Origin of the sequence: Haloarchaeobius litoreus (genome assembly GCF_024495425.1) — an archaeon.
In the GTDB taxonomy this organism is placed as follows: Archaea; Halobacteriota; Halobacteria; order Halobacteriales; family Natrialbaceae; genus Haloarchaeobius; species Haloarchaeobius litoreus.
In genome coordinates, this window is record NZ_JANHJR010000004.1 from 172,453 (window position 1) to 283,750 (window position 111,298).

A 111,298-nucleotide genomic window follows, 5' to 3' on the forward strand; every position below is an offset into this window, starting at 1 on the left:
GTTTCATAAAAATACCGCACACGGTTAGAACTCTAGCTGTACTTCTGTCGGTGCTTCTGTGCGGGAGCGTCCGCTTGACTTCGCCTCGTCGACACGGTCCGTGTACGTGTGATTGTGAACGGGAACGGCGGGGACACCGACTCCTCCAGGATGGAGGTAGACTGGAAGTCCACGGGCAAACCCACGACTTCAGTCCGGGGTCAACGACAATTCGCCCGACGACGACGGCAACCTTTGGCCGAGCGTACGCCTGATGGTCAACCAAGAGAAAGCGACACCGTCCCATCCAGTATCGGAGCACGATGAGAGCAAGATCGGTCCCGCAGTGCGGGGTGGCTGAGCGAGACCCCCAATCAGAGACCGTACTGGGCCCGCACGGTCTCTGCGAGACCGGTCTCCTCGAGCAGCTCCGTGGGTGCGAGCATCGTCAACTGGACGACCCCAGGGAGCCGTGCAATCTCGACCCCACCCGTGAACGTACAGCGCGAGCGGACCTCGCCCTCGGTGATTCCGAACAGCGAACTCGCCCGGTCGAACGCGTTCTCGGTTGCATCGTTGATCGTCGCCCCGGTACCGATGATCTGGATCGGCGCCGCATCGTGTAACGTCTCGACACCGTACTCGTCGGCGAGTGCGCGGCCTGCTTCGCGCTCGCTCTCGGAGTACGGCTTCGCGATATGTGGCAGGTCCTCCTCGTTCGGTAAGAGCAACGGCCCGGCGAGGTCGAGTCCCTTGATGACCTCCACTTCGAGTTCTGTCTTCCCACTCACGTCCGTCGTGTGGAGCGAGAGCTCTCCATCGCCCTGGTTCGCGTGGAGGTCACCGACGTACAACCCGGCTCCTTCGACGCGAACCGGACAGATCAGCGTCGCGCCCGGTCGCACCTCGTTCGAGTCCATGTGGCCATCGGTTCGGGCCTCGAGTGCGTCTTCGTCCGCCAGTCCCCAGTCGTGCTCGGCACCGATGAGGAACTGTCCGAAGTCGCCAGCGTTGTGCGAGTCGGGGAACTCGACCGATGGTGTCGTGCCGATGTTGCCGATGAACGGCCGAAGACGGCCGAGCGTCCCCGGCATCTCGTCGGGCTCGTACAACAGAATCGGGTGTTGCCGAGAGTTCTCGGGGAGTGCCATCGCTTCGTCGGCCCGCTCGGCCAGGTCGTGTGCACCCTCGGGTCCGACCGTGATTCCGACCGTCCGGTCGTCGTCGAAGACGACGGTGTAGCCGTACTCGAACCCGAACGAGGAGGCGTTCGCGCCACATTCGACACACCGGATCGCATCCTCGCCAGTTCCCTCGACGACCGTCTCGGGCCATTCTGCACCACACTCCGGACACCGGTGGTCGACGAACGGGTCGTCACCGAACGCGACGTCTCGTTCGGCCATGCTGCCAGTGCTGGTCGCGACACTGGTCACCTCGACGTCCTTGATTCGGACGACCAGTGCGTCGCCCGGTTCCGCGTTCTCGACGAAGATCGGGCGTGTCACCTCGTGCCCGCCGCGGAACGACGGCGTAATCATCGGGCCCCAGCAGCCGGCCGGGGTGTGTGTCTTCACCGTTCCTCCATCGGCGACGGTCCCAGCCCACTCCTGCTCTGGCCCAACGAGCCCGAGTGTGAACTCGTCGACCTCGAGTGTTTCGTGAATGTGTTCCGACATACGTTAGAGGTTGGCACGGTAGAATCTTAGCTGTTGTGCAGCGCGGAGCCAACCGGTGAACTCCCCCGACGGTAGATTCAGACAGGATCCAGACCGTACCTCTCGATGATTTTCTGCCGGTCGATCTTTCCGAGTGTCGTCAACGGCAGCTCGTCCTCGACCGTGTACTCGACCGGCTGTTTGTAGTCCGCGAGCTCCTCCTCGCCGTACTCCTCGAGATCTGCTGTCGTGAGACTACTGCCGGGAGTTCGGAGGACGAACGCGTGGCCCGCCTCACCCCAGGTGTCGTTCTCGACACCGATCACCATCGCCTGCTCGACCGCCTCGTGGTCGGTCAGTACCCCCTCTACCTCGGGTGGGTACACGTTGTACCCACCTGAGATGTACATGTTCTTCTTGCGTCCTCGCAATCGAACGTGCCCGTCGTCGTCGACGAACCCGAGGTCGCCAGTTCGAACCCACTCCTCCTCGACGAACGCCTCCTGCGTCTGCTCGGGGGTCAGGAAGCGATCCATCACGCCATCGCCACGGACCACGATCTCTCCCGTCTCCCCCGCCGGAAGGAGCTCCTCGTCCTCGATCGTGCGAACATCGAACCCCGGGAACGGCTTCCCGACCGTCTCGGTCAGCTCGGAGACCGGTGTCCCGAGCTCGGTGAGGGTCACGAACCCAGCCGTCTCCGTGAGCCCCCAGCCAGTGACGGCATGCTCTGCTGCCTGTGCCATCCCAGCCAGGATGTCCTCAGAGGGTGCCTGTCCTGCAACCACCGCCACGTCGAGCGACGAGAGGTCGGTTCCAGCGAAGTCGTCGTGGTTGAACAGCATCCCCCACATCGCGGGGACGTTCCCCACCATCGAGATCGATCGTGATTCGATCAACCGGAGTGCGACTCCTGGGTCGAAGGCGTCGAGGAACACGACGTCCGCACCACCGACGACCGCACTGCCCATGAGTTCGGTCGCCCCGCCGACGTGGTCGGTCGGTAGGTGGACGAGCACCGTATCCGAATCGTCGATACCCCAGACCGACGAGATAGCTGTTCCCTGGAAGACGACGTTTCGGTGAGAGAGTACTGCTCCCTTCGGGTCGCCAGTCGTCCCGCTCGTGAACACGACCAGCAGCCCGGCATCCGGGTCCGTACAGCCGGTTGAGTCGTCCGTGTTCGGCGTGCCGTCGGGGTTCGCTGCCGTCCATTCGTATGCACCCGCTTTCGGGAGGGCGGCATGATAGTCGTCACCCAGCCAGTGGGTTGACTCGATGTCATCGAACGCAGGCACTTCCTCGAGGATCGCCTTGAAATCCGTGTCACGGAACTGGCCGGCGCCGACGAACGCGACAGGTTCGGTCGATGAGAGGACGTGCTGGTGGTCTCCGGGCTTGCCTCGAAGGTCGAGTGGCACGAGTGTCGCACCGAGCTTCGCCACCGCGAAGTACAGCTCGGCGAACGGTGCCGACGGTGGGAACAGGGTCGCCACGAACTCTCCGGATTCCACACCGTCCGCGGCGAGCTGCGAAGCGAGCCGACCCGCAGCGTCGTTCAATTCTCCCCAGGTCGCGGCTGTTTCTGAGGCCTCTACCAGTCCCAGGGGCGAATACGTGTACGCCCTCGTATCCGGTTTCGTGGCTGCTCGATGTTCGAGATACCACTGAAAGAGCCCTGTGTGCGGTTCGTCACGGTCGTACTCGTGTTCGTATGCAGTCTCAGTCATGCGTCTCTCGTGCGTCCTCGGTGATCATCAGCAGGTTCGTCCGATACTCGACCACGGTCGCACCGTCCTGATTCTTCCCCTCCACGCCGAGCGTCACGACACCACTGTGGTCATCTCGTGGCGTCTTCTCCAGCACCTCCACCTCGAAGTGAACCGTATCGTCGATGAAGACGGGTCGATGGAACTGAATCGCTTCCATCCCCGCATTCGCTCGAATCCCCGTCGGTTCGTTCGAGTACAGCAACCCCTCTGCGAGCCCGAGCAGGAACGTCCCCTGCACCACGCGCTCACCGTACTGCGTCTCTTCCGCGAACTCCCGGTCGGTATGGATCGGTAGCCAACAGCCGGTCGCGTTGGCGTAATTCACCACATCGCTTTCTGTCACTGTCCGCCCTATCGTTTCCACCGTGTCGCCAACCTGAACGTTGTCGTAGAACCCTTCTAGCACGCTCTCTCCACTCGACTCTGAAACCTTCACTATTACTCTCAACTTTGCACGTGGTTGTAAACGGCCTCGGCTGTCGCCAAACCGATGCCGAGTTGTCGTTCGACTACCTGCGAGAGCACAGTACGGAGACGACCACCACGGGTGGAACGCGCTCGACCACGGCACCGACAGCACGTTTAGCCAATCGTACTGCTTCTCGCGTGAAGCGGGAGACCTTCGATATGGACATCGGCGGCCCCCGCTTCATCGTTCTAGTTCCACCGGTCGAAGCCGACGCCGCCTAGAGATTCACCGGCGCCGTCCATTCCGTGAACTCGTGTTGAAGTGTCCCGTCAGAAATGTCGAACTCTCACTTACCGGCCCAAACGCATGAACTCGGGCGTCAGAACAATGCCCGTTTGCTGGGGTGAAATTGCGCATTTCCAAGCATAAGGCTGCCGTACTTCCGCGTTTCTCGAAACGAGGTGTGAATAACAAAGCCACACGCGAGGAAAGCGTGTTTTGCATGAAAGACCCGACAGAAATCGGCGGTTCGTGGCCGGAGAAAGGGGGTGAAGCGGGCGGGGGAGGCGAGTCGAGCGACGAAGACCTGGAGGCCTCGCGGAGACACGTCCTGCGAGGGGTCGGTTTCGCCGGCGTCGGGCTCGGCCTCGGTGGGTTCGCCACCCGTCAGCAGGAGACGATCCGCTTCGGGGGCGAGGTACAGGCCTGGCGTGGACGGGAGCCCCCGTCCATCTCCGGTCAGGAGAACCCGACGCTGTCGCTCCAGGCCGGCATGCAGTACGCCGTGACCTGGGAGAACCTCGACGGGCTCCCCCACAACTTCGTCATCCAGAACCAGGCGGGCGAACAGATGGTGCGCTCCGAGATCATCACCGAGCAGGGGGCGACGCAGACCGTGACATTCACGGCGAGCCCGGAGATGACGACCTACCTGTGCGAGGTGCACCCGAACACGATGGTCGGGACCGTGAACGTGAGCGGGAGCGGGGGGGACCAGACGACCACGCAGGAGACGACGACGACCACGCAGGAACAGGACGGCGCCGGCTACTTCGAACAGGGACCGGAGGTCGGCGTCCAGGTCGTCGCACAGGGGATGACCGCGCCCACGGACCACGCGATACCCGGGGACGGGAGCGGCCGGCAGTTCGTCACCGACCAGACGGGCGAGGTGTGGGTCGTCACCGAGAACGGCCGGGAGCAGATGCCGTTCATCGACGTCTCCGACCGCATGGTCACCCTCGGCGAGTTCAACGGGTCGTACGCCAACCCGAACCAGGCGTACGACGAACGCGGACTGCTCGGCATCGAGTTCCACCCCTCGTTCGCGGAGAACCGGAAGTTCTACCTCCACTACAGTGCGCCGCCGAACGAACAGACGCCAGACGGGTGGGACCACGTCGAGGTCGTCTCCGAGTTCACCGCGTCCACGGACCTCACTACGGGCAACCCGGAGTCGGAGCGCATCCTCCTCCAGTTCCAGAAACCCCAGTACAACCACGACGGTGGCCCCATCGCGTTCGGCCCCGACGGTTACCTCTACGTCCCCATGGGTGACGGCGGCGGCGCCGACGACGACATGTACGGCCACGTTCCCGACTGGTACGACCGGAACGCCGGCGGGAACGGTCAGGACGTGACGCAGAACCTCCTCGGCGACGTCGTCCGCATCGACGTCGATGCCACCGAAGGGGACCGTCCGTACGGCATCCCGGACGACAACCCCTTCGTCGGCACCGACGGACTGGACGAGATATACGCGTACGGCTTCCGCAACCCGTTCGGCATCTCCTTCGACAGCCAGGGTAACCTGTTCGTCGCGGACGCTGGCCAGAACCTCTTCGAGGAGGTCGACGTCGTCGAGCGCGGCGGGAACTACGGCTGGAACGTCAAGGAGGGCACGCACTGCTTCAGCACCGAGAACCCGAGTGACCCGATGGCGATCACGGACTGTCCGTCGAACGAACCGAACAGCGGCCCCTACGACGGTAGTCCCCTCATCGACCCGGTGATAGAGTTCCCGCACACGTACGAGGGCGAGAGCGTCGGCATCACCGTCATCGGTGGCCACCGGTACGAGGCCACGACGATCCCCGAACTCCAGGGCAAGTACGTGTTCGGAATCTGGACGTCAGACCCCGCGCGGAGCGAGCCGAACGGCCGCGTGCTGGCCGCGACCCCGCCCGAGAACTTCGGCGGATCGGGGGGCACCACGACCACGACCGGGACGGCGACCGGCGCAACGACTCCTGGAACCACGACCCAGGGGACGGGTGGTGACGGCGCCGGGAACGCCGAGCTCTGGCCCGTGCAGGAACTGGCCATCCAGGGCGGGTTCGACTACTTCGTCCGCATGTTCGGACAGGGCCCGGACGGTGACGTGTACGTCCTCGCGAACAAGCGCGGCGCCCCCGAGGGCGACACCGGCGCCCTCCTCCGCCTCGTCCCGCCCGGCGACGACGGGACCACGACGACCGGGAACGCGACCACGACGGGGGCCGGCGGCGGAACCACGCCCTCCGAAGCCACGAACGGCGGCGGCGGCGGTGCCGAGACAACGACGACGGGGGCCACCCCGGGACCGGGCGTCCTCCTGTCCGCGGCGGCCATCCTCGGCGGCCTCGGAGTCGCAGCGAAACGGCGTCTCGAGGACGACGACTGACACCGACCGCGGCCGCCCGCCACCCGAACCCGGCCGTCCGTCCTGCGTTCCGATTCTCTGTGCCTCGTTGCCCGTTCGGTCCGCCAGCAGATACTCCCGGGTTCCGCCCCAACGGTCCCGACGAGATGGTCCCTCCTGCCGAGGTCAGGAACCTCCACCAGGTGACGCCGGACGTGAAGCAGTTCCGACTCGTCGCTGACGACCACGAGTTCCCGTTCGAGCCGGGTCAGCACACGATGGTTCGCTTCGAGAACGACGGCGAAGAGGAGACACGCCCCGATACCGCTATCAACCGGCCGGAAACAGACGAACTCGTGCTCGCCATCAAGCGCTACGAGGACGGGACCACTTCCATCCACCGCCGGTCGCCAGCCGCACCGACGCGGAGGATGCTCAGTGGCCGGCGGTCACCGTGGTGTGAGTTGGCTCGTCTTCGATCGCAGAGAGGAGCACATCGAGACACTGTGGGACGAGCAGTAGATCGAGGACCTGCCTGACTATGGGGTAGGTGGATGCAGCAGCGATCCTATCTTACCCCGCCGAGAGGGTGTCATCCAAAGATTCACACACTCGTTCCAGTTCTCTCATTTCGGTCAATACAGAGGAGAAACAGAACAATCGGCCAACCGGAAAACCGGCAACCAGAAGAAGTTTACCACCATATCCGATAACTCCCCCATGAATCGGCGTGGTTTTCTGGAACTTGGAGTCGGTGTGACTATGCTCGGGCTCAGCGGGTGTCTCAGCGGAGACCCGCCCGAACTTCGCGTCAAGAATATGTCGGAGAGAAATCATAACGTTCACGTCCGGGTCAGCCAACAGAACGAGGAACTCCTTTCTAGGTCATTCTCAGTCCCGTCAAAAGCAGATAGCGAGGAGCAAGGAACCGTCGAAGACGTCTATCCGGGGCCGGGAACCTATACGATTACCGGGGAAATAGCAGGCGGCGTAACGAAAACTGAGGAAATCGAACTCGCCGAAGACGATCGGGTGCTGACACATGTTTTGGTCAACTCGGATGAAACACTCTCTGTTGGACGTATGTCCCCCTGAGAAGTTCACATATACGGTATCACGGCTGATGTATTCTCTCCGGGCTGAAATCATCGACCAGAATTGGGAGATAAAGGGGATTCACATATCGCTTAGTAATTGAATTATCGGATAAATATCAATACTGAAGTGCGGGATACAGGGAGTCTAGTCATTACGGCAACGTTATTCTGTCACTCGATGTTTCACAATTGATAAACTGGGATAAACTGTGGTTTTTCCCTTTCCCGTGACCTAGTCACCTCTGGTTGATTACCATGGATCGAAGAACATACATCGCGACAGTTGGAGCGACGCTCGCAAGCGTCGGGCTCGCCGGTTGCAGCGGGCAATCGAACGGAGAGAACGACAATGAGACCGATGAGATTGACGCTAATGACGAACTGGATTGGGAGAACCTCGAAGCCGAACTAGGAGAAACCCCCGAGAGCGTCGAGCTCGTGGAGAGCTCCCTCGTCGAGACCGATAATGGTGCTGCTGTCATCGGGACCATTCGGAACACCGGGGATAGCCCATACTCAGTTCTCGAGGTGGAGGTGACACTGAACGACGGCGACACCCTTCTCGGTGAGTGGATCGACACAAGCGAAGAGGAGATTAATGGCCTCGATGCCGGTGAAAGCTGGCGGTTCGTCGCAATGTTCGAAAACGAGAACGTCTACGACGCGACCGGATACACGATCAACATTAACGCTGACGTCGAGAACGCCGAGGGCGACGGCACCGGGAACAATAGCTGACGATAGCGCGCTCAATAGACCGAACCCCGGGCGAAACTGGAAAGCCAGTTTCAGCCCTCTCTATCCCGAGTAGCTCACACAGGTCTTCTGACGCGATGTAGGTTGAACAGTGCTCTCCGTCGGTATGTGAAGGAGACTCACGTACCACTTTGTCAGTTGAACTGCTCAACCCCTGTTAAGAACGCTGTGGAAATGCAGAGGACGACTTCAGCCTGCCCAATCTTTATCTGATAATGAATACATTCGAAGTGTATGCTGGAACAGAAATTCCCACGTGCTGCTGTGTTCTTTGTGGTCGCGTTCGGCGTCCCGGTTCTCCTTAGTCTGCTCACTGGTGGAAACTTCGATCGGGGCGTCCAGATTGGCGTAGTCATGGGAATAATATTCGCAGTGATGAGCCAATACTTCGAGCCGGTGCCGAGTTAGGTACCTGTTCTGTTATAATTGATATCGGGACTATACTCAGATGTCGGTACAAGATACGTACGTTCTATTTCGCACGGCTAGATGGATAGTTGTCTGAACTGGTAGATGTCTCAGTGGTCAATAAGCAGGTCTATGTACCGACTTGTATGCTCTCAGGTCGACCGATCAGTATAGATGAACGGTCTATCGGTGTGTGTAGGCGAAAATCATATCGGTGATAAGAGAGAAAATAGCTGTATGAATGTATCGAGAGATTCCATTGCGCGTGGAATTTCTGGTGCTGTCGTCACCGCGTTTCTCGGTGTGTTAAGCTGGTATCTGTTCCAACCCGGATACAGCTGGATGCGTGGCGTGTTATTCGTAGCTCTCGGGGGGCTCGCTGTCGTCGGTATAGCCGGGGTTTGGCATCGGCGAACGCAACTGGTCGCTGGCAGCGTCGCAGGATTGCTCCTATTGACTGTCTCCTTAGCTGGCACCCTCTGGATGTTTATCCTCCCTGTAATTGTTGTACTTGCAGCCGCGAACCTCGTCAAGTCGAAGCAAGAGCGGCCAACAACCCCCTCCATCAGATAGGGATTCCCCGGTAGTAGCTAGATACGTGGGTAAGTACAAACCGGTTGATTTGCATATACGGTGTCACGGCTGATGTATTCTCTCCAGGCTGAAATCATCGACCAAAATTGGGAGATACAGATCAGCTACAAATAGCTCACTGTCGGTTGTGGAACTCGTGAAAGATCTCGACCGTAAAAGGGAGAGACACCCCGATCTCGCGGTTCACACGGACGATTCTGGGCGCTCGCCGAGGGTGACGGTCACCTGTTGGCGTTCTCCATCCCGGATGATCGTCAGTGTCACCTCGTCCCCCGGTCGGGTTTCCGTGAGCAGGTAGGAGGCGATGTCTTCGCCGGAGTTGACGGACCGACCGTCGATGCCTACGATAACGTCCCCACCGACAGGAATCCGGCTCCCGTTCCGGGTGACGGTATCGGTCGTTCCCTGGAGAACGTCGCTCGTGGGACCGCCCTCCATAACGTTGTGGACGTAGAGACCGCTGGTGACGTCGAGGTCGTTCGACTCGACGAGTCCGGGCGTGAGGGGGGCGGTACTGACGCCGAGGAACGAGTGGTTGTACTCGCCGGTGTCAATCAGTTCTGGCACGACCCGATCGACGAGATTCGGGGAAATTGCGAAGCCGACGTTGTCTGCACGATCCGCGGCGATGCCAGCGCTATTGACACCGACGACGGTCCCGTCGCACCGAATGAGCGGGCCACCGCTGTTGCCGGGGTTAATCGGCGCGTCAGTCTGGACCACATCCGGGATCGTGAACCCGCTATTTGTCGGCATGGAGCGGTTGAGCCCGCTCACGATTCCGTGCGTGATGGTCTCTTCTAATCCGAAAGGGTTGCCGATCGCGACCACTTTGCTCCCCGGTTCCGGCGGTGTGTCCGCCACGGAGAGCGCCTCGACGTAGCCGGGGGTTTCGCTCACCCGAACGACCGCCAGATCGGTGGAACGATCTCGTCCGACGACCGTCCCGAGCTCCGATTCCTCCCGGGTGAATCCAACGATGACCGACTCGGCCGATCCGACGACGTGTGCGTTGGTGACGATGTAACTCGTCGAGTTATTTTCGGCGGCCTGGTAGACGAATCCCGAACCCTGGCCGGTGTCCGTCCTGACGGCGACGACGGAATCGATCGCCTGGTCGTACAGGGTACTGTAGTCACACGCAGCGGACCCGTTCGGTTGGTCCGTCTGTGCGAACCCTGTGTCGTCTGGTGTCGACGCGAGTACGAACCCGGTTGCCGGAGCGACGACCAGGATGAGTACTATGGCGCCGAGAAGCCAGTGTTTGGAAGACATCATTGAGCGTGTCATACAACGGTTCTCATTTCTGTGTGAAACTATAACAACCCCCAGAATCACCCACTTAATAATAGTGATGAATACAATTACAATACGGCGAATCTGTGGGTACGCGGGCACGGGTGGCCGATACATACGCACAGCTACGTATCGGCTGTTTCACACTCAACAATGCTCAAGCGAAAGACCAGCCAAATACATCTGAATATTGAACTTCATCAACAGTCGCGGTGTGGCTTCTCGCTCCACAAAACCTAACTCTACCTCGTCCATCCTCCCTCTGAGGGCGGCGTTTTCTGGCATAGTACACTTCGAAAATGCCGTTCCTCGCCCTTCAGTACTTATCTGAACACCGCCCGACACGGGATACAACCCATTTAGTAAACACATTTTTAATCAAGAGACTGTGATGAAACACAGTTACCGCTACCACGCCTTCCCGACACAACAGGTAGCGGCTGAATTTGCATCACCATCTCTCCGTTCATGAAACGGCAGTTACAGGTATTTCACCCGCACCGACCACTGTTTCGGCAGCACTGCTCGGACGGTTTGCGGTAACCTGACGACAGTCACGGGCAGTGATGCACGTCTCATCACCGTTTCGGCGACCGAACCCAAGAGCACTCGAGAGACACCGATCGTCCGTGGCCAAAGATTACGATTACGTCAATGCCGTGTGTTTCCACGTACTCGATTATCTGGTCGGCGGCCTTGCCAACCTCGCTTGCTGTCGTAACCTCCCGGTCGGGCTCGGCTGCCTTCGCATCGGCCTCGGCGAGCAGTTCGGCCGACCGATCTCGGGCCCGTTGCCGGAGCGTTCGTCTCCGACCAGCGCTTTCGCGCTGTACCTCTCTTCGATGTAGTCGATAACGTGAAGGACAGTAATCGACGCATCCGTGTACACATAGAGCGCGTGCGCTAGCGCCTTCTCCGAGAGCGGGTTTCCATCGAACGCAACGAGTACCTCGTCGACGGAGGACATACTCTGAGAGACGCGTCAAAGCCACAAATAGGCGCGGGGACAACTGAGCCTGCGGAAGGGGAGGCGCCACCCGTATTGACAGACCTCTCCCGATAGAACGGACTGTCTCGACCGCAGAACTAGAATGGGAGCAGAATCAGAACGAACGGGAGAATAACCAACGAGACGAGAAACCCAGCCAGGTACCGACGGTTGGTAACGAGTTGGGCTTGGACGGTCTCGACGGCTTGGAAGTACGTCGAGAACCGAACCAGTGTTCCCACCGTTATAATCGTTCCGACGGCCACGAGTGAGAGCACGATAGCTACCCCCTGTGGAGATTCCAGAAGCACAGCGATGACAATTGTGTCGAAGAAGGTGCCGACATTAGCCCCCAGAACGTACGGAACGATCTCCCGGCGTTTGATGTAGTTACGATTGTAGAGCGGAACGACAACTCCCAGCGAGAACGCAACGCTGGTCGTCACGCCGGTAATGAGGATACCGAGTCCAAACGAGGTCCATTTGTGCTGAAATCGGCGAAAGAACCGCTTGCGGAGCCATTCGGTGTCGATCCGCTTTAGCACCCGATCGAAGAGAGTAAGGCTACCAAACAACACGAGAATAGCCATCACGAGTGCCAGGCCCACACCAACAGTATCGACCACGTCTCCCGTCGCCGGATCGAAGGCCGCCAGCGGGTGAAACGAGAGTTCGATCCGGGTACTGACGGCCCCGAAACCCGTCTGGAGTCTCGGCAACAGGAGATATCCGAGGATGGTCGCCGGGACATAGATCGAGTGGGACAGGAGGAACGTCAGTACCCCCAACTCGGTCGCCTCGCTGAACGAATAGCGCCGCTTCTGGAAGTAGTCCAGTATTCCTATCAGGAGTACGATAGAGGCGCCCCCGAGGCGTGAGCCAGCGAGCATGAGGAACAGCTGCGAGTCTGTGAGAATCTCGGTCTGGAACAGCGAAACGGACAGAGCCGCGACCACTGATCCGTTGGTGAGCACGTACGTGGTGAGCCAACTCGCACCCAGAGCTTGTCCACTCCCGGCGACGTATCGCCTGAAGAACTGTTCAATCGGTGAGGCCGCGGCCGCTGTGGACGCACCCAGCAACTGGACTGCGAACAGAAACAGTAACAAAGAGACGAGCGCGCCAACGACTAATTGGCCGGATTCACGTCCTCGTGTCAGTATCTCATCGATGTTCGAATCCACGATTCTATCCTGACGACCACGTGGCAGGCGTACAAAGGTTACGCAGACTTATCAGAGGATTCAGCGGGCATAGGAACCGTCAGCACCGGGGCATCGGAGAGCCGGACGACCTTTTCCGTGACGCTACCGAGGAGATATCGATCCAGACCCGTACGGCCGTGCGTCCCCATAACGACAAGACTGATGCCGTGTTCATCGACGTAATCGAGGATTGCCCGGTGGGGTGCTCCCTGTGCCACTACAGCCTCGGTCGTTTCCACACCGGCTGCCTTTGCTTGCTGGATAACCTCATCAATCGCGTTCTCACCAGCATCTTCGAAGGCATCGAGCGTTCCGGGGATCGAGGCATCAATACCGACGTTCGTGTCGACGACATAGATCGTATGGAGTGCAGCGTCATAGGTAGTCGCGAGATCGATTGCGTGCTCAACGGCGCCACGTGTTCCGTCACTTCCGTCCGTCGGGACCAATATCTGGTCGTACATACTGAATTCTAGGTGGCGAAGGAACAAAAAGAGGCCCGTCGATTGCGGGAAATTGGGAAGTCCTCAGCATCCACGGCCGGGGAGATTCAGGCTCGGACCGAGGTTCCAGTCTCGCCGGCTAGTGCATCCAGTAGGTGCTCGGGCGAGGTCTTTGTCCGGGCCTCCGGGTACACAGTCGCGGCTCGATATCTCGACAATTCGGAGGAGATGGTATGGGAGCGGTACACGAATGTTGAAGCAGGAGCACTCGGGGACGTCGTGACGGACGCACTCGACGAAATCGAACCACGATCTCAGGGATGAGCCACTGAAATTAGATCTCAGTTCCTGGTCGACGGGGGCGGGAAAGCAGAAGACCTACCGTCCGAAGACGAAACCAATACGATGCACTATCTGACTGGCTTCCAGCGCGATCGACGGACGAACGACTACACACCCGGCGCGGGCAGCGTGAGATCGAAGACCGAAACGAGTGGCGAGACCAATACACCGAGGAGCTCACAGCATAGACTAGATTGCCCGACTTCGAACGGGTTCCTAGCCATTCGAACGCTCAGCGTGTACCAACGCCGTCATAAAGGTAAGAAGAGTGATTCATCCCCAATTATGTTCTTATTCATATGGTTTTCTTTAATCTCCGAGTGTTTCATGTTTGAATCGGAATCCATGTCCCTGTAGCCACGGTGGTCCATCGACGAGAATGAGGTCGTCATCGACGAGAGATCCTTGAGTAGCTTCGCGAGGAGATTCTCGTATCCTTACTTTTTCCCCACCGTAGAGGCGCTCATGTAAAATAGGCAGGTCCATGCCGTTCGATAGCCTCATTCAGCCAGTGTCGCCCGTCATTCCCCTAGATTACAGTTCAATCAACCGGAACGTGAGCTGAGTTTGCTTGGTCAGACGGCTGAAAATCAATCTTCTCAACCCAGTTGTATACAATCGGTCTACAGCAGTGCCACCAAACCCATAGATAATATTTTAGAATTATACTTTCCGATATGCGGGTGGCACAGAGCTTCATCGTGGGCTCAGGTGACACCCTTCGCTGCTGAGAACCAAACTCGAAGCAGTCGATGTCACTGGTGCAGCAGCCAATTTCTGGTGTGGAAATCAGGAAACTCTCCTCGACCTTCCGCGCATCTGAGCACACCCAGGCCATTCTGTGCAAAAGAATATACACCCGTTCGCTGAACAATTTCTCATGCCGGACTTACTCGATAGTCGGACGGCTGTTGTAACTGGTGCTGCCAGTGGGAACGGTCGAGCGATCGCCACGCGACTGGCAGAATACGGTGCAGACATCGTTATCGCCGACGTACGACGGGACCCACGAGAGGGAGGAGTTCCAACCCATGAGCACATCAACGAGACGACTGCAGCGAACGCGGTCTATGTCGAGTGTGACGTCACCGAGTGGGACGACATCTGCACAGCGATCGAACGTGCCGAACAGTTGGGTGGACTCGATATCATGGTCAACAACGCAGGCGTGCTCGAGAGTGGACCACTCACCGAACTCACGGAACGCGAGTTCGATCGGGTGATGGATATCAACGTCAAAGGCACATTCTTCGGCTCGAAAGCGGCAGCAGAGGTACTCATCGACGGCGGTGGGGGCTCCATCATCAACCTCTCGAGTATGGCGGGCATTGTCGGTGGCAGCGAGAACAGCATCTACTGTGCGTCGAAGGGAGCCATCCGTCTCCTCACGTACTCGTTGGCAGCAGAACTGGGGCCACACGGAATCCGTGTCAATGCGATCCACCCGGGCCCTATAGACACGAGGATGATATCCGATGACATCGACATCGTCGGGAGCGACCGGGCCGACGACTATCGGCAATCGATCCCGTTACAGAGGTTCGGCACGCCCGAGGATGTGGGTAACGCTGCCGTCTATCTCGCCAGTGACCTCTCGGAGTTCGTCACCGGGTCCTCTCTCGTCGTCGACGGGGGCATCTCCAACACCGGTGGTGTGAACTGAGGGGGTAGCGGCCTACGTCTTCCGCCCGAGCTCGTGGCCGTGGTAGACTGCGTCGGCGATCCGACGGGGAGACACGCAGTCTCCGATGGCGTGTATCTCCTCTATCTCCGTCTCCGCGGTGAGCGTCTCCTCGTTCGCCTTCAGTTCACGATACAGGTCGTCGTCCGACTTTCGCATCGTCGTGAACACGACGTAGTCCGCATCGAACATCGTCTCCTCGTTCGAGTACACGTTCGTCGCTGTGACGGACCCGTCGTCCACCTGCGTGAGCGTGTGGTCGGGGACGAACTCGACGCCAGCCGAGTAGAGGTCGGAGTAGATCGTCTTGCGCTCGAACGTGTGGAGCGTCTCCTGGAACGCACTCGTTCGGGGCGTCACGAAGGTGAGGTCGTTGTCGTCGGCGAGTGTCTGGGTGACGCCGGCGCTGACGTTGTACCCCTCCTCGTCGAAGATGACGACGCGTTCGTCGGAGAGGTCTGCGTCCACCGCCTCCGCTGGCGTGAGAACGTGGTCCTGGTCCCAGCCAGGAACCGGCTTGTGGGTTCCCGAGGTAACTCCCTTCTCGGACCAGTGGCCGCCGGTGGCGATGACGACTATCTCCGCACCGTAGGTGCGAACGTCGTCGTACTCCATCTCCGCACGGCTCCCCGTGTGGACCGCGACATCGAGTCTGTCGAGTTCGGTCTCGCGCCAGTCGCGCACGCGCTTCCACTCGCTCAGACCCGGGAGGCTCCCCTCGAAATTGACGCGGCCACCGAGCTCCCGTTCCTTCTCGTTCAGGTGGACGATGTGGCCACGCTCGCCGGCGACACGAGCGAACTCGGTCCCCGCTGGGCCGCCACCGACGACGAGGACACCCTTCGGCTCGTCGACCTGTTCGTACTCCTCTGGCCCCCACTGTTGCTCCTCGCCGACGGTCGGGTTCTGGGTGCAGATGAGTGGGATGCCCTGCCTGGATTGCGAGACACAGATGTTGCAGCCGATGCACTCGCGTATCTGATCGACGCGACCCTCTCTGGCCTTCTTCGGCCAGTGAGGGTCGGCGATGGACTGTCTGGCCATCCCGATCATATCCACGGCACCGGCCTCGAGGAGGCGTTCGGCGTCGCGTGGGTCGGTGATTCGACCCGTCCCACCGACGGGGACGTCGAGAACCTCGGTCGCCTCCTCGATGAACTCCATCTGGTAGTTCTTCGAGTGAAGCCGGCTCGGACCGATCATATCGTCGATCGACTGCTTGACACCGATGTCGAGGTCCCAGAAGTCGAGGTCGTCGCCGATGCGTTCGACGATCTCCAGTCCCTCACCGTCGGCCCGGAGCCCTCCCTCGACCCGCTCGTCGATGGTGAAGCGCGCCCCGAACGCCATGTCGTCGCTGATCGCATCGTCGACGCTGTCGATGACCTCCTCGAAGAAACGCATCCGGTTCTCCAGCGAGCCGCCGTACTCGTCGTCCCTGTCGTTGTAGAACGGGGAGAGGAACTGGGAGATGAGGTAGCCGTGGGCGGCGTGGAGTTCGACGCCGTCGTAGCCGGCGCGCCGGGCGCGGTCGGCCGCCGTGGCGAACGCCTCGACAATCTCCTGGATGTCCTCGTGTTCCATCTCCTTCGGCGTGTAGTAGTTGCCGCTGGGGGTCTGCGAGGACGACAGCGGCGGCTGGCGGCTGTCGTAGTTCGACGCGGTGAGTCCACCGTGCCACAGCTCGACGAACAGTTTCGAGCCATGATCGTGCACCGCCTCTACCATCTCCCGCTGCGGTTCGATCGTCTCGTCAGTGTGGAGAAATCCCGGTTCGACGGGTGTGACGTCGGTCGATTCGTGTATCTTGCTGTACTCCTGGATGATCAGCCCGAATCCGCCCTTCGCCTTCTCGGCGCGGAACGCTGTCTGCTGGTCGCCCAGTCCGTAGGCGTTGCCGTGCGGTGGCTGGTACACGCGGTTCGGAATCTCCACCGGGCCGAGCTCGATCGGCTCGAACAGAGAGTCGTAGCTATTCGACATCTGTCTCCACCTCGTTCGGATGGGCCGTAGTTGTTCTGTATTGTTTCATATTGGTTACCGCCACATGCACTGAAATCGGGGTGCTGGACGCATATCGGTCAGGGGCCAGCCCTCTCAGGCGAACCCCTGCACGCCGATGTATCGGTCGATGATATCGTCGTTCTCGGCGAGCTCCTCGCTCGACCCCTGCCAGACGATCTGTCCCTCGTCGAGCACCAGCACTCTGTCCGCGACCTCGAGTGCGAGGTCGATGTCGTGCTCGATTATCATCACCGCGAGGTCCTGTTCGGACGTGAGGCGGTCGAGCAGCGACGACACCTTCTCGACGAACTGGACAGCGAGACCCTGGACGGGCTCGTCAAGCAGGAGCAGGTCCGGGTCGGCCGCCAGTGCCTGCGCGATCGCGACCATCTGCTGCTGGCCGCCGGAGAGGTCGGCCGCCCGGGAGCGTTCGTACTCGCGGAGGTCCGGGAACAGGTCGTACAGGTACTCGAAGTCCGGTTCGGCGTCCCGTTCGAGCGTCGGGAGACGGATGTTCTCACGCACCGTCAGGTGGGGGAACACCTTCTCGTCGGCAGTGACGAAGGAGACACCCTTCCGACCGATCTTGTGGGGTGGCTGCCCGTTGATCACCTCGTCCTTGTACGTTATCGTCCCCTCGCGCGGTTCGAGCAGTCCGCTGATGAGCTTGTACGTCGTCGTCTTCCCGGTGCCGTTCCGACCCAGGTAGGCGACGACCTCGTCGGTGTCGACGTCGAACGTGATGCCGTCGAGGACGTGGTGGTCACCGTAGTAGGCGTGCACGTCGTCGAGCTGGAGCAGGGGGCTCTGGCCCATCACGAGGTCACCCCCCGGAGGTAGGCCTCCTGCACTTCCGGATTCGACAGCGTCTCCTCCGGTGGCCCGGAGGCGAGCAGCTGTCCGTTGTGCATGACGACCAGCCGGTCGGACATGTCCTTCACGACGTCGAGCTTGTGCTCGATGAGCACGACAGCGTACTCGTTGGCGAGGTCGCCGACGACGTCGAAAACGAGCTCCTTCTTGTCGACGGCGAGCCCCGCAGTCGGCTCGTCGAGCAACAGCACGTCCGGTTCCGGCGCGAGTGCGATCGCGATCTCTAGCAGACGCTTGTAGCCCTGCGAGAGGTTCTCGGCGGCCGTCGTCCGGTCCTCCTCGAAGCCGACGAGGTCCAGGATCTCCGTCGTTCGCTGGTTGATCTCCTGGTCCGAGAGCGCGTCCGCGAAGACGTTCGCGTAGGGGACGTCGCTCACGGCCTGGACCGCGAGGCGGACGTTCTCGAACGCCGGCAGCTCGTCGAAGAGATTCGTGATCTGGTACGTGCGGGAGAGGCCGTGATGGACCCGGCTCTCCGGCCCCTTCGCCGTCACGTCAGTGCCGTTCAGCTCGATGCGTCCGGCCGTCGGCGACACCGTTCCCGCGAGCAGGTTGAACGTCGTCGTCTTCCCGGCACCGTTCGGTCCGATGACGCTCGTGAACTCGTCGTGGATGTCGATCGTCAGGTCGTCGACTGCTGTGACGGCTGCGAACTCTTTCCTGAGGTCGGTACACCGGACGATTGGGTTGTCGGTCATCTCTCCTCACCTCCATCGTGCTTCACTGCTGACTCCTCAGTCTCTGCTCTCGGGTTCACCCGGGTCAGGACGTCGTCGATGGAACGGATCCTCGAGAAGCCCAGCCCACCGGCAATTCCGCTCCGGAACCGGAGGACGGTCAGCATGAACAGCAGCCCCAGCAGGAGTGGCCACCGCTCGGGCAACCGTGCGATGAGCGCAGGCGCACCCTCTGGGATGAAGTCGACGAGGTACGTCGACAGTGTGTACTGGGTCCCGATGACGAACACGGACCCGATGATGGGCCCGACGAGGGTCCCCATCCCACCGATGAGTATCATGAACAGCCCGTCACCGGTGGTCGTCCAGTAGAGCGTACTGCCGGGTGCGACCTGCGTGAAGTACGCCGCGTAGAGCGCTCCGGAGACGGCTGCGAGTGCACCCGACACCGAGAACACTGCGAGCTTGAACGTCCGAACGTCGTACCCGACGGCACGGGCGCGGTCCTCGTTTTCACGGATGGCCTGCAGGACGTGGCCGAACGGCGACCTGACGACGTATCGCGTGAACAGGTACGTGGCGACGACCGTGACGAGCGCCAGGTAGTAGTAGCCCATCGGTTCGAACGGGTTGAACTCGTACCCGAACACTACCGGCGGGTCGATGATGATACCGGTGTCACCGCCCACGTAGTTCCAGCTCTGGAAGAGCGTGTAGAACACCTGGGCGACGCCAAGCGTGATCATCGCGAAGTAGACACCCGACCGCCGGAACGCGATGGCACCAACGACCAGGGCGAACAGGCCGGTGCCGACCACAGCCGCTGGGGCCGCAGCGATGAACGGCACGCTGAACTTCTTCATCAGGATCGCCGTCATGTAGGCGCCCGACCCCAGAAACACCGTGTGGCCGAAACTGACGTAGCCGGTATAGCCGACGAGCAGGTTGAAGCTCATCGCGAACACCGCGAAGATCATCATCTCGATCGCGATGCTCGTGAGGAACGGCAGGCCACCGATGGCGTTCGCCACGAACGGGAAGACCGCGACGAGAGCGAGAAGGCCTGCTCCGACGTACGGAGTCTTCACCGACTCGAACAGTTCGTTCGAGCGGTCGAAGTAGCTCATACCTCCACCTCCGCCTCACCGAGGAGGCCCTGTGGCCGGAGCAGGAGGACGGCGATCATCACGAGGAAGATGACCGTCCCAGCGGGCACGGGAGCGTACACTGCAGCGAACTGCCAGATGATGCCGATGAGCAACCCAGCGATGACCGACCCCCAGAAGGAGCCGAGGCCACCGACGATGACGACGATGAACGCCGGGAGGATTATCGAGGCTCCGACGCTCGGCTCGATTGCCCGGTAGATGTAGACGACACCACCGAGTGCAGCGATGAACGCTCCGAGGCCGAACACTGCCGTGAACGCCCGTTCGACGTTCAGGCCCAGGGTCGCCGTGCGGTCCGTGTTGTAGACCCCTGCCCGGACGATGAGTCCGAACCGGGTTCGCGAGAGGAACAGGGCTGTCCCTGCCACGACTGCTGCGCCGAGCAGGATGGTGAACACCCGGTAGTACGGCAGGCTGATGCCCATGAAGGTCACCGCACCATCGAACACCGCCGGGCGGGGCGGCACGCCTGGTGGTGCTGCCCCCCAGATGTACTTCACCGCCTCTTCGATGACGACCGCGAGTCCGAATGTCAACAGCAACTGGTAGATCGGCTCGGTCTCGTATAGCGGCTTGTACACCGTCCGCTCCAGCCCGGCCCCGATGGCGGCCACAGCCAGTGGCGCGATGATGAGTGCGAGCGCGAAACCCGTGATACCGCCGCCTGTGAACTCCATCACTGCCAGGCCGATATAGCCGCCGAGCATGAACAGCGCGCCGTGAGCGAAGTTGAGGACGCCCATCAGTCCGAACACGAGTGAGAGACCGAGAGCTACCAGTACGAGAATCATCCCGTACGAAACGCCGTTGACGAACGTGGTTGCGAGGTCGCCGAGACCCACGGACAGCGGCGTCATGGCACTCACAGCTCGATGCCCGAACACCCGGTCTCGCCGCAGGGGCGGATGCTCGACTGTGCATCGAAGGTGTCGTCCAGAACCGGCTCGACAGCCATCGGTCCATCGGGCGTCTCCTCGAAGTGTCCGAGGTACATCGGGAACTCTGCCTGATGGTCACACTCGCGGATGGTGTAGGAACCATCGCCCCGGGCGGTTTTCTCGATAGTCATCCCGTGCCACTGCTCGATGAGCGGGTCCGCGTCGTTGGAGCTGGCGGACTGCATCCCCTGTGCGATGGCATAGCCCGCGGCGTGAGCACCTGCCGTGAAGATGGACGGCACGGTGTTCCACTGACTGGAGTACTGCTCGATGATCCAGTCGTTCGTCGAGTTGTCCGGGAACGTCCAGAAGTACTTCGGGATGCCACTGAAGCCGGTTGCGGCCGTCCCGACCTGCTGCATCCACGGGATGGTCGTCACGCCGGTCGCGGTGACGTTGAAGTCCGTGCCGAAGTCAGCCAGGTCCCGGCTGAACCGGATGCCGTCGGTCCCGGTGAGTGCGACGACGATCGCGTCTGCCCCGCTCTCCTCTGCATTCTGTAGATACGGTGTGTAGTTGGACGTACCGGGTGAGACGAACGATTCACCAGCAGCACTGCCACCATTCTCCTCGATGACGGACTTCCACTGGGCGACGGAGTCGTGTCCCCACGAGTAGTCGGCCCCGACGAAGTAGAAGCTCGAACCGAGGTTCTCCGCCGCGTACCTCCCACCTGCCAGCGCGTCCTGATACGTCGTCTGGGAGGTCCGGAACGTGTACTTGTTGCAGTTCTCTCCCGTCAGCGATGTCGCGGCTGCAGTGTCGATGAACATCGGTGTGCTCGCGTCCGTCGCGACGTCCTGGACTGCCGCCGCGACCGAGGACGACACGCTGCCCTGGAGGATGTCGACCTCGTCGCTCTGGACCAGCTTTCGTGCCTTCTGCCGGCCCGTGTCCGCTGCGAGCCCCGAGTCCTCCGCGAGGATATCGACCGTGATACCGCTTCCTTCGACGGTGTTCGAGTCGGCGAGATCCCCCGTGTCGGCGTCGAGGGATTGGGCCAGACCGAGTTTTATCCCGCGGATGACCGAGTTCCCGAGGTGAGCGTACGGCCCGGACGTGTCTGTCACGACCCCGATCGAGAGGCTGTCCGCACCGCCACCGCCACCACCAAGACACCCAGACAGTCCAGTCAGCCCTGCGACGCCGGTTGCTGATGCTGCCTTGAGTAAACGCCGTCTGTCAATTTCAGGCATACCTCCACTGTTCCATTCATTCATTATAAATTCTTGGTCGCCCTACCTGACACGTCGAATCGGTTGTGTTTGTGGACGAACCGTCGACCTTTCCGGTTCTTACCCTCCAGATACGTGCGCGTCGCGTGCGAATTTGACTACCGAGCCAACGGACCATCGCGGAGACTGCCTCGGGGGAAACAGCTAATCCGGACTCCCTGACGTTCGCCGCGCAAGCAGAGTACGAACCCGGCAACGGATCGGCCCGTCCGCGAGTACGAGTCTCACTCGGACGGCGATATCGACGATGTCCTCGAACAGGCAACGACTGCGTACGAGGGCTGGCGGCCTCGCCCAATCGAGGCACGGCAGACGGCGCTCGCCGACGTGGCGATCGTCCTCCGTGAGAACGTCGAAAACTACGCCCGGCTCATCACGACCGAGACGGGAAAACCGATGGTGGCCCGTTCGCGAAGGGTGAGTTCGTCGACGAGCTCGGGAACTCCGACCCGCGGGTTCCGTTCGGCGGCATCACGGCCTCCGGCTACGGTCGCGAGCTCTCGAAGGAGGGTATCCGCAAGTTCGGCAACCGGAAGATGCTCTGGGTGCAGTAACGCTACGAGACCCTCGTCGAGGCGGATGCCACGACGCTCCCGTCCACGCGCCCCCACCGATAGAACCAAGACGAACGCATTAGAAGCCGCATTCACTACCGGACAACCGGTCGAGTCACCCGACAGTTCGCGGTTCACCCAGCGGTGCGACCATGCCGTGAACTGTCGCACGGACCTGACGGTATGTTCGGGGCGGAGCCCATCGACATGACGACAGTAAGCCACCAGATCGTGCAGACGCTGGAAGATCTCGACGTAGAGTACCTCTTCGGCTATCCCGGCGGCCGAGCTATCGAACTACTCGAAGCGCTCGTCGACTCGGACATCGAGGTCGTCCGGCCACGCGACGAACGCGAGGCGAGCGTGATGGCCGAGTTCTACGGCCGGTACCATCAGGAGCCCGGCGTCTTCACCGGGCAGGGGCCGTGGGTCGGGAGCATCGGTGCGATCGGCCAGATGGAGGCCAGTCTCGGCTCCTCGCCGATGGTCGCCATCACCGAGGCCAGCGAGCGCGGCGACTACTCCACGCTCGCGCCGTATCAGCAGGCCCGCGGCGACTACGGTGGGTTCTCGCTCCCGAAGATTCTCGACGGAATCACCAAGGAGTGGTGGTTCCCCCGGACGCCGAACGAGACGCTACGGAGCCTGCAGCTCTCGTTCAAGCACGCCACCGCCGGTCGCCCTGGTCCGACTGCGGTCATCCTCGACGGGGACGCGGTCACCAGCGAGGTTCCCGAAGACGAGGTCCCACCGGTCTGGTCACCCGAGCGGCAGACCAGAAACTGGGAGTCCGCACCGACAGACAGCGACGTCCGTGCGGCGGCGGACGCCCTCTCGAACGCCGACCGTCCGGTCGTCATCGCCGGCAACGGTGTCCACGCCTCGCAGTGCTACGACGAACTCGAAGCCGTGGCGGAGGCGTACGACGCGGTCGTCGTCACCTCCTACCTCGGGAAGTCGACGATTCCGGAGACCCACGAGCGTGCAGCGGGCGTCATCGGCTCGTTCGGCCACGAGGGCGCGAACCAGGTCGTCAGCGAGGCCGACACGCTGCTCGTCGTCGGCTGCCGGATGAATCCGATGGACACCAACTGGCAGGCTGCCTCGTTCATCCGTCCGGACGAGCAGACCATCGTCCACGCGGACATCGATACGCGCAACGCCGGCTGGGTCTACCCGGCCGACGTGGGCCTCATCGGCGACGCCGGGAAGAGTCTGGCAGCGCTCGCCGTCGCATCCGGCGGCGGCACCGGCTGGGCGCTCGACCGCGCCGCGGAGGCTCGTGAGGACTTCGCGGTACCGGAGTGTGAGTCTGATTCGACGCCGATACTGCCCCAGCGTGCGGTCGCCGCCGTCGACCGCATCGTCGACGAGGACACCATCGTCACGGCCGACTCCGGCAACAACCGGTTCTGGCTGCTCAACTACCTCCAGACGCCCGCAGTCCGGACGTACTTCGGCAGCGGTGGCGTCGGTGGGATGGGATGGGCCGGTCCGGCTGGCGTCTCGGCCGCCATCACGACCGACAAGGACGTGGTCGCGGTCGCAGGCGACGGCGGCTTCACGATGACGATGACCTGTGTCGAGACCGCCGTCGAGTACGGCGTCGCGCCGACCTTCGTCGTCCTCAACGACACGAGCCTCGGGATGGTCCGGCAGATGGACGACTCCATCCCGGGCGTCGAGTTCCACGACACCGACTTCGCGACGGTCGTCGCCGGTTTCGGTGCTGATGCGATGCGGATCGACGACCCCGCGGATCTCGACGACAGGCTCGCCGAAGCGAAAGCGGCCGACGTTCCCACCGTCGTCGACGTGCGTATCGACCGCGAGCCGGACATGGTGGAGAACCTCCAATCCTCGTTCTACGCCGAGGTCGGCGGGCTCCACGAGTAACCGTCACGAGCCGCTGGCAACGCAACGCTTTTTGCGAACTCGTGTGACGGTCGAAGGGATGGCAGCAAGCAACACCGTTCTCGTCACCGGTGGCACCGGCTTTATCGGTTCGTACGTCGCGAAGGACCTGCTCGAGCACGGGCACGACGTGGTCGCGTACGACCTGTCGACGGACCCGCGCATCCTGGAGAAGCTCGGCATCGCCGACGACGTGGAGATCCGCCGCGGCGACGTGAGCGACCCGACGGACGTCGTCAACGCCGTCGCGGAGACCGACACGACCCACATCGTCCACCTGGCCGCGCTGTTGACGAACACGGCGGAGTCGAACCCGCGGGCGGCGATGCAGGTCAACATCGAGGGGACGAGCAATATCTTCGAGGCCGCCCGAACACTCGACGACCAGGTCGAGCGCGTCGCCTGGGCGTCTTCGGCGGCCGTCTACGCACCCCCGCACAACTACGACGACGGCGGCGACTGGTGGGTGACCGAGGACGACCTCGTCTACCCGGATACGCTCTATGGCGCGACGAAGGAGTACAACGAGCACCAGGCCCGCGTCTACAACGAGGAGTTCGGCGTCGACCACGTCGCCATCCGCCCCACCGTGGCGTACGGCCCGTACCGCGAGACCGGCGGGTCGGCGTTCCTGGCGAACATCATCGAGAAGCCCGCCGTCGGCGAATCCTTCAGCGTCGAGTACGGCGACCAGGAGATCGACTGGCAGCACGTCGAGGACATCGCACAGGCGTTCCGGCTGGCCGCCTTCACGCCGGAGGAAGAGCTCAGCCAGCGCGTCTACAACGTCCGCGGCGAGCTCGCGTCCATCCGCGAGGCCGCCGCGACGGTCGAGGGGATCGTGCCCGACGCCGACATCGAGGTGAGCGACGAGGGCGAACTGCCGTGGACCCAGCGCCTCGACATGACCGCGTTCCAGGAAGACACCGGCTACGAGGTGGAGTACGACCTCGAATCCGGCTTCCGCAAGTACATCGACGTCCTCCGCGAGGAGGCCGGCCTGGAGCCGATATGATCGAGCGACATCCCGAGTAGCCGCCTTGGTGAACGTGAGGAAGGTGGAGCAGTGGGCACGGAACTGCTGATTAGGACTGTCGGCCAATCACCTTCCTCGAACCACGAATTGTTCTCCCGTAACTTCTAGTTATTTATTGGGGGGTTGTCCTCGGGCGATTCGGAGGTCGGAACTGGCCTCAGTCCTGGGTCTGGCTGTACTGGTCGACCCACTCTTTGAGGGTGATGCCCATCGCGGACTGGGTGATGGCGTTCGAGGACGCCGAATTGGCGCTCTTGACGAGTTCGGCCTCCATCGTGCGGGTGGGAACTTCGCCGAGGAAGTGCGGGATGGCGCGCTGCACGTCGAGCGGACAGCCGACCTCGTGGGCGAGCGCGTAGCCCGAGATGGAGTGGGGGATCTCCTCGCTGGCGTAGTGCTCGCGGTCGGGCTCGTCGAGCAGTTCGGCGTCGACGAAGTCGACGTACTCGTAGGCTTTGCCGACGTCGTGGAGGAGGCAGGCGGCGACGACGACGTCCACGTCGGGGTCGGCACCGTGGAACTCGCGCTGTATCTCGGCGGACTCGATGGCGATCTTGGTGACGCCGCGGACGTGCTCGACGTTGGAGATCTCGTGGATGTTCCAGGCGTACGGGATGTCCGAGATGTCCTGCCAGCCGCCGCGTTCGAGTCCGAGCGTCCACGCCTCGACGACCTGCTCGCGGAGCTCGTCGTCCGCGATCTGTTCGAGTTCGGGGTAGGCCTCCCGCACCTGTGCCTCGTAGTCGCGGGTCGGGGATTCAGTATCCGTCGACATCGTCGACCTCGTTCTTCCAGACCTTCTCCTGGCCGATGAACCGGGGCCGTTCCTCCACAGCGAGGAAGTTGTTCACGTCCTCACGGGCCTTGGCGGCGACTTCGCGCGTGGGGTCGTAGTCGCGTGACCCCTCGCTGCCGAGCGCTTCGTGGAGGTCGTCCAGCGTCTCGAAGTAGAGCTCTGCGACACCGTCGAACTCGGCGTTCTCGGGGTCGGTCGGATAGACGGTCTGATAGCGGACGACGCCCTCGATGTCCTTCGCCAGCGGCGAGTGGTTGCCCTCCCAGTAGTCGCGGAACTCCTCGTGGGTCATGCCGTCCTTGCGGACCAGCAGTGCCGAATGCTTGTAGAGGCCGTCGGTGTCGCCGTCGACCTCGTCCTTCCAGACCTTCTCCTCGCCGATGAACCGGGGTCGACGGTCGATGTCGAGGAAGTTGTTCACGTCCTCGCGTGCCTTCGCCGCGACCTCCCGGGTCGGGTCGTAGTCGCGCGAGCCCTCACTACCGAGTGCTTCGTGGAGATCGTCCAGCGTCTCGAAGTAGAGCTCGGCGATTCCGTCGAACTCGGCGTTCTCGGGGTCGGTCGGGTACACCGTCTGGTAGCGGACGACGCCCTCGATGTCCTTCGCCAGCGGCGAATGGTTGTTCTCCCAGTAGTCGCGGAACTCCTCGTGCGTGAGGTCGTCCTGGCGGACGAGCAACGCTACGTGCTTGAACATGCGATTGGGGAATCACAGGGGGAGCACAAAAAACATCGTATACCTCCAATCCCCGTCGTCGATTCCGTGGTTGGGGTGTGGTGATGTGCCGACCCCCGGTTCTGTTCAGGAGTTCGTTCCATAGCGAAGGCTGATCTGGATTTCGTCGAGGGCAGCGAGCAACGTGTCGGGGAGTTCTTCGGTGAGGAACGAATCCTTGACCCGGTGAGCAGGTCCAGAGATGCTGATCGCACCGACCGGGTAGCCGTCCTCATCGCGGATTGGTGCGCCGATAGCGTTGAGGCCAGTCACCGACTCGCCGATGTTGAACGCATAGCCACGCTCCCTGATCTCGTCCAGTTCGTCACGGAGCACGTCCTCCGACGTGATGGTGCTGTCTGTCTGTTCCTCGAGCCCACGTCGATCGAGGATCGCGTCGAGTTCGTCCTCGGGAAGGAACGCCAGAATCGACTTCCCGGCGGCGAGCTGATGGAGGTTACGTCGCTGGCCAACCTGTGCAGACGTCTCCAGTGGGTTGTCACCGTGAGCCTTGTACAGGTGGACGCTGTGGTCTCCCTCCTTCGCGATGAGCCAGACTTTCTCCCCGGTTGTCTCCGCGAGTCGGTCGACATGGTGGCGTGCGACGTCGAAGAACTCGACGTACTCACGGGATCGACGGCCGAAGTCCAGCAGTCTGAGGCCGAGCGAGAACGTTCCATCCCCGTCTCGGGCGATGAGGTCGTGAGCTTCCAGGGTGAGGAGGTGTCGGTGAATGGTGCTGCGTGCGATGTCGAACTCCTCGGTCAGGTCGGTCAAGGACTGCCCCGGGTTGGACTTCAGAGCCTCGAGGATGCGGATGGAGTACTCCGTCGTCTTCACGGGGCGATTGACTGAATCGGTGGGTGGCATACTGCGGTGTATGAATTGGCGCGGGATAATAGTTGGCAACGAATCCAAGTGACGGGGATGGTTCGGCATTCTTGTGGTGGCGGCAGGGATTCAATCAAAGTGGTTCGATCTACTCACGGTGGGTCTGAAAGTTGTGAGCATCGATCGGAGCCCCTCTGGCATCCGACGCTGGACCCACTGCGTACGAGTTACTTGGATTATCGTAAACACAGATGGAGTCCAAGTTCCTGTGAATTGTTCCCGATACTTTCCGATGGGGCGAACAGTCAGTCACTGGTTCTGGAAAGGTAACTACCGAACTATCGGCGTTAAACCACCGAGAATAGGGCCCAAAGCGCATGTACTGGCTGAACTTCGAAACAGTGTGGGTTGTTACCAATACCTATTCATGGAAGCGGCCCTTATCCGAGCTACTTGGAAGGATTGGGGCTAGAGTTACAACAATATGACAGTAATACCATCGGTCCGAGGCACAACGGAAATCGGTGCCACGGCAATGAAACGCTGATCGAGATCGTCAATCACTGACGACGCACCATCTACTGTCCGTCGAGAGAACGCCCGATGAGGTGCATATTCCGATGTTGCCGTCGACCGGAACGGGACCGTGCAGTCCTGATACCCCTCCAGAACGGCCAGTCGTGGAATCGGCCTTACCGTTGGCGAAGGTATGCCGTTACAATTATACAACCGTAACACGACGTCCAGAGACACATGGGTGACATAGATACCTGTGGCTGCAAGGTAGGACGCGTTACGGCGAAGTACGGACGTGGGGACGTCGACGAGTGGTTGATCGAAGAGTGGCAAGACGAAATGAGCATTCGCAGTCTGACTGCGGAGTTCAACAAGGAGATCATCGAGGAGGAACTGACCGCAGTCGGCGCGAGTCGACTCGAGTGGAGTAAAACGCCGGTGTATGAAGCCCTTCACACCGAGGAACTCAGCGAACCGGAGACAATCGAGATTCGGCGGGAACTCGAACGAGCCGGCGTGGATGTCGAACAACTCTCCTCGGACCTGGTCTCACATCAGACGGTGTATCGACATCTCAGAAACTGTCTGGCGACATCTGGGCCGGACGAGAAATCCGCGGAGGAACGACGAGAGCAGGCCCGGAACAGGATTTACGCACTCCAGCAGCGGGCATCGCTAGTGACAGAGTCGACGGTCGAATCCATGCAGACAGCTGGTGTGACGAACGTCGGTGACCCCGAAGTGCTCGTCGACGTCAGAATCGTCTGTCGCGACTGCGGGCGATCGATGGATCTCGACGAGGTGTTGACCGGCGGCTGTGATTGCCCCCCGAAGTGAGACGGAGCAGAGGAAGTCAGTGACCCACGACCGAGCTCGCTGGGTTCCGCCCTGAACACCTGTGAACAAAAGACCTATTAGCTACCCCCAGTATGGAGAATCATGCCCAATCTGGATTCTATGCACGGAGGACTCTCTCTCCACGTGGAGAACATCGGTGGGATCTCCGAAACGACGGTGAACTTCTCCGAAGGCGTCACTGTGCTCGAAGGGCGCAACGCGACGAACCGTACTTCGTTCCTCCAAGCGTTGATGGCCGCGATGGGCAGCGACCAGTACACACTCAAAGGAGATGCGGCGGAGGGACGTGTAGAGCTCTCGCTCGGGGACACGGTGGTCGAGCGTCGATTCGAACGCCGGAACGGTTCGGTCCACGCGTCGGGGTCTGGCTACCTCGACGATCCCGAGATCGCGGAGCTCTTCTCGTTCCTACTTGAGGGGAATGAGGCTCGAAGAGCCGTCGCTCAAGGTGACAACCTCCGTGAGCTCCTCACCCGGCCGATCGATACCGACGAAATCGAGGCCGAGATCGAACTGCTCCAGGCGGAGAAGCGGAATATCGACGACCGACTCTCGTCGATGGAGGAACGGGAACGCGACCTGGTCGATCTCGAACGTCGCAAGCAGGAGCTGCGGTCGGAAATCGAAGAGCACGAGAAGCAGCTCGACGAACTGGAAGTCGAAATCGAGCAGGCAGACGTTGATGTCTCTACTGAACAGGAGTCGAAAGAAGCTATCGAAGAGCAACTGGATGACCTGAAAGACCACCGGACCCAACTGGAGGACATCCGATTCGAACTCGAGACGGTTCAAGAGACGATCGGCTCGCTGGAGACCGAACGAGAACAGAAGCGCGACCGCCGTGAGGAGCTGACCGGACGGCCGGACACAGATATCGACTCCCTGCGCGACGAGCTCGACTCCCTCCGTGACCGCCAGCGCGAGGTGAACTCCCAGATGAACGAACTCCAGAGCATCGTCCAATTCAACGAGGACATGCTGGAGGGGACGGATAGCGAAATATCGTCAGCGCTCCAGGATGAGGGAGACGGAAGCACCAGCAGCTCGCCCGTGGACCAGTTGCTCGACAGCGATGACACCGTCACATGCTGGACGTGTGGGTCCCAGGTGGCCCGCGCCGATATCGAAGAAACGCTCGATCGGCTGCGTTCGCTCCGGCAAGAGAAGCTGAAGGAACGCCAGGCCATTCAGGAGCAAATCGACGAGACGAGAGACCGTGTTTCCAATATCGAGACGGTTACGGACGAACTCGACACACTCGACGAACGCCTGGCCGAGATCGGGATTCAACTCGAAGCGAAGCGGGACCGAGTCACGAAACTTGAAGAGCAGCGTGAACGCCTCCACGAGGAGGTGGATGAACTAGAGTCGGTCATCGAGCAGGAGCCATCCTCGAACTACGACGAGGTTCTAGAGCTCCACAAGCAGGCGAACAGGGTCGAACTGGAACTCGAACAATCAGAGAGCGATCTCGAAGCGGTCGAATCGGAGATCGGTGAAATCGAGGCACTCCTCGCGGACAGGCAGGAGTACGAGGACCGGCGGGACCAGGTCGTCGAGGAACTCGATGAACTCCGGACCCGAATCGACCGCATCGAGGAACAGGCTGTCGAGGAGTTCAACCATCATATGGCAGAGGTCCTGAAGATCCTCGAATACGAGAACATCACTCGCGTGTGGATCGACCGTCGGGAACGGGAGACGAGCCAGGGCCGACAGACGGTTCAGGAGACCGTCTTCGAGCTACACGTTGTCCGCGAAGCCGACTCCGGCGAGGCATACGAGGGGACTGTCGACACCCTCAGTGAGAGCGAGCGTGAGGTCGTTGGACTGGTCGTCGCACTGGCCGGGTATCTTGTTCATGACCTCCATGAGACGGTTCCGATTATGCTACTGGACTCGTTAGAAGCGATTGATTCGAACCGCATTTCGAAGATTGTCGACTACTTCGCAGACTACCCGGAATTTCTGGTCGTCGCACTCCTCCCGGAGGACGCGAGTGAGGTTACCGCCGGGCAAGAAGTCATATCAGATATTTAATAATTGGCCAGCGGGCACCATCCCGGCCAGTGTTCGGGGACGGTCGGAGGGAGGTTAGATTTCGTGTCCACACCAGAGACCTCCAGCCCCAGCTCCAAGTAGGGTCGAGAGTGACCTGGAGTTTAAGCAACGAGAAACGGCACTCCTTGATGGAATCCAATCATCCACTTACACGCCAAACGTGACAGCTATACAGATTACTGCTAAGTAGGATATGTTTGGATACGACTGGTGTCTGGCGACCGACCACAGCTGCCTCACTACGCTACTCTACAACTCAAAAATGCCAGATTGACGAATAGAGCTCCCGCTGGAACGACCACTTAAGAGTTCGGTAGTGTCCGCTACCTGGTGAACTCGTTCGCTGCACTCGTCATTAGCAAGGTCCACGACAGGTCCATGAGGCCGGGCCAGACATCATGTTCCGAATACAATTTCGGGGTATGGTGAAGAAACAGGATGTCGGCAACGCCCACGTTTCGAGTTGATACAGGACTCTGGATGGACGACATCGATCTCGCAACGGACCAGTCCAAACGATGAACGACACGAAGATAAAAATGCGCCTCAACAGTTAATATCCCATATGTGAATGCGAACATATCATCTAAAAAGTATTTCAACCGCCCACTCGTCGGATCCGTTGATCGAATTAATCGAGTGCAAATTGACGACCGCCATGGGGAATTTATTGACCCTTGACGGGCGAGGGGTTCGTCGAGCAGGCGAGCGCCTCGGAGTGCTGGATTCGGATACCTGTTGGTGACATCTACCCGACGACGTTCGACGAGGACGTACCGACCGAGAGAAACACCAACAACTGCCCCGAATGCGATGGACGCGCCGCGCCCGGCGGTGACGAATCCGTCTGTGAGGACTGTGGCCTAATTGCCGACGAGCGGCTACTCGACCGTTTCCAGGTGGGTCCGGGTGTCGACCTCCGGAATTCGACATCCGGATACGCATCCTCGATGCCCTGTTTGTCCTCTCGCTGCGTTGGGCATGCCCCGCAAGCCTCCTCCGTGAAGGGGAGTACTTCGGTCATAGTAGTCCGTGTGGTCTTGTACTTTTTCCACATCCCTGTTCACATCCGGAAGCTGTGTGGGTCACGGATTCCAAGGAGGCGTACGTGGGAGGCCCGGAGTTGGTGGTCGGGCCGATTACTCCCGGCGTTCGAGTTTGTTCCGACGCGTCTCGAACTCCTCCTCGGTGAGGTCACCCCGGGCGAACGCCATGCGCAATTCCTCCAGCGCGGGGTTCCGCGACGACTGCGATTCCGTCACGCGACGGAGGACGAGGTATCCTCCCCCCAGCAGGACGAGGAGGAAGACCAGTGGGACGAGCATCCCGACGAGTGGCCACCAGCCGCTGGTCGTCCCGTATCCGCCCATCATTCCACCGTAGCCCATCATCCCGCCGAATCCCATCCCCATCGTGAGCAAGGGCAGCACGATGATCGCCCCGAGGATGAGGAGGACGATGGTCGTGGTGTCGAGTTGATTCGATGACGACATCGCTACTTAGCCTCCGACGAGGATTCGGATTCGTCAGCGACACTGGTGAGGACGCGCTCGAACCGGTCGTGGACCTCGTTCGCGATTGAATCGAGCGCCTCGTTGTCGGCGATGTCGATCAGCTGTTGCGGATCGACTGCACTCACCATGACCTCGCCGGCATCGGTTTCGTAGACGATGACGTTACACGGGAGGAGTGCGCCGAGTTCAATCTCTTCGGTCAGTCCCTCGTACGCCAGCGGGGGATTGCATGCGCCGAGAATGCGGTACTGGCGGAACTCTTCGCCGAGTTTCTCCTCGAGCGTCGCCTGGATGTCGATGTCACAGAGGACGCCGAATCCTTCGTCTTCGAGCGCTGCGATCGTCGTGTCGACGACGTCGTCGAACTCGCCGGTGACCGACGTCTGTATTGTGTATTCCATGGAATATCGTACTCCGCCCACGGGGTTAACGGTTGGGTGCCGCAACGGCGGGCGCTGGGGATGTGGTGCACCGGTTGGAACAGCAGTTGTTCCGGTCATCCGGTACGTTCGAGCTGTGTTCGCCGTCGAACGACACTCGACCCGTCTCCCGGAACAGGAGCAGTGCCACAGGAACGACGGCGTGAACGATCCGGAACCGGACCTTCAACCCCGTCACTCGACGTATCTCACGACACGCGCCATCCCTGCATCGAGATGGTACAGGTTGTGACAGTGGAACAACCACCGGCCGGGGTTGTCGGCGTGGAAGTCGATCGTCACCTGCCCTCTCTGTCCGGGGACGATGACCGTGTCTTTGATCGCGTTGCCGACCTGGAAGAAGTGACCGTGGAGGTGCATCGGGTGGACGACCGGGCTCATGTTGGTCATCCGGATGCGGACGTGTTCCCCGGGCCGAATCTGGAGCGGATCGGCGTCCGGGTAGGCCTGCCCGTCGATCGTCCACGTGTAGGACTGGCCCCTGCCACGGGAGAGCGTCAGATCGAACGTTCGATCCGGACCGCCACTCACCCCGTCGAGCGAAGAGATTGCCTGCAAGTCACCGTACTGCAGCCGGTTACTGGCCGACGACGGGCGCTGTGGGCTCTCCCCGCTCGCTGACTCGTACTCGACGACGGCTGTCGCTGGTGGTTCGTTTCCATCGAGCGCATCCGCTTGAACGGCCCACGTGCCCGGGTTCGTCGCCTCAATCACGGCGTCGTAACGCTCACCGGCTCCGAAGACGAACGAGTCCACGTCGACGGGTTCGACGGGTCGACCATCGGCGTGGGTCACTGTCATCTCGTGGCCTGCGATTCGTACACCGAAGACTGTCGCGCTGCCGGCGTTCACGAACCGGAGGCGCACCCGCTCTCCTTCTGTCACTTCGAACGTCGGTGGATCCGCTGGAAGCCGACCGTTGATCAGGAGACCCTCGTACGGCGGCCGAACGTCTCCCATCATCCCGCCTCCCCCACCCATTCCACCACCGTCGCCCATCCCTCCGTCCGAAGGAAGTTCCGGCTCTCCGGGGAGGTAATCGTCGACGACGACGACGTACTCGCGGTCGTACTCGACGTGTGGGTCACGTTCTTCGACGACCAGTGGACCGAGCAATCCACGGTCGAGCTGGAGCCCGACGTGACTGTGGTAGAAGTACGTCCCGGCGGGTTCGGCACGGAACGTGTACGTGAACGTATCACCGGGAGCGACCGGGTCCTGGGTCACGTTCGGCACGCCGTCCATCGGATTCGCGACGGGAATCCCGTGCCAGTGAATCGTCGTCTCCGCCTGGAGTTCGTTGGCCACCTCGACGCTGAGCACGTCACCCTCCTGAACGCGTAGCTCCGGCCCCGGGAATCGACCCTCGTACATCCAGTTGGTCGTCGACGTCTCGGGGGCTGGTCGGATGGTCCCGGACGCCGCAGTGAGGGTGACGGACGTATCCGGCTCGGCTGAAACTGTCGAGCGGGGCGGCACCTCACGACCCCCAGCCTGGTCGGAGCCCGATAGCTGACCGATACAGCCCGCGAGCGTGCCGAGACTTGTCGTCCCCGTCAGCTGGAGGAGTCTGCGACGGGAGAACGAGTGCTGTCTACGCGGCACAGTTGTTCGGCCCCAGTTCGAGTTCAGTCGCCTCGTTCTCGTCGTCGACGGTGTCTTTGCCGGTGTTGATGGCGATGACCGCCTCGTAGTTCGGGGGCTTCTCCGGGACGTCCTCGGTCAGGCGCTCGACGAACGCGTCGCGGTCCAGCCCGAGGAAGTCCAGTTCGTCGCGGAGGTCCCCGAGCCGGGCTTCGAGGGGTTCGCCCGGCGAGCCGTTCTCGTAGCGGCCGTCGCTCGTGACGGTGAGGTGGCCCGGCAGGATCGTCGTGTCGTCTGGGAGGTCGAGGATGGTCTCGTGGAGCGAGTCGTACAGCAGTTCCGCTCCACGGGAGGCGTCGTCCTCGCCGAACTGGAGTTCCGTCCGTCCGACGGAGTCGACGAACAGCGTATCCCCCGTCAACAGGAGCTCCCCGTCGACGAGGTAGTTCATCATCTCCGAGGTGTGGCCGGGCGTGTGCAACGCCTCGATCTCGACGTCGCCGACCTCGATGACGTCGCCATCCGATAGTGGTTCGTATTCGTACTCGACGCCGCGCTCGCTGGCCCCTTCGCCGAGGTGGTAGGGCACGCCGACCTCGTCGGCGAGTGTCGGGCTGCCCGAGATGTGGTCGGCGTGGACGTGCGTATCGAGCACGCGCGCTATGGAGAGCCCGGCGTCCTGGGCTGCAACTTTGAACTGGTCGGTCTGTCTTGTCGCATCGACCACGGCGGCGTCTTTCGCCTCCTTCGAGCCGACGACGTAGCCGAGACAGCCCTTCGCTCGGCGCTGGACCTGTCGAACGACGAGGTCGTCGCTGGACGTCTCGATGGGGACGACCTCGTAGAGTTTGCTCCACTCCTCCATCCCGCCAGTAACGACCGAGACGTCGTCGTAGTCGTGCTCTTCGAGGTCGAACGCGAACGGCGTCGACGATATACCGCTCCCGCAGATGGCGACAACCGGCCTCCCGTCGACCAGTGCGTTCACCTCGTTCAGTTGTTCCTCGCTCAAGCTCTCGTCAGGGTCGTACGGAACGTTCTCTGCGTCGCGTACGTGCCAGGCTTCGTAGCTGTCTTCGGGACGCACGTCGATGAGCGTGAACTGTTCGTCGGCGTCGATCTTGTCCGCGAGTTGTTCCGGAGTGATGTTTTCGACCATCGTATCTCACCTGTGTCGTGTCATGTGGTGTCCTTCGAGATCGCCGCTCGCCGCAGCTGTCGCGTGCGCTGTCGCCCCCTAGCGCGTTCGATTACGCCCTTCTTCGGGGAACGTGTTCCCGCGCGAAATCATGGCCGTCTCGCAGTACGCTTCGCCGTCCGTGTAGTCGACTCCGGGCTGGATGAACGGATACGGCCCGTCTGCGGGCGTGTTCTGGGCTCGGCCGCCATCGTCGGCGGTCTCGACCAGCCCCATCACCTCGTAGTCGACTGGCGAGTGGTCCTCGAGGTACTCGACGATGACGTTGACCGGTATCGTCCCGTCGTCGACCTCGACGTCCTGGAAGGGGAACCCGCAGTTGCCGAGGTCGCGTTCTGGGTCGCCGGGCCGGTGGAACGTCGCCACCGAGTACGTCTCCTCGGGGTCGACCGGCTCGCCGCCGACCTGCAGCTCGACGAGGCGACGGCCGCGCTTGGCCGTCGGGTCGACAGTCACCTCGACGTTCGAGGAGAAGTTGCGGACGCGACCGTCCTCCTGGTCGTAGGGGTACGGCGTGAAGTTGTCCTCGAGGAACTTCTCCATGTGGTTCGTGAGTTGCTGGCCGTAAGCGACGCCGCGGGCGACGGGCGTCGTCATCGGGAAGAACGTGTACAGTTCGCCGAGCGTAATCTCTCCGGGTGGGATTGCCGTCCCGTACCGGAACCCGTGCGAGACGGCGAGGTCCGTCTCGAAGTGCGCCTGCAGTGCGTCGTTGAACAGCGTGTTCCACGCGCTTTCGAGGAACGACTGCCGGTAGAGTGGTTTTTCCGTCCGGCCGACGACCGTATCGAGGGGCTTCTCGAGCGTGCCGGCCCCTCGCTCGAATCCCGGGTCGTCCTCGAAGAAGGGCGCGCGCACGGCTTCGACGGTCTCCGCCGCGTCGGCGTCAGGTTCCGGCGTGTGCTCGCCGTCCTCGGTCAGACAGTAGAGGTGGTGACGGAACTGTATCTCCCCGTCTCGAACTCGGAGGTCCACGCGGCCGAGCGCCTCGCCCATGCCGGACTCGACGACGACAGTCTCGGTCTCCTCGACGACGATGGGATCGTAGGTGTACTCGTGAGTGTGTGCGCTGAACATCACGTCCACGCTCGGGCAGTCCTTGGCGGCCTGGACCATCCACGGCAGGCCGATCTCGGTGACCGCGACCACGACGTCCGCGCCGGCCTCGCGAACGACCTGAGCGGACTCCTCGAGGAGTGCGGGGTGCTTGCCGAAGCGGTACTTCCCCTCGGAGAACGCGGGTGCCATCCGGTCGACGTAGACGTTCGTCATCCCGATGACGCCCACAGAGAGTCCACCGACATCGAGGATCCGATAGGCGTCGTATATCCGCTCGTCGGTCTCCCAGTCGTAGAGGTTGTTCGCGAGAATCGGGGCGTCGAGGCCGTCCATCAGCTCCACGAAGTTGCCATCCTCGGCGGCCTCGTTCGAGAAGTCCCAGTTGCCGGGGACGTAGACGTCGGGCGCGAGGTGGTCGTTGATGGGCTCGAGCATCGCTCGCCCATCGGTGTAGGTGGTCACGGCGGAGCCGTGGAACGTGTCGCCGCTCATGAGCGTACAGACGTCGTGGTGCTCGCGGAGTTCGTCGAGTTTGGCTGCGAGCAGGGGGATTCCGCCGCCCCGCTCTACGACGCGGTCGTCGTCTCCGAAGTCGAGGTTCGGCTTCGACGTCGGGTTGTCGTAGTAGACCTGATGGCGCGGCGTCAGCTGTCCGTGGAGGTCGCTGACGTGAGCGAAGACCACGTCGGCGTCATCGTTGCCGTCTCCGACAGGGACGCCGCCGAGGGACTGCCACTCGCCGATATCCGTTTCATGCTCGTTCATCGTGATGTGACCGTCGTTACAGACATCGAACGTTCGGAACGTCCGGGTATAATTATCCAGACAGTACTCGAGTATCGAAGCGCACGAGCCCAGCGTTCACAACTGCTGTCACTGTCAGAGCGGCCGGACTCGCCGGCGGCGTCAGGGTGGAGCACGGACCACGTGAATCGCGTTTTGTCTCGGATTCGAACTGTAATCCAGCGTTCGCTTACTGCTTCAGAGGGGAGCATTACAATGGAAGATGCAGTCGAAGTATCGCCCATCCAGATCCGTGATCTACCGGGAGAATGGAGGCAGGAGTAATGACGAGTGACTGGGTAACGACGGGGCTGTCTGCGGTCGTCATCCTCGTCGCGGCCGCCGTTCACGGTATTGCTGGGTTCGGCTTCGCGCAGGTGTCGATGGGCATCATGCCGCTGTTCCGGTCGCCCTCGAGCGCGTCGATCATCTTCACGGCAACGGCGGTGGTGGCCAACGCCCGCGTCTTGTGGAGCGTCCGGGACGCGTTCGACTGGGAGAAGTGGATCGTCCCCGTCGCTGGTCTCGTCGTCGGGATGCCGCTCGGCATCGTCGTGTTCAGTCGGTTCGACGCGGCACAGATGCGCGTCGCCATCGGGGCGGTGCTCGTGCTGGCTGTCATCGTCGTCGGTGCGACCCAGCAACTCGACGCCGTCACGGACTGGATCGAGGAGAAGGAGTACAGGCCGGGGAAGGTAGTCGGCGCGACGGCTGGGCTGCTCGCGGGAATCCTCGGCGGTGCCGTCGCCGTTCCCGGCCCGCCGATGATCGTCTACGGGGCCTTCATGTCGGCGAGCGGGTTCTGGAGCGACGAGGAGATGAAGGCCACGTTCACCGCCTTCTTCGGGACGCTCATGCTGTACCGCCTCGGGAGTCTCACCTACACGGGAGCGGTGACGACACCACTGATGATCGAGGCTGCCGTCGCCATGCCGATGGTGTTCCTCGGTGCCTGGGTCGGCGTGTACATCTTCGACCACATCCCCGAGCGCATCTTCCAGTGGCTCGTACTGGTGTTACTGGCCGTGAACGCGTTCGTCCTCCTGTTCACTGCGGTTCCGGAACTCTAAGCGCGGTCGGCAGGGTTCTGTACCGGGATGCCGGTCTTCTCCCGGACACTGGTTGGAGCCACCAGACAGCATCGCAACGGGCTGGTTCGTGTGCTGTTCGGGCGTCGGTCAGCTGCTCATCATGTTCCGACAGCTCTCGGCGCATTCCGTGAGAACCTCGGCACAGACCTGGCAGTGCTCGTCATCGTGACGCCCACATTCTTCGGCACACTCCTCACAGGCACCGGCGCAGGCTTCGGCCAGTTGTGGGCTGTAGTTGGAGTCGCGAGCCATGAACCGGGCGTGCAGCGTCGTGAGATCGGCGACGTCGCGACAGAGACGAGCACACGCTTCCATCTCCTCGTCGCCGAGACACTCGTCTGCACACCACTCACAGGCCTCAGCGGCTTCAGTGCAGATCTCGATGCACTCGCGCGCGTCGTCGTCCAGGTGGTCGATCTTGGAGAGTGTTTCGGCAAGGGACATTCCACGTCCCCGTACTAGGCCAATCTATATCGTTACACGGCCGATATTGTGTCTGGTCGCCAGAAGGTGTCGAAGAGTGCGGGCACACCGAGCGGGAACGCGATGAACTGATGACCTGCGCTGGGACAGACAGCCTGAGAGGCCGACGGGGCGATGGAACTCGGTCCCATTATACGGCCACGGGAGAGCGTTGTGGAGGGCATAGCCTCTCTTTCAGGGAGTCGAGTATCGGCCTCGTAGTGAGGACGGTAATACACGAATGTCGCTCGTCTCGAGGGCAAGCACCCACGACCACGGTTCCAAACAATTCTGGATCTGCAGTAGAGATTGTTACTGCGCAGGCTCTGTTGAAATCCTCGTTTGGTGATAGTTTATCAAGTTCGTGCTGCAGACAACGCGCATATTCAGTATAGATAGCGCTGCACAATCAGGTTGACCGAACTGCTCAGTGTAGCGGTGTTGCGTATCCCCCGACGACACGCTTCGATAACAACACCTCACGGACAGCTATGTATACTTGAATCCAATCGTCTCCCCGTCTCATCTTTCGTGTAGACCGGAGAACCACAGTGGGTCTTCCTATTACCCCTCGTTTGGCCATATGCTGTTGGTAACAAAGCGTGGTCGCATGGACGAAGATGTGTAATGGCTCTGACTCAGATCGGCCACGTAGCGAGAGCGAAATAGCGGCTGAATGTATCGATGACTGTCTCGAAACGGCCCAGGAAGGGAGGAGTGTGCCCGGCTCTGTCGAGACGCTGCCGATCTCACGACGCTACACGCGCGCTTCATGGGGGACTCGAAGTACAGTTCCCAGCTTGCAGAGACCTGTGCCGATGCCTGTGAGGAGTGCGCTGCGAAATGTGAGCGCCACGATGCAGAACATTGCCAGGTCTGTGCCGACGTGCTCCAGCAGTGCGCCGAAAGTTGCCGCCAGATGGCGAACGCGTAACGGAACGACCGACGGTATCTCCTACGTTCATCAGCAGACATCGCCAAGGCACGGTAGATCCTCAGACAGGTCTCACCAGATGACAATCCAGATTATACGACACAGTTCGAAAACCGACTTTAGCAGTTGGGCAATATGAATCTGCTCCCCCTCGGTGTTGGCGTAGTCTTGCTCCTGTTGGCCGTGATCGACATGCTCTGGACGACGCTGTGGGTCGACGGGAGAGCGGGTCCCCTCACCTCCCGTCTGATGTCCAGTACCTGGAAGGTACTCAAGAAGGTGTCCGGTAAGCGGCATCGCGTGCTCTCGCTTTCCGGACCGATAATTCTCATCCTCGGACTCACCATGTGGATTGCACTTCTCTGGAGCGGATGGACGTTCCTTTTCGCAGGCGGCGAGGAGAGTCTCATCGACACGCGAAACACCGGCCCGATCTCCTGGACAGAGCGATTCTACTTCGTCGGGTACACGGTCTTCACGATGGGGAACGGAGATTTCACGCCGAACGGCGGGATCTGGCAGGTCGCGACAGCGCTCACCACGGCCAGCGGGATGTTCTTTGTCACGCTCAGTGTCACGTACGTTCTCAATGTTCTCAGTTCCGTGACACAGAAACGCTCACTGGCGAGCAGCATCCACGGACTCGGTGAACAGAGTACTGAGATTCTCGAAACGAGCTGGGACGAGGGCTCGTTCCAGGGACTAGACGTACCGCTAAACCTGATCGCGAACCAACTCGGTACGCTGACAGCGAACCACAAGGCGTACCCCATCCTCCACTACTTCTTCACGCCAGAGAAATCGCAGGCACCGACGACAAACGTCACCGTGTTGGACGAGACGCTCACGCTTCTCCGGTTCGGCGTCGCCCCAGAGCACCGTCCGAGTGAGCCAGCCATCAAGCAAGCCCGGTCGAGCGTCCAGACGTACCTTGATACACTGGAGAGCGGGTTCGTCGGACCAGCGTCGCAGTCCCCCCCTGCCCCCGATCTCGAACAGTTGCGCGACAGGGGGATTCCTACAGTCGCGGACGCGGAGTTTACCGACTCGCTTGTAGAGGTAGACGACCGACGTCGACTTCTACTGGGCCTCGTTAAATCCGATGCACGAAACTGGCCCAACACCGACAGTCAGTAGGAACCACATACAAGTTATGTTCCGCGTCTGGAAAATAATACCCGTATTGCCGAGCCCGTCCTCCAAGTTTAGCACGTCATTCTTACCACTCTTTGAAGGGCTCAACAGAACCCACCAGCCAAAACCGAGTGAGAGCACAAATCAAAATAGTTTTTGAGAGTAGTGGGCGAACTATACACATGCCCTCTGAGAAGGTCTGTCCGGACTGCGAGGAACCATTAGAGCAGATGGAGTTACAAGGAACCGACGTCATGGGAACGCTCTCTATCATCTCAGAAGCATCAGACGACGGGTTTCTTAGCAGCCTCCAGGCAGACGAAATCCTCACTCCAGTTCCATACGTCTGTCCCGAGTGCCGACGAACTCTCGTGTATGCGGAATAGTGACCAAGAAACCGGATTCGAGACTCCTCACGAACTGCATTGTACGACAGACCGAGAATCCGGCCCAGTAGCTGCGTTGCCCCATCCACTGATTGGTTAGTGAATCTCCTGTACTGATCGGTAAACGACCACGGGTCGGGTGACCCGTGGCTTTTCTTGTTCCCTCAGCCTACGTCGATAGCACTCCACGCGAAGCGATTTCGCGGGATGAGGATGGGCGGTTTACAGAACGCCCCGACCCGGACAGGCTCACCTTCCGAACAAATGGTTGGGTTTTGCGAGTCCGGTAATTAACCGATTCAACGTCCACGTTAGCGTGTTTTGCCCTCGCTCGCCACGCCACGTTCACACTCGCGTTTCGGTCAGCATGGTCTTGCTGAACCGCACACGACTCATTCGTACAGCGGAACCGCCGACCTTGGCGGTAGCCACGGTGTCCACAGCACGAACACGACTTCGAGTTGTACGGCGACTCCACCGTCTCACACGGAATCTGATTCCACGTCGCTTTGTATCGAACCTGTTGCTCGAACTTGTGGAACGGCAGTTTGTGCAGACGACGGTTCATGTATGTGCCGTACTTGATGGCGTCTCGAATCCCACTCAAGTCCTCGAACACGATAACCGGATTCGGGAACTGTTGAGCGAACTCCACCACAACTCGGGACATCCGATGAAGAATCCACCCGGTGTAGCGTTCTTCTTTCTCACCGAGTTGGTGGTAAATGGAGTGTTGGCCGTGTTCTTGACAGCGTTTGGTGATGGTGTGGTAGCGTTGGCGTTCGGCTTTCACAGAGCCGTAGTCCAGCACGAGTGTTCCGAGCGTGTCCATCGTCTCACGATCAAGAGCGGTGAGTGCGATGTTACGCTCGTTAATATCGACGCCGACGAGAGTGTCAGCGTCTTCAGGTTCAGGCACTTCAACCTCTGTTTTGACCGTGACGTGTAGGTAGTACACGCCATCTCGGTACAGAAGTTCGACCTGTCCCAACGACCACTCGTCATCCGCTAAGGCTGACTCGATGAGGGTGAGGTCTTCTGGTCGCCCTCGAAGGTGCCCTTTCACCTTCTTGTACGGCTTTGGACTCACACGGAATCGAATACGGTCGGTCTCGTCGTTGTAGGTGAGTCGGTAGCCTTCGGTGTGCGCCATAACGAGCGGGTATGCTCCCTTCTTGTCCGTGGCCGGTGGTGACGGTTTGCCGACGTTGGTGTCGTCTTGGTCGTGCCACCAGTTGAGGAGTTCTTTGTAGGAGTCCCACGCTTGCAGGGCTTTCCCGACGACCGCACACTTGTTGTTCCGAAGAAAGCCATCGCGGTCAACTTCCTTCTGAATCTCGGTGCGTGAGTAGCCGTTTTGTTTGAGTCGGAGTGTATCGTTGGCGATGTCTCGTGCGGTGTAACGGGCATCTTTGAGCCACGACCGCTCACCAGACTCTATACAGAGTCGAGTGCGTGCGGTCTTCGTGACTGCTTCGATACCCATATCTTGACTATCGAATCAAGTGATAATAAATGTAGGGATTCAGATGGGAGACTACAGGAGTCATGCACATTCGGTTAGTTTGTGTAAGTATCATTTCGTGTGGTGCTCGAAGTATCGCCACGGGATGTTGGAGTTAGTTCGAGACGAACTTGCGGAACTGTTCCAAGGAACTGCTGAACAGTTCGGTCACGAGATTGTGTCAGTGGAGATTGCCACAGACCACGTTCACTTGTTCGTGGAGGCTGACCCGAAATGGAGTCCTGCCGAGATTGCAAAGCAGTTCAAGGGCTGCTCGAGCCGAATGATTCTGAAACGTCACGCGGAAATCAAACAGCAGTATTTCTGGGGAAGTGGGTTGTGGAAGGATGGATACTACGTTGGGACGACTGGTGCTGTTTCCGAGGACGTAGTTCGTCGATACATTGAGGAGACGGAACATTAGGCAAGCGTACGCGATTCACCCACGGGTCAGGTGACCCGTGGAACTCTCGCTGTTCTCTGTAGATGCGATACGGCCGCCCTTGGCGCTCGCGGTACAGTAGGCCGCGCTCCTCGAGAGCGCTCACAGTAGGAGGAACGCGGCGGCGTACGCGAGCATAAACGAAAGCCCGAACGACCCTGCCCACGCACCCACAGTCACGAGAACTTTTCGCGCATCCACCGCATCCCACCCGCCGACAGCGGCACCGCTCCCGATGATGGCGCTGACGACGATCTCGTTGAACGAGACCGGGACGCCTAACAGGACTGCCAGCTGTGCAATCAGGAACGACGGCACGAGCGCCGAGATGGACCGCCGCGGTCCCAGCGACGAGTAGTCCCGGGCCAGTGACTTGATCATCCGGGGAGCACCGGTCCACGAGCCGACGAGCATTCCTAGACCGCCGCCGACGAGCACGGTGAACGTCGAGACCACCCCAACCTCATCAAGCAACGGTAGCAGCGGCCCGACGGCGAGCCCGACCTGGCTCCCGCCCGCGGAGAACGCCACCAGCGACCCGAGTGCGAGCAGCATCCGCCGCAGGCCACCGCGTTCGTCGCGACTGACGTCCCACCAGACGACGGTCGCGACGGCCAGCGCCGCGAGGCCCGTAATACCGACCGCCACCGCGAGCCCGTCGATTGCCAGCACCCGATGTCCGAGACCGCGGACGGTCCCTGACGCGCTCCCCTCACCCAGGAAGCTGAACTGGACATTCACGAGAACGGCGCCGACGAGACCGGCGAGGGCGGGAATACTGTACCGTTCGGGAACATAAGGACGGGGGAGGAGGCTCGCGATGGTGAACGCGATGCCACCGCCGACGAACGGCGTCAGTACCCAGACGGCGGCGATCTGCTGGTACTTCGACCAGACCGGCGTTCCGCCGAGGGCGAGGCCGACACCGATGACGGCGCCGGTCACGGTGAACGCAGTCGCGATCGGATAGCCGGTCGTGATGCCGATCACCATCAGCCCCGCGCCCAACACGAGCACGAGTATGACGCCGGCGACGGGCAAGCTGATACCGCCGACGAGGCCACTGCCGATGGCTTCCGAGACGTTGCCGCCCTGTGTAACGGCTCCGGCGAAGCCGAAAATGCCGACGAGGAAGGCGGCCCGCATCGTTGAGATGGCGTTCGCGCCGACAGCGGGTGCGAACGGGGTTGCGCCGCTCGACCCGGCACCGATGACCCATGCCATGAACAGGCTAGCGAGCGCTGCACCGACGAAGAGGACAATGAGAGCGGGGTCCATAGTCGCTGAGCTAGTCTGTACCCGTCGTGGCGGTATCACGCTCCTGGCTCCGGCTCCGCCAGTAGCCCTGTGCGTACGCGCCGAAGAACATCCCGGCGAGCGCCCAGAGGATAGTGACGTTTCCGACGCCGAGGCTCGCGTACGCGGCGCCCGGACAGATTCCGGACAGTCCCCAGCCGACGCCGAAGATGGCGCCGCCGACGAGGACGTTCCGGTCGAACGACTTCAGCCGGCGCTCGTAGGGGTCGCCCGTGAGGGGTGCGGCGTCGCGGATGCGGGGCATCACTGCGAACGCGATCCCGGCGACGACTGCGGCGCCGAACAGGACGAACAGGAGTCCGAGGTCATCGAACTGGAGGAAGTTCAGCACAACCTCAGGCCGGGCCATGTGGCTGAACCCGAGCCCGAACCCGAAGATCAGGCCGCCGACGAAGATCAGCGGCTTGAACAGCGGGTGCCGATCGCTCATGGGCTCACCCCCAGCGCGGCAACAACCTGGGCCGTCCCGATTGCCACGGTCAGATACGTCAGCACGGCAGCAATCGACGTTTTCGATGCCGAGCCGACACCACAGATGCCGTGACCGGACGTACAGCCCTTGCCGACCCGGGTCCCGATGCCGACCAAGATGCCACCGAGGAACAGCCGCCACGGTTGGACATCGGTCATCCAGAGCGTCACGCCGGCGACCTCGTACAGCTGGCCGGTCGTTCCGGGCTCGTACAGCGAGCTCGTGACCACGCCGGATTGGAACGTCGCAGCGAACGCCAGTCCGCCCAGGATGATGCCAGCCGTGAACACGAGCCGCCAGTCACGCGAGGCGACGTACTGCTGGAACCGTGACTGGTCGGAGACGTACGACAGCGTCGACTCCAGGAACGTACTCGCCCCGGCTTGGATCCCCGTTCCGATGTATATCAGGACGGTCCCGAGGCCGACGAGCAGTCCGCCGACAGCGTACCGGCCGACCCCGTTGGGGAACAGGTCGGCGACCGTCTGGAGCAGTACTGGGTCAGAGACCATCGGCATCGTTAGTCACCCAGCAAGCGAGCACTGGCTGGCGGCACAGTTGTTCGGTCCGAGATCGAGCGTGAACGGCTCCTGGTCGTCGACGGCATTCTGGCCGAGATTCGTCGCGCCGATGTCCTCGTAGGTAGCGGGCACAGGCGGCATATCCGAGAGGATCAGATTCACGAACTCGTCCTCGACCATCGTAAGTGCGTCCATCTCCTCGACCAACTCGCCGATGGGCGCTGTGTTCGTGCAGTCGTCAGCTGGTTCGGCGGCGTGATGAAGTACAGCTGCAGCCCCATCACTTCCATCGAACGGAAGAAGGCTGTCCTCGTACATACTATGAGAGAGTACGAGCACGACTCCCTAATGGTTTGCTGCGCGGTTTCACGAGGTGTCGAGAATTGAAGTGACCTTCCACATCGTCACCCCGTTCATGGGGAAGATGATTCAAGAGCCACGTCACCGTAGGACAAGGTATGAACGAACCGTCCCCGTTCGATACAATCCGCGAATTCGAGTTTGACGGCACTTCCTCACCGAGGAGTAGTCTCCTGTCTCCAGAGAGTCGTCGTTTCTGACCCGCTCGCGTACCGCGTCGAACGACTCGGACGGGAGATCCAGTTGAACGAGTACGGGCACCCCAGCTCTGAGTTTGGTACGGTCGACATCGATAGTGAAGTGGTTGATGACCCCGGTCTCCTGGAGCCGTGTGACGCGATCTGAGACGGCTGGCCCCGAGAGGCCGACCTCCTCGCCGATCACGCTGAACGGGCGACGGGCGTTCTCGGCTAACAGCGAGAGAATCTCCATGTCGGTTTCGTCCTATTCTCGCATACTGGCCGAAAAGGACGCAGGATACAATACTATTCCCCTGAAGATACTTTGGAATACGTCGTTTCACGGCAGTTCGAACAGCAGTATCGAAGTAGCAAACGACAAAGAGGAGCCGACCGTATTTCCCACCGGAATGAGTCAAACGATCACCGTCGAGGGAATGACCTGCGGCCACTGTGAACAGACAGTCGAAGAGGCGCTTCGAGGCGTGTCTGGCGTGACCGACGCCACCGCCGATCGCGAGGCCGAACAGGCGAGGGTCGATGGTGACGCCGACGTCACGGCCCTCGTGCAAGCCGTCGAAGACGCTGGATACACCGCCCACGCCTGAGAGCACCCAGAACGTTCGCGGGCGACCGCCCCGCCGTTCCCTTCCGAGTCCACCTACCCTGACCGTCCCATGCAGTATCAGGCCTCGGACGGTATAATGGGGAACGGTATCAACACCCAAGCGGGGAGCGGCACCAACACCCAACCCATGAGCAACCACCAAGACCACGAACGTATCCGGGACTCTCGGTCGGAAACCGGTTCCGAGGGACCCGTCTACTGCTGCCGAATCTGCCAGTTAGAAGCAGATGGAGGGGGGCGAGCGACGGATTCCTCGTCCGCCACGGAGCCTCCTCACTCCTCCGAGCACACGGACCACGACCGGACGGGCGAGACCACCACGGAACCCGGAAGCACCGACGAACACGCACACCACGACCACGAAGCCGGGTCCAGACACAGTCGCGCCGAGGCCAACCACGCCCATACTGGAGGGGATGAACACGATCCCGACGCACACGACCACGGCGGGGACGTCCACGGGGGAGAGCACGAAGATCACGGGGCCCACACCGATCACTCGGGTCACGAGCGGATGTTCCGGCGTCGGTTCTGGGTCTCGCTCGCGCTCTCGGTGCCGGTCATCTTCTTCAGCGAATTCATCCAGGACGTCTTCGGCTACACAGCCCCGACGTTCCTCGGAAGCGTCTGGATCACGCCCGTCCTTTCGGTGATCATCTTCGCGTACGGTGGCGTGCCGTTCCTCTCGATGGCCCGCACGGAACTCGAGAACCGTGAGCCAGGGATGATGATGCTCATCTCGCTGGCCATCACCGTCGCGTTCGTCTACTCCATCGCCAGCTTGTTCCTCGAGGGAACGACGCCCTTTTTCTGGGAGCTCGTCACGCTAATCGACATCATGCTGCTGGGCCACTGGATGGAGATGCGGTCGGTCCGGCAGGCCTCCGGGGCGCTCGACGAGCTGGCGAAACTCATGCCTGACACCGCCGAGCGTATCACCGAGAGTGGAGATACCGAGGAGGTGCCCGTTTCCGAACTCGGCGAGGACGATGTCGTACTCGTCCGTCCGGGTGCATCCGTGCCGGCCGACGGCGAAGTCGTCGAAGGCGAGTCGTCGGTCGACGAGTCGATGATCACGGGCGAGTCCCGTCCCGTTGACAAAGCGCCCGGAGTGGAGGTCGTCGCCGGGACGGTCAACCAGGACGGGAGCCTCCGCATCAAGATTACGAAGACGGGCGAGGAGACGACGTTGGCGGGCATCATGCGGCTCGTTGATGAAGCCCAGAAATCGAAATCCCGAACCCAGTTGCTCGCCGACCGCGCAGCTGGCTGGCTGTTCTATGTGGCACTCGGCGTCGCGGCGATTACGGCCGTCGCGTGGGTCGTCGCCACGGGGTTCAACATCACCGTCCTCGAGCGCGTCGTGACTGTACTGGTCATCGCGTGTCCCCACGCACTCGGCCTCGCCGTCCCGCTCGTCGTCGCGATCAACACCTCGACGGCTGCCCAGAACGGGATGCTCATCCGCGACCGCATCGCCATGGAGGAATCCCGGAACCTGGATACGGTGATATTCGACAAGACGGGCACGCTCACGAAGGGCGAACAGGGCGTCGTCGGCGTCGAGACGGCAGGCGACTGGAGTGAAGAGCGAGCGCTCGAAGTCGCCGCTGGTGTCGAGGGTGACTCAGAGCACATGATCGCCCGCGCGATCCGTGACGCCGCCGAGGAACGGGACATCCAGCGGGCGCAGGTCTCGAACTTCGAGAACTTCCGCGGACTCGGCGTCAGAGCTACTGTGGACGGCGAGACGGTTCATATCGGTGGACCAAACCTGATCGAGAAACTCGGTATCGAACGATCCGACGGCATCGCCGCCTTCGCTGAGGAAGCCGGTTCGAACGCAGAGACGGTCATCTACCTGGTTCACGACGAATCCGAAGCTGTCGCAGCGTTCGCGCTGGCGGACGTTATCCGGGACGAAAGCCGGCAGGCTATCGAGGCGCTACACGCGATGGACATCGAGGTGGCGATGCTGACCGGTGACTCCGAGGATGTCGCGAGGGCTGTCTCGGAAGAACTCGGTATCGACCAGTACTTCGCGGAGGTCCTGCCAGAGGAGAAGGACACGAAGGTCGAACAACTCCAGTCCGAGGGGAAATTCGTCGCGATGGTCGGCGACGGCGTCAACGACGCACCGGCGCTCACGAGAGCTGACGTCGGTATCGCCATCGGCTCGGGGACCGACGTCGCCATCGAGTCGGGCGACATCATCCTCGTCGACAACAACCCGCTGGACGTGGTACGGCTCATCCGACTGTCGAAGGCGAGCTATCGAAAGATGCAGGAGAACCTCGTCTGGGCGACCGGCTACAACGTGTTCGCGCTCCCGCTCGCGGCAGGGATTCTCGCACCCATCGGCATCCTCCTGTCGCCGGCGATCGGCGCGGTGTTCATGTCGCTGTCGACGATCATCGTCGCGATTAACGCCCGCCGACTCGGGGGAATCGATCTCTCGGTATGACGACGCTGTCCGTCGGTGGCTACGGGTCCGTGGGCCGGACGATAGCGGGAGAACTGGCCACGGCGTCCGTTGGACCGAACCCCCCTCTACGATGACCGCGTCCCGCTCCTCAGCAGCCTCCACGATTTGCCGGGGGTCCCTGTGGAGGCGTACGTCTCCCTCCCGCGCTTCAGCGTCACCGATACGCTCGGCCACCTGCTGGCCAACTCCGCGGGTGGACTTGCCAGTTGGCCCTCCGCAGTTGGGTGTCGTGTTCGTGGATTCGGCGCACTTCTCCCGCCATAAATAGTACCCCCGGAGAGGGATTCACGAGCCGACCCAATCTGTCTTTGCCAAGGTACTTGACTCGCAGGTCATTATACGTAGATACGTGAATATTCTAACACTCGACCAGCGGCGAACTTCTCTCGGAACCGAACGACACAGCCGGGGTGCACTGTGAACCCGAGTCGGGTCGACTCGATCGTCGATCTCGTTTACGGGCTACTGATCGCGATCTCGGTGGGGCTGATCATGGTCGCCGGGAACGCAATCGGCCTGGCGTTCGGATTCGGCGTCTTGATCTCGTACATCATCCACGTCGTCTGGAAAATGGCCAGGTTCGACCCCGACTGGATGACCACGGCGGTCAAGGAAACCGTCGAGGAGACGGTCGACGAGACGGTGGACGAGAAGGTCGGGGAAACGGTCGAGGAGACGGTGAGTGATACCGTCAAGGACACCGTCGAGGAGACGGTCAGTGACTCGGTCGAGGAGACGGTCGAGGAGAAAGTCGGTGAGACCGTCGAGGCGACAGTCGGTGAGACCGTCGAGAAAACGGTCGAGGAAACCGTAGAAGAGACCGTCGGTGAGACGGTCAACGAGACCGTCGAGGAGAAGGTCAGCGAAACGGTCGAGGAGACAGTCGGCGAGACAGTCGAGAAGACGGTCGAAGAGACTGTGGGTGAAACGGTCAACGAGACAGTCGAGGAGAAGGTCGGCGAAACCGTCGAGGAGAAGGTCGGCGAAACCGTCGAGGAGAAGGTCGGCGAAACCGTCGAGAAGACGGTCGAAGAGACTGTGGGGGAGACGGTCAACGAGACCGTCGAGGAGAAGGTCAGCGAAACGGTCGAGGAGACGGTCAGCGAAACGGTCGAGGAGACGGTCAGCGAAACAGTCGAGGAGACGGTCGGTGAGACCGTCGAGAAGACCGTGAGTGACACCGTCGAAGAGACGCTGGAGAAGGAGCTCGAATCACAGGCCGACGAAGCATCACAGGCCGTGCAACGGGACGGCGTGCTGGAGGACGGACAGACCGACGATGCGACGGCGGACGAGCAGTGGGAAGACGAGGATGCCACGGAGGTCTGGGAGGACGAGGCAGCCGAGGACGAGACGGAGACTGAGAACGCAGAGACCGAGAAAGAAGAGACTGAGAAAGCAGCGGAGGAGACCTGATGGTCGAGGCACTCCTCGTCGTCGGCGTTCTCGTCGCGATGTTCGTCGCATACAACATCGGTGGCTCGACGACGGGCCCCGCCTTCGGGCCCGCCGTCGGTGCCGACGCGATATCGAAGACGGCTGCCGCCGCACTGATGGGTGTCTTCTTCTTCATCGGTGCCTGGACCATCGGCCGGAACGTCGTGACGAAGCTCGGAACCGAGCTCGTCGTCAACACCAGCGTCTTCACGCTCGAATCGTCTATCGCGGTGCTGTTCTTCATCGGTGTCGCGCTCCTCATGGGCAACCTCTTCGGCGTCCCGGCCTCGACGTCGATGACCGCCGTCGGGGCGATCGCGGGGCTGGGCCTCGCCGGAGACGTTCTCGACCTCGCCGTCATGGCCGAGATACTCACCTGGTGGATCGTCTCGCCGATCATCGGCTTCTGGGTGTCGCTGATCATCGGTCGGTACTTCTACGCGCGACTCAACCGCATGGTCGCGATGGAACGCAGCAGCGGCCCGCTGTTCGACGTCGATCGTTCGGGTCCGGTTCCGATTCCACGCCTGCACCGGACGACCAACCGCCGAGAGCTGGGCGGGACGATAACCGTCGTCGCGATCGGCTGTCTGATGGCCTTCAGCTCCGGTACCTCGAACATCGCCAACGCCGTCGCGCCGCTCGTCGGCAGCGGTGAACTGGCGATGAACCCGGCGATCATCTTCGGCGGTATCGCCGTTACGGTCGGTGCGTTCACGATCGCCAGGCGGACGCTGGAGACGATGGGCAACGACATCACGGAACTGCCGCTGACGGCTGCCATCGTCGTTGCCTCCGTCAGCTCCACGCTCGTCATCTTCCTCTCGGCGCTGGGCATCCCCGCGAGCTTCGTCATCATCGCGACGATGTCGATCGTCGGCCTGGGGTGGGGGCGTGCGACCCGACCGGTGACCGTCCCCGAGGCCGTCTCCGGGAAGGAGTCCCCGCCGGTCACCGTGGATGCGCTGGCCGCAGACGAGGAAGGTGAGGAGTTACCTCCGATCGGCGAGGAGGACGCCGAGGATATCCCGAGCCCGGCGGGGCTGTTCAACCCCACGACGACCGCCAGGGTCGTCCTGATGCAGAATATCGTGCCCGCGATCGCGACGCTCGGCGCGTATCTCTGCTTCCGCTTCGTGCCGGTGTTCGGGTTCTGATTCCAGTGACGCGGCCGCGCCGGGACCCGCGGCTCGACCGACTTTCGCTGCGAAAAAGCGTTGGAGCCTGGAGACCGGTCAGGTCGACACGTGGTCCCGCGTCCAGCCGGGGTCGTGCCCGGTGTGGTCGATGATGTCGGACCGGCACGCCGGGCAGTAGTCGGGGGAGACGGTTTCGGGAACGTACACCGCGCCGCCACACTTCACGCACGCATCCACGTCGATTGTGACGCAGTCCGCACAGATGTTGAAGTCGTCAGCCGTGAGCTCGCGCAGGGGTTCGAGCTTTTTGTCCAGGAGATACTCGTCGATGACGGTCTGGCAGCTGTGGCACGGTTTCATTGCGATACGTGCTACACCTTGTGACGCCTCGGTAAATACCTGTCTGCCGAAGCAAGTTCCAGGGTCGGTTCCCGACTCGTCATACCTTCGGCCGAACGCTGGAGTCGCCTCTCGAACGAAAATCATGGTAACTACACCCTCGGAAGGGTTTTACCTCGGTGGAGTGTACGTTCGTTCGTAATGGCAAACGGTAAAGTTGACTTCTTCAACGACACAGGCGGCTACGGCTTCATTTCGACTGACGACGACGCTGTTGACGACGACGAAGACGTGTTCTTCCACATGGAGGACGTCGGCGGTCCGGACCTCGAAGAGGGTCAGGAAGTCGAGTTCGACATCGAATCATCCCCGAAGGGACCCCGCGCGACGAACCTCGTCCGCAAGTAACTCTCAGCCCGCCTGTCGTCAGTAGCGATAGTCGGCATTCGTTCTTTCAGACTGGGACGGTCCCAGTCGGATACCCAACGCTTCAGCCGTTGGCTTCCGCCGTACAGTCCTGGAAGCCTGGGCAGTCCGCGTCGTCGTGTCCGCCCGTGTCCTGCGATGGGACTCTGTGCGGAACAGGGCCTCTCCTCACTCATGAAGGTCGTCTGGACCCCGGGTTCGTCGTCGCGGTCCCGACCGACGCATGCTCGTCCACCTCGGTGTCGAGGAGTGGATGAAGAACCCGGGGGAGGTGGGCAAGAGTTCCGGCACCGCGGCCGCACCTGACTGACCAGCGGGCCGGTGAGGGACATCAAGCCGTACCGCGCCGTATCGGTCCACATGGCCACCACGAAACTGGACAGCCGTGCGTTCGTGCTGGCATGTGGACTGCGATGGTCGGGCGCGGTCGTCGTCCACGGTATCATCGCCCTCATCCGAGGGGCTGGCCGCTGGCAACGTCTGTTCGCGGACGTCTACCGGGCTACGACGCATGCTGAGAGGCTCACGGTCGGCGGTCTGAATTCCGGATGTACACGCTAGTCTCGGATTACCGGCGGCGGGCTGGTCGGTACGGTCCTGGCGTCGGTACTGTTCGGGGGCGGCCACTGTCTCGGCCCTGCCCCCCGCCGATCTGACCGTAGTGCGAACGGCACCCGGAACACGGTGCATACTATTCCAGACCAACCGCCAAGGGCCGCTATGGACCCCGTCCGAAGCACCCTCAGCAGTGGCTTTCTAGCCGCGGTCGTGCTGATCGTCCTGCTGCTCGTCGCCGACGTGTTCCTCGGCGGGCCGAACCTGTTCGTGTTCTCGACGTTCATGCGCTCCTGCGCGGTGGCGACGAGTCCGAACTGCGGGCTCGCCACCTCGACGGCGACACTCCTGACGTTCGTCTGGTTCTTCCTCCTGTTCGCCATCGCGTGGCCGTTGCTGTTCGCCGGGTTCACGTGGGGGTTGCCCGGCAAGTCCGGCATCACCCACGGCGTCGTGTTCGCCGCCATCGTCTGGCTCGGGTACGCGGTCTCGGTGTTCTACGGCATCGGGATGGGGGGACGGACCGTCGGTGAGAGCATCCCGTTCCTGATCGTGACGTTCGTCGCCTACGCCATCTACGGCCTCGTACTTGGTGGCGGGTACGACTACCTCGCAGCCCACCGGACCTTCCTGAGCGCGGAGGACGAGGCGGTCTGAACCCGTAGCGATGGACCCGTTCCTCTGGACCGTCATCGCAACCGTTGGGATGAGCCTGACCGCCTGGGTAGGCGTCTTTGGACTGTTCCTCAGCGAGTCGTTGCTCGACCGACTCCTTCTCGCGCTGGTTGCCCTCGCTGCCGGGAGTCTGGTCGGCGGCGCGTTCCTCCACCTCCTCCCCGAGGCGATCGCCGAGACGGGAGCCGAAGACACGCTGCCAGTCTTCATCTTCCTCATCGCCGGCTTCTGTACGTTCTACGTGCTGGAGGGGTTCCTCAACTGGCACCACCATCACGAGACGACACACGAGCGAAAGGCGGTATCGTACCTCGTGCTGGTCTCGGACGCCATCCACAACTTCATCGACGGCCTGGTCATCGCTGCGGCGTTCCTCAGCGGCATACCCCTCGGACTCGTCACCACGCTCGCCATCGGACTCCACGAGGTACCCCAGGAGATCGGGGACTTCGGCGTGCTCGTCTACGGGGGTTTCGAGCGCAAGCGTGCACTCGTCCTGAACTTCCTCACCCAGGCGACCGTGATCCTCGGCGGGGTCGTCGGCCATCTCCTCGGCGGTCGATTCTTGAACTACCCCGTGGTCCTGCTCCCGTTCGCAGCCGGTAACTTCGTCTATATCGCGAGCTCGGACCTGATACCGGAGATCAAGGCCGAGACCGAGCCAATGCGTTCGCTCCTCTACTTCCTCGTGTTCCTCGTCGGGATCGTACTGATGCTCGGCGTCAGGCTGCTTCGGGAGACACTCGCTTGAGACCGGCCACGTCGGCTGGCCGGGGCGTGCGGCTCTGCGAGCATCCGTCGGAGGACGGAGCCGTTGTCGAGCGACTTGTGCTCGTCCGCTGGACCCAGCACGACGATGCGGGGAGACCGAACCCCCAGAAAGAGACCGCCTACCGGCGATGAACCGTCGGGGCTGTTTTTCCACATCTCGCCCGTCGATACGACCCATGGCACCGAGGCTCGGGCTGACCGGCGACGTGATGCTCGGCCGCAACGTCGACGAGCGGCAGGCTCGTCGGAGCGTCACCACCGTGTGGGGTGACGTGCTCGAGCGGCTCCAGTCGCTCGACGGGCTGCTGGTGAACCTGGAGTGCTGTCTCTCGACACGTGGCACCCCCTGGCAGCGGACCCGACGGGCGTTCCGGTTTCGCGCGGACCCCGAGTGGGCGCTGCCGGCACTCGACGCGGCCGGGGTCGACTGCTGTGCGCTCGCGAACAACCACGTCCTCGACTTCGAGGAGGAGGCACTCCTCGACACGCTTGACCGGCTCGACGAGACGGGTATCGCTCGGGCTGGCGCGGGACGGACCCGTGAGACGGCGTTCGCCCCGGCCACCTTCGACGTGGACGAGGTTACCGTGGCCATCGTCTCGGTCACGGACAACACGCCGGAGTACGCGGCGACGGAACGGACGCCCGGAACGGCGTACGTCGACATCGAAAGCGACGAGTCCGGGACCAGAGAGGCGGTGGCTGCGGCGCTGGGCCGGGCCCGTGCTACGGACCCAGACCTCCTCGTCACCTCGCTGCACTGGGGGCCCAACATGGTCACGGAGCCGCCGGATTCGTTCCGCCGGTTCGCCCACTGGCTGGTCGAACAGGGCGTCGACGTCGTCCACGGACACAGTGCCCACGTGTTCCAGGGCATCGAGGTGTACGAGGGCCGACCCATCCTCTACGACACCGGCGACTTCGTCGACGACTACGCGGTCGACGACGAGCTGCGGAACGACCGCAGCTTCCTGTTCGAGGTCGCACTGACGCCGACGGGCGAGCCAACGAGCCTGCGGCTGCGACCGACCGAGATACATGACTGTGCAGTCCACGGCGCAGGTCCCGGGGTGGCTGCCTGGGCCAGGAAGCGGATGCGCGCGCTCTCCGCACCGTTCGGGACCGACTTCGAGCGGGCAGGGGACGGACTCGTCCTCGAAGTGGGCGGGACGTCCCCATGAGCGGCCTGTCGCAGCCCGTGACTCGACGGTAACCGACGACGAACTTTTATCCTCCCTCGCGTGGGAGACCACATGACAGGGCGTTGTCCCCACTGCGAGGAGGAAGTGACACCACGAAACGGCGGCGAACCCGGTGAACACTCCGGCGTGGCCACCGTCTGGGTCTGCCCCGTCTGTGACACCATCCTCGGCGTCTCGGAGTGGATGGACTGACCACCGTAATCCAGCACTACCCATGACCCAGGACACACCGACCGCGACGTTTCGACGGTTCACCGACGTACAGGCAGACGAACCCTACCTCATCGAGGGCCTCCCCGGTCACGGCCTCGTCGCGTCCATCGCGACCGACCTCGTCACCAGACAGCTCGAGCTCGAGCACCACGGGAGCATCGTCTCCGACGAGTTCCCGTCCGTTGCTCCGTTCAAGGACGGCCGCGTACAGGACCTCGTCAGGGTGTACGCGGGGGAAGAACCGCCCGTGTTGACGCTCCAGAGCGACGTCCCGCTCCCCGGGCGAGCGTTCGAGCCACTCGCGAACTGCGTCCTCGAAGATCTGGCGGCCGAGTTCGAGTTCGCGATCTTCCTGACCGGTGCGCCGGCCGGGAGCGAGGAGGAGATCGGCGAGGTGTTCGGCGTCGCGACCACCGACGAGGTCGAGGCTGAACTCCGCGAAGCGGACATCCGTATCGCGGACGGGTTCGGCCTCATCGGGGGTGTCACGGGCGCGCTGGTCTCGGCCTGTAATCAGGCCGGCGTCCCAGCGTCGGTACTCGTCGTGAAGGCGAACCCGTACCTGCCGGATCCGACCGCCGCACAGTCCGTCATCGAGAACGCGCTCGAGCCGCTCGTCGACTTCGACATCGACACCACGGAGCTGGAGGAGCAGGCCGACGAGATACGGAAGCAGATGGAGGAGATCTCGAAGCACTACCAGCAGATGATGGCGTCAGAAGGGCAGGACCCACCCGAAGAGCCGTCCGGCCCGACGATGTTCCAGTAGCCGGTTGCACGGTCGCTGCGACCGAGCTGGCCGTCACGGCGGCTCGAACTCGTCGGGGTGCTCCGCGTCAGACTCGTCTGTCTCGGGCATGGGCTCGGTCACGTGACGGTCAGTAGCTCGGCGACTCGGCCTCGATGACACCGGCGAGCCCGCCCATCTCGTCCGAGAACAGGACCACGAGGTCGTCGAGCGTCACGATTCCACTGAGTTCGCCGTCGTCGTCGACGATCGGCATGCGTCGGACCTCGCCCCGGTACATCTCCTCGGTGACCTGGAACACCCCGTCGTCCTCGTGGGCCGTGATCGGGTTCTTGCTCATGATGTCGCCGACGGTCACCTCGCGGGGGTCGGCACGTGGTTCGAGCACCTCGAGTGCGAGGTCGCGGTCCGTGACGATGCCCACCGGGAGGTCGTCCTCCTCGACAACCACGCTACCCACAGCCTCCTCCTTCATGACGGTCGCGAGGTTGCCCGCGGTCTGGTCCCGGTGTATCGTGATGACGCCCGTCCGTGCGATATCGCTGATTGGCATGGCTCAGAACGGTCCCCTCGGCTGCCAGTCCGTTAAGTATGAACTGCGAACGAGCAGTAAGCTGATGTGAACCCACGAATCGGGGTCGGCGTCCCTTAGTTCGACGCCGAACGGAGGAACGCGTCCAGGTCCGTCTGGATGTACGTCGCCACGCGCTCGCAGTAGGTCCAGAGCACGTCGTTGTACTGCTCCCGAGACGCCTCGTCGAGGCTCTCCTCGCCCCTGAAACCCTCGTATGGGATCTCGGGGTGGTAGGTGCAGACGACACCCAGTTCGCCGGGCTCGACGCCGCCATCGTGGACGATGCCGTACTCGTCAGCGCCCCAGATGCCGGGCTCGCCACGCCGCGTCAGGTCGGAGTCGATACGGTCGAGTTCCCCGAGCTCCGCGTCCGTGAGTGCGGCATCCGGCCCCTCGAACAGCTCCGTGTAGGCCTGGTCACGCGCCTCGTAGGTCCACTCAGGCAGGCGCTCGCGGGCACGCCGCACCGTCTCGCGGTCGATTTCTGCGCTCATAGCCGTCCAGCACTACGTCGGCCATCATGAAAACGCTGGGGAGGACCCACTCGTGCAGCCGCAGCGACCTCCAGACCGCGATAGGTTTATATACGTAATGCGGTTACTCATAGTTAGTTAGTTCGGGTCCGAGACGTTCGCGTTCCGGCCCCGAGTGACGACGAAATGAGTTCTGTAGATACGAGGACAGGAACGGACGGAGTAGAGACCGAGGTGGAGCGACCGACGGAGAGCGTCGCCGAACGCACGGAGACGTGTCCCGAGTGCGGGGCCCGGCTCGCGACCGACCCCGAGCACGCGGAGACGACCTGCACCGAGTGTGGCCTGGTGGTCACCGACCGACACGTCGACCGGGGTCCGGAGTGGCGGTCGTTCGACGACGGTGAGCGGGGAAGCCGCAGTCGGGTCGGAGCACCGACCACCCGGCTCCTCCACGACAAGGGGCTCTCCAGCCACATCGGCTGGGAGAACCGCGACGGTCGCGGCTCCACGCTGAGCCCCCGCCAGCGACGGCGGATGGGCCGGCTCCGGACCTGGGACGAGCGCTTCCGGGCGAAGAGCCACGACGACCGCAACCTCAAGCAGGCGCTCGGTGAGATCCAGCGGATGGGGAGCGCCCTCGGCCTCCAGGACGAGGTCAGGGAGACCGCGAGCGTCATCTACCGGCGAGCCCAGGCGGAGGACCTGCTCCCGGGACGCACCATCGAGGCCATCTCGACCGCCGCGCTGTACGCGGCGGCTCGCCAGATGGACAACCCCCGCAGCATCGACGAGGTCGCCGCGGTGAGTCGCGTCGGCGAGCAGGAGTTCAAGCGGGCGTACCGCTATCTGATCCGCGAGCTCGAACTGCCGGTCAAGCCCGCGAACCCACAGCAGTACATCGCCCGGCTGGCGTCTGCACTCTCCACCCGGCCGGAGACCGAGCGACAGGCACGCGAGCTCCTCGCCGCCGCGGAAGGGACAGGCGTCTTCACGGGCAAGAGTCCGGTCGGGCTGGCAGCAGCGGCCCTGTACGCCGCGTCCCAGCTCACCGGCGAGCGGCTGACGCAGGACGCGGTCAGCGAGGTGGCCGAGGTGAGCACCGTGACCATCCGCAACCGGTACAAGGAGCTCCTCGAGCTCCACGACGGCCGGACCGACACCTGACCGGGCCACAGGACGCGTTTCACGGTCCGATTCAGCGCATCGAGCTTCCGGGCGAGTCGTTCGCTGGCGGCAGCAATCTCGTCGGCCCGTCCGTCGACACGGCCCGAGGCGGCGGTCGGGAGGTTCTCCTCCGATTTGTCTCGTGCACCCACGGTATTCAGCGCCGCACGACAAGTTCGGTGTGGAGAGCCGCTTAGGCCGGTCGATACCCGCAGACAGGAGTCTGTTCGTCTGGAACTGGAAACCACCTGAAAAGTAATCCGTCACATGATATTTTCCGTCGTTCACCGTACTTCGACACGGAGTCGACAGCAATGAGCACACCCAGCAACCCCTTCGAGGAACTGATGCGACTCACCGAACGGATGAACCAGCAGTTCGAGGAGACAACACGCACCTGGTCGAGGGACGGCCCCGCATCCTGGTTGTCGATGGAAGGAGACGAGATGTCACTGGACCTCGTCGAACACGACGACGAGTTCGTCGCCGCCGTCGACCTACCGGGGTTCGAACGGGACGAGGTGACCATCCGCGTGACCGACCACCGACTGGAGATCGATGCCGAACACGAGGCCGAGACAGAGGAGGAGGAGGAGCACTACCTCCGACACGAGCGTACTCACCGCGAGCTGCACCGGTCGGTCCGGCTGCCCGACGAGGTCGATACGGAGAACGTCGAGGCCAACATGCGGAACGGCGTCCTGACCGTCACGCTCCCGAAGCGCGAGGTGACGGAGGCCCGCACCATCGAGATCGAGGAGTCCTGAGAAGTCGGCGTTCCCGGCCCTCTACCCTGCCCGGTTCCCTACACGAGGTGGTCGCCGAACCAGTCTGCCGCGAGTTCCGCCACCCGCTCCAGCTCACCCTCGCCTTCGAACAGGTGTCCCGCACCCTCGACGACGACGAGTTCCTTCTCACAGGCCAGTCGCTCGTACGCCTCGCGGTTCAGCTCCAGCACCTGCGTGTCCGCCCCGCCCACCACGAACAGCGTCGCCGCGGTCACGTCCGGTAGCTGGGCCGACGCGAGGTCGACGCGGCCACCCCGGGAGACGACGGCACCGACGTCCTCTCGGGCCGCGGCAGCCCTGAGCGCGGCGGCCGCACCGGTGCTGGAGCCGAAGTACCCGACCGCGAGCGGGGCCGTGTCCTCGCGCTCGCGGAGCCAGCCCGTGGCCGCATCGAGGCGGTCGGTCAGCCGGTCGATGTCGAACCGGTTCTCGTAGGCCCGGTCCTCGGCCTCGGTGAGCAGGTCGAACAGGAGCGTCCCGAGGCCCCGCTCGCGCAGGACGGACGCGACGTACTGGTTGCGGGGGCTGTGGCGGCTGCTGCCGCTGCCGTGGGCGAACACGACCAGCCCGGAGCCCCCGTCCGGCAGGTGGAGCTCACCGTCGAGCGTCGCCGAACCAGCCGGGATCGAGACACGGGACCCATCCTGGTCGGCCATCCGCTACCCTCACTCCACCTCGACACGCTTCGGCCGGTGACGCCTCGGGAGGTGGACCCTGAGGACGCCACCGGTGTAGTTCGCCGAGACCCGTCGTTCGTCGACGGGCTCGGGGAGGTGGAGCACCCGCGACACCTCTCCGCGACCGCGCTCCTGCCTGAGATACCGGTCCTCGTCCCCCTGGCCGAAGTCGGCGGCGATACGGACGCGGGCGTTCCGTACGCTCACGTCGATGTCCTGCGTCCGCAGGCCCGGCAGGTTGGCCGAGACGACGAACTCCTCGCCGTGGTCCTCCAGGTCGATCGGGAATCCGTCGCCGTCCGTGCGAGGTCGATCGGCTGTCGGCTGTTCAACACCGCGCGCGCTCGTCCGCGGTTGATTGCGTCTCATTGTCGAAAACCATCCGCGTGGTCACTCGTCGGTCGCGAGCTCCCGCTCCATCAGGTCCTCCAGCAACTCCTCGTACTCCATTTCGGACCCTCGGACCTCTTCGAGGGCCTCCCGCATCTCGCGCTCCCGCTGTCTGCGCTCCTCGTCGAGTGCCTTCTTGTCTCGCCCTTTTCGGGTGTCTGGCATGTGCTACCATTGAACGTGTTCACTCCTAACCTTTGTGCTATCCTGTCCGGTTGCGGATAGGTCCAAGCGTCCCACGACCCTGGGCCCGAGAGCGCTCGCCGGTCCCGATGAAGTGGCCGCGGTCGGTGCACAGCCGTATCCGCCACATGGTCAGCGAGCGCGCGACTGTCCCGAACGCTGCCGAGACCGAGCCGGCCCCTTCGCGCCGGTCTCCCGGAGTGTTCCTTCGGTCTCCGAGACGCGGGCGCCCCCGTCGAGCGTCCCGTACTCGCTCGTGCCGATGTCGCGGCTCTCCATGGCTCTCCGGGGCTCGAACGACGCGGTGCCCGGGGGGTCGGTGTCCACCCGACCCATCACTCGTCCCTCAGGTACTGTCGTTCGAGCTCCTCGCGGAGCGCACCCGTCATCTCTTGGAGCCCGTCGCTCGGCCGCACCTGATACGAGGCCGGCCGCCTGAGGGCTCGAAACCGGGCCGGGAGCCGTGTGAGCTGTCCCAGGGTCCGCTCCCGACAGGTCGCGAGCGACGGCGATTCACCCACCCATTCGCCGTCCTCGACGACGACCCGGAGCTGTTCATCGCCGCGTCCAGCCTCGTCTCTGAGGGCGAGCACGTCCCGATGGAACCGTCCGTCCCGCTCGACCCTGCGGACGCTCTTCTGCCACGGGTAGGTGGCCTTTCCGGGCGAGAGCTTCATCGACGGGACGAGGTCCCCGTCCTGCTCTACAGCGACCAGCTTGTACACCATGTTGAGCGTAGGGGCGTCCTCGCTGGTGACCAGTGCCGTCCCCGGGCCGAAGCCCGTCGCGACTCCGCCCCCGTTGAGGAACGACTCGATGCTGTACTCGTCCATCCCCGAGGAGACGAATATCCCGCAGTCGACGATCTCCGAGACCGTCTTCGAGAGCCCGACGAGGTCCCCCGAATCCAGCCGGACACCCTCGATGTCGAGCTCTCGTTCCGCGGCGACGCTGGCGGCGGTCCGCGCGCCCCCGACCGTGTCGTACGTGTCCACGAGCAGGACCGAGTCCTCGCCGTAGACATCGAGGAACGCTTCGAATGCCTCCCGCTCCGTCGGGAAGCTCTGGACCCACGAGTGCGCCATCGTCCCGGCGGTCGGGACGTCGAAGCGCCAACCGGCTTCGACGTTGGAGGTCGCGTCGAAGCCGCCGATGTACGCAGCACGGACGGCCTTCAGTCCCGCGTCTGTTCCGTGCGCTCTTCGGGAGCCGAAGTCGACGAGCGCCTGACCGTCGCCGAGCCGGTCGACCGTATCTCGCATCCGGGCGGCCTTCGTCGCGACGAGGCTCTGGTAGCCCACCTGGTTCAGCAGTAGCGTCTCGAACAGCTGTGCCTGACTGATGGGCGCCGTCACCTCCACCAGCGGTTCGTCGGGGAACACGACCGTCCCCTCCGGCACGGCCCGTATCTCGCCGGTGAACTCGAACGCCGCGAGGAACTCGAGGAAGCTCTCGGAGAACCCGAGCGAGTCCAGGAACGCGAGCTCCTCGTCGTCGAACGAGAGGGTCAGGACGTAGTCGAGCGCCTGTTCGAGCCCCGCCGCGACGACGTAGCCACGGTCGGTCGGCAGCGACCGGAAGTACAGGTCGAACGTCGCGAGCGGGTCGTGACCCGTCTCGTGGTACCCCTGCAGCATCGCCAGCTCGTAGCGGTCCGTGAACAGTGCGAGCCCGGAAGCCCGGGCGTCGGGTCCTGCCGCTCCGCGTGTCGGTGGCGCCATCCCGTCGACAGTGTCGCGGGTGAGCCCTTTTGTTCGCCTGCCACTACCCCCCGGTGCGGTGGCGGTCGCCCGGGCTCAGACCGACAGTTGCGGGACCGACCGGCTGACCAGGGCGTACACCGGGCCGAGGATGGCACCGTAGACGAGGTGCGAGACGCCCATGACGAGCGCGGTGACGAAGGTCTCGATGCCGGGGGTCGGGACGAACGGGAACGGGAGCCCGGCGTCGATGCTCGCGTTGATAGCCAGCGGGAAGATGACACCGCCTGTCACGAGCCCGAGGAACGCGCCGTAGCCGATACCGATGCCGACGAACGTCGAGAGTCCGAAGGACTCGTGACGGACCAGCGGTCGGGAGAGGATGGCCGCGAACACAAGCGCGAAGACGACGCTGTGGAACAGGTGGGCGAGCCAGCCACCGACGAACGTTTCCATCCCGTAGATCGCCCCGATGGTGGGCAGAATATCGGTGCCCACCGAGAGCACGACGCCCATCCCGACCCCCGCGAGCAGTCCAGCGACGGCCGCCGCCACCCACGGGTGGTACCCGGTCTCTTGCGCAGCGGGTTCGGTGGTCTCGTAGGCCATCGCGATCACCCCCTGCTGGAGGACGCGACCCTGCCCCGGGTCGACTTCTTCCCCCAGAGCCCGGAGCGCATGCACTCGACGGTTCCACCGGTCGAGACCTGGAGGTCGAACTCGGGGGAGCTCTCGACGAGCTCTCGGACCGCAGACTCCGGCAGCAGGGCGAACGAGCCCCCCGAGAACTCGTCGCTACCCACGTAGTGGCCCATCGTCTCGGGGCTATCTCGAAGCGCCCGCGGCTCCATCGGGTCGTCGTACGGCCCCCGGCTCTCCGTGATTCCACGGTCCCGGGGCTCCGCCGGTCTATCGGTGAGGTGCAGGAAGTCGAACGCGCGCTCGTCGAGCGGCATGGTTCGTGCGAGCATACCACGATATCGGTAATAGGAGTACGTGATGCTCCTGAACGTCGGACGCGGTAACGGTGTGCTACTGGGCGGACGCGTCGCGCGGCCAGTGGTCAGTCCAGCAGCGCGACGAGGTCCGCGACCTCGTGGTCCTCAATCCCTCTCACCGTCTCGACGATGCGGTCCCGATGGGCCTCGTCGTAGCGGTCCGCAGTCATCGACTCGAACTTCGCCACGAGGTCGTCCCACGACATCGGCTTGCTCGGATGCCCCGCGAAAGCGTCCTTCTCGACGCGGTACACCGTCCCGTCGTCGACTGCGACGTCGACGATGGCGGGCATCGCACCCGCCTCGAAGCGCTCGGTCAGCGTGTCGTCCTCGTCGACCGACACCGTCTCGAGCAGCCGCTGCACCCCCTCGCGATGGATCCGTTCCGGCGTGTACGATTCCCGGGTGAGCTCCCCGTCGACGAGTGCCGCCGACAGCATGTACGGCAGCGAGTGGTCCGCCTGTGCCTTCGTCTGTACGTCGTGACGGTTGCCCTCGCCGCCACCGATGATGAGCGCGGCCCCGTGGAACGTCTGGAGCGTGATGGCCTCGACGCGCTCGTGGTCGATGTCCTCCCCCGCGGCGAGCTCGACGATGCCCTCGACCGCCGACTGGGCGTAGGTCTCCGCGACGTATCGCTTCGTCATCGTGTCGAGGACGCGCTCACAGCCGGTGTCGAGGTCGAGCTGGAACGGGCCGGAGATGACCTCCTTCCAGCCCTTCTGGCCCTCGAACAGGTCGACCGGTCCCTCCATGCCGTGGTCGGCGAGCACGACCGAGTGGACGGCGTTCCGCGCGGCGTTCGCGCTCGCGACGCCCTTCCACTCGTTGATGCCGCCGGTCCGGGTCACGCGCAGCGCGTTGTGCGCGGTGCCGGCGATGCCGATCGCGTTCCGCAGTTGCTCCGTGTCGAGCCCACGGGCGTCCCCGGCCGCGGTCGCGGCCGAGACGACCGTGTGCGTGACGTGGTCCCAGCCGCGGCCACGCACCGGCGCGTTCCAGGCGAGTTCGCCCTGCACCTCGTAGGCCACGGCGAGCGACGCGAGGAGTTCGGCCCCGGAGCGCCCCTGCTGTTCGGCCACGGCGAGTACGGCGGCCACGTTGTCGCTGGGGTGGGGCGTCTCCCCGGGCGCGAGGAACGAGTCCATGTAGTCGAGGTAGCGGACGAGCGTGGTGTTGTACATCGCCGCGGCGACCGGCGAGGTGTGTCGGCCGCTCCCCCACAGCCGACAGTCGCCGTCGCCGGCGTACTCGTCGACCGTCGACCGCACGACCGCGGAGGTCTCCGCCTCCATCGCGCCGACCGCGATGCCGAGCGAGTCGAGGAGTCGCTTCTTCAGCTCGTCGCGGACCGGCCCAGAGAGCGACTCGTACTCGACGTCACGGGCGAAGGCCGCGAGTTCAGCCGTCGTGGTCATGGTTCCGGGCGGAGCCTCCCGTTCGATTCCGGGTCGCGGTACGATGTTCGGGTCACGATAGTTCCCTCCGTTCGTGCCCGTGGAGGATTGTTATACGCCGGAGAGCACGGGCAACTGCGGGTTACTGTGCCGGGCGTGGGTTCCTCCCGACACGCTGTAACGGCGACGTACTCTCACGCTGGCACCGGTGTTCGGACGCGAGGACGGTGCTCCACCGGCAGGTGCCGGACGGCTAGCCCACCCGACGAATCCACCGGACTACATAAACCGTCGCCGTCCGTCTGTGTAGACGACCCGGAGTTCACCATGGAACACATCGAGTACGCGTACACCCACGGGATGGACGACGAGGAGATAACCGAGCGACTGCGCGCCAAGGGAACGGGTGTGCTGTCACTGGCCGACGACGGCGACGCCTACGGCATCCCACTGGCCCACTACTACGACGGCGAGGACCTCTACTTCCGACTGGGGATGACCGAGGACAGTCGGAAGCGCGAGCTGCTGGACGGTGGTGGCATCGTCTCCTACGTCGTCTACGGGGCAGAGGAGACCGAGGACCCGCGCAGCATCGACTCGTGGAGCATCGTCGCGGAGGGGACGCTGACCCGCATCCCCGAGTCGGACCACGACAGCTTCGACACCGCGGAAATCAACCGCCACTTCTCCCCAATCCGCGTGTTCGACGAGGATATCGAGGAGATCGATATCGTCATCGTCCGCCTCGATGCCGACTCGATGACGGGACGGAGGACGTCCTTCGACTGACCGGACCACCGCCCTCAGCCACCGAACTCGGTGACGACCTCCACCCCGCGCGTCCCGTAGTCGGTCATCGCGGCCAGCCGGTCCGACACCTCCGAGAGCGCGACGCGACGGGTCACCAGTGCACCGGGGTCGATTCTGTCGGCCGCGATCATCCGCAGGAGCTCGTCGTACCGTGTCGGGGGCATCCCCCGTGAGCCGAGGAAGGAGACGTCCCAGCGAGCCATCGCGTCGATGGGGAGCGAGACCTCGCCGCGTTCCGCCTCGGTCGTGAGGCCGAGCTGGACGTGGGTCCCGCGCGTCCGCAGACAGTCGACGCTGTTGCGGCAGGTCTCGGCACGCCCGAGCGCGTCGACCGAGACGTGAGCACCGTCGCCGGTCAGCGCCTCGACCTCGCCCGGCACGTCGTCGACCGTGGACGCGTCCACCGTCGTCGTCGCACCGAGATCGCTCGCGAGTTCGAGCGGTTCCTCGCGCACGTCCACGGCGACGACGCCGGCCCCGAGTGCGGCCGCGAGCTGGACCGCAGCGAGGCCGAGCCCACCGCAGCCGTGGACGGCAACCCAGTCACCGGCCGCGAGGTCGACGCGGTGCGAGAGCGCGTGGAACGCCGTCACGTACCGGCAGCCGAGCGCGGCCATCTCCTCCGGCTCCACGTTCGACGGGAGCCCGATGGCGTTGTAGTCGGCGTGGGGGACGTGGACCGCCTCCGCGAACGCCCCGGGCGCGTCCAGCTCGAAGCCGAGTGCGTACCCGTCGTCGCAGACGTTGCCGTGGCCGTTCAGGCAGTGCGGACAGGCCCCGTCGCCGAGGTTGAATGGGACCGCGACGCGGTCGCCGACCGACAGTCGCGTCACGTCGTCGCCCACCGCGACGACCCGGCCCGCGGGCTCGTGACCGAGCACCTGCCCGAGGGCGACCTGGTCGTCCGCCCACTCGCCGTGACCCTGCCAGGCGTGCCAGTCGCTCCGACAGATGCCGCAGGCTTCCACCTCGACCACCGCGCCGTGGGGTTCGGGGTCCGGTTCCGGCACCGACTCGATGCTCAGGGGTTCGCCGTAGGATTCGAGGACTGCTGCGCGCATATCGAGACGGAGCAGGGGAGCCACCTTAGCTCTGGGCCCGCGGGAGGAGGGTCGCGACCGACAAGAGCTAAATGCCGGTGTAACACACTCTCCCACAGAATGGCTGTCGTCGAGGACACGTCGAACGCGTCCGCGGCCCCCGCGCCGGACGAGGAGAATCGTCGGACGACCGCTCGTCGGCCGGTGCGAGGATGAACCGGCGAGCGTCCGGCGACCGTGGGGACCGTCCCATCGCCGCGACCTTCGACCGGTACCTCCAGGACAAAGGCAAGGGTCGGGGCGGCCAGGGCGGCAACTACCGTCGGAACGCCGCCCGCGAGCTGGAGCGATTCGCCGACTGGGCCCGCGGCGACCGAGGCCCGGACGACTGGGACGGCATCGTCGCCGAGGCAGATCGTGAACCCGCGTTCGCCGACCTCGACGACCGCGTGTTCCGGGAGTACGCTCGCCACCTCGCCGGCGACCGCGGCCTCAAGCCGAACACCGTCCAGACGTACTACGCGTACGTCTCCGCCTGGTGCGGCTGGTGCGTCAACGAGGGCTACCTGAGCGCTCACCACGCCCAGCGGGCAAGTGCGACCGCCCCGTTACCCACCGACGACGGACGCAAACCCGGGGACCAGCAGGCGTGGACCCCAGAACAGCGACACGCGCTGACCCGCCACGTCGACCAGGTGGCACGGGACGCCGTCGAGACGTTCACGACACTCGACGAGGACACAGACCCGGTCGACCGCGGTCGCGCCCGCTACCGCGCCATCCGCGCCGCCAGGGACCGCGCGCTCGTCTTCGTCGTCGCCTACACCGCCGTCCGCATCGGCGAGGTGCTCCGGGACCCCGACGACCCGCGCCGGCGCGGCGTCCGCTGGAGCGAGGTGGACCTCGACGCGGGGAGCATGGAGGTCTACCGCAAGAAGCAGCAGTGGGACGCCGCGAGCCTGCCGGACCCGGTCCTGGGGCCGCTGCGACGCTACCGCCGGCTGCTCGACCCGCCGAGCGACCGGTGGCCGGTGTTCCCCACCTTCGACCAGCGGACGCTCGCCGGGCTGGTGCAGGACGGGCTCGCTGACCGCGGGCTGCGACCCGGGGAGATCGACGACCGGCGCGGCGAACACGCCCGCGACCTGTTGCTCGCACTGGACGCGGACCTCCGGCCACCGTCCCTGACGACCGACGGTGGCCGGGGTGTCCTGCGGCGCGTGACCGAGGCGAGCGACGTCACGGTCGACCACCCGAAGCACGACTACCTCGCCCCCCACGGCGGCCGGCGGGGCATGGGCGAGGTGCTCGTGCGGGCGTTCGGCTACACCGTCGCCGCCCGGTACCTCGACAACTCCGAGGAGATGGTCCGCGACCGTTACTCGCACATCGAGGCCGGCGAGCTCGGCGACGTGGCGACCGAGGCGCTGGACGACGTCGACTTCTGACCGGTCGCCCTCGCTCGACTCAGGGCGACCCGACGACGTCGATTATCTGTGGCGCCTCGTACACGCGGTACCGTTCCCCGCCCGAGATCTCCTCGACGATGCCCTCCGCCTCCAGCGCCTCGATCGCGTCGTACACCGCCTGTCGTGACCGCCCGGTCGCCTCGATGGCCCGGCTGGCGGTCAGGTACGGCTCCTCGAAGACGTAGTCCACCACGTCACGCACCGCCGGACGGTTCGGGAACAGGTCGTAGTACTCGGCCTGGAGCGCCTGGAGTTCGACCCCGCAGTCGTACGCGTCGATGGCCTGTTCCGCGACCGCGTTCAGGACGAACGTGATCCACTCCTCCCAGGCCCCGTCCCGACTCACCGCCAGGAGGAGGTCGAGGTACCGTTGCCGTCGCCGGTTGAAGTACGCGCTCAGGTAGAGGTACGGCTCGGGGAGCAGTCCCGCATCGTACAGCTGGAGCATCATCAGGAGCCGCCCGAGCCGGCCGTTCCCGTCGCGAAACGGGTGGATGGTCTCGAACTGGTAGTGGGTGATGGCCACGTCGACGAGCGGGGGGTACGACCCACGGTTGATGTACGCGACGAGCTGGTCCAGGAGCAGGTCGACCGTGTCGGGGTTCGCCGGGACGAACCGGGCGCTCTCGGCCGAGCCGTCCGGCGAGCCGATGTACACCGGAACGTCCCGTAGCTCGCCCGGATGCTCGTCGACGCCGCGGGTGTCGTGGAGCAGGGTCTCGTGGAGGTCCCGAATCAGATCGACGCTCAACTGCTCGCCGTCGCCGAGCCGCTCGAACCCCTGCCTGACCGCGTCCACGTAGTTGTACGCCTCCCGCACGTCGCGCGAGTCGGCCGCCGACCGCTCCGGAGAGCCGTCTATCTCGTGCAGGATGATGTCCGAGACGGTGACGTTCGTCCCCTCGATCTGCGAACTCATCGCGGCCTCGCGAACGACGAACGGTGCGATGAGGAGGTTCTCGTTGTCCACGTTCCGGTGGAGCGTCGCCAGCCGACCGAGCGCGTACTGCGCGTCGCCGTACACCCGGAGCAGGTCGTCGGTGTACTCGATCTCCGGCGGGAGACTGGCCGGCCGGTAACACGGCAGGCCGTCGTGCGGGTCGATGGTTCCCGGCCCGTCGGCGAACTCCGCTGGGTTCATCTTGACGCAGACTGCGCTCCGAACGACCCTAAATCTACTGGATGCCACTGGAGCTGATTTAGAGGAGAATGGAGACGGTCTGTGTCAACGCGGACGGCCTCGGAGTGAGCGCCGAATGGCCCATCTTGACGCAGACCGCCATCCGCACGACTCTAAGTCAACAATCTGGGCGAAGAACTGATTTAGAGGATGGGTGGAGCCCGTCTGTGTCAACCGTGAAGAGTCTGCGGAACCCACCGCGACCGCTCCCCCGTCGGCGTGGCGGGCGGGCCCGGCGACGCCGCGACGGAAGCGCTCGACGGAGTCGACCGCTGACTACGCCGTCGCGTCGACCTGGTCCGAGACCACGTCCCACTCCGCGGGGTCGATGTCGTGGCCCTCGAACGACGACTGCTCGGGGTAGGCCGTGCAGACGACGCGCTCGGAACGCTCCGAGAGGTAGTCGACGAGCAGGTGGAGGTTCCTGTCTGTGAGCCCGCCGAGGCTGTCGACGAGGATGACCGGCACCCGGTCGGCCACGTCGTACGCCTCGTAGCCCGCGAGCGCGGCGACCAGCCCGAGCAGCACGACCTCGCCCTCGCTGAGCGCGTCGAGCGACGCCTCGCGACCGTCCCGGGCGACCACGAGGTCGAAGTTCGAGGTCAGCCGCGCGCTCTCGTAGCTCGTCTCGAACGTCTCGATGATCTCCGTAATCGCCTCCGAGAACGCCTCCCGCGTCTCCGTCTTCATCCGCTCACGGCGGGTCCGGAGCGCCTCTATCTCGTCGGAGAGCGACCGGCGCTCGTCCTCGAGGGTCGACTGCTGGGCGGCACGCTCCTCCAGCGTCTCCACCTCGGAGCGGAGGTCGGAGAGCTTCTCCTGCGTGTACTTGATGTCGCTCTCGACGGCCGTCAGTTCGTTCTCCTGGTCGGAGACCGTCTCCTCGAGCTCCGCGACCCGCTCCGTGACCGCTTCGACGGAGTCCCGCTTCCGGACGAGGCTCTCACGTCGTTCCTCCAGCTGGGATTCGAGGTTCCCGATCTCGCGCTCCAGCTCCCGCTCCCGACGCTCTTTCTGGCGCTGTTCGTCCTTCTTGGCCTGGAGTTCGCGCTTCTCCGTCCGGTAGGCGTTCGCGTCCTGCTCCAGCTCGGTTATCTTCCCCTGAAGCGCCTCCAGTCGGTCCTCCAACGCCCCACGGTCGGTCTCCGCGCCACAGACCCAGCACGACATCGAATCCTCGACGAGGCCACGCTCCACGTCCGAGACGAGCTCGGTGCGACCCTCCTCGACGACCCGCCGGTTCGCGCTGTAGACGGACTTCAGCAGTTCGATGTCGGACTCGTGCTCGGTCACCCGCTCTTCGAGCCGTTCGAGGTCCGCTTCGATGGCCGAGTGGTCGGGCACCTCGAGGTCCGCCAGCTCGGCCTCGTGTTCCGCGAGGTTCTCCTCGATGCGCTCGATACTCTTCTCGAGTCGTTCTATCTGCCCCTCGATGCGCTCTTGCTCGGCCCGGGCACTGCTGAGGTCGTCACGCGACCCCGCATTCTCCGGGGGTTCCTCGATCTCCTCCCGTCGTGTCTCGAGCTCCGCGAGCTCCTCCTCGAGCGAGGCGATCTGCGTCTGCTTGGAGACGAGCTTCTCGCTGGCCGACCGCGCCCGGTTCAGCTCGGACTCCACCTGCGAGCGCTCCGCCTGCAGGTCGGCGATCTGCTCGTTGATGTTCTCCAGTTCGAGCGGCCTCGTCAGGTAGGACTCGAGGTTCTCGCCGTTCTGCACCGCCGCCCGTATCGGATTGTCCTCCGTCAGGAACGCGTAGAGGGAGGCACAGGCGCGGTCGTACTCATCTTCGAGGTAGGGTGTCCCGTTCCGGGCGACGGTCCGCCCCTGTCGGCTCAGTCGAACCTCGTACTCGTCGTCCTCGGTACGCAATGTCACGCGGCCCTCGGCCGCCCCCTCGGTCAACGGCGAGCGCGTCCCCATCGCCGTCTCCACCGCCCGGATGAGGCTCGACTTGCCGCGCCAGTTCTCCGCTCGCACCGCGTTCAGACCGGGTTCGACGGTCGTCTTACCGTCGAGGATGCCGGCGATGTTCTCGATATCCAGGGTCCAGGTCATGCGTGTGGGTTGGTGTGTATGGTTGTTAAACTCGCGGACGGGACGAGGAACGAACCGGGGCGGGGTCGCGGTCGCAGGCTCACAGCCCGAAGGAGGGCTCCTGCCTGTGGTGGACCGACGTCGACCAGTGGAACGAGTCGCCCCCGTTCCCCGCCAGTTCGATAGAGCGCTCTGCATCCTCGGGCGCGATCGACTTGTGGTCCGGGCAGACGTAGTTCCGGTTCAGGGCGACGTCGAGTGGAACCCGCGTCGGGCACTCGCTGCAACAGAGCTGGACGCGGACGTCGACCTCGACATCCTGTTCGTCCTCGATGCGGCCCTTCGACTTGAACGACTTCAGCGCCTCCTTCACCTTCTGGGTGCTCCGCTCGCGCGCGATCTCGATGCTCTCGCGCTCCCAGTCGGTGTCCGCCTGTTGTTGCTCCTTGCTCGCCTGGAGGCAGTCCTTCAGGTGGTTCCGCATGGTGCTCCAGGAGATCATGTCGTCGAGGACAGCCTCGGCGTCGATGCCGTCGGCGGCGAGTTCGTCGACGACCTCCATCTTCTCGATGCCGTCCGCGGTGAGCGCCTCGTAGTCGCCGTCGATGCGCGCACTGATGGTGGTACGGCCTGCCCGCTCGTACGCGTGTCGTAGCAGCCGCTTGTTGAACCACTCCGTGAGCGTCCGGTACCCGACCGACGACTGACGGCCCGTACCGAGCCACCGCGAGACCAGCTGGTCGTCGATGTCGTCGGTCGTCTCACCGGAGTCGAGGTCGTACTCGTCGACGAGTAAACCGACTTTACAGCAGGCCGTGTTGGTCACTATGGACCCTTCGAGAAACGGATTAATAAAGATACCTGCTAGAAACGCGAGACAACAGTTCTCCAATTCATCCCACGCGAAACTCCTGCCAACATGAGAAAAGAATACTGCAACAGATACTTATATTTCACAGATACGTTGGTATCGCAGGAATCCGGCCCACCATCGCAGACAATTCGGTTCGTCGAAAGGAAGCCTCGAATCAGTGCCGCCCGAAGAGCCGTACCCCCCGATTCAGAGCCACTATATCGGACGGAACTTGCCGAAACGCGCGGAGTTCGACCGGCCGGGCTCGGGTCTTCTGGAACGTACCTGGCCACATTGTATCGGTATCAGAACAGTATAGAGCAGACGGACACCAATAGTAAGCAGACGTATACCTTCCCGAACATACCAATAATAGTATCTGATTACGGGCTCGGCCCGCGACGGGCCGAGTGTCGCGTTCAACCCGGAGGTTTCGAACCACTGAGACACCACCAGGGTGGCCGTTCGATGGACCCACCGGAACGACGGACAGGTGGAGCCTGGTGGCTCTCCACCGACGCCGACCGAACACAAATCATGAAGTAGGTTGGCATGCAACGTGTTCCATGCCTCCGACCGAGGAGTATGGGCTATACATAGACGGCGACTGGCACGGGAGGGAGCGACAGTTCGAGGTACGCGACCCGGCAACGAACGAACCGCTTGCGACGGTCGCCTCGGCGTCGGTCGAAGACGCAGAGCTGGCGATCGAAGCGGCGGCGACGACCTTCGAGGAGTGGCGGCAGGTCGACCACAGCGACCGCGGCAGCCGTCTTCTACGGGCCGCGGACGTGTTGCGAGCGCACAGCGACGAACTCGCGCGGACCGAGACGCTCGAGACCGGTCGACCGCTCGGGCAGTCGAAGCGACGTATCGGCGGTGCCATCGGCTTCTTCGACTACTACGGTGGGATGGCCGACAAGATAGAGGGAGAGACCATCCCCATCGACGGTGATCGGCACAGCTACACCGTCCGTGAGCCACTCGGGGTGACGGGCCACATCGTCCCGTGGAACTCGCCCAGCATCCTCGCAGCACGGAGCTTCGCCCCGGCGCTGGCCTGCGGGAACACCGTCGTCGCGAAGCCCTCGCCCGACGCCCCGTTGACTGTCCTGCGGCTGGCGGAACTGCTTGGCCAGGCGGGACTCCCGGCGGGGGCCGTGAACGTCGTCCCCGACGCGGACGCCGTCGCCGGGAAGACGATAACGGAGAGCGACACCGTCGCGGGCATCAGCTTCACCGGGTCGCGGGGGGTCGGCAAGCAGGTGCTGAAGACCGCCGCGGACACCCTCACACCGGTCGACCTCGAACTCGGCGGAAACACGCCCTGTATCGTCTTCCCCGACGCCGACCTCGACGCCGTCGTCGAGGACGGACTGAAGGCGTACGACAACGCCGGCCAGATCTGCTTCACCATCTCGCGCTTCTTCGTCCACGCGGACATCTACGACGAGTTCGCCGACCGCTTCGCCGAAGCCATCGATTCCCTCGTCGTCGGAGCCTGGGACGAGGAGCCCGACGTCGGGCCGGTCATCTCGCCGGCAGCACGTGACAGGCTCGTCGATTACGTCGACGGGGCGGTCAGCGACGGCGCGCGCCTCCTCGCCGGCGGGACGATTCCCCGGGAGGATGGCAACTTCTACCGCCCGACGCTGATAGACCAGGTGGACGACACGGACCCGGTCGCCTGCGACGAGCTGTTCGGACCGGTGAAGACCCTGCACGAGTTCGAGGCCGAGGCCGAGGTGGTCGCCCGTGCGAACGACACCGAGTACGGCCTCTACGCGGTCATCTGGACGAACGACGTCTCGCGCGTCCACCGGCTGGTCGAGGCGATGGAAGCCGGCGTCGTCGCGGTGAACGAGTTCCCGATACTGGCCCCGCAGACACCCTTCGGCGGCTACAAGGAGAGCGGCATCGGCCGTACGAAGGGCCACCACGCCATCGAGCACTTCACGCAGGTCAAGAGCGCGACCATCAGCTACGAGTGAGCCCTCGAACCATTACGGTCGCTCGTCGAGGCGGACGTGGACCACGGCAGGCGACCCGTCATCGACCGCCGCGACTGCGTCATCGAGACACGCTGCGAGCGCCGCCTCGTTCTCGGCAACGGCCGTGTGTGCATCGACGATTCCCGCCGGGGCCGTGAGTGCAGGCGCAGGGTCGAACGTCCGCTCCGGCAGCCCGTCGTTCTCGACGACGCCCTCGGGGTACTGACTCAGCGTCGCCCGTTCGACTGCGTTCCAGCCACCGTTGTCGTAGATGACGGTCAGTGTCGGTGCACCCACGGCCGCCGACAACCACGCCGAGATTGCGGGGTGGGTGAACAGGTACGAGCCGTCGCCGACGATGGAGACGACGCGTGCGTCGGGACGCGCGAGCTTCGCACCGACGGCGGCCCCACCCGCCCAGCCGAGCCCGGCACCGCCCTTCGACAGCATCCCGTCGCCGACCGGGACGTCGAGGTGCTCCCGCAGCGCTCCCATGGCGGTGACGGCATCCTCCACGACGATTGTCGACTCGTCGACGACCCCGTTCACCACGTCGGTGGCGACCTCGGGTGTCAACGCCCCGGCGTCACGATGGGATTCGAGCGTCGCAGCGCGTTCCGCTCGACGCTGCTCGGCCAGCTCCGCGAATGCGAACCCAGCCGCTTGCTCACCGTCGAGTGCTTCGACGAGCCTGTCGAACGTCTCGCCGGGGTCGGCCGCGACACGCTCGTCCACGGCGAAGTTCCAGACGGGGAACGTTCGCTTCGTGGGCTCGGGGTCGATCTGCACGACCGTGGTTTCCGGTGTCGGCTCCCCGCGTGACGGAATCCAGGGGACCTCGACCGAGGCGAGCACGACGAGGTCGGCCCGTTCGAACGTCGGTGCTGGGTCGAAGCCGAGATGCTGTGGGTGGTCCCTGGGGAAGCCGACCCGGGTCGAGGCGTGTTCGACGACGCCGGCACCGGTCGCCTCCGCGAACGTGACGAGGCGCTCCGGGTCGCACGTCCCGCCGGTTATCACGACCGGTGCCTCGGCCGCCGAGACAGCGTCGGCCAGCTTGGCGACCGATTCGGCGCTCGGTCCGGGTTCACCGGCCGACGTCACGTCGCGCAGTTCGTCGAGTTCGCCGTCGTCGAACCGTGCCTCCAGCGCCTCCCGCGTCGCCGTCACGTACACGGGACCTGCTGGCGCGTCCTGTGCCCGTTCGAGCCCGCGAGCGACGAGGTCCGCGGGGTCGGCGGGTGGCCGGTACTCGTCGGTCCAGCGGCAGTACTCGCGGACGATGCCGGGCTGGTCGAACACGTCCTGGTGGTAGTGGACGAAGTGGTTCCGGGAGCCGAGATAGCCGGAGTCGGTGACGGGAGCGAGTCCCGCCGCGACGAACACGGGGACGTTCGCCCGGTGGGCGTTGTGCATCGCCGCACCGAGGTTCTGGGTCCCGACGTCGACGTGGACGAGCACGACCTGCGGCGTCCCCGTGACGGCCGTGTAGCCGTGAGCCGCGCTCATCGCGACGAACTCGTGCGGGCAGACGACGACGGAGGGCATCGCATCGGACTCACCGGCCGACCGGAGCCGCGCCATCGCCTCGAGCAGCGGCGCGTGGTCGGTCCCGAGGTTCGCGAAGACGTACTCGACTCCGTGCTCGCGCCACGCCCTGAGCAGTCGTTCGGCCGCGCTCGTCGTGCTCGATTCCGCGGACTCGGCGGGAGGCTCTCGGGGGACGTCCATGGTCACTCAAGCGTCGCCCGGAGCTTATAGTTTGGTAGTGACCCGCACGGCGGCGTTTCAGAACGGGTGGTCACCACTCAGGTCCCGAGAGTGGCCCCGGAGATGGTTTCGAAGATCGAGTGGGGGTCAGGGGGATCGCTGGAGCCACGCCACGCGACGTGCTGGTCCGGCCGCACCAGCAACAGCGGTGCCTCGTAGTCGTGCGAGAGTCGGTCGCCCGCGACGGTGACGACGGAGAGCGGGATGCCACGGTCCGCGGCCGCCGCCCGAAGGCCATCGACCGAAACGCCCGCATCGAGACGCAACAGCGTGAGTCCCGGGCCGAGCTCGTCGTAGAGCGACCGGTCCGCCTCCCTGTCGAGCCAGCTGTGGGGCAGGCGTGTGCCGGGATAGCTCGTCTGGACGTGCTCGGTTCGACTCAACGGGGGTGCCTCAGCGTCGTCGTCGACGACGACCGGCGAGTCGTCGTAGCGGTAGCCGAGGACCATCCCGAGGCTGTGGAACTCCAGTTTCTTCTTCTCGTAGATGTCGGCGGCGAGCGCCTCGTAATCGGCCGTCGCTATCTCGTCGGCGGCGTCGACGTGCCCCGAGACGAGGTCCGCCGGCGAGGACCGCATGTTCTCCGTGGAGACGTCGATGACCTCCTCGTGGACACCGCGTCGCTCGGTCTCGTACGTCCTCAGCAGCGCCGGGTCGGCCCAGCCGTTCAGCACCGCGCCGAGCTTCCAGCCGATGTCGACCGCGTCGGCGACGCCGGTGTTGTAGCCGTGTCCGCCCCACGGTGGGTTGAGGTGGGCCGCGTCGCCGACGAGGAACACGCGTCCTGCCCGTGCATCGTCGACGAGGAGCATCTTCGCAGACCAGGGGTCGGTCGTCAGGACGGTCATCTCGAACTCGTCACCGACCATCTCGTAGACGAGCGACTCCGGGTCGATTGCGTCGAGGTCGGCGACGCCGACGGCGATGAGCCACCACCGGTCTTCGAGGTCCAGACGGCCCATGAACCCCTGGACGTGGGGGGTCAGGGTCCAGTAGTGCACGGCCGGGCCGAGCCCGTGTCGCTCGGCGAGGTGCGGCGCGCGGAACACGACCCCGAGGTTCTGTCGTGGGCTCGCGTCGCCCTCGTAGGCGGAGCCGATCTCCTCGCGGACGGTGCTCCGCACGCCGTCACAGCCGAGCAGGTACTCGGCGCGAATCTCCCGCTGCTCCCCGCGGCGGACGCTCATCCGTTCGACCGTGCTCTCGACCGTCGCCGTGACGCCCCCGTCGTCCTGTTCGAGCGAGTCGAGTCGCCAGCCGGTCGCGAGCGTGCAGTTCGGGTCCTCCTCCACGACGTCCCGCAGGGTGTCCTCGGTGAGGAACTGCGGAACCTGCTGGGCGGGCTCGGCGTACGACTCCGACGGCTTCATGCCGAACACGTTGTCGAATCTGGCGAGCTCGTCGCCCAGCAGACTCGTACAGAAGACGACCTCCTGCGACCAGCCGATGGGCAGGTTCGCCGCGTCGCGGATGCGGTCAGCGACGCCCCAGCGCCTGAAGTGTTCCATCGTCCGGACGTTCGTGAGCTTCGCCCGCGGATTGGTGTGGCTCACGTACGTCCGTGGCTCGACAATCACGCTCTCTATGCCGTGCAGACTGAGTTCTGCCGCGGCCGACAGACCGGTCGGACCGCCACCGACGACGAGTACCTGTGTCTCGGGCGGGAGTGCTGGCACTCAGACCAGCTCCATCCGGCCGATGCTCGACGGCACCGTCCCGACTGTCTCGTAGGTGCCGTCCTCGTGCCGTCGCAGCACCGTTCCCTCGACGTCGAGCCGTGGGTCGGGGATGTCGAAGAGCCCGCCGCCACAGAGCACCGTCCCGTCGTCCTCGACGACCCAGTCCTCGATGACGTCGCGGGGTTCACCCGGGAACTCCACACGTTCGAAGGTCCGACCGAAGTTCGTCGACTCGAACAGCGCGGCCTCGTGGCTGTCGGACTCCCAGTCCGGCGGCGCACCGCTGGCACCGCTGAAGAACACCGTGCCGTCGTGTGTGAACGCCCGGCGGATGTACGAGTACTCGTTCCCGGGGTCGAGCCGCTTCCACGTCCGACCAGCGTCGGTCGTCCGGAAGAGCCCGCCCCAGCCCGTCGCGTGGCCGAGGCCCGTCTGGAGGCCGACGTGCTCGAGTTCGAGGTCGAAGTAGCCCGTCGCCGCGAGCCAGCAGTCGCTCGTCAACGGGAGCACGTGGTGCACGTCGTCCTCGATTCCCTCGCGACAGTCCCGCCAGGTGTCGCCACCGTCGTCGCTGACGTGGACGCCGCCGACCTCGACGGCGACGACGAGCCTGCTCGGCGCGTCAGGTGGCTGCTCGATGTTCCGGATGCGCGCCCGCTTCGGGTCCTCGGGGGACTCCCAGTGCGGCTGTGATTCGAGCTCCCTGAAGCTGCGGAGCTCGTGCCAGGAGTCGCCGCCATCGTAAGACCGGTAGAGCGCCGGCTGGTTCGTCCCCGCGTACAGCGCGTCCCCAGTCGCCTGGACCGAGAACACGATGTCGTCGCCTTCGACCCAGTAGCGGTCGCCCTTCGGGACGTCGAGTTCGGTCCACGTCTCGCCGCCGTCGGTCGACCGATAGACGCCGGCCGTCGAGCAGACGACTATGCCGTCGGCATGAGCGAGGTCCTCGACCTGGGTCACCCGGCCGCAGTCGAGCACGCGGTCCGTCTCGCCCTCGGTGAACGGGATGTCGGTGACGCGGTACAGTCCATCGTCTGTCCCCATGAGGAGTGCCATCGTTCCACAATCGTCGACCGACTACTTAGCCGTTGCTTCGCCCCCGACAACGGCGGCCGGAGGTCGCTGCCAGTTCATCCGCCGTCGCCACGTACCCGGACCAGCCCCGAGTCGACGTACGAGATGACCTCGCCGCCGTCCGTGTCGTGGCCACTCACCGACAGCCGGTAGATACCGCGGTCGGGGTCGGTCTCCGACCGGCGAAGCTCGGGGATCGACAGCTCGACGGTGAGCTCGTCCCCGGGCCTGACGGGGGCGTGCCAGCGGAGGTCGTCGATGCCAAGCCCGGCCACGACCGCGAGGTCGCGCTTGAACTCCACGGTGACGACGCTGTTGACCGCCGAGAACGTGTGGAAGCCGCTCGCGATGAGTCCGCCATGTTCGGACGCCTCGGCGACCGATTCGTCCGTGTGGATCGGGAGCGGGTCGTACCTGCTCGCGAACTCGACGATCTCGGCCTCGGTCATGCGGTAGGTGCCGAGGGTGCCGACCTCGCCCGCCGAGAGGTCCTCGAAGTACCGTGCCATCTCAGAGCAGTGCCTCGACGTTCTCCTGGTAGATGGCCCTGCGCGCCTCGTCGTCCTCGACGCCGTCGACGAGGTCGACCGCCTGCCGCATGAAGCGCCGACCGCCCTCCGGTCCGAACGGATAGTCGGTACCGAACAGGACGTGGTCGTCGCCGAAGAACGCCCGACCACACTCGAATGCGGCCGGTTCGCCCCCGATGACGGTGTCGCCGTAGAACATCTCGAACTGCTCGCGGACCGAGGTCGAGAACTCGGGGGCCTCGAACTCGGGGTACATGTCCGGGTTGTTCACCCGCGCCTCGAAGAACGTGGTGAGCCGTCCGATGAAGTACGGTACCATCGCGCCCATGTGGTGCGTGACGACGGTGAGGTCCGGGTTCCGCTCGAACGCACCGCTGAACACGAGTCGGGCCATCGCGAGGCTGGTGTCGAACGGCCAGCCGAGCGTGCGATGCAGCTCGAACTCCGAGTCCCACGCGTGCCACTCGTGGAGCTGGGGGTGGAGCCAGATCGGCTTCCCCTCGCTCGCTGCGATGTCGTAGAGCGCCATGTGCGCCGGCGAGTCGATGGGACGGCCCGCCTCGTTCGAGAACAGCTGGACGCCCTTCATGTCGAGGTCGGTGATGCAGCGCTCGAACTCGGCCACGTAGTCGTCGGTGACGTACGGCAGCGTCGCGACCGGGATCAGTCGGTCCGGATGTTCGTCCGCCATCTCCCTGACGAGGTCGTTGGCCAGTCGTGTCATCGGCAGGGCGTCCTCGGGCGTCAGCCCGCGCCAGATGGGCGGATTGGCCAGCGAGAGCACCTGCCGGTCGATGCCGTTGTCGTCCATGTCCGCGATGCGGACGTCGAGGTTCCAGATCGGTTCGAAGTAGAGGTTCTCGAGCGCATCGGTCGGGTGTGTCTTCCGCATCGCCTCGTAGAACTCGGGTGGTGTGACGTGCGCAAACGCGTCTATCCGTTCGGCCATGCGAGTGAGTCTCTCTAGCAAACGAAATAGGTTTGGGTGCCACGGTCGCCGTGGCGAGGGTGCCTCCTGTCGCCCGTGACGCTCGATTCATCGCCGCACGCCTCCGCCGCTGGTCTCCCGGTCCCGCTTCCCTACAGGTCGACGACGACCTCGTCGCCGTCGACACTCACGTCGAACGTCCGGAGTCCGACCCGGTCGTCGACGACGCTCCGGCCCGTCTCCAGGTCGAACTCCCAGAAGTGCCACGGGCAGTGGACCGAGTTCCGGTCCTCGTCGATGGACGGGAGGTCCGAGTGCAGCACGCCCTTGCCGAGCGGTCCGCCCTTGTGGACACAGCGGTTCGAGATGGCGTGGAACTCGCCCTCCACGTTGAAGATGGCGATGGGGAGTCCGTCGACCTCGACGGCACGCCCCCCACCCTCCTCGAACTCCTCCACCGCGCCAACCACGTGCCGTGTCATATGCGGAACACGCGTTCGGCGTTCTTCGAGAGTATCTGCTCGCGCAGCTCCTCGTCGATGGCGCTGTGCTCGAACGTCCAGTTGTGGAGCTCGGTCGTGTAGTGCGGGAAGTCCGTCGCGAACAGCAGGTTCTCCTTCGCGTTGATCATCTCGAGCGTCGCCTCGAAGTGACGCGGGTTCTTCGGGATGCTCATCGGCTGGCTGGAGAACGAGAAGTTCTCGTCGATGTACTCGCTCGGCAGCTTGTCGAGGTAGACCTGCCCCATCTCGTGCATCCGCTCGGTCATCTGGATGTCCTCGGGGTGGTCCTGGTACATCTCGTCGAGCCGTTGGCCGACGAACGGCACCCAGTTCACGCCGCCCTCGATCATCGCGACCTGGAGTTCGGGGAACTTGTCGAACACGCCGGTCATGATCATGTTGCCGGTCATCATGATTGCACGGACCGGGTGGACCAGCCCGTACGCACACGACCAGGTGCGCAGCGACTGCCCGATGGGGTCCTTCTGGTTCCAGTTCGCGGTGCCGCCGCCGTGGAGTGCGAGCGGCAGGTCGCGGTCGACCAGTTCGGTGAACAGCTCGTCGTACTCCTTGTTCCCGAGCAGGTCGTAGTGGCCGAAGAAGCCGTACATCCCGACGATGTCCTCCTCGTCACCGACGCGGCGGACCTCCTCGGCGGCGAGCTCGGGGTCCCACTGGGGGATGAGCCCGACCGCCTTGATGTTCTCGTGCGTGGGCAGCACCTCCTCGATGATGTAGTCGTTGTACGCCATCGCGATCTCGGTCTTCATCAGGGGGTACTGGGAGTCGGGGAGTTTGTTGTAGCCCGGGGTCAGGATGGGCATGTCGATGCCCATCGCCTCCATGACCTCGACGATGTCCTCGCCGTCTTCGACCGTCCCGTGGGCCTCGAGCCCACCCTCTCCCATCGGCGTCGCGTAGCCGGGGAACCAGTACGACGTGGTCGGTGGGAACCCGGTTATCTTCAGGTTGCGCTTGACGACGTCACTCCGGATGTATGGGAGCAGTTTCTCCACTGGTGCCCTGAAGTGGAAGTCGACGTCCACCACGAACGCCTCCTCCATCTCCTCGGTGAGTGGAAACCGCTCCGACTCTATGACTGACATGCACACTCACGTTTCTCGTTTGAATACATAAGTCTGCCGTCATTTATCAGTACTTTTTATCTTCCGAGATGGGAGTTCTAGAACTTCTACACGAGGGTTCCGGGGGTTTCGGCCGTGGGAAACGATTAAGCGTGTGTGTAGCAAGGTCATGCCATGCGCTACGAGGGCCCGACAGAGCTGTATATCGACGGGAGCTGGACCAGTGCGAGCGCGGGAACGACCATCGAGACGGTCGACCCGGTGACCGAGGAGGTGTACGCGAGCATCGCCTGCGCCGAGGCCGAGGACGTCGACAGGGCGGTCGACGCCGCCGCCGTCGCCGCGGAGCGGGGGAGCGAGTGGCGGTCGCTCGACCCCGCCGACCGTGGCCGCTACCTCCACGCCTTCGCCGACGCGCTCGCGGAACTGGAGGACGAGATAACGATGGTCGAGTCCCACGACAACGGCAAGACGCCGTTCGAGGCCGGCCTCGACGTCGACATGGCCATCGACACGTTCCGGTACTACGCCGGCTGGACCGACAAGATACAGGGCGACACCATCCCCGTGCCCGGCGACCGCATCGACTACACCCGGCGCGAGCCCGTCGGGGTCACCGCACACATCGCCCCGTGGAACTACCCGTTCCAGCTCGCCGGTCGCTCACTCGCGCCCGCCCTCGCCTGCGGGAACACGGCGGTCCTCAAGCCGTCGAGCACGACACCGCTGAGCGCGCTCTACTTTGGTGAGGCCGCGGACCGGGCCGGGCTCCCGGACGGCGTGCTGAACGTGGTTCCGGGCTCCGGTCGCGAAGCCGGCACCGCCCTCGCGACGAACGGCGCAGTGGACCACATCGCCTTCACCGGCAGCACCGGTGTCGGGACGACCATCATGGAGCACGCCGCCAAGAACATCACGGGCGTGACGCTCGAACTCGGCGGGAAGGGCCCGAACATCGTCTTCCCCGACGCCAACCTCGACGCCGCCGCGAGCGGCTGTCACTACGGCATCTTCATGAACTGCGGCCAGATGTGCTGGGCGGGCTCGCGCCTGCTCGTCCACGAGGAGGTCCACGACGAGGTCGTCGACCGCGTCGTCGAGCGCGCCGAATCAACCCCGCTGGGCGGCGGTATCGACGACGACGGCCGGATGGGGCCGCTCGTCGCGGACTGGCACCGGGAGGACGTGCTCGACTACATCGAGACGGGCAAGGAGGAGGGTGCGACCCTGGCCACCGGTGGCGGCGTCCCCGAGGACAGGGACACCGGCTACTTCATCGAGCCCACGGTGTTCACCGACGTGACCAACGACATGACCATCGCCCGCGAGGAGATCTTCGGCCCCGTGCTCTCGGTCATCGAGTTCTCGGACACCCAGGAGGCCATCGATATCGCCAACGACTCGCCGTACGGCCTGCTTTCGGGCGTCTGGACCAAGCACATCGACACGGCCCACCACGTCGCCGAGTCCCTCGACTACGGGATGGTCAGCGTGAACGAGTACCCGGTCACCTTCCCGCAGACGCCGTTCGGCGGCTACAAGCAGAGCGGCTTCGGTCGGGAGCAGGGCACCCCGGCAATCGACGAGTACACGCAGGTCAAGAACGTCAACCTGAACATCGACCGGTAGACCAGTGACGGCAGCACCCACCGTGTCCGGACGCGAGGCCACGCACAGCCATGGTTGAGGCCGTCGGGGTGGGGCTCTCGGTCCTCGCGGCGCTCGCTCTCGGTGCCACCTCCATACTTGTCAGACTCGGCACGCAGGAGGGTCGCTCCCGGGATGTCGTCATGTACACGTTCGGGATGAACCTGCTGCTGGCAGTTCCGGTGACGGTGGTGTACCACTATCCCGACTACGGGCTGACGTGGGAAGCCGTCGGAGCCTTCTCGCTCGCCGGCCTCACGGGGACGCTCTGCGGTCGAGTGCTGTTCTACCGGAGCATCCAGGAGATCGGCGCGAGCCGCACCGAGCCGGTGAAGGCGACCCAGCCGCTGCACGCCGCGGTGGTCGCGGCGGTCGTCCTCGGCGAAGCCCTCACGGCGTCGAACCTGCTGGGCATCGCGCTCATCATCGCCGGACTCGCGGTCGTCTCGCGCGAGATCGTCACCAGCGAGGAGAGCCTCGTCGACGTTTCACCGGTGATGCTCGTCGTGCCGCTGGGGGCCGCGTTCTTCTTCGGCATCGAGCCCACCTTCGCCAAGCTCGGCTTCGCGGAGGGGACGCCGGTGCTCGTCGGGCTCGTCGTGAAGGTCGGTGCCGCCGCGCTGGGGATGGTGCTCTACCTCCGCTACCGGGGCATCACCGTACTGCCATCCCCCTCCGCGCTCGAACCCAGTGCCCGGAAGTGGATACTGCTCGCCGGCGTCACGAACACCTCGTTCCTGTTCGCGTACTACGCCGCGCTGGCGGTCTCGCCGGTCGTGATGGTCGTCCCCGTCGTGCAGATGAGCCCGCTCGTGGTCGCGGTGCTCTCGCTGCTGTTCCTTCCGCGAGTCGAACAGGTGACCGCGAAACTCGTGGGCGCGGCCGGTATCATCGTCGCCGGTGGCATCATCGTGACGCTGACGAGCTGAGGGCACGCCGGACTCTCCGCTACGAGCCGTCCGCCCCTGTTTCCTTCGTGAGCGCCCAGACGATGACGCCGTCCACGGCCGGACACTCGACGTACAGCTTCCGGAATCCCAGGCCGGGACTGAACCCGTCCGGGTCCTCCTGGACCGTGTGGCTGCCGACACAGTGTGGGCAGTCGAACTCGTCGCCTGGCAGCTCCATGTCCCGATTCACTCGTGCATACAGGTCATGACGGGTCGGTCCGTATTCAGGAGGATCGACTGCGTCGTGCTCCCGAACAGCGCCTTGCCCACGGGTGACCGCTTGCGGCCGCCGATGACCAGATACCGGGCGTCCGTCCGCTCGAGCTCCTGGGCGATCTCCTGGGTCGCCTCGCCGACCCGTCCCTTCGTCGTCACGGTCACGTCGGGGGCATCCCCGAGCGCGGTCTCCACCACCTGATCGGCGACCGCGGCGGCGTCGTTCGCGGCAGCGTCGATGGTGTACCCCCCGCTACTGTTCCCGTCGCCCGAGGACACCGATATCTGTCCCTTCGTCTCGATGGGGTAGGTGACCGAGTCCTCGGACGTGAGCCGTCCACGGACGCTCTCGTAGTGGTCCTCGGACATCACGTGCAGTACCTCGAGCTCCTCGTCGAAGGCTCGTGCGAGGTCCGCGCCGGTCTCGACTGTGACTTCGGAACCGTCCTCACCATCCACTGCCGCCAGGATTACCATGCCACTGCTTCGGTCAGCAGCGTCATAATTGTTGCTCCGGTCCAGTGCTCTCGACGGCCCCCTCGGCCTCCAGCGAGGGTTCCGGCGCGGTCCTTGCGAGCACGAGCCCGAGAGCCGACAGCACGACCGCGTAGCCGAAGACGCTGACGTAGGAACCGGTGTACTCGAACAGCGCGCCGGTGACGAGCGGGCCGACCGTCGCCCCGAGTACGGCCACCGCACTCGTCACCGACACCGCGGTCGCAGAGAGCGAGGGCGGCACGATCTCCCTCGCGTAGGCGAAGAAGATGCCGATGCCGAGCTGTATCGAGAGCCCGGCCACGCAGAGCACGAACACCAGCAGGAGCGGGTCACTGACGAGGCCGAGCGCGACGAACGCGGGCGTCGCGACGAGGAACGACCAGAACACGACCGGCCGTCGCCGTCCCCCGAACCAGGTGTCGGAGAGCAACCCCCCGCCCCACCGTGAGGCGATGCCCATCGCGGGGAAGAGCGCAACGAACGCCCCGCTGAACACCAGGGAGTAGTCGAACTCGCTCACCAGGTAGCTCGGCATCCAGTTCGTGAGCACCAGGAACGCCGAGAAGGAGACGAACGCGAGGATGGCGACCTGCCAGACCTGACGGTCGACGAGTGCGCGACGGAACTGGGCTCTCGTCGGCGTCTCGGTCTGCGGCGTCGTCGGTTCCGCGCAGCGCCAGGCGGCGACCACGAGCGCGACGTAGAGGCCAGCACAGACGACGCCGTAGACGACGAAGCTCCACGCCCAGCCGTCGGTCGCCAGCAGCGGTCCCGTGAACTGCCCGAGTGCGAATCCGGCGGGGGCGCTCGTCGTGAAGAACCCGACCACTGTGGCCCTGCTCCGCAGGTCGTACAGCCCGTTCGTGACGGTGATACCGGCAGTCCACATGACGACGGTGACGATACCGCCGAGGAACCGGGACCCCAGGAGCGACCAGTAGGCGTCTGCGGACGCCGCGTACCAGCCCCAGACGGCGACGAAGAGGAGTCCGGCCGTTGCCCATCCCACCAGCCTGACGTTGTGGTAGCGGTCGAGGAGTGCACCGACAGGAATGTTGGAAACCACCTGACCGGCGAGGGTGACGCTGATGAGCGCACTCGCCGCGAACGGGCCGATTCCCATCGACTCCCGCACCAGCGGAAAGACGCTGCTCGGCACGATGATGTAGGCATAGCCGACGGTCGTCAGCAGCCAGAACGTCACGACGACCGGGAGTCGGTCGTCGAGCCAGCCGTCCGGGTGGTCACTCATCTGACCGACGTGGGCCACTCGCGGCTGTCCTGATTCGTGGGCTCATACACACGGGTATCTCGTCGGGCTCGGCTTAAGCGTTCGCGACACGGACCGACCACTCGCGGGTGCCTCGCCTGCCGGGGGTTCGTGTCCGGGACACACCCCCATCACCAGAATATATACACCCTAAGGGTGTGTTTCCCGGCGCCACCACCGCACCTGTTCGACCTGTCGAGACGGATTACTCGAGGAAGCGCCGGTCGACCAGCGTGCTAGTGTCCGGAATCTCCGAGATGAGCTCGGTCTGCTGGGAGAGCTGCAGCCCGAGCTGGATCTTCGCCTCGGTCAGCTGGCTCGACTTCTCCCGGGGGAACATCTCGTCCTCCTTCGCGATGTCGATGGTCTCGGCCCAGACGTCCGCACCGAAGTCCGGGAAGTTCGTCGGCGAGTTCAGTGCGCTGTCGGCCAGTTCGGCCGAGTCGCCGCTGTAGACGTCGTTGTACGCGGCCTGCATCTCGTCGAAGACCACCTGGTACATCTCCTCCTGTTCGTTGATCTGGTCCTCCAGCAACGTCCACTGGGCCAGCGTCATCGGGTCGGTGTCGTCGTTCAGGTTGTAGAAGATCTTCGCGATACCGCGGTTCTGGGCGCTGATCGCACCACTGGTGAACACGGTCGTCGCGAGGGTGTCTCCGGACTGCATCGCCGCGATGCGGTTCGGCGTCCCGATGATGTACCGGTAGTTCACCTCGTCCGCGCTGCCGAGGTTCTGCCGGACAGCCGTCTTCAGCACGAGTGCCGAGAACGACTGCGGCGAGTGTGCGACGAGCGTCTCACCGCGAAGCTGCTCCCAGTCGTCGACCTCCTCCTGGACGATGACCTGCTGGGAGAACCGTTGCGAGAGCTCCATCACGGAGCGGATGGGGAACCCCTGCGAGGTCGCGTTGACGAGCGACGGCGGCGTGGTGTAGGCGAGGTCCACTTCACCACTGACCATCCCAGCCACCACACCGGTGAAGCCGCTGAAGGTCTGCGGTTCGATGGTGACACCACGGTCCTCCATCCGGCTGAGGAACGTCGTGTACGTCGGCAGGTTGTACACCGGTCGTGCCGGCGACGGGTGGCCGATACGGAGCGTGTCGGGCATCTCCACCGAGTCGTCGCCGCCATCAGTGGTGCCACCGCCACCACCGCCACCACCGCCACCGCCACCGTTGTCGTCCTCTGTGTCGGTGTCGTCCCCGCCACCACCGCCGCCCCCGAGGCAGCCGGCGAGACCGACGAGTGCACCACCGCCAGCGACCTTCAGGAATCGCCGCCTCTTCGATGCATCAGTTCCACCTGCTGTCCGCTGGACTCTGTCTGGTCGTTCGACCATAGTACCTTAACTCATAGAAGAGGATATAATCCTTTGGGTAATGTTATTACATGACACTCTCCGGCACGAAAGTGCATCGGTAGCCGCGTGCAGCGGGGATTGGAGGCTCCGGTCCGTCCCACGCTGTTCGCTCCGGTGACAGACGATATCGCCGTCGCCTACTCCCCCGAACGCTCCTCGTAGGACTCCAGACCGGGTCTGTACCGTCGGTCCTTGAACTGGCCGATCCCCTCGTCCACCCACTCGTCCTCCTGGTAGTACTTCATCTCCTCGCTCTTGCCCCGCTCGTAGTCCAGCGCACGGTCGAAGTCCATGTATCGGACTCGCTCGAGGACGGCGGTGTTGAACTGGAGTGCGACCGGGTTCTTCTCGACGAGGGAGTCCACGAGCTCCTCGACGGCCGACTCGTACTCGTCCTCGGAGACGGACATGGTCACCGCACCCATCTGGTCGGCCTCGGCACCGGAGAACGGTTCGCCGGTGGAGGTGTAGTAGAGCGCGTCGCGTCGGTTCATCGTGTTCACGGCAGCCCACATCGCCCCGCCACCGGGGATGATACCGAAGTTGATCTCGGAGAGCCCGAGGGTCGCCTCGTCGGTCGCGACCGCGAAGTCACAGACGGCCTGGAGGCAGTAGCCGGCACCGAACGTCCAGCCGTCGACCTTCGCGACGGTCGGGCGTCGGTACTCGTACAGCGTCGTGAACATCCTGCCCGTCTTCCGACCAGCCTCGTAGAACGCACGTGGCCCCTCCTTTCTCGGCTCGTGGAACCGTTTCTCCAGGTCCATCCCGGCGCAGAACGCCTCACCTTCGCCTTCGACGACGACCACCCGTACCCGGTCCTCGACCCGTGCAAGCGCGTCGTCGAGCTCCGCCGCGAGCTCCGGCACGATGGCGTTCCGTTTCTCGGGGCGGTCGAGCGTGACAGTCGCCACGCCATCCTCCTCTGTCAGCCGCACGTGTTCGTAGGTCACGGTGTCTGGAAGCTTCTGGGGCAGTCCTCGTTAATGTGCCGGTCGTCAACATCCCGCATAGATGGCCTGCAGGTTGCCGTCCGGGTTCCCTCACCCGGCGCGCGTGGGGCGGACGCAAACAGGTATTACTCGCTCCGTCGAAGGCTACGCACATGGCGCACGGAACGACCCTGCTGGACAGCATCGCGGCGGGGGCCCGTTGGTACCCAGACAGGGAGGCACTCGTCCAGGGTGAACGCGACCGGACAGTGACCTACGGGGAGCTGTACGAAGCCAGCCGATCGGTCGCCCACGGCCTCCGGGGTGCCGGCGTCGAACCGGGTGACAGGGTCGCGATGGTCGACCGTTCGACGGTCGAACACACCATCGCCTTCCTCGGCGTGCTGTGGGCGGGGGCGCTTCCGGCGACCGTCCACTTCCGCGAGTCCCAGGAGACGATCACGGCGATGGTGGACCGACTCGACCCGACCGCCGTCGTGTTCCAGCCAGACCTGCACGACGTCGTCTCACCCCTCGTCGACACCCTCGCCTCGGTCGAACTGTTCGTCGCACTCGACGGACTCGGGGACGTCCCGTCGTTCGCGCGACCGATGACGGAGCTCCGCGAGACCGACCCCGGCGAGCTCCCGTCGGTCGCACCCACCGACAGGGCGTTCATCAACTTCTCCTCGGGCACGACCGGTGTGCCGAAACCCGTCGTCCACACGCACGCGAACGTCGTCGAGAGCAGCCACCTCGGCATCTTCAAGAAGCAGATCGGGCCGCGGACCCGGACCCTGAAGACGAACACGCCGTCGTTCATCGCGTGGGCCAACGCGACGTTCCCCACACTGACGGCCGGCGCGACGGTCGTCTACCTGGAACGCTCCGACCCCGCGGAGATTCTCGCGACCGTCGAGGCCGAACGGGTCACGTCGCTGGTGCTCGTCCCGACGGTCTGGAAGCACATCGTCGCGGCGGGTACCACCGCGTACGACCTCACGTCGGTGGAACTTGCGGGATACGCCGGAGCACCGCTCGACCCGCCGCTGTTCGAGGCCATCCGAACCTCCATCTGCGAGCGCGTCACGACGATGTACGGGACGACCGAGACGATGTCGTCCTCGACCGTGCTGTTCCCCGAGGACGTCACGACGGAGACACTCGACAGCATCGGGTACCCGGCCCCGAACACGGAGCTCAGACTCGTCGAGCCGGACTCCCGGGACCCGTCGGCCGAGGTCGCACAGGGGGACCCCGGCGAGATACTCATCCGTGGCCCCTGCGTGGCGGACGAGATCTGGGACGACCCGGCGGCGACCGCCGACAGCTTCCACGACGATGGCTGGGTGTACACCGGCGACCTCGCGGCCGTCGGTGACGACGGGCTCCTCTACCTGCTCGGCCGAGCGGACAACATGATTCTGAGTGGTGGCATCAACGTCTATCCGGAGAAGGTACGAGCGGCCCTCGTCGATCATCCGCGTATCGAGGACGCCGCCGTGGTCGGTGTTCCGCACCCGGAGTGGGGTGAGACGCCGAAGGCGTTCATCGTCTCTGCCGACCCGGAACTCGACGAGGCCGACCTCGAGGAGCTCTGCCGCGAACTGCCCGCCCTCGCGGACTACCAGCGCCCCCGGCGCTTCGAACTGGTCGACTCGCTTCCCCGGACCGGGACGAACAAGCTGGACTACGCGGCGCTTCGTGGGTCCACGTCGAACTGAGCACGGACACCGTTCCGCCCTGTGGATCCGGAGTTTTCGCCGCCTTCCGCCGCAAAATTCCAAATTCCGCGCATCTATCATGAAAATTACCAAAGTGTATATGGCACGTCGAAACATGGGTGCCACCATGGCACAACGGAGCATGCAGCATGACCTGCGGGCGTGGCTCTCCGAGGTGGAACAGGCAGACTCGTTGAAGCGGATAGACAGCGAGGTCGACTGGGACGAGGAGATGGCCGCCATCACCTACGTCTCGCACAAGGAGGAGGGAGCCCCGGCACTGCTCTTCGAGAACGTGAAGGACTACCCCGAGGGGTACCGGGTACTGTTCAACATGTTCTCCTCGAGCCCGACCCGACTGGGCATCGCGATGAGGGAGGGGCCGGATCTGGGCGAACACGACCTCATCCAGTCAGCGCGGGACAAACTCACAGCCCGGAAGGAACCGGAGCAGGTCTCACAGGACGACGCCGCAGTCTTCGAGAACACCGACGAGGGTGACGACGTGGACCTCTGGAAGTTCCCGGTCCCGAAGATGTGGCCCGGTGACGGCGGTCGGTTCATCGGGACGGCCGACCTGACCATCACCCGGAACCCCGAGACGGGCGCACTCAACATGGGGACGTACCGGCAGATGATACACAACGAGAACCAGACCGGGCTGTTCACCTCGCCCGGGAAGGACCTCCGTCTGCACATGAAGAAGGCGTGGGCGAAGGGCGAGCCGCTGGAAGTAGTCGCTGTCTACGGGGTGTTACCCGAACTCTATCTCGCGTCACAGCTCACCTTCGGGGAGGACCTGTCCGAACTGGAGGTCGCGGGTGGCATCCGCGACGCACCAATCGAGGTCACGGAGGGGCAGATAACCGACCTCCCGATTCCGGCGAACGCCGAGATCGCGGTCGAGGGCAAGCTCTACCCGAACGAGCAGAAGATGGAGGGCCCCTTCGGGGAGTTCACCGGCTACTACGGCCGGCCCGAGGAGCCCGCCGAGGTCCACACGGTCGAGGCGGTCCACCACCGCGACGACCCCATCCTGACCTGCGCGCTGATGGCGGACTACCCCGGCTGCGACATCAACCTCACCTACAGCGTCGGTCGCTCGGCACGTATCTGGAACGACCTCGACACGCTCGGCATTCCGGGCGTGAAGGGCGTCTACGCGCACCCCGCGGGTGCGTCCGGGATGTCGATGACGGTCGTCTCCATCGAACAGCAGTACGCCGGCCACGCGAACCAGGCCGCGACGATCGCCGCACAGTGCCCGGGCGGTGCGTACTTCAGCAAGTTCATCGTCGTCGTCGACGAGGACGTGAACCCCGCCGACACGAACCAGGTCATCTGGGCGATGGCGACCCGCTGGGACGCCGAACAGCACACCGACATGCTCACCGACACGTGGAGCACGCCGCTGGACCCGTCACGGAACCCGCCCGAGGACCGCCCGTACGGCTCGCAACTGCTCATCGACGCGACGAAGGAACACAAGTACATCGACGACTTCCCACCACGCACGGCCGTCAGGGAGGAGATGTACGACAACGTCGTCGACCGCTGGGACGAACTCGGCTTCGACTTCGACCCACCGAGCCTCCCGCTGTTCTTCGCGGACACCGGAACGCCCGGCGGCAGCGACGACGAGACCAGCGACGGGCACATGGAGATGTGAGACGGGGGGAGCCAAGCAATGCCAAAAGACATCGAAGTCGACAGGATTTCGAAGACGTACGGTTCGGGAGACGGCGCGGTCCACGTACTCGACGACATCGAGTTCCACGTTCCCGAACGGGAGTTCGTCTGCGTACTGGGTCCTTCAGGCTGTGGCAAGACGACCCTCATGAAGATGATGGACGGACTCGTCGAGCCGACCAGCGGACAGATCAAGATCGGCGGCAGCGTCGTGACGGAGCCCACGGACGACGCGGCGGTCGTGTTCCAGAACTTCGAGCTGTTCCCGTGGCGGAGCACCCTCGACAACGTCGCCCTCGGCCTCGAGATCCGAGGGATGGGTGAGGAGAAACGCTACGAGATAGCGAGAGAGTGGATCGACAAGGTCGGTCTCGACGGCTTCGAGGACAGCCTGCCCTCGGAGCTCTCCGGCGGGATGCAACAGCGCGTCGGACTGGCCCGTGCACTCGCCGTGGACCCAGAGGTGCTGCTGATGGACGAGCCGTTTGGCGCGCTCGACGCCCAGACCAAGGACCGGATGCAGACCCAGCTGCTGAAGCTCTGGGAGCGCGAGAAGAAGACGGTCATCTTCGTCACGCACGACATCCGCGAGTCCATCTTCCTGGCCGACCGGGTGCTCGTCATGGGCGAGAAACCCAGCGGCATCGTCGCCGACATCGACATCCCGTTCGACCGTCCGCGCTGGAAGGACCGCATCTCGGTCGAGAACGACGACCGGTTCGAGGACATCGAGCGCGAGCTCAGGGCGCACCTGGGACTGACCGAAGGCAGCTCGGAGGACACGCTGGAGGCCACGTGATGCGGGACCTCCGAGAGTTCATCGAGACGCTGGACGGCGCGGACCTGAAGCACGTCGAGCGGGAGGTCCACCCAGCGGAATTCGACGTGACCGGGCTGCTCCAGAACCTCGAGAACCGGGACGAGTACCCGGCCGTGCTGTTCGAGAACCCGACCGACATCGAGGGGCGACCGACGGACATCCGGCTCATCAGCAACGTGTTCGCCGACAGGCGACGCGTCGCACAGGCGCTCGACCTGCCACGCGACCAGTGGCGGATGGAGACCAGCCTCGAGTACGCTCGTCGCGAGCAGAACCGGATCGAGCCGCAGGTCGTGCCCCGGACGGAGGCACCGGTCAGCGCCATCGAGGTTCCGGACCTCACGTACCTGCCGGTCGTCCGGCACCACCGGCTCGACCCGGCACCGTACGTGAACATGACGCCGTCGATGAAGGACCCTGAAACGGGCGTCTACAACGTCGCCTTCCTGCGGAACATGGTGAAGGGCCCGAAGAAGATGGGCATCCACATGTCGCCGCGGCACAACTACCGCATCTACCAGACCAACAGCGAGCAGGGCGAGCCCACGCGGATGGCGGTCGTCTGCGGCCACCACCCGGGCTACTATCTCGGCTCCCTGACGCTCGCCGGTTTCGAGGTCGACGAGTACGACGTCATCGGCGGGATGTTCGAGGAGCCGCTGCGGCTCACGCCCTCCGAGACGTGGGGCGACGAGTTCCTCGTGCCCGCCGACGCCGAGGTCGTCATCGAGGCCGAGATACGGCCCGACGACATGGAGGTCGAGGCACCGTTCGGCGAGTTCCCCGGCTACTACGGCCCACAGCGCCTGAAGCCGGTCGTCGACGTGCGCCACATCAGCCGCCGGGAGGACGCCATCTTCCAGCACACGTTCGTCGGCCACCGCGACGTGCGCATCCTCGGCTCCGTCCCGAAGGAGGGCGGCATCTACCGCGACATCGCGGGTCGCGTCCCCGGCGTCGAGCAGGTGTACCTGCCCGGCTCGGGCTGTGGCCGGTTCCGCTGCTACGTCAGCATCGACCAGGACACCGAGGGCGAGGCGAAACACGCCGCGCTGCAGGCGCTCGCGAGTTCGGACTTCGTCAAGCAGGTCGTCGTCGTCGACGACGACGTGGACGCCTTCGACGAGGAGTCGGTGCTCTGGGCGGTGGCGACGCGGATGCGCCCCGACGAGGACATGGACGTCATCAAGAACGTGAAGGGCAACACGCTGGACCCGAGCGTTCGCGGTGAGGTGGCCAACTCGAAGGTCATCATCGACGCGACCATCCACCCGGACGAACAGTACCCACCGCGCCTCGATATCCCCGAGGACGCGCTCGAACGCATGCAGCCGGAGGAGTACATCGACTGATGCCACGAGCGTTCTGGGCCCAGTGCCCGAAGTGCGACGAATCGTTCCAGGCTCACTACGACGAGCTCCGCAACAGCGGCATCAAGCTCCTCTGTCCGACCTGCGGCCACCGGTTCCTGGACAGCGAGGCGAAATCTATCACCGAATAACGATGGCATACTCAGAAGACGTACAGAAAGGCTTCCAACGGGTGAGCGAGCTCCCGGGGATGGGCTGGCTCGCCCGACACAGAGGAATCATCGTCAGACTGTTCGCGGTGCTCGTCGGGCTCGCCGCCTGGGAGCTCTACGCGCGGGGGCAGCCGCAGTACCTGTTCCCCGGGCTCGAGCTCATCTGGGAGGCGTTCGTCGAGCAGTACGAGGAGTACAACCTCGTCGGCGCGTACCTTGAGAGCCTGAAGTCGATGTTCGCCGGGTACATCCTCGCGGCCGTGCTCGGCATCGGCATCGGGCTCCTGATGGGGCTCGACCGGCGCATCGACGTGATGCTGAACCCGTACATCAACGCGGTGTACGTCGCACCGGTGTCGGCACTGGTGCCCATCTTCATCCTCGTCGGCGGGCCCACCTTCGAGGTGCGCCTGCTCATCGTGTTCCTGTTCGCGTTCTTCGAGATCACAATCGACACGTACGAGGGCGTGAAGACGACGCCCGAAGGGCTGCTCGAAGCGAGCAAGTCGTTCGGTGCTAGCAAGTACTTCACCGTCAGGCACGTCATCCTGCCGCACGACCTGCCGTACATCACGGCCGGGCTCCGGCTGGGTCTCGGCCGGGCCGTGCAGGGGATGATCCTCGCGGAGATCCTCGTCGAGTTCGTCAACCTCGGCGCCATCATCCGCACCTGGTCGAACCTGTTCCGCATCTCGGGCGTCCTCTCCATCGTCATCGTGCTGATGCTCACCAGTATCGTCCTGACGCGCCTGCTGCAGGTCGTCGAGTCGAGGATGCTTGACTGGAACCCGGAGGTGGAGGTCTGATGCTCGACATGGAGCAGCGGTCCCACCGCGTCGGCCTGCAGGCCGGCTTCGGTGTGTTCCTGTTCGCCGTCTACGTCGTCGCGGCGGCGACGTTCGTCGAGCAGTTGCCGATGCCCGACCTCATCCTGGACGCGTTCGTCCAGCAGGTCGAGGAGGAGAGGTTGATCAACGCGTTCGCCTACGCGATGCGTGCCATCCTGCTCGGCTTCTTCACGGCCGTCGTCGTCGGCATCCCGCTCGGGCTGGCGATGGGGGTGAACCGGTTCGTCGAGGAGTTCATGGACCCGTACGTGAACGCGCTGTACGTCGTGCCCTTCGCGGCGCTCGTGCCGGCGTTCATCATCTGGTTCGGCACCGGACTGCAGGTCCGCTGGGTCATCGTGTTCATGTTCGCGGTGTTCCCCATCATCATCAACACGTTCGAGGGCGCGAAGACGGCCCCCGACAACCTGCTCGAGGTCGCCGATTCGTTCAACGCCGGCCGGATGTTCAAGATCAAGAGCGTCATCGTGCCCCACGAGATACCGTACATCCTCGCCGGGCTCCGCCTGGGAATCGGCCGTGCCGTGAAGGGCCTCGTCGTCACGGAGATCATCGTCGCGGTCTCCGGTATCGGCGGCATCCTGAAGGCGTGGAGTGCGGCCTACAAGCTGGAGGGCGTCATCAGCATCGTCCTCGCGCTCATGGCACTCGGCATCCTGCTCCCGTGGGTGCTGAAGGTCATCCACCAGCGCGTCCTGTGGTGGGACCCCGGCCACTGAGCCGGCCCCCCTCGTTCTCGGTCCTACGCTATCGGTTGCGACACTTCGAGGACGTAGCCGTCCGGGTCGCGGACGAGGAACATCCGCCGTCCCCAGTCCACGTCGCGCGGTTGGATGAGCGTGTCCGCATCGTGTTCGTCCGCCGTCTCGTACACCGCGTCCACGTCGTCGACTTCCAGCACGACGACGACGCCGTCGCCGCGTGACTCGCCGGGCGGCGACATGCCGAACGCCGCGAGCGTTTCCTCGTCGAAGTCGCGCTCGACCTTGAGCGTACACTGACCGGTGTCGAACGCCGCGCTCCGCTCGCCGTGGTCGGTACAGGTCAGTCCGAGCGACTGCTCGTAGAACTCGACCGACGCGTCGAGGTCGGCCGTCATGAGGTACACCTGATGCGTTGTCGGAGCCATGCGTAGAGAGCGTCGCCAGCGCCCATAAATCGTCGGGTGCTGCTGGCAGTTCCGCCCGTTCTCCCGGTCTCAGTCGGTGGGTTCCGGGACCAAATCTATATACTACTCCGATTCGAACCAGTGTGCGTGACAGAACGTATCGTGGTCGGGATGACGGGTGCCACCGGGCAGATCTACGGCATCCGTGCGCTCGAACTTCTGGCGGACACCGAGTACGAGACGCACCTCATCCTCTCGAACGCGGCGAAGATCAACCTCAAACAGGAGGCGCGGACGGAGGTGAACGAGGTCGTCGCGCTGGCCGACGAGACCCACGACGTGAAGAACATCGGCGCGAAGACCGCGAGCGGGTCGTTCCGGACCGAGGGGATGCTCGTCGCTCCGTGTTCGATGAAGACCCTCTCGAACATCGCCCACGGTGACGCCGGGAACCTCATCACGCGGTCGGCCGACGTGATGCTCAAGGAGCGACGACCGCTCGTGCTCATGCCCCGGGAGAAGCCGTTCAACCGCATCCACCTCAAGAACATGCTGGAGGTGACCGACGCCGGCGCGGTCGTCTTCCCGCCGTTCCCCTCGTTCTACCAGAAGCCGTGGGACCTCGACGAGATGATCAGTCGCACGACCGCACGGGCGCTCGCCCAGCTCGACGTCGACGTGGCCATCGAGGAGTGGGGCGGCATCGAGGCGAGCGACATAGAGTGAGATGACGGCTCTGGACGACGACTCGGCGACGGGACGTGTCACCGATGGGGAGGGCGACGCAGCGAACTTCATCGAGCAGGTGGCGGACCTGCTCGAGGAGGCCGTCGGCTTCCGTGTGTTCCCTGGCACGCTGAACCTCGACGGCGTCGACTCGCTCGACCACCTCGAGACCGACACGGTCCCACTGCCCGGCGACCCCCACTGCGACGGGCTCGACATCAGCCCCTGCCGCGTCGGCGGCGTCCGCGCGGCAGTCATCCGGCCGCTCGTCCCCGACTACCCCGGGACGAAGACGGAGCTCGTCGCGCCGGTCAGACTCCGTACCGTCCTCCGGGTCGAGGCCGGGGACGAGGTGGTCATCGCCGCGCCCGGCGACTGCGAGCCGACTCCGGCGCTGAACGGGCACGAGGCCGACCGCTTCGACGGCGTCGTCTTCGACCTCGACGGGACGCTCGTGGACCTCGACGTCGACTGGCCGGCCGTCCACGAGCGCCTCGAATCGTTGCTCGACCCCTACCTCGACGGCCCCATCACCGACCACAGCCGCGTCGAGGTGTTCGACCTCGCGCGCGAGCACGGGCTGGACGACGAACTCGAAGACATCGTCGGGAGTGCCGAGGTCGCGGGTGCCGAGACGGCGCGGAAGCTGCCCGCGCTCTCCGTCCTGCCCTCGCTCGACTGTCCGGTCGGCGTCTGCACCGCCAACGCCGAGGAGGCTGCACGGCGGGCGCTCGACCGGTTCGACGTGCTCGACCACGTCGACAGCGTCGTCGCCCGGGACACGATGGCCGCGGACAAACCCGAGCGGGAGACGCTCTCGCGTTCGCTCGAAGAACTCGGTATCGACGCCGGCAACGCCCTCTACGTCGGCGACGAGGACGGCGACCGACTGCTCGCTGTCGCGGTCGGAACCTCGTACTGCCACGTCGAACAGTTCTCGGTCTGACGTAACAGTTCACTGAACCGGCTCACCGGAAATCGGGAGTCCGGTCCTACCAGACGTCCCTGAACAACCGTTCGTACTCCGCGAGTCGGCCCGCAGGTGCCTCGTCGGTCACCGCCGAGACGACGACCATCGCGACGACCTGCACCACGAGCAGCGGCACGAACGGGAGGAACCCGAACGTGAGCGAGCCGGGGAGTACACCGAGTTCGAACGCCCAGAGGCCGACGAAGCCGACCAACAGTCCGACGAGGACGCTCTCCTCGGAGGAGGCCCGCCAGTAGAACGCCGAGACGAACGGGACGAACATCAACGCGTAGCCCGAGAACGCGAACGTCGCGGTGTCGACGATGCTGTCCTTCGTCACCAGTGCCCCGACGTACGCCAGCGCGAAGATGATAACGAGGAACGCGCGGGTGAGCCACACCTCGCGCTCGTTGCTGTCGATGTCGAAGAACTCCCGCGCCACGTCCTCGGTGAAGAACGTGCTCAGCGTGAGTACCTGTCCGTCGAGACTCGACATGAGCGCGGCGAGGATGCCGGCGAGCGCGAAGCCGACGACCCAGACCGGCAGGAACTCCGCCACCATCGTCGGCAGGATGAAGTCGGGGTTACCGAGCTCGGGGAACTGTGCGACGCCCCAGAAGCCGAGCATCACCGCCGGGACCCAGACGACGACGACCGCGACCGGATACAGCAGCGACGTCTGCTTCAGCGTCTCGACCGACTTCGCGGTCATGTAGCGCATGATGAGATGTGGGAACATGAACGCGCCGAAGGCGACGATGAGTCCCTGCGAGAGCCACGTCCTGGTCTGGAACGGCGGGATGCCGCCCCGGTTCAGGAGCACGCCGTTGTTGATGCTGGCGACGGCCTCCGTCGCCGCGCCGAAGCCGCCGATGCGGGTGGGGACCCAGACGAACATCGCCAGGAGGAACGCGATGAAGACGGCCCCCTGGAACGCGTTCGTCCAGCCGGTGCCACGCATCCCGCCCTGGTAGACGTACAGCCCGACGACGACCAGCACGATGAGCGCGCCGAGCCAGTAGGGGATGAGCCCCTCGGTCAGCGACTCGAAGACGATACCACCGCCCTGCACGCCGACGAGCAGGTACGGAATCGTCCAGATGGTGAACATCGTCATGATGACGACGCCGAGGTACGAGGAGTTCCAACGATGGTTGACGATCTGACCCGGTGTGATGTGTCCGAAGCGTTTTCCAACGAGCCAGATGCGGTACCCGACCGTCATGAGGAACACCGGGAAGAGGAACGCGAACAGCGAGACGAAGAAGCCGTACGCGCCCGCTCCAGCCCGATAGGCGAGGCCCGGTGCACCGATCATCACCACGGCGGTCATGTTCGTGGCGAACAGCGCCGCGAGCAGGATGATGGTGTTGAACGACCGGTCCGCCATGAGGAAGTCCTCCCGGCTCGTCCCGGTCGCTCGGGCGGCGACGTAGCCGACACCGAGAACCAAGAACAGGTACACCACCGTGACGGAGAGGATGACGACGTTGTCAGCGACCATCGCCCGTCACCTCGGATGCCGTCTCCGTCGTCGTCTCCGAACCGGCCCCGTCCCCGAAGACGCCCGTGGGAGGTTCCGGAGCGAGCCGGTACATCGCGTAGAGCACGACGACCCCGAACAGATTGAACATGGCGTCGTACGCGATCTGTATCGGGAGCCAGCCGAAGACGAGTGTATCTGAGTCAACGATGCCGACCACTTCGCTCTGATGCAGTACCACCATCGCCAGGATGACCAGCAGGACAAGCGCGCGTCTCGGCTCGTCGGGCCACCAGAAGCTCTCTCTGAACATCTGCGGGCTATCGTTCAGAACAATCACTAATAAACCCGAGGGTCGGGGAAGGGGAGTTTATTCCCCGGTGAACTCGGGAGACCGCCGCTCGCGGAACGCCGCGATACCTTCGGCGTGGTCGTCGCTGTTGCCGAGGATGGCGTTCGCACGTGCCTCGTTCTCCAGCGCCTCCTCGAACGTCGCGTTGACGCCCTCGTGGAGGAGCTGTTTGGACATCCCCAGGGCCGCAGTCGGCCCGTCGCGGAGCTGTCCCACGAGCTCGTCGACCTTCTCGTCGAGTTCGTCAGCCGGGACCGCGTAGTTGACGAGGCCGATGTCTTCTGCCTCCGTCGCGTCGACCGGCCGGCCGGTCATCACGAGCTCCTTCGCCTTCGCGAGGCTCGTACTGTGGGTCAGCAGGTACGAGCCGCCGCAGTCGATTGCCAGCCCGACGTTCTTGAAGCCCTCGCTGAGCGTCGCGTCCTCGGCGGCGACGATGATATCACACGAGAGTGCGAGGTTCGAGCCGGCCCCGATGGCGTCGCCCTGGAGCCGGCAGACGACGGGTTTGTCCAGTGCCATCAGCGCCTTCATCGGCCGGTGGATGCCCTCGGTGATGTACTCCCGTCGCTCGACGCCCGTCGCGTCGTCGTCGAGCAGTTCGCCGAGTGCCTTCACGTCGCCGCCCCCGCAGAACAGGTCGCCCTCCGCCGCGAGGACGACCACGCGTACCTCGTCGTCGCTGGCCGCGTCCGCGACCCCCTCGACCAGCCCCTCGATGACGTCGGCGTTCATCGCGTTCCGTGCTTCGGGTCGTGCGAGCGTGATCTCCGCGACGCCGTCCGAGACGCTGTAGGTGACAGCTGACATGAGACTACCATCGTGCAGGGCCGAATTAAAACTAGCGTCGGCGGACCCCCGACCCCGGCCGCACGAATCGGGACGTGAGGTGGGGCTTGCGTAGATTTATTATCCAGTGGTGGGTTCTTTCTTCATACCATGGCCGGGTACGAGTCCGCGACACTGGACATCGACGGGTACGTACCGTTCTCTGAGGAACGGTGCAGGCAGTACATCGAGGACGGGCACTGGCGGAACCTGACCTTCCACGACGTGCTGGACAGGGCGGCGGACGACCAGCCGGATCGGACGGCTGTCATCGGACCACATCGGGAGCTCAGCTACGGGGACCTGCAGACGCGGTCACGACAGCTTGCGGCCGCGCTCGTCGAGAATCTGGGCCTCGAGGTGGGCGACATGGCCGTCTTCCAGTTCCCGAACTGCACCGAGTTCGTCGAGGCGTTCTTCGCCTGCTCGCGCGCCGGCGTCGTGCCGGTGATGCTCCTGCCGCGGCACCGCGCCGCCGAGGCGACCCACGTGACGAACCTCACCGACGCGAAGGCCTTCTTCACCGCGGGTGACCGCTACGAGATGGGGTTCGACCACGTCGGCCTCGTCGACGACATCGCGGCGGACTGCGACTCGCTGGAGCACCGAGTCGCCGTGTGCGACGAGACGGTGCCCGACGGCTGGCACTCCTTCGACGACCTGTTCGAGCCGGACGGTACTGACGCCGCTGACGACATCGAGGTCAACCCGTTCGACCCGGGTCTGATGCTCCTCTCGGGTGGCACGACCGGGATGCCGAAGGGCATCCCCCGGACCCACAACGACTACGTGTTCCAGTGGGAGTACATGGCGTCGGTCTCGGAGGTCGAGGACGACTGGGTCTCGTTCCCGAGCGTCCCCATCGGCCACAACGCGTCGCTGAACTGCATCGTGGGAGCGACGTTCTGGGCGGGTGGCACGCTCGCCGTCGAGCCCAACCTGAAACCGGAGTCGCTGATGGCACTCATCGAGCGCGTCGGGGGGAACTACACCCTCCCGATTCCGACGCAGCTCATCGACATCCTCGAGCACCCGAAGCTCGACGAGTACGACCTCTCCTCGCTGGAAGTCGTGATGAGCGGCGGCCAGAAGGTGCGGCCGAAGGCGGTCTACGACTTCGTCGACAACTGGGACGTGGGGTTCGAGAACATCTTCGGGATGGCCGAAGGCCCACTCATCTGCACCCGACCGGACGACGACGTGGACGTACAGGCACACACCGTCGGGCGGCCTATCGCCCCCGACGCCGACGAGGTGAAGATCGTCGACGAACGACGCGAGGAGGAGGTCCAGCAGGGCGAGGCCGGTGAGCTGGCCGTTCGTGGGCCGGGGTTCTTCACCGGCTACTTCCGGAACGAGGAGGAGAACAGCGAGAACTTCGACGAGGACGGCTGGTTCTACACCGAGGACGTGCTCCGGCTGAACGACGACGGCAACTTCGAGGTGTTCGGCCGGATGAAGGACACCATCATCCGGGGCGGCGAGAACATCTACGCGCCGGGTATCGAGGACGAGATCATCGAGCACCCGTCGGTGATGAACGTCGCCGTCATCGGGATGCCGGACGAACGACTCGGCGAACGCCCGTGTGCGTTCATCGAACTCGAACCCGACGCTGAAGCCGTCACGGTCGACTCGCTCTCGACCTTCCTCGACGAGCGGGGCATCGCGGTGTTCAAACACCCCGAACGGGTCGAGATCGTCGACGAGATTCCCCGAACCGAGGTCGGCAAGATCGCGAAGGTGTCCCTGGAGGAGCGCATCACCCAGCAGCTGAAATCGGAGGGCGTCCTCCCCGAGGAGTACTGAGACCGCCACATCGGCCCGTAACGGTCGTCAGACACCCTTTCTGGAATAATCTGCCGTTAGTGAAATCGGGAGCGTGGCCCGGATGCCGGGGACACCCGACCGAGAGCCAGCCCAGCTTAACACACCCTAAGGGCGTGTAATTCGGCGGTCGTTACGGCGTGTCGTCGGAGTACACGTCGAGGTCCGAGAGCGGGCGCGCGACACAGGTCAGGCAGTAGCCTTCCGCCTTCTCGTCCTCCGTGAGCATCATCGCGTCCTCCTGCCGGACCTCGCCCTCCGCACGGGCCACGCACATCCCACAGTGGCCCATCCGACACTGGTACTGGAGGTTCAGCCCGTGTTTCTCGGCCATGTCGAGGATGCTGTCGGGGCTGTCCTCGTCCATCTCGAACGAGACATCCTCGTTGACGAAATGGACGGTGTGCTCTGGCATGCTCAGAGCTCTCCTTCGTAGGTGTGCTCGATCTGTTCCAGTCCGTACTCCTCGTAGATCTCGCCGAGGTAGTGGTTCTCCGCGAGGACGTTCATCCGGTAGAAGGAGAGGTTCTGCTCGTGTTTGAACCACTCCTCCGCCTTGTCGAGGAGGGCGGCCTCGATGCCCTGACGCTGGTAGCCGCTGCGCACGTGGTGACCGAAGATCATCCCGTGCTGGTCGAGCTGGAAGATCGGGTGGGCACCCATCACTCTGACCTCGATGACACCCAGAAGACCCTCGACCTCGGTCGAGTCGGCGACGAAGACGGACGCCTTCGAGCTACCGACCATCCGGTTGAGGAAGTAATCACGCCACTGGTCACCGGCGTCGGCCTTGTGTTCGTAGCGGGCGTCGAACTGCGAGAGATGGTCGGAGTACTCGTACCACAGGGAGAGTATCTCGTCGGCGTCGTCCTCTTCGGCGTACCGTATCTCGTAGTTCATACTGGTGATTCGGAAGGGGATACCAAATGGTTTGCGGGAATCGGATTCTCGGCGTTCATCCTGCGTCCCTCGGTTCAGACCGCGATACCGAGCGAACGGAGCTGCATCTTGCCCTCGTCGGTCATCTTGTCCTTCGTCCAGACCGGGTCCCAGACGATCTCCACGTCGACGCGCTCGATCTCGTCGAACTCGCGGAGCCGCTCAGAGACCTCCTCGGTCATCAGCTGGGCGGCGGGACAGCCCATCGCGGTCAGCGTCATGTCCACGGACGCGTGGCCGTCCTCGACCGTCACGTCGTACACCAATCCGAGGTCGACGATGCTGATGGGGAGTTCGGGGTCGGTCACGTCACGGAGCGCCTCGTGGCACTGCTCGTCCAGCGCGGCTGCTTCACCTGGCTGCATGCTACCTCGTAACGTCGTGAGTATATTATACCTTCTGGTGAGCCAGACCGGGTTCTACCGGGTGAGAGCGCCGCTGCGGTACGTTTTTACCGAGGGGCGGCGATTGACAGTGCGTATGCGCACCGAAGTCAACGGTATCGAACTCGCGTACGAGGTCGAGGGTCGTGGTCGGCCGGTCGTCCTCGTCCACGGACTCGGAAGCACACTCAACACGTGGGAGGGGGTGGCGGACTCCCTCTCCGTGGCCTACGAGGTCTACCGGTTCGACCTCCGTGGCAGTGGTCGGAGCGACGTTCCGGACGGACCGTACGAGCTCGACGACTGGGTGGGCGACCTCCGCGCGTTCCTCGACGACCAGGAGCTCGACGCGGTCCACCTGGTCGGGCACTCGCTCGGCAGCATCGTCTCGATGCAGTTCGCCGCCGAGAGCCCCGAGCGGGTCCGTACACTCTCGCTCGCGGCCGCCGGTCCGGGGATGCCCGACGAGAAGGTTGCCGAGCTGTCGTCCGTCGCCGACGCCATCGAGTCCGAGGGGATGGACGCCCACGCCGACGAGGAGACCGCCGAGTCGCTGTCGGCACACACGAAGGAGACGAAGCCGGAACTCGTCGGGCTCTACCGCGAACTCGTCCTCTCGAACGACCCGGCTGGCTACGCGGCGTCGATGCGTGGCCTGATGGACGCGTCCGTGATGCCGGTGCTCGGCGACATCGAGGCCCCGACGCTGTTGCTGGCGGCGGAGAACGACACCGTGACGCCGCCGGTCGCCTCGCTCATCATCGCCGGAAAGGTTCCGGATGCGACCGTCACGGTGCTCCCGGACGCCGGCCACATGGCACACCTGGAAGCGCCGAAGGCGGTGGCGACGGAGCTGCACGAGTTCATCGCGAACAACTAGTCGGACCGACTCCCGTCGGCGTCACTCCACTCGTAGGGTTCGAGGGCGACCCGGAACTCCGCGGGGATCTCCTCGGTGCCGTCTTCGCCGGTCGAGAGACAGACCCTGGTCACGTCGATGCGGAACGCCTCGTGGTCCTGGGTCAGGTTCTCCGCGTGCGCCCTGACGTCGAACGACTTCGTGCCGAAGGACTCGACGCCGACGTGGACGGCCACCTCGTCGCCCAGCTCGATGGGCCCCCTGAAGTCACCCTCCGCGTGGGCCATCGGGAACAGCACGCCCAGTTCATCGGCGAGCTTCGGGATGGGGTAGCCGACGTGCTCGAACCACTCCTCCTCGGCGACGTGGGCGTAGTTGAACAGGCGACCGTAGAACACCCGGCCGGCGTAGTCGATGTCGTCGAACCGTGCGGTTATCGTGTGCTCGAACATCGTCCGTACCTCCACAGGCGACGGGATGAATCTTGCCCCGGCCACCCGGACCTCGGGCTCCGTGACGGAGCTGGTGGTCAAGACCGGTTCCAGGGCCGATTTTTCTCCACGCTGGACTGGGTATGTTCGAAGCTAGCATTTAATACGGTGTAACGACGAGTATGACTCGATATGGGCGTCGTAGAACGTCAGTTAGAGGAGTTGAAAGCGGAGTGTAAAGCCGATGACGAGGAGCTCATCGGCAAGGTCTCTCGCGGCGAGATGATCGAGACGATAGAGGAGATGAGTCCGGGCTATCTCCACACGCTCGTCGAGTTCATGCTCACCCAGCACGACACCGAGATCATGAGCGCCTGCTCGTACCACCCAGCGGCGACACAGATGGCACCGACGATGGACGCCAAAGTGTCGGGCAGCGCCGTCGTGCAGGACGAGATTGGCCACGCGAACCTGGGCTACCGCGTGCTCTCCGACCTCGGCTTCGACAAGGAGGCGCTGATGTACGAGCGCGACCCGAAGGAGTGGCGGAACATGCGAGTGTTCGACGAGCCGTTCGAGAACTTCGCCGAGTTCGCCTGCGGCGTCGGCTTCTACGACCGCGCGGGCACCATCCAGATCGGCGACATCGAGGAGAACTGCTCGTTCGGCCCGTGGAAACGCTACGAGCGGAAGGTCGTCGCCGAGGAGGGGTTCCACAAGCGCCTCGGTGACATGTGGTTCAAGCGCCTCGGCAGCGGCACGGACCGCCAGCAGGAGACGCTGCAGGCTGCGGTCGACAAGATGTTCCCGAAGGCCATCGCGTTCCTCGGACACCCCGAGAAGGAGGGCAAGGCCATCAAACGCATCCGCGAGTACAGCCTCCGGAAGGGCTCGAACCGGGAGCACCGCCAGGAGTGGCTGCGACAGGTCGTCGAGACGTTCGACCCGCTCGAGGTCGACGTCCCCGCCCACTACGACGAGGACGCCGACGAGTACGTCGTCGACCTCGACATGGACTGGAAGGGCGTCTACGACGAGTGGAAGCAGTCCCCCGGCCCCGTCGACCACATCCAGACCGTCAGAGGCGTTGCATAATGAAGAAGGAGACCTACGAGGTCCTCGGCCGCGTGTCCTCGGGCGAACCCATCCGCTCCGTCGGCAGCGTCGAGGCCCCCAACGACTCGTTCGCGACCCGCTACGCCGAGATGTTCTACGACGAGGAGGACTGGGATCTCCTGTTCGTCGTCGCCCGCGAGAACATGCTCAAGGCGAAAGGACGGACCGGCCACGAGTACTCCGACACGGGCACCGTCGAGGAGGCGACGGTCGCCGCCGTCGCAGGTGAGAGCCGATGAGCGCGGAGCTCACATCGGAGGGGCGCAGGGCCGCCTACGACCTCGCTCTCGTGCTCGCGGACACCAAGTTCATCACCGCCCACCGGTACTCGGAGTGGGGGATGCTCGGAGCCCCGGACATCGAGGAGGACATCGCGCTCTCCTCGGTCATCCAGGACGAGCTCGGCCACGCACGCAGCGCGTACCGAGCCGTGACGAAGATCGGTGCCGACGTCGAGGGTGGGGCCGACGACGTGGACGACCTGCTCTACGAGCGCGACGCCGATGAGTGGCGGTCGGCAACGGTGCTCGACGAAAAGCTGGCGAACTGGGCCGACATCGTCGGCTCGCTCGCGTTCCTCGACTTCGCGACGGTGCTCGTCTTCGAGAACGTCCGCGACGGCTCGTTCGACGCGCTCCAGGGCATGGCCGGGAAGGTGCTGCAGGAGGAGTCCCAGCACGTCCAGCACGGCCAGGCGTGGCTCGGCGTGTACGCGGACCCGGACCAGGACGAGTTCGAGCAGCGCGACATGCAGGCGGCCATCGACCGCTTCGTCCCCGGCGTCGCGAGCTGGCTCGGGACCGGGGGCTCGGAGCTCGTCGAGGCGGGCGTGTTCACGCGCACCAACGACGAGATGCGCGAGGAGTTCCTCTCGGAGGTCCAGACCCTCGTCGAGGCCAACGGCTACGAGATGCCAGACGTGCCCGACGACTGGGACGACTGGGACGCATCGACCCGCCGAAACGCACCCCCGGACCCGGACTCGTTCACGGAGACCGTGGACGAGGCAACCGGGCGGGAACACCGGTACCTCGCGGGCTGATGAGCGACGAGACCAGGGCCGGCTCACGGCTCACGAACCAGCAGGAAGACGGCGTCGAGTGCCCGTACTGCGGCAGCGAGGAGACCATCCTCGAGAGTCCGTTCGGCAGCACGGTGTTGAAGTCCCAGTACCACTGCGAGGACTGCAACAACGTGTTCGAGCACATCAAGTTCGAGGAGTAGGTCAGCGGGACGAGCGCCGGAGCCACAGGGCACAGCAGAGGCCGATCAGCCCGCTGAGTGCGGCGATGCCGAACGCGACCCGGTAGCCGACCAGCGTGTAGATGCGACTCCCCGCAACCGTCTCACCCGTCCAGAACGCGTCGAGTGCGACACCCATCACCCCGGGGATGACAGCCGCCCCGAAGAAGCCCATCCCGTTTATCGCGCCCGTCGCCGTCCCGCTCGTCGCCCCCGAGTGACGCTCCTTGATAATCGTGAACGAGAGCAGGAAGCCGCCGTGGAGGAACATGACACCGAAGAACGCGACCGCGACGTAGACGAGCGGCGGCGTCCCGAGGAGTGAGATCCCCGCGAAAAGCCCGGTGTACACGGTGGCGGTCACGACCGTGATGGAGGTGCGCCGGCCGAGTCGGTCGGATATCCAGCCAACCCCGGTCGAGCCGAACAGCAGTCCGAGGTTACCCGCGAGCGGGAACAGCGACGCAGTCGCCACCGAAAGGTCGTACGCGTGGACCATGTACGGCACGCCCCAGAGCCCCATGACCGTGTAGTTCGTCCCGACGGCGAAGAACATCATGACGCCGAGCACCCAGGTCGTGCGCTCCGCGAACACCGTCTTTGCGTTCCCGACCACCTGACGGACCGTGAGGTCAGGGGCGGCGACCGATGAGGAGACCGGCTCGTAGCCGGCATCGTCAGGGCTGTCTCGAACGAAGACGAGGACGCCAAGCGTCGTCACGAGCCCGACAGCTCCAAGGAACAGGTAGGTGTCCCGCCAGCCGTAGGCCCCGACAGCGAGGGCGAGTGGCGTGGTCGCGACCAGTCCGCCGAGTGCGGATGCCGACAGTGTGACCCCGGTCATCGTCGCAAACTCGTTCGCCCGGAACCAGTTCGCGCAGTACCGGAGGATACCGATGTAGACGACGCTCCCCCCGAAGCCGACGAGGGCCCGACTCAGCAGACCGAGGAGGTAGGAGTCGCTGCTGGCGAAGGCGACCGCACCGACGGCCATCACGACCGAGCCCAGCACGGTGACCCGCCGGGTGCCCCGCTGGTCGACGAGGACCCCAGCCACGAGCTGCATCGGGGCGTAGATGTAGAAGAAGGAGGCGTGGAGCAGCCCGAGTTCGGCCCCCGTCGTGTCGAACGCACTCGCCAGTGAGCCCGTCAGGACGCCCGTCGAGACACGGTGGAAGTTCACGAGGATGAACACCGACGACAGGACCGCCCAACCGAGCAGTCGTCGTCGCTTGAACTCCCGCGACAGCCCCATGTTCGGAACTCAGGAGACATGGAGATAAAGATGCTGGCGCAGCGAGTCAGGACGAACGACGGTGCTGGCCCGCCAGGGGCGACGGGTACACCAGTATCAGATGTTAGTATATTGGGCAGAGTTATAAGGTAGCATGTAACAATTTGCGGGCCGTCGTTCAGCTGGTTGCACGAGGTTCCGCCCGGAAGATCTCGGAGGCGGAGCTGCGATGGGGAGACACCCTGTCGATTCCAGTGGTCGATGAGTGGATATCGAACTCGAACGGACCACTCAGGCCCAGAATCCCGGATAGTTCGGGCGAAACCCCGGTAGAGGAACCTTCTTCCGACCCAGTGGACGCTGGTCGACAGGCCGGTCCGGGCGGTCCCGGAACCGAACACGTTCGCCGCAGGAACGAACCTATCTCTATCGATACATAACAATTTGATAAATATACAATTCTACGGGTAGTTCGTTCATGGCTCGGGCGACAGTGCGAGACACGGGACCCCGGATGCCCTCGCACTCTCGAATCTTCACGACGCCGACGGCCGTGCAGGTCGAGGCGCACCCACCCCACGACGGCGTGACTGACGATCGAATTTCGACGTGCAGATACGGGGGCAGCGACGCTGTTGGCCCATGGGACTGCTCGCCGAGTTCGAGATCGACTGCGAGGTCTTACCGTTCGTCGCGGTCCTCGAAACCGTTCCGGATGCGACCATCGAGGTTGAGATGCAGTTGAACCACGGCGACACGCCGCTGTTCTTCGCATACGTGACCGCTGACGAACAGGATGCGGTGGAGCGAGCGTTCGACGCTGTCTCGTTCGTCGGCGAGTACACCCTCATCGGTGAGGCGGGAGGGACGCGCCGGTACCAGGTCGTCCCACGCGTCAGCATGGAAGCACACATGGGTGGCGTCGTGGACGACCTCGGCGGGTTGCGCGCACTCGCCGGAGCCGAGGCAATCATCGACCACATCGAGGTGACCCGGACGGGCTGGGTTCAGGCGGGCTGGTTCGCTGATCACGACGCACTCGACGAGTTCCGCACCTTCTGGCAGGCGAACGGCGGGTTCACGCTCCGGCGGCTCACGCGGTCTGGCGAGCCCGAACCACCGGGTGACGGGCTGACGGACCCGCAGCGAGAGGCACTCCGGACGGCGTACGAGCTCGGATACTTCGAGGTGCCGCGCCGCGCGTCACTGGAGCGGGTCGCAGACGAGCTCGACATCGGTGCGTCGGCCGCCTCGGAGCGCATCCGTCGCGCCCAGACCCACCTCGTCGAGACCACAGTCGCGTCGACGTGGCCACCACTCCCGGAGTGAGGAGATCCCCGGGTACTTGAAACACCGGACAGTTGCGAGTCACACTGAGGGCGGAGCCCGCCGACCATTCGGGTAAAGTATGAAGCGCGTAACGTCAGCAGACGGGACACGCATCGTCTACGACCGACACGGGGAGGGCCCCCCGATGGTGCTCCTCCACGGTGACGCGACGGGGAAGGAGTACTGGAAGCCCGTTACTCCCCTGCTCTCCGGGGAGTACACACTCACGATCTCCGACCGACGCGGTCGAGGGCGGAGCGGCGACACAGAGCCGTA

At 64.0% G+C, this 111,298-nt stretch carries 110 protein-coding genes and 8 pseudogenes (1 of these 118 cut by a window edge); 51 read left to right on the forward strand and 67 right to left on the reverse strand.

Annotated features, from left to right (window positions below):
• Window positions 1-353: 353 nt before the first annotated feature.
• The 3 genes from NOW55_RS18465 to NOW55_RS18475 form a co-directional block, all read right to left on the reverse strand.
• Window positions 354-1,658, reverse strand: coding sequence for an acetamidase/formamidase family protein (locus NOW55_RS18465; protein ID WP_256401595.1), 1,305 nt, complete (start codon window positions 1,656-1,658; stop codon window positions 354-356).
• A 77-nt stretch (window positions 1,659-1,735) separates the two neighbouring features.
• Window positions 1,736-3,367, reverse strand: a complete 1,632-nt coding sequence (locus NOW55_RS18470; RefSeq protein ID WP_256401596.1) for a class I adenylate-forming enzyme family protein — start codon at window positions 3,365-3,367, stop codon at window positions 1,736-1,738.
• Window positions 3,360-3,845: a MaoC family dehydratase gene (locus NOW55_RS18475; protein ID WP_256401597.1), complete on the reverse strand. Its 486-nt coding sequence runs from the start codon at window positions 3,843-3,845 to the stop codon at window positions 3,360-3,362. The genes NOW55_RS18470 and NOW55_RS18475 overlap by 8 nt, the downstream gene beginning before the upstream one ends.
• Window positions 3,846-4,320: 475 nt before the next feature.
• Between NOW55_RS18475 and NOW55_RS18480 the strand changes: the two genes are divergently transcribed.
• From NOW55_RS18480 to NOW55_RS18495, 5 genes are all read left to right on the forward strand, one after another.
• Window positions 4,321-6,480 carry a PQQ-dependent sugar dehydrogenase gene (locus NOW55_RS18480; RefSeq protein ID WP_256401598.1) on the forward strand — a complete coding sequence of 720 codons (2,160 nt, stop codon included), beginning with the start codon at window positions 4,321-4,323 and terminating at the stop codon, window positions 6,478-6,480.
• 125 nt (window positions 6,481-6,605) lie between these two features.
• A complete protein-coding gene (locus tag NOW55_RS20980; protein WP_390293733.1) occupies window positions 6,606-6,977 on the forward strand; it encodes an FAD-binding oxidoreductase in 372 nt (123 codons plus the stop codon).
• 223 nt (window positions 6,978-7,200) lie between these two features.
• Window positions 7,201-7,533, forward strand: a complete 333-nt coding sequence (locus NOW55_RS18485) for a hypothetical protein (RefSeq protein ID WP_256401599.1) — start codon at window positions 7,201-7,203, stop codon at window positions 7,531-7,533.
• 257 nt (window positions 7,534-7,790) lie between these two features.
• A complete protein-coding gene (locus tag NOW55_RS18490; protein WP_256401600.1) occupies window positions 7,791-8,273 on the forward strand; it encodes an FxLYD domain-containing protein in 483 nt (160 codons plus the stop codon).
• A 252-nt stretch (window positions 8,274-8,525) separates the two neighbouring features.
• Complete coding sequence (locus NOW55_RS18495; RefSeq protein WP_256401601.1) at window positions 8,526-8,699, forward strand: hypothetical protein; 174 nt, start codon at window positions 8,526-8,528, stop codon at window positions 8,697-8,699.
• A gap of 777 nt (window positions 8,700-9,476) precedes the next feature.
• Here the strand turns inward: NOW55_RS18495 and NOW55_RS18500 are convergent.
• The 6 genes and pseudogenes from NOW55_RS18500 to NOW55_RS18525 form a co-directional block, all read right to left on the reverse strand.
• Window positions 9,477-10,583 (reverse strand): S1C family serine protease, encoded by a 1,107-nt coding sequence (locus NOW55_RS18500; protein WP_256401602.1) that lies wholly within the window; start codon window positions 10,581-10,583, stop codon window positions 9,477-9,479.
• 159 nt (window positions 10,584-10,742) lie between these two features.
• Window positions 10,743-10,874: pseudogene (locus NOW55_RS18505) on the reverse strand (IS6 family transposase); the annotation flags it as partial.
• A 195-nt stretch (window positions 10,875-11,069) separates the two neighbouring features.
• Window positions 11,070-11,356: pseudogene (locus tag NOW55_RS20870) on the reverse strand (universal stress protein).
• A complete protein-coding gene (locus NOW55_RS18515; protein WP_256401604.1) occupies window positions 11,269-11,556 on the reverse strand; it encodes a universal stress protein in 288 nt (95 codons plus the stop codon). The pseudogene NOW55_RS20870 and the gene NOW55_RS18515 overlap by 88 nt, the downstream one beginning before the upstream one ends.
• A 119-nt stretch (window positions 11,557-11,675) precedes the next feature.
• Window positions 11,676-12,761 (reverse strand): sodium:phosphate symporter, encoded by a 1,086-nt coding sequence (locus NOW55_RS20875; protein ID WP_256401606.1) that lies wholly within the window; start codon window positions 12,759-12,761, stop codon window positions 11,676-11,678.
• A gap of 38 nt (window positions 12,762-12,799) precedes the next feature.
• Window positions 12,800-13,246, reverse strand: coding sequence for a universal stress protein (locus NOW55_RS18525; protein ID WP_256401607.1), 447 nt, complete (start codon window positions 13,244-13,246; stop codon window positions 12,800-12,802).
• Between the two features lie 132 nt (window positions 13,247-13,378).
• Between NOW55_RS18525 and NOW55_RS18530 the strand changes: the two are divergent.
• Together NOW55_RS18530 and NOW55_RS18535 are read left to right on the forward strand one after the other, a co-directional pair.
• A pseudogene (locus tag NOW55_RS18530) lies at window positions 13,379-13,549 on the forward strand (site-specific integrase); the annotation flags it as partial.
• A gap of 898 nt (window positions 13,550-14,447) precedes the next feature.
• Window positions 14,448-15,230, forward strand: a complete 783-nt coding sequence (locus NOW55_RS18535) for an SDR family NAD(P)-dependent oxidoreductase (protein ID WP_256401608.1) — start codon at window positions 14,448-14,450, stop codon at window positions 15,228-15,230.
• A gap of 12 nt (window positions 15,231-15,242) precedes the next feature.
• On the opposite strand, the gene NOW55_RS18540 is transcribed toward NOW55_RS18535, so the two are convergent.
• From NOW55_RS18540 to NOW55_RS18565, 6 genes are all read right to left on the reverse strand, one after another.
• The gene (locus tag NOW55_RS18540; protein WP_256401609.1) at window positions 15,243-17,231 is read right to left on the reverse strand and encodes an oxidoreductase; all 1,989 of its coding nucleotides are present in this window, start codon (window positions 17,229-17,231) and stop codon (window positions 15,243-15,245) included.
• Window positions 17,232-17,345: 114 nt separating this feature from the next.
• Window positions 17,346-18,068 carry an ABC transporter ATP-binding protein gene (locus NOW55_RS18545; protein ID WP_256401610.1) on the reverse strand — a complete coding sequence of 241 codons (723 nt, stop codon included), beginning with the start codon at window positions 18,066-18,068 and terminating at the stop codon, window positions 17,346-17,348.
• Window positions 18,068-18,823 carry an ABC transporter ATP-binding protein gene (locus NOW55_RS18550; RefSeq protein WP_256401611.1) on the reverse strand — a complete coding sequence of 252 codons (756 nt, stop codon included), beginning with the start codon at window positions 18,821-18,823 and terminating at the stop codon, window positions 18,068-18,070. The genes NOW55_RS18545 and NOW55_RS18550 overlap by 1 nt, the downstream gene beginning before the upstream one ends.
• Window positions 18,820-19,929 (reverse strand): branched-chain amino acid ABC transporter permease, encoded by a 1,110-nt coding sequence (locus NOW55_RS18555; RefSeq protein ID WP_256401612.1) that lies wholly within the window; start codon window positions 19,927-19,929, stop codon window positions 18,820-18,822. Before NOW55_RS18555 ends, NOW55_RS18550 begins: the two co-directional genes overlap by 4 nt.
• Window positions 19,926-20,828, reverse strand: a complete 903-nt coding sequence (locus NOW55_RS18560; RefSeq protein WP_256401613.1) for a branched-chain amino acid ABC transporter permease — start codon at window positions 20,826-20,828, stop codon at window positions 19,926-19,928. Before NOW55_RS18560 ends, NOW55_RS18555 begins: the two co-directional genes overlap by 4 nt.
• 5 nt (window positions 20,829-20,833) lie before the next feature.
• A complete protein-coding gene (locus NOW55_RS18565) occupies window positions 20,834-22,129 on the reverse strand; it encodes a substrate-binding domain-containing protein (RefSeq protein ID WP_368407786.1) in 1,296 nt (431 codons plus the stop codon).
• 252 nt (window positions 22,130-22,381) lie between these two features.
• Here NOW55_RS18565 and NOW55_RS20985 point away from each other — a divergent pair.
• Window positions 22,382-22,507 (forward strand): annotated as a pseudogene (locus NOW55_RS20985) (hypothetical protein); the annotation flags it as partial.
• Here the strand turns inward: NOW55_RS20985 and NOW55_RS20990 are convergent.
• Complete coding sequence (locus tag NOW55_RS20990; RefSeq protein WP_256401615.1) at window positions 22,504-22,836, reverse strand: hypothetical protein; 333 nt, start codon at window positions 22,834-22,836, stop codon at window positions 22,504-22,506. The pseudogene NOW55_RS20985 and the gene NOW55_RS20990 sit on opposite strands and share 4 nt — an antisense overlap.
• A gap of 69 nt (window positions 22,837-22,905) precedes the next feature.
• Here NOW55_RS20990 and NOW55_RS18575 point away from each other — a divergent pair, with 69 nt between their 5' ends.
• Both NOW55_RS18575 and NOW55_RS18580 read left to right on the forward strand, forming a co-directional pair.
• Entirely contained in the window at window positions 22,906-24,594 is a 1,689-nt protein-coding gene (locus NOW55_RS18575) for a thiamine pyrophosphate-binding protein (protein WP_368407799.1), read from the forward strand.
• A gap of 58 nt (window positions 24,595-24,652) precedes the next feature.
• Window positions 24,653-25,627, forward strand: coding sequence for an NAD-dependent epimerase/dehydratase family protein (locus tag NOW55_RS18580; protein WP_256401617.1), 975 nt, complete (start codon window positions 24,653-24,655; stop codon window positions 25,625-25,627).
• Between the two features lie 178 nt (window positions 25,628-25,805).
• On the opposite strand, the gene NOW55_RS18585 is transcribed toward NOW55_RS18580, so the two are convergent.
• The 3 genes from NOW55_RS18585 to NOW55_RS18595 all read right to left on the reverse strand — a co-directional run bounded on the left by NOW55_RS18585 (window position 25,806) and on the right by NOW55_RS18595 (window position 28,029).
• The gene (locus NOW55_RS18585) at window positions 25,806-26,423 is read right to left on the reverse strand and encodes an HD domain-containing protein (RefSeq protein WP_256401618.1); all 618 of its coding nucleotides are present in this window, start codon (window positions 26,421-26,423) and stop codon (window positions 25,806-25,808) included.
• Window positions 26,407-27,141, reverse strand: coding sequence for an EthD domain-containing protein (locus tag NOW55_RS18590; RefSeq protein ID WP_256401619.1), 735 nt, complete (start codon window positions 27,139-27,141; stop codon window positions 26,407-26,409). The genes NOW55_RS18585 and NOW55_RS18590 overlap by 17 nt, the downstream gene beginning before the upstream one ends.
• A 105-nt stretch (window positions 27,142-27,246) precedes the next feature.
• Entirely contained in the window at window positions 27,247-28,029 is a 783-nt protein-coding gene (locus NOW55_RS18595; protein WP_256401620.1) for an IclR family transcriptional regulator, read from the reverse strand.
• A 714-nt stretch (window positions 28,030-28,743) separates the two neighbouring features.
• Between NOW55_RS18595 and rdfA (NOW55_RS18600) the strand changes: the two genes are divergently transcribed.
• A complete protein-coding gene (rdfA, locus tag NOW55_RS18600; RefSeq protein ID WP_256401621.1) occupies window positions 28,744-29,343 on the forward strand; it encodes a rod-determining factor RdfA in 600 nt (199 codons plus the stop codon).
• A 102-nt stretch (window positions 29,344-29,445) separates the two neighbouring features.
• Window positions 29,446-31,404: an archaea-specific SMC-related protein gene (locus tag NOW55_RS18605; RefSeq protein WP_256401622.1), complete on the forward strand. Its 1,959-nt coding sequence runs from the start codon at window positions 29,446-29,448 to the stop codon at window positions 31,402-31,404.
• A gap of 1,160 nt (window positions 31,405-32,564) precedes the next feature.
• Here the strand turns inward: NOW55_RS18605 and NOW55_RS18610 are convergent.
• From NOW55_RS18610 to NOW55_RS18630, 5 genes are all read right to left on the reverse strand, one after another.
• Window positions 32,565-32,918 (reverse strand): SHOCT domain-containing protein, encoded by a 354-nt coding sequence (locus tag NOW55_RS18610; protein WP_256401623.1) that lies wholly within the window; start codon window positions 32,916-32,918, stop codon window positions 32,565-32,567.
• Window positions 32,919-32,920: 2 nt separating this feature from the next.
• Window positions 32,921-33,340, reverse strand: coding sequence for a DUF302 domain-containing protein (locus tag NOW55_RS18615; RefSeq protein WP_256401624.1), 420 nt, complete (start codon window positions 33,338-33,340; stop codon window positions 32,921-32,923).
• A 213-nt stretch (window positions 33,341-33,553) separates the two neighbouring features.
• A complete protein-coding gene (locus NOW55_RS18620) occupies window positions 33,554-34,984 on the reverse strand; it encodes a multicopper oxidase family protein (RefSeq protein ID WP_390293717.1) in 1,431 nt (476 codons plus the stop codon).
• Window positions 34,974-36,122 (reverse strand): MBL fold metallo-hydrolase, encoded by a 1,149-nt coding sequence (locus tag NOW55_RS18625; protein WP_256401626.1) that lies wholly within the window; start codon window positions 36,120-36,122, stop codon window positions 34,974-34,976. The genes NOW55_RS18620 and NOW55_RS18625 overlap by 11 nt, the downstream gene beginning before the upstream one ends.
• A gap of 78 nt (window positions 36,123-36,200) precedes the next feature.
• Window positions 36,201-37,985: a 5'-nucleotidase C-terminal domain-containing protein gene (locus NOW55_RS18630; protein WP_256401627.1), complete on the reverse strand. Its 1,785-nt coding sequence runs from the start codon at window positions 37,983-37,985 to the stop codon at window positions 36,201-36,203.
• A gap of 302 nt (window positions 37,986-38,287) precedes the next feature.
• Between NOW55_RS18630 and NOW55_RS18635 the strand changes: the two genes are divergently transcribed.
• The gene (locus NOW55_RS18635) at window positions 38,288-39,073 is read left to right on the forward strand and encodes a sulfite exporter TauE/SafE family protein (protein WP_256401628.1); all 786 of its coding nucleotides are present in this window, start codon (window positions 38,288-38,290) and stop codon (window positions 39,071-39,073) included.
• Window positions 39,074-39,181: 108 nt separating this feature from the next.
• Here the strand turns inward: NOW55_RS18635 and NOW55_RS18640 are convergent, their stop codons facing one another.
• A complete protein-coding gene (locus NOW55_RS18640) occupies window positions 39,182-39,538 on the reverse strand; it encodes a four-helix bundle copper-binding protein (protein ID WP_256401629.1) in 357 nt (118 codons plus the stop codon).
• A gap of 645 nt (window positions 39,539-40,183) precedes the next feature.
• On the opposite strand from NOW55_RS18640, the pseudogene NOW55_RS20890 reads away from it, so the two are divergent.
• The 3 genes and pseudogenes from NOW55_RS20890 to NOW55_RS18650 all read left to right on the forward strand — a co-directional run bounded on the left by NOW55_RS20890 (window position 40,184) and on the right by NOW55_RS18650 (window position 42,010).
• Window positions 40,184-40,490 (forward strand): annotated as a pseudogene (locus NOW55_RS20890) (four-helix bundle copper-binding protein).
• Window positions 40,491-40,625: 135 nt separating this feature from the next.
• Window positions 40,626-41,627, forward strand: coding sequence for a potassium channel family protein (locus NOW55_RS18645; protein WP_256401630.1), 1,002 nt, complete (start codon window positions 40,626-40,628; stop codon window positions 41,625-41,627).
• Between the two features lie 179 nt (window positions 41,628-41,806).
• On the forward strand, window positions 41,807-42,010 hold the full coding sequence (locus NOW55_RS18650) for a hypothetical protein (protein WP_256401631.1): 204 nt from the start codon (window positions 41,807-41,809) through the stop codon (window positions 42,008-42,010).
• 169 nt (window positions 42,011-42,179) lie between these two features.
• On the opposite strand, the gene NOW55_RS18655 is transcribed toward NOW55_RS18650, so the two are convergent.
• Complete coding sequence (locus NOW55_RS18655; protein WP_256401632.1) at window positions 42,180-43,496, reverse strand: RNA-guided endonuclease TnpB family protein; 1,317 nt, start codon at window positions 43,494-43,496, stop codon at window positions 42,180-42,182.
• 43 nt (window positions 43,497-43,539) lie between these two features.
• Here NOW55_RS18655 and tnpA point away from each other — a divergent pair, with 43 nt between their 5' ends.
• Window positions 43,540-43,938: an IS200/IS605 family transposase gene (gene tnpA / locus NOW55_RS18660; protein ID WP_256401633.1), complete on the forward strand. Its 399-nt coding sequence runs from the start codon at window positions 43,540-43,542 to the stop codon at window positions 43,936-43,938.
• A gap of 120 nt (window positions 43,939-44,058) precedes the next feature.
• On the opposite strand, the gene NOW55_RS18665 is transcribed toward tnpA, so the two are convergent.
• The 5 genes and pseudogenes from NOW55_RS18665 to NOW55_RS18685 form a co-directional block, all read right to left on the reverse strand.
• Window positions 44,059-45,234, reverse strand: coding sequence for an inorganic phosphate transporter (locus NOW55_RS18665; protein ID WP_256401999.1), 1,176 nt, complete (start codon window positions 45,232-45,234; stop codon window positions 44,059-44,061).
• A 10-nt stretch (window positions 45,235-45,244) separates the two neighbouring features.
• Window positions 45,245-45,703, reverse strand: a complete 459-nt coding sequence (locus NOW55_RS18670) for a YeeE/YedE family protein (protein ID WP_256401634.1) — start codon at window positions 45,701-45,703, stop codon at window positions 45,245-45,247.
• A complete protein-coding gene (locus tag NOW55_RS18675) occupies window positions 45,700-46,257 on the reverse strand; it encodes a YeeE/YedE family protein (RefSeq protein WP_256401635.1) in 558 nt (185 codons plus the stop codon). The genes NOW55_RS18670 and NOW55_RS18675 overlap by 4 nt, the downstream gene beginning before the upstream one ends.
• 12 nt (window positions 46,258-46,269) lie before the next feature.
• Window positions 46,270-46,521, reverse strand: a pseudogene (locus NOW55_RS18680) (MBL fold metallo-hydrolase); the annotation flags it as partial.
• A gap of 282 nt (window positions 46,522-46,803) precedes the next feature.
• A pseudogene (locus NOW55_RS18685) lies at window positions 46,804-47,058 on the reverse strand (Lrp/AsnC family transcriptional regulator); the annotation flags it as partial.
• 157 nt (window positions 47,059-47,215) lie between these two features.
• Between NOW55_RS18685 and NOW55_RS18690 the strand changes: the two are divergent.
• The 4 genes and pseudogenes from NOW55_RS18690 (at window position 47,216) to NOW55_RS18705 (ending at window position 52,512) form a co-directional block, all read left to right on the forward strand.
• Complete coding sequence (locus NOW55_RS18690; RefSeq protein ID WP_256402000.1) at window positions 47,216-47,413, forward strand: heavy-metal-associated domain-containing protein; 198 nt, start codon at window positions 47,216-47,218, stop codon at window positions 47,411-47,413.
• A gap of 534 nt (window positions 47,414-47,947) precedes the next feature.
• Window positions 47,948-49,897, forward strand: a complete 1,950-nt coding sequence (locus NOW55_RS18695) for a heavy metal translocating P-type ATPase (protein WP_256401637.1) — start codon at window positions 47,948-47,950, stop codon at window positions 49,895-49,897.
• A gap of 438 nt (window positions 49,898-50,335) precedes the next feature.
• A pseudogene (locus NOW55_RS18700) lies at window positions 50,336-51,142 on the forward strand (hypothetical protein); the annotation flags it as partial.
• A gap of 191 nt (window positions 51,143-51,333) precedes the next feature.
• Window positions 51,334-52,512: an inorganic phosphate transporter gene (locus NOW55_RS18705; RefSeq protein WP_256401639.1), complete on the forward strand. Its 1,179-nt coding sequence runs from the start codon at window positions 51,334-51,336 to the stop codon at window positions 52,510-52,512.
• Between the two features lie 78 nt (window positions 52,513-52,590).
• Here the strand turns inward: NOW55_RS18705 and NOW55_RS18710 are convergent, their stop codons facing one another.
• The gene (locus NOW55_RS18710; protein WP_256401640.1) at window positions 52,591-52,854 is read right to left on the reverse strand and encodes a DUF7571 family protein; all 264 of its coding nucleotides are present in this window, start codon (window positions 52,852-52,854) and stop codon (window positions 52,591-52,593) included.
• Window positions 52,855-53,034: 180 nt separating this feature from the next.
• On the opposite strand from NOW55_RS18710, the gene NOW55_RS18715 reads away from it, so the two are divergent.
• From NOW55_RS18715 to NOW55_RS18740, 6 genes are all read left to right on the forward strand, one after another.
• The gene (locus NOW55_RS18715) at window positions 53,035-53,241 is read left to right on the forward strand and encodes a cold-shock protein (protein ID WP_256401641.1); all 207 of its coding nucleotides are present in this window, start codon (window positions 53,035-53,037) and stop codon (window positions 53,239-53,241) included.
• Between the two features lie 738 nt (window positions 53,242-53,979).
• Entirely contained in the window at window positions 53,980-54,471 is a 492-nt protein-coding gene (locus tag NOW55_RS18720; RefSeq protein ID WP_256401642.1) for a DUF6789 family protein, read from the forward strand.
• Window positions 54,472-54,481: 10 nt separating this feature from the next.
• Entirely contained in the window at window positions 54,482-55,240 is a 759-nt protein-coding gene (locus tag NOW55_RS18725; RefSeq protein WP_256401643.1) for a ZIP family metal transporter, read from the forward strand.
• A gap of 196 nt (window positions 55,241-55,436) precedes the next feature.
• Window positions 55,437-56,441 carry a CapA family protein gene (locus NOW55_RS18730; protein ID WP_256401644.1) on the forward strand — a complete coding sequence of 335 codons (1,005 nt, stop codon included), beginning with the start codon at window positions 55,437-55,439 and terminating at the stop codon, window positions 56,439-56,441.
• A gap of 72 nt (window positions 56,442-56,513) precedes the next feature.
• The gene (locus NOW55_RS18735; protein ID WP_256401645.1) at window positions 56,514-56,654 is read left to right on the forward strand and encodes a phage terminase large subunit family protein; all 141 of its coding nucleotides are present in this window, start codon (window positions 56,514-56,516) and stop codon (window positions 56,652-56,654) included.
• Window positions 56,655-56,676: 22 nt separating this feature from the next.
• Window positions 56,677-57,444, forward strand: a complete 768-nt coding sequence (locus tag NOW55_RS18740; RefSeq protein WP_256401646.1) for a proteasome assembly chaperone family protein — start codon at window positions 56,677-56,679, stop codon at window positions 57,442-57,444.
• A 109-nt stretch (window positions 57,445-57,553) separates the two neighbouring features.
• On the opposite strand, the gene NOW55_RS18745 is transcribed toward NOW55_RS18740, so the two are convergent.
• Entirely contained in the window at window positions 57,554-57,976 is a 423-nt protein-coding gene (locus NOW55_RS18745; protein ID WP_256401647.1) for a CBS domain-containing protein, read from the reverse strand.
• 95 nt (window positions 57,977-58,071) lie between these two features.
• The gene (locus tag NOW55_RS18750) at window positions 58,072-58,491 is read right to left on the reverse strand and encodes a DUF7539 family protein (RefSeq protein ID WP_256401648.1); all 420 of its coding nucleotides are present in this window, start codon (window positions 58,489-58,491) and stop codon (window positions 58,072-58,074) included.
• 165 nt (window positions 58,492-58,656) lie between these two features.
• Between NOW55_RS18750 and NOW55_RS18755 the strand changes: the two genes are divergently transcribed.
• Entirely contained in the window at window positions 58,657-59,637 is a 981-nt protein-coding gene (locus NOW55_RS18755) for a transcription initiation factor IIB (RefSeq protein WP_303648825.1), read from the forward strand.
• A 314-nt stretch (window positions 59,638-59,951) separates the two neighbouring features.
• Window positions 59,952-60,404 (forward strand): Hsp20/alpha crystallin family protein, encoded by a 453-nt coding sequence (locus tag NOW55_RS18760; RefSeq protein ID WP_256401650.1) that lies wholly within the window; start codon window positions 59,952-59,954, stop codon window positions 60,402-60,404.
• 38 nt (window positions 60,405-60,442) lie between these two features.
• Here the strand turns inward: NOW55_RS18760 and NOW55_RS18765 are convergent, their stop codons facing one another.
• The 8 genes from NOW55_RS18765 to NOW55_RS18800 all read right to left on the reverse strand — a co-directional run bounded on the left by NOW55_RS18765 (window position 60,443) and on the right by NOW55_RS18800 (window position 65,791).
• Complete coding sequence (locus NOW55_RS18765; RefSeq protein WP_256401651.1) at window positions 60,443-61,081, reverse strand: dienelactone hydrolase family protein; 639 nt, start codon at window positions 61,079-61,081, stop codon at window positions 60,443-60,445.
• 9 nt (window positions 61,082-61,090) lie between these two features.
• Window positions 61,091-61,471 (reverse strand): Hsp20/alpha crystallin family protein, encoded by a 381-nt coding sequence (locus tag NOW55_RS18770; RefSeq protein ID WP_256401652.1) that lies wholly within the window; start codon window positions 61,469-61,471, stop codon window positions 61,091-61,093.
• 21 nt (window positions 61,472-61,492) lie between these two features.
• On the reverse strand, window positions 61,493-61,657 hold the full coding sequence (locus NOW55_RS18775) for a hypothetical protein (protein WP_256401653.1): 165 nt from the start codon (window positions 61,655-61,657) through the stop codon (window positions 61,493-61,495).
• Between the two features lie 150 nt (window positions 61,658-61,807).
• A complete protein-coding gene (locus NOW55_RS18780; RefSeq protein ID WP_256401654.1) occupies window positions 61,808-62,011 on the reverse strand; it encodes a hypothetical protein in 204 nt (67 codons plus the stop codon).
• The gene (locus tag NOW55_RS18785) at window positions 62,011-63,396 is read right to left on the reverse strand and encodes a nicotinate phosphoribosyltransferase (protein ID WP_256401655.1); all 1,386 of its coding nucleotides are present in this window, start codon (window positions 63,394-63,396) and stop codon (window positions 62,011-62,013) included. Before NOW55_RS18785 ends, NOW55_RS18780 begins: the two co-directional genes overlap by 1 nt.
• Window positions 63,397-63,471: 75 nt before the next feature.
• The gene (locus NOW55_RS18790; RefSeq protein ID WP_256401656.1) at window positions 63,472-63,984 is read right to left on the reverse strand and encodes a hypothetical protein; all 513 of its coding nucleotides are present in this window, start codon (window positions 63,982-63,984) and stop codon (window positions 63,472-63,474) included.
• Between the two features lie 5 nt (window positions 63,985-63,989).
• Entirely contained in the window at window positions 63,990-64,346 is a 357-nt protein-coding gene (locus NOW55_RS18795; RefSeq protein ID WP_256401657.1) for a phosphosulfolactate synthase, read from the reverse strand.
• 92 nt (window positions 64,347-64,438) lie between these two features.
• Window positions 64,439-65,791: an MmgE/PrpD family protein gene (locus tag NOW55_RS18800; protein WP_256401658.1), complete on the reverse strand. Its 1,353-nt coding sequence runs from the start codon at window positions 65,789-65,791 to the stop codon at window positions 64,439-64,441.
• Between the two features lie 306 nt (window positions 65,792-66,097).
• Between NOW55_RS18800 and NOW55_RS18805 the strand changes: the two genes are divergently transcribed.
• Window positions 66,098-66,559 (forward strand): pyridoxamine 5'-phosphate oxidase family protein, encoded by a 462-nt coding sequence (locus tag NOW55_RS18805; RefSeq protein WP_256401659.1) that lies wholly within the window; start codon window positions 66,098-66,100, stop codon window positions 66,557-66,559.
• Between the two features lie 14 nt (window positions 66,560-66,573).
• Here NOW55_RS18805 and NOW55_RS18810 read toward each other — a convergent pair whose 3' ends face one another.
• Window positions 66,574-67,641, reverse strand: a complete 1,068-nt coding sequence (locus NOW55_RS18810) for a zinc-binding dehydrogenase (RefSeq protein ID WP_256401660.1) — start codon at window positions 67,639-67,641, stop codon at window positions 66,574-66,576.
• A gap of 191 nt (window positions 67,642-67,832) precedes the next feature.
• On the opposite strand from NOW55_RS18810, the gene NOW55_RS18815 reads away from it, so the two are divergent.
• Entirely contained in the window at window positions 67,833-69,068 is a 1,236-nt protein-coding gene (locus NOW55_RS18815) for a site-specific integrase (protein WP_256401661.1), read from the forward strand.
• A 19-nt stretch (window positions 69,069-69,087) separates the two neighbouring features.
• On the opposite strand, the gene NOW55_RS18820 is transcribed toward NOW55_RS18815, so the two are convergent.
• The 3 genes from NOW55_RS18820 to rdfA (NOW55_RS18830) form a co-directional block, all read right to left on the reverse strand.
• Entirely contained in the window at window positions 69,088-70,230 is a 1,143-nt protein-coding gene (locus NOW55_RS18820) for a Fic family protein (protein ID WP_256401662.1), read from the reverse strand.
• A gap of 315 nt (window positions 70,231-70,545) precedes the next feature.
• Entirely contained in the window at window positions 70,546-72,324 is a 1,779-nt protein-coding gene (locus NOW55_RS18825; RefSeq protein ID WP_256401663.1) for an archaea-specific SMC-related protein, read from the reverse strand.
• Window positions 72,325-72,403: 79 nt separating this feature from the next.
• Window positions 72,404-73,129 carry a rod-determining factor RdfA gene (rdfA, locus tag NOW55_RS18830; protein WP_256401664.1) on the reverse strand — a complete coding sequence of 242 codons (726 nt, stop codon included), beginning with the start codon at window positions 73,127-73,129 and terminating at the stop codon, window positions 72,404-72,406.
• 593 nt (window positions 73,130-73,722) lie between these two features.
• On the opposite strand from rdfA (NOW55_RS18830), the gene NOW55_RS18835 reads away from it, so the two are divergent.
• Window positions 73,723-75,147, forward strand: a complete 1,425-nt coding sequence (locus NOW55_RS18835; protein WP_256401665.1) for an aldehyde dehydrogenase family protein — start codon at window positions 73,723-73,725, stop codon at window positions 75,145-75,147.
• Window positions 75,148-75,159: 12 nt separating this feature from the next.
• Here the strand turns inward: NOW55_RS18835 and NOW55_RS18840 are convergent, their stop codons facing one another.
• The 7 genes from NOW55_RS18840 to NOW55_RS18870 all read right to left on the reverse strand — a co-directional run bounded on the left by NOW55_RS18840 (window position 75,160) and on the right by NOW55_RS18870 (window position 82,737).
• Complete coding sequence (locus NOW55_RS18840) at window positions 75,160-76,878, reverse strand: thiamine pyrophosphate-requiring protein (RefSeq protein WP_256401666.1); 1,719 nt, start codon at window positions 76,876-76,878, stop codon at window positions 75,160-75,162.
• Window positions 76,879-76,955: 77 nt separating this feature from the next.
• Window positions 76,956-78,593: an FAD-dependent monooxygenase gene (locus NOW55_RS18845; RefSeq protein ID WP_256401667.1), complete on the reverse strand. Its 1,638-nt coding sequence runs from the start codon at window positions 78,591-78,593 to the stop codon at window positions 76,956-76,958.
• The gene (locus NOW55_RS18850; RefSeq protein WP_256401668.1) at window positions 78,594-79,652 is read right to left on the reverse strand and encodes a WD40/YVTN/BNR-like repeat-containing protein; all 1,059 of its coding nucleotides are present in this window, start codon (window positions 79,650-79,652) and stop codon (window positions 78,594-78,596) included.
• 74 nt (window positions 79,653-79,726) lie between these two features.
• Entirely contained in the window at window positions 79,727-80,179 is a 453-nt protein-coding gene (locus NOW55_RS18855) for a MaoC/PaaZ C-terminal domain-containing protein (RefSeq protein ID WP_256401669.1), read from the reverse strand.
• A 1-nt stretch (window position 80,180) separates the two neighbouring features.
• The gene (locus NOW55_RS18860) at window positions 80,181-81,149 is read right to left on the reverse strand and encodes an amidohydrolase family protein (RefSeq protein ID WP_256401670.1); all 969 of its coding nucleotides are present in this window, start codon (window positions 81,147-81,149) and stop codon (window positions 80,181-80,183) included.
• A gap of 131 nt (window positions 81,150-81,280) precedes the next feature.
• Complete coding sequence (locus NOW55_RS18865; protein WP_256401671.1) at window positions 81,281-81,610, reverse strand: Rieske (2Fe-2S) protein; 330 nt, start codon at window positions 81,608-81,610, stop codon at window positions 81,281-81,283.
• The gene (locus tag NOW55_RS18870; protein ID WP_256401672.1) at window positions 81,607-82,737 is read right to left on the reverse strand and encodes an amidohydrolase family protein; all 1,131 of its coding nucleotides are present in this window, start codon (window positions 82,735-82,737) and stop codon (window positions 81,607-81,609) included. Before NOW55_RS18870 ends, NOW55_RS18865 begins: the two co-directional genes overlap by 4 nt.
• A gap of 153 nt (window positions 82,738-82,890) precedes the next feature.
• Here NOW55_RS18870 and NOW55_RS18875 point away from each other — a divergent pair, with 153 nt between their 5' ends.
• Window positions 82,891-84,345, forward strand: coding sequence for an aldehyde dehydrogenase family protein (locus NOW55_RS18875; RefSeq protein ID WP_256401673.1), 1,455 nt, complete (start codon window positions 82,891-82,893; stop codon window positions 84,343-84,345).
• Between the two features lie 50 nt (window positions 84,346-84,395).
• Window positions 84,396-85,292 (forward strand): EamA family transporter, encoded by an 897-nt coding sequence (locus tag NOW55_RS18880; protein WP_256401674.1) that lies wholly within the window; start codon window positions 84,396-84,398, stop codon window positions 85,290-85,292.
• Window positions 85,293-85,311: 19 nt separating this feature from the next.
• Here NOW55_RS18880 and NOW55_RS18885 read toward each other — a convergent pair whose 3' ends face one another.
• From NOW55_RS18885 to NOW55_RS18905, 5 genes are all read right to left on the reverse strand, one after another.
• Window positions 85,312-85,491, reverse strand: coding sequence for a hypothetical protein (locus NOW55_RS18885; RefSeq protein ID WP_256401675.1), 180 nt, complete (start codon window positions 85,489-85,491; stop codon window positions 85,312-85,314).
• Window positions 85,492-85,499: 8 nt separating this feature from the next.
• On the reverse strand, window positions 85,500-86,006 hold the full coding sequence (locus tag NOW55_RS18890) for a universal stress protein (RefSeq protein WP_256401676.1): 507 nt from the start codon (window positions 86,004-86,006) through the stop codon (window positions 85,500-85,502).
• 22 nt (window positions 86,007-86,028) lie between these two features.
• Window positions 86,029-87,279 (reverse strand): MFS transporter, encoded by a 1,251-nt coding sequence (locus NOW55_RS18895; protein WP_256401677.1) that lies wholly within the window; start codon window positions 87,277-87,279, stop codon window positions 86,029-86,031.
• 223 nt (window positions 87,280-87,502) lie between these two features.
• Entirely contained in the window at window positions 87,503-88,639 is a 1,137-nt protein-coding gene (locus NOW55_RS18900; protein ID WP_256401678.1) for an ABC transporter substrate-binding protein, read from the reverse strand.
• Window positions 88,640-88,797: 158 nt separating this feature from the next.
• The gene (locus NOW55_RS18905; RefSeq protein WP_256401679.1) at window positions 88,798-89,613 is read right to left on the reverse strand and encodes a p-hydroxycinnamoyl CoA hydratase/lyase; all 816 of its coding nucleotides are present in this window, start codon (window positions 89,611-89,613) and stop codon (window positions 88,798-88,800) included.
• A gap of 152 nt (window positions 89,614-89,765) precedes the next feature.
• Between NOW55_RS18905 and NOW55_RS18910 the strand changes: the two genes are divergently transcribed.
• The 7 genes from NOW55_RS18910 to NOW55_RS18940 all read left to right on the forward strand — a co-directional run bounded on the left by NOW55_RS18910 (window position 89,766) and on the right by NOW55_RS18940 (window position 96,914).
• Window positions 89,766-91,316, forward strand: coding sequence for a class I adenylate-forming enzyme family protein (locus tag NOW55_RS18910; RefSeq protein ID WP_256401680.1), 1,551 nt, complete (start codon window positions 89,766-89,768; stop codon window positions 91,314-91,316).
• Window positions 91,317-91,443: 127 nt separating this feature from the next.
• The gene (locus tag NOW55_RS18915; RefSeq protein WP_256401681.1) at window positions 91,444-92,985 is read left to right on the forward strand and encodes a UbiD family decarboxylase; all 1,542 of its coding nucleotides are present in this window, start codon (window positions 91,444-91,446) and stop codon (window positions 92,983-92,985) included.
• 18 nt (window positions 92,986-93,003) lie between these two features.
• Window positions 93,004-93,804, forward strand: coding sequence for an ABC transporter ATP-binding protein (locus NOW55_RS18920; protein WP_256401682.1), 801 nt, complete (start codon window positions 93,004-93,006; stop codon window positions 93,802-93,804).
• Entirely contained in the window at window positions 93,804-95,177 is a 1,374-nt protein-coding gene (locus NOW55_RS18925) for a UbiD family decarboxylase (protein ID WP_256401683.1), read from the forward strand. The genes NOW55_RS18920 and NOW55_RS18925 overlap by 1 nt, the downstream gene beginning before the upstream one ends.
• Window positions 95,177-95,326, forward strand: a complete 150-nt coding sequence (locus NOW55_RS18930; protein WP_256401684.1) for an MJ0042-type zinc finger domain-containing protein — start codon at window positions 95,177-95,179, stop codon at window positions 95,324-95,326. The genes NOW55_RS18925 and NOW55_RS18930 overlap by 1 nt, the downstream gene beginning before the upstream one ends.
• Before the next feature lie 2 nt (window positions 95,327-95,328).
• Entirely contained in the window at window positions 95,329-96,153 is an 825-nt protein-coding gene (locus tag NOW55_RS18935; RefSeq protein ID WP_256401685.1) for an ABC transporter permease, read from the forward strand.
• The gene (locus NOW55_RS18940) at window positions 96,153-96,914 is read left to right on the forward strand and encodes an ABC transporter permease (protein ID WP_256401686.1); all 762 of its coding nucleotides are present in this window, start codon (window positions 96,153-96,155) and stop codon (window positions 96,912-96,914) included. Before NOW55_RS18935 ends, NOW55_RS18940 begins: the two co-directional genes overlap by 1 nt.
• A 23-nt stretch (window positions 96,915-96,937) precedes the next feature.
• Here NOW55_RS18940 and NOW55_RS18945 read toward each other — a convergent pair whose 3' ends face one another.
• Window positions 96,938-97,324 (reverse strand): VOC family protein, encoded by a 387-nt coding sequence (locus NOW55_RS18945; RefSeq protein ID WP_256401687.1) that lies wholly within the window; start codon window positions 97,322-97,324, stop codon window positions 96,938-96,940.
• Between the two features lie 126 nt (window positions 97,325-97,450).
• On the opposite strand from NOW55_RS18945, the gene NOW55_RS18950 reads away from it, so the two are divergent.
• Together NOW55_RS18950 and NOW55_RS18955 are read left to right on the forward strand one after the other, a co-directional pair.
• Window positions 97,451-98,029: a UbiX family flavin prenyltransferase gene (locus tag NOW55_RS18950; protein WP_256401688.1), complete on the forward strand. Its 579-nt coding sequence runs from the start codon at window positions 97,451-97,453 to the stop codon at window positions 98,027-98,029.
• A 1-nt stretch (window position 98,030) separates the two neighbouring features.
• Complete coding sequence (locus NOW55_RS18955) at window positions 98,031-98,975, forward strand: DUF120 domain-containing protein (RefSeq protein WP_256401689.1); 945 nt, start codon at window positions 98,031-98,033, stop codon at window positions 98,973-98,975.
• Window positions 98,976-99,021: 46 nt separating this feature from the next.
• On the opposite strand, the gene NOW55_RS18960 is transcribed toward NOW55_RS18955, so the two are convergent.
• The 3 genes from NOW55_RS18960 to NOW55_RS18970 are packed head-to-tail and all read right to left on the reverse strand — an operon-like array spanning window position 99,022 to window position 101,644.
• Entirely contained in the window at window positions 99,022-100,503 is a 1,482-nt protein-coding gene (locus NOW55_RS18960; RefSeq protein ID WP_256401690.1) for a sodium:solute symporter family protein, read from the reverse strand.
• Window positions 100,493-100,795, reverse strand: coding sequence for a hypothetical protein (locus NOW55_RS18965; protein ID WP_256401691.1), 303 nt, complete (start codon window positions 100,793-100,795; stop codon window positions 100,493-100,495). Before NOW55_RS18965 ends, NOW55_RS18960 begins: the two co-directional genes overlap by 11 nt.
• Before the next feature lie 57 nt (window positions 100,796-100,852).
• The gene (locus NOW55_RS18970; RefSeq protein ID WP_256401692.1) at window positions 100,853-101,644 is read right to left on the reverse strand and encodes an enoyl-CoA hydratase/isomerase family protein; all 792 of its coding nucleotides are present in this window, start codon (window positions 101,642-101,644) and stop codon (window positions 100,853-100,855) included.
• A gap of 129 nt (window positions 101,645-101,773) precedes the next feature.
• Between NOW55_RS18970 and NOW55_RS18975 the strand changes: the two genes are divergently transcribed.
• Window positions 101,774-103,471, forward strand: a complete 1,698-nt coding sequence (locus NOW55_RS18975) for a (2,3-dihydroxybenzoyl)adenylate synthase (RefSeq protein WP_256401693.1) — start codon at window positions 101,774-101,776, stop codon at window positions 103,469-103,471.
• 151 nt (window positions 103,472-103,622) lie between these two features.
• Here NOW55_RS18975 and NOW55_RS18980 read toward each other — a convergent pair whose 3' ends face one another.
• From NOW55_RS18980 to NOW55_RS18990, 3 genes are all read right to left on the reverse strand, one after another.
• On the reverse strand, window positions 103,623-103,904 hold the full coding sequence (locus NOW55_RS18980; RefSeq protein WP_256401694.1) for a 2Fe-2S iron-sulfur cluster-binding protein: 282 nt from the start codon (window positions 103,902-103,904) through the stop codon (window positions 103,623-103,625).
• A gap of 2 nt (window positions 103,905-103,906) precedes the next feature.
• Window positions 103,907-104,389 carry a GNAT family N-acetyltransferase gene (locus tag NOW55_RS18985; protein ID WP_256401695.1) on the reverse strand — a complete coding sequence of 161 codons (483 nt, stop codon included), beginning with the start codon at window positions 104,387-104,389 and terminating at the stop codon, window positions 103,907-103,909.
• Between the two features lie 74 nt (window positions 104,390-104,463).
• Window positions 104,464-104,793 (reverse strand): metal-sulfur cluster assembly factor, encoded by a 330-nt coding sequence (locus NOW55_RS18990; RefSeq protein ID WP_256401696.1) that lies wholly within the window; start codon window positions 104,791-104,793, stop codon window positions 104,464-104,466.
• A gap of 115 nt (window positions 104,794-104,908) precedes the next feature.
• Here NOW55_RS18990 and NOW55_RS18995 point away from each other — a divergent pair, with 115 nt between their 5' ends.
• On the forward strand, window positions 104,909-105,691 hold the full coding sequence (locus tag NOW55_RS18995; protein WP_256401697.1) for an alpha/beta fold hydrolase: 783 nt from the start codon (window positions 104,909-104,911) through the stop codon (window positions 105,689-105,691).
• Here the strand turns inward: NOW55_RS18995 and NOW55_RS19000 are convergent.
• Window positions 105,688-106,122 carry an acyl-CoA thioesterase gene (locus tag NOW55_RS19000; RefSeq protein ID WP_256401698.1) on the reverse strand — a complete coding sequence of 145 codons (435 nt, stop codon included), beginning with the start codon at window positions 106,120-106,122 and terminating at the stop codon, window positions 105,688-105,690. The genes NOW55_RS18995 and NOW55_RS19000 overlap by 4 nt on opposite strands.
• Window positions 106,123-106,293: 171 nt before the next feature.
• On the opposite strand from NOW55_RS19000, the gene NOW55_RS19005 reads away from it, so the two are divergent.
• The 4 genes from NOW55_RS19005 to NOW55_RS19020 are packed head-to-tail and all read left to right on the forward strand — an operon-like array spanning window position 106,294 to window position 108,441.
• The gene (locus NOW55_RS19005) at window positions 106,294-107,196 is read left to right on the forward strand and encodes a 1,2-phenylacetyl-CoA epoxidase subunit PaaC (RefSeq protein ID WP_256401699.1); all 903 of its coding nucleotides are present in this window, start codon (window positions 106,294-106,296) and stop codon (window positions 107,194-107,196) included.
• Window positions 107,196-107,456: a hypothetical protein gene (locus NOW55_RS19010; protein ID WP_256401700.1), complete on the forward strand. Its 261-nt coding sequence runs from the start codon at window positions 107,196-107,198 to the stop codon at window positions 107,454-107,456. The genes NOW55_RS19005 and NOW55_RS19010 overlap by 1 nt, the downstream gene beginning before the upstream one ends.
• Entirely contained in the window at window positions 107,453-108,259 is an 807-nt protein-coding gene (locus NOW55_RS19015) for a 1,2-phenylacetyl-CoA epoxidase subunit PaaC (RefSeq protein ID WP_256401701.1), read from the forward strand. Before NOW55_RS19010 ends, NOW55_RS19015 begins: the two co-directional genes overlap by 4 nt.
• Window positions 108,259-108,441: a PaaD-like zinc ribbon domain-containing protein gene (locus tag NOW55_RS19020; protein ID WP_256401702.1), complete on the forward strand. Its 183-nt coding sequence runs from the start codon at window positions 108,259-108,261 to the stop codon at window positions 108,439-108,441. Before NOW55_RS19015 ends, NOW55_RS19020 begins: the two co-directional genes overlap by 1 nt.
• Before the next feature lies 1 nt (window position 108,442).
• Here NOW55_RS19020 and NOW55_RS19025 read toward each other — a convergent pair whose 3' ends face one another.
• A complete protein-coding gene (locus NOW55_RS19025) occupies window positions 108,443-109,714 on the reverse strand; it encodes an MFS transporter (protein ID WP_256401703.1) in 1,272 nt (423 codons plus the stop codon).
• A gap of 621 nt (window positions 109,715-110,335) precedes the next feature.
• On the opposite strand from NOW55_RS19025, the gene NOW55_RS19030 reads away from it, so the two are divergent.
• Entirely contained in the window at window positions 110,336-111,022 is a 687-nt protein-coding gene (locus tag NOW55_RS19030; protein WP_256401704.1) for a helix-turn-helix domain-containing protein, read from the forward strand.
• A 79-nt stretch (window positions 111,023-111,101) separates the two neighbouring features.
• On the forward strand, window positions 111,102-111,298 hold the 5' portion of the coding sequence (locus NOW55_RS19035) for an alpha/beta fold hydrolase (protein WP_256401705.1). Its footprint extends 613 nt past the window's final position; the window shows 197 of its 810 coding nt (coding positions 1-197); its start codon is at window positions 111,102-111,104; the stop codon falls past the right edge of the window.

Excerpts from the sequence above, each read along its gene's own strand:
- NOW55_RS18975 (WP_256401693.1), top strand. The coding sequence starts at position 101,774 with ATGGCCGGGTACGAGTCCGCGACACTGGACATCGACGGGTACGTACCG.
- NOW55_RS18920 (WP_256401682.1), top strand. The coding sequence starts at position 93,004 with ATGCCAAAAGACATCGAAGTCGACAGGATTTCGAAGACGTACGGTTCG.
- NOW55_RS18970 (WP_256401692.1), bottom strand. The coding sequence starts at position 101,644 with ATGTCAGCTGTCACCTACAGCGTCTCGGACGGCGTCGCGGAGATCACG.
- NOW55_RS18790 (WP_256401656.1), bottom strand. The coding sequence starts at position 63,984 with ATGGCCTACGAGACCACCGAACCCGCTGCGCAAGAGACCGGGTACCAC.
- NOW55_RS18740 (WP_256401646.1), top strand. The coding sequence starts at position 56,677 with ATGACCCAGGACACACCGACCGCGACGTTTCGACGGTTCACCGACGTA.
- NOW55_RS18935 (WP_256401685.1), top strand. The coding sequence starts at position 95,329 with ATGGCATACTCAGAAGACGTACAGAAAGGCTTCCAACGGGTGAGCGAG.
- NOW55_RS18835 (WP_256401665.1), top strand. The coding sequence starts at position 73,723 with ATGCCTCCGACCGAGGAGTATGGGCTATACATAGACGGCGACTGGCAC.
- NOW55_RS18630 (WP_256401627.1), bottom strand. The coding sequence starts at position 37,985 with ATGAACGAGCATGAAACGGATATCGGCGAGTGGCAGTCCCTCGGCGGC.
- NOW55_RS18965 (WP_256401691.1), bottom strand. The coding sequence starts at position 100,795 with ATGTTCAGAGAGAGCTTCTGGTGGCCCGACGAGCCGAGACGCGCGCTT.
- NOW55_RS18925 (WP_256401683.1), top strand. The coding sequence starts at position 93,804 with ATGCGGGACCTCCGAGAGTTCATCGAGACGCTGGACGGCGCGGACCTG.
- NOW55_RS18765 (WP_256401651.1), bottom strand. The coding sequence starts at position 61,081 with ATGGCCGACCAGGATGGGTCCCGTGTCTCGATCCCGGCTGGTTCGGCG.
- NOW55_RS18915 (WP_256401681.1), top strand. The coding sequence starts at position 91,444 with ATGGCACAACGGAGCATGCAGCATGACCTGCGGGCGTGGCTCTCCGAG.
- NOW55_RS18555 (WP_256401612.1), bottom strand. The coding sequence starts at position 19,929 with ATGAGCTACTTCGACCGCTCGAACGAACTGTTCGAGTCGGTGAAGACT.
- NOW55_RS18865 (WP_256401671.1), bottom strand. The coding sequence starts at position 81,610 with ATGACACGGCACGTGGTTGGCGCGGTGGAGGAGTTCGAGGAGGGTGGG.
- NOW55_RS18725 (WP_256401643.1), top strand. The coding sequence starts at position 54,482 with ATGGACCCGTTCCTCTGGACCGTCATCGCAACCGTTGGGATGAGCCTG.
- NOW55_RS18770 (WP_256401652.1), bottom strand. The coding sequence starts at position 61,471 with ATGAGACGCAATCAACCGCGGACGAGCGCGCGCGGTGTTGAACAGCCG.
- NOW55_RS18755 (WP_303648825.1), top strand. The coding sequence starts at position 58,657 with ATGAGTTCTGTAGATACGAGGACAGGAACGGACGGAGTAGAGACCGAG.
- NOW55_RS18820 (WP_256401662.1), bottom strand. The coding sequence starts at position 70,230 with ATGAACCCAGCGGAGTTCGCCGACGGGCCGGGAACCATCGACCCGCAC.
- NOW55_RS18515 (WP_256401604.1), bottom strand. The coding sequence starts at position 11,556 with ATGTCCTCCGTCGACGAGGTACTCGTTGCGTTCGATGGAAACCCGCTC.
- NOW55_RS18870 (WP_256401672.1), bottom strand. The coding sequence starts at position 82,737 with ATGTCAGTCATAGAGTCGGAGCGGTTTCCACTCACCGAGGAGATGGAG.
- NOW55_RS18480 (WP_256401598.1), top strand. The coding sequence starts at position 4,321 with ATGAAAGACCCGACAGAAATCGGCGGTTCGTGGCCGGAGAAAGGGGGT.
- NOW55_RS18825 (WP_256401663.1), bottom strand. The coding sequence starts at position 72,324 with ATGACCTGGACCCTGGATATCGAGAACATCGCCGGCATCCTCGACGGT.
- NOW55_RS18610 (WP_256401623.1), bottom strand. The coding sequence starts at position 32,918 with ATGTCGTCATCGAATCAACTCGACACCACGACCATCGTCCTCCTCATC.
- NOW55_RS18705 (WP_256401639.1), top strand. The coding sequence starts at position 51,334 with ATGGTCGAGGCACTCCTCGTCGTCGGCGTTCTCGTCGCGATGTTCGTC.
- NOW55_RS18795 (WP_256401657.1), bottom strand. The coding sequence starts at position 64,346 with ATGCTCGCACGAACCATGCCGCTCGACGAGCGCGCGTTCGACTTCCTG.
- NOW55_RS19030 (WP_256401704.1), top strand. The coding sequence starts at position 110,336 with ATGGGACTGCTCGCCGAGTTCGAGATCGACTGCGAGGTCTTACCGTTC.
- NOW55_RS18655 (WP_256401632.1), bottom strand. The coding sequence starts at position 43,496 with ATGGGTATCGAAGCAGTCACGAAGACCGCACGCACTCGACTCTGTATA.
- NOW55_RS18645 (WP_256401630.1), top strand. The coding sequence starts at position 40,626 with ATGAATCTGCTCCCCCTCGGTGTTGGCGTAGTCTTGCTCCTGTTGGCC.
- NOW55_RS18875 (WP_256401673.1), top strand. The coding sequence starts at position 82,891 with ATGCGCTACGAGGGCCCGACAGAGCTGTATATCGACGGGAGCTGGACC.
- NOW55_RS18745 (WP_256401647.1), bottom strand. The coding sequence starts at position 57,976 with ATGCCAATCAGCGATATCGCACGGACGGGCGTCATCACGATACACCGG.
- NOW55_RS18585 (WP_256401618.1), bottom strand. The coding sequence starts at position 26,423 with ATGTCGACGGATACTGAATCCCCGACCCGCGACTACGAGGCACAGGTG.
- NOW55_RS18535 (WP_256401608.1), top strand. The coding sequence starts at position 14,448 with ATGCCGGACTTACTCGATAGTCGGACGGCTGTTGTAACTGGTGCTGCC.
- NOW55_RS18540 (WP_256401609.1), bottom strand. The coding sequence starts at position 17,231 with ATGTCGAATAGCTACGACTCTCTGTTCGAGCCGATCGAGCTCGGCCCG.
- NOW55_RS18730 (WP_256401644.1), top strand. The coding sequence starts at position 55,437 with ATGGCACCGAGGCTCGGGCTGACCGGCGACGTGATGCTCGGCCGCAAC.
- NOW55_RS18750 (WP_256401648.1), bottom strand. The coding sequence starts at position 58,491 with ATGAGCGCAGAAATCGACCGCGAGACGGTGCGGCGTGCCCGCGAGCGC.
- NOW55_RS18470 (WP_256401596.1), bottom strand. The coding sequence starts at position 3,367 with ATGACTGAGACTGCATACGAACACGAGTACGACCGTGACGAACCGCAC.
- NOW55_RS18715 (WP_256401641.1), top strand. The coding sequence starts at position 53,035 with ATGGCAAACGGTAAAGTTGACTTCTTCAACGACACAGGCGGCTACGGC.
- NOW55_RS18855 (WP_256401669.1), bottom strand. The coding sequence starts at position 80,179 with ATGGCACGGTACTTCGAGGACCTCTCGGCGGGCGAGGTCGGCACCCTC.
- rdfA (WP_256401621.1), top strand. The coding sequence starts at position 28,744 with ATGGGTGACATAGATACCTGTGGCTGCAAGGTAGGACGCGTTACGGCG.
- NOW55_RS18850 (WP_256401668.1), bottom strand. The coding sequence starts at position 79,652 with ATGGCACTCCTCATGGGGACAGACGATGGACTGTACCGCGTCACCGAC.
- NOW55_RS18980 (WP_256401694.1), bottom strand. The coding sequence starts at position 103,904 with ATGCCAGAGCACACCGTCCATTTCGTCAACGAGGATGTCTCGTTCGAG.
- NOW55_RS18490 (WP_256401600.1), top strand. The coding sequence starts at position 7,791 with ATGGATCGAAGAACATACATCGCGACAGTTGGAGCGACGCTCGCAAGC.
- NOW55_RS18500 (WP_256401602.1), bottom strand. The coding sequence starts at position 10,583 with ATGACACGCTCAATGATGTCTTCCAAACACTGGCTTCTCGGCGCCATA.
- NOW55_RS18775 (WP_256401653.1), bottom strand. The coding sequence starts at position 61,657 with ATGCCAGACACCCGAAAAGGGCGAGACAAGAAGGCACTCGACGAGGAG.
- NOW55_RS18780 (WP_256401654.1), bottom strand. The coding sequence starts at position 62,011 with ATGGGTCGGGTGGACACCGACCCCCCGGGCACCGCGTCGTTCGAGCCC.
- NOW55_RS18900 (WP_256401678.1), bottom strand. The coding sequence starts at position 88,639 with ATGGTCGAACGACCAGACAGAGTCCAGCGGACAGCAGGTGGAACTGAT.
- NOW55_RS19020 (WP_256401702.1), top strand. The coding sequence starts at position 108,259 with ATGAGCGACGAGACCAGGGCCGGCTCACGGCTCACGAACCAGCAGGAA.
- NOW55_RS18880 (WP_256401674.1), top strand. The coding sequence starts at position 84,396 with ATGGTTGAGGCCGTCGGGGTGGGGCTCTCGGTCCTCGCGGCGCTCGCT.
- NOW55_RS18885 (WP_256401675.1), bottom strand. The coding sequence starts at position 85,491 with ATGGAGCTGCCAGGCGACGAGTTCGACTGCCCACACTGTGTCGGCAGC.
- NOW55_RS18910 (WP_256401680.1), top strand. The coding sequence starts at position 89,766 with ATGGCGCACGGAACGACCCTGCTGGACAGCATCGCGGCGGGGGCCCGT.
- NOW55_RS18625 (WP_256401626.1), bottom strand. The coding sequence starts at position 36,122 with ATGGTCGAAAACATCACTCCGGAACAACTCGCGGACAAGATCGACGCC.
- NOW55_RS18695 (WP_256401637.1), top strand. The coding sequence starts at position 47,948 with ATGTTCCGGCGTCGGTTCTGGGTCTCGCTCGCGCTCTCGGTGCCGGTC.
- NOW55_RS18710 (WP_256401640.1), bottom strand. The coding sequence starts at position 52,854 with ATGAAACCGTGCCACAGCTGCCAGACCGTCATCGACGAGTATCTCCTG.
- NOW55_RS19015 (WP_256401701.1), top strand. The coding sequence starts at position 107,453 with ATGAGCGCGGAGCTCACATCGGAGGGGCGCAGGGCCGCCTACGACCTC.
- NOW55_RS19005 (WP_256401699.1), top strand. The coding sequence starts at position 106,294 with ATGGGCGTCGTAGAACGTCAGTTAGAGGAGTTGAAAGCGGAGTGTAAA.
- NOW55_RS18565 (WP_368407786.1), bottom strand. The coding sequence starts at position 22,129 with ATGAATGAATGGAACAGTGGAGGTATGCCTGAAATTGACAGACGGCGT.
- NOW55_RS18635 (WP_256401628.1), top strand. The coding sequence starts at position 38,288 with ATGACGAGTGACTGGGTAACGACGGGGCTGTCTGCGGTCGTCATCCTC.
- NOW55_RS18720 (WP_256401642.1), top strand. The coding sequence starts at position 53,980 with ATGGACCCCGTCCGAAGCACCCTCAGCAGTGGCTTTCTAGCCGCGGTC.
- NOW55_RS20980 (WP_390293733.1), top strand. The coding sequence starts at position 6,606 with ATGGTCCCTCCTGCCGAGGTCAGGAACCTCCACCAGGTGACGCCGGAC.
- NOW55_RS18930 (WP_256401684.1), top strand. The coding sequence starts at position 95,177 with ATGCCACGAGCGTTCTGGGCCCAGTGCCCGAAGTGCGACGAATCGTTC.
- NOW55_RS18805 (WP_256401659.1), top strand. The coding sequence starts at position 66,098 with ATGGAACACATCGAGTACGCGTACACCCACGGGATGGACGACGAGGAG.
- NOW55_RS18890 (WP_256401676.1), bottom strand. The coding sequence starts at position 86,006 with ATGGTAATCCTGGCGGCAGTGGATGGTGAGGACGGTTCCGAAGTCACA.
- NOW55_RS18495 (WP_256401601.1), top strand. The coding sequence starts at position 8,526 with ATGCTGGAACAGAAATTCCCACGTGCTGCTGTGTTCTTTGTGGTCGCG.
- NOW55_RS18940 (WP_256401686.1), top strand. The coding sequence starts at position 96,153 with ATGCTCGACATGGAGCAGCGGTCCCACCGCGTCGGCCTGCAGGCCGGC.
- NOW55_RS18650 (WP_256401631.1), top strand. The coding sequence starts at position 41,807 with ATGCCCTCTGAGAAGGTCTGTCCGGACTGCGAGGAACCATTAGAGCAG.
- NOW55_RS18640 (WP_256401629.1), bottom strand. The coding sequence starts at position 39,538 with ATGTCCCTTGCCGAAACACTCTCCAAGATCGACCACCTGGACGACGAC.
- NOW55_RS18580 (WP_256401617.1), top strand. The coding sequence starts at position 24,653 with ATGGCAGCAAGCAACACCGTTCTCGTCACCGGTGGCACCGGCTTTATC.
- NOW55_RS18990 (WP_256401696.1), bottom strand. The coding sequence starts at position 104,793 with ATGCAGCCAGGTGAAGCAGCCGCGCTGGACGAGCAGTGCCACGAGGCG.
- NOW55_RS19000 (WP_256401698.1), bottom strand. The coding sequence starts at position 106,122 with ATGTTCGAGCACACGATAACCGCACGGTTCGACGACATCGACTACGCC.
- NOW55_RS18605 (WP_256401622.1), top strand. The coding sequence starts at position 29,446 with ATGCCCAATCTGGATTCTATGCACGGAGGACTCTCTCTCCACGTGGAG.
- NOW55_RS18670 (WP_256401634.1), bottom strand. The coding sequence starts at position 45,703 with ATGAGCGATCGGCACCCGCTGTTCAAGCCGCTGATCTTCGTCGGCGGC.
- NOW55_RS18945 (WP_256401687.1), bottom strand. The coding sequence starts at position 97,324 with ATGGCTCCGACAACGCATCAGGTGTACCTCATGACGGCCGACCTCGAC.
- tnpA (WP_256401633.1), top strand. The coding sequence starts at position 43,540 with ATGGGAGACTACAGGAGTCATGCACATTCGGTTAGTTTGTGTAAGTAT.
- NOW55_RS18675 (WP_256401635.1), bottom strand. The coding sequence starts at position 46,257 with ATGGTCTCTGACCCAGTACTGCTCCAGACGGTCGCCGACCTGTTCCCC.
- NOW55_RS18465 (WP_256401595.1), bottom strand. The coding sequence starts at position 1,658 with ATGTCGGAACACATTCACGAAACACTCGAGGTCGACGAGTTCACACTC.
- NOW55_RS18590 (WP_256401619.1), bottom strand. The coding sequence starts at position 27,141 with ATGTTCAAGCACGTAGCGTTGCTCGTCCGCCAGGACGACCTCACGCAC.
- NOW55_RS18995 (WP_256401697.1), top strand. The coding sequence starts at position 104,909 with ATGCGCACCGAAGTCAACGGTATCGAACTCGCGTACGAGGTCGAGGGT.
- NOW55_RS18785 (WP_256401655.1), bottom strand. The coding sequence starts at position 63,396 with ATGGCGCCACCGACACGCGGAGCGGCAGGACCCGACGCCCGGGCTTCC.
- NOW55_RS18575 (WP_368407799.1), top strand. The coding sequence starts at position 22,906 with ATGACGACAGTAAGCCACCAGATCGTGCAGACGCTGGAAGATCTCGAC.
- NOW55_RS18485 (WP_256401599.1), top strand. The coding sequence starts at position 7,201 with ATGCTCGGGCTCAGCGGGTGTCTCAGCGGAGACCCGCCCGAACTTCGC.
- NOW55_RS18690 (WP_256402000.1), top strand. The coding sequence starts at position 47,216 with ATGAGTCAAACGATCACCGTCGAGGGAATGACCTGCGGCCACTGTGAA.
- NOW55_RS18550 (WP_256401611.1), bottom strand. The coding sequence starts at position 18,823 with ATGACCGACAACCCAATCGTCCGGTGTACCGACCTCAGGAAAGAGTTC.
- NOW55_RS18815 (WP_256401661.1), top strand. The coding sequence starts at position 67,833 with ATGAACCGGCGAGCGTCCGGCGACCGTGGGGACCGTCCCATCGCCGCG.
- NOW55_RS19010 (WP_256401700.1), top strand. The coding sequence starts at position 107,196 with ATGAAGAAGGAGACCTACGAGGTCCTCGGCCGCGTGTCCTCGGGCGAA.
- NOW55_RS18895 (WP_256401677.1), bottom strand. The coding sequence starts at position 87,279 with ATGAGTGACCACCCGGACGGCTGGCTCGACGACCGACTCCCGGTCGTC.
- NOW55_RS18960 (WP_256401690.1), bottom strand. The coding sequence starts at position 100,503 with ATGGTCGCTGACAACGTCGTCATCCTCTCCGTCACGGTGGTGTACCTG.
- NOW55_RS18665 (WP_256401999.1), bottom strand. The coding sequence starts at position 45,234 with ATGGACCCCGCTCTCATTGTCCTCTTCGTCGGTGCAGCGCTCGCTAGC.
- NOW55_RS19025 (WP_256401703.1), bottom strand. The coding sequence starts at position 109,714 with ATGGGGCTGTCGCGGGAGTTCAAGCGACGACGACTGCTCGGTTGGGCG.
- NOW55_RS18810 (WP_256401660.1), bottom strand. The coding sequence starts at position 67,641 with ATGCGCGCAGCAGTCCTCGAATCCTACGGCGAACCCCTGAGCATCGAG.
- NOW55_RS18560 (WP_256401613.1), bottom strand. The coding sequence starts at position 20,828 with ATGACGCCGCTGTCCGTGGGTCTCGGCGACCTCGCAACCACGTTCGTC.
- NOW55_RS18985 (WP_256401695.1), bottom strand. The coding sequence starts at position 104,389 with ATGAACTACGAGATACGGTACGCCGAAGAGGACGACGCCGACGAGATA.
- NOW55_RS18545 (WP_256401610.1), bottom strand. The coding sequence starts at position 18,068 with ATGGGCCAGAGCCCCCTGCTCCAGCTCGACGACGTGCACGCCTACTAC.
- NOW55_RS18615 (WP_256401624.1), bottom strand. The coding sequence starts at position 33,340 with ATGGAATACACAATACAGACGTCGGTCACCGGCGAGTTCGACGACGTC.
- NOW55_RS18735 (WP_256401645.1), top strand. The coding sequence starts at position 56,514 with ATGACAGGGCGTTGTCCCCACTGCGAGGAGGAAGTGACACCACGAAAC.
- NOW55_RS18840 (WP_256401666.1), bottom strand. The coding sequence starts at position 76,878 with ATGGACGTCCCCCGAGAGCCTCCCGCCGAGTCCGCGGAATCGAGCACG.
- NOW55_RS18955 (WP_256401689.1), top strand. The coding sequence starts at position 98,031 with ATGACGGCTCTGGACGACGACTCGGCGACGGGACGTGTCACCGATGGG.
- NOW55_RS18525 (WP_256401607.1), bottom strand. The coding sequence starts at position 13,246 with ATGTACGACCAGATATTGGTCCCGACGGACGGAAGTGACGGAACACGT.
- NOW55_RS18800 (WP_256401658.1), bottom strand. The coding sequence starts at position 65,791 with ATGACCACGACGGCTGAACTCGCGGCCTTCGCCCGTGACGTCGAGTAC.
- NOW55_RS18860 (WP_256401670.1), bottom strand. The coding sequence starts at position 81,149 with ATGGCCGAACGGATAGACGCGTTTGCGCACGTCACACCACCCGAGTTC.
- NOW55_RS18760 (WP_256401650.1), top strand. The coding sequence starts at position 59,952 with ATGAGCACACCCAGCAACCCCTTCGAGGAACTGATGCGACTCACCGAA.
- NOW55_RS18595 (WP_256401620.1), bottom strand. The coding sequence starts at position 28,029 with ATGCCACCCACCGATTCAGTCAATCGCCCCGTGAAGACGACGGAGTAC.